The 92,657-nt window shown below is 46.9% G+C and carries 74 protein-coding genes, 5 tRNA genes and 1 riboswitch (1 of these 80 only partly in view); of the genes, 23 read left to right on the top strand and 56 right to left on the bottom strand.

The genetic code is table 11. The annotated features are described in order from the left end of the window. Positions 1-80 precede the first annotated feature (80 nt). From ACN081_RS02860 to ACN081_RS02850, 3 genes are all read right to left on the bottom strand, one after another. Positions 81-1,790 (bottom strand): formate--tetrahydrofolate ligase, encoded by a 1,710-nt coding sequence (locus tag ACN081_RS02860; protein ID WP_419106897.1) that lies wholly within the window; start codon positions 1,788-1,790, stop codon positions 81-83. 102 nt (positions 1,791-1,892) lie between these two features. After that, a complete protein-coding gene (locus tag ACN081_RS02855) occupies positions 1,893-3,638 on the bottom strand; it encodes an ABC transporter ATP-binding protein (protein ID WP_419106896.1) in 1,746 nt (581 codons plus the stop codon). Further along, entirely contained in the window at positions 3,631-5,229 is a 1,599-nt protein-coding gene (locus ACN081_RS02850; protein ID WP_419106895.1) for an ABC transporter transmembrane domain-containing protein, read from the bottom strand. Before ACN081_RS02850 ends, ACN081_RS02855 begins: the two co-directional genes overlap by 8 nt. 233 nt (positions 5,230-5,462) lie before the next feature. Here ACN081_RS02850 and ACN081_RS02845 point away from each other — a divergent pair, with 233 nt between their 5' ends. The 3 genes from ACN081_RS02845 to ACN081_RS02835 all read left to right on the top strand — a co-directional run bounded on the left by ACN081_RS02845 (position 5,463) and on the right by ACN081_RS02835 (position 10,820). After that, positions 5,463-8,069: a DEAD/DEAH box helicase gene (locus ACN081_RS02845; RefSeq protein ID WP_419106894.1), complete on the top strand. Its 2,607-nt coding sequence runs from the start codon at positions 5,463-5,465 to the stop codon at positions 8,067-8,069. A 63-nt stretch (positions 8,070-8,132) separates the two neighbouring features. Continuing rightward, positions 8,133-9,530, top strand: coding sequence for an alpha/beta fold hydrolase (locus ACN081_RS02840; protein WP_419106893.1), 1,398 nt, complete (start codon positions 8,133-8,135; stop codon positions 9,528-9,530). A 72-nt stretch (positions 9,531-9,602) separates the two neighbouring features. Then, on the top strand, positions 9,603-10,820 hold the full coding sequence (locus tag ACN081_RS02835) for a hypothetical protein (RefSeq protein ID WP_419106892.1): 1,218 nt from the start codon (positions 9,603-9,605) through the stop codon (positions 10,818-10,820). A gap of 95 nt (positions 10,821-10,915) precedes the next feature. Here the strand turns inward: ACN081_RS02835 and ACN081_RS02830 are convergent, their stop codons facing one another. The 4 genes from ACN081_RS02830 to coaE form a co-directional block, all read right to left on the bottom strand. After that, complete coding sequence (locus tag ACN081_RS02830; RefSeq protein ID WP_419106891.1) at positions 10,916-12,115, bottom strand: TerC family protein; 1,200 nt, start codon at positions 12,113-12,115, stop codon at positions 10,916-10,918. 171 nt (positions 12,116-12,286) lie between these two features. Further along, the gene (gene uvrB / locus ACN081_RS02825; RefSeq protein WP_419106890.1) at positions 12,287-14,368 is read right to left on the bottom strand and encodes an excinuclease ABC subunit UvrB; all 2,082 of its coding nucleotides are present in this window, start codon (positions 14,366-14,368) and stop codon (positions 12,287-12,289) included. Positions 14,369-14,745: 377 nt separating this feature from the next. Next, positions 14,746-16,455 (bottom strand): BCCT family transporter, encoded by a 1,710-nt coding sequence (locus ACN081_RS02820; protein ID WP_419103499.1) that lies wholly within the window; start codon positions 16,453-16,455, stop codon positions 14,746-14,748. A 263-nt stretch (positions 16,456-16,718) separates the two neighbouring features. Beyond that, a complete protein-coding gene (gene coaE, locus ACN081_RS02815) occupies positions 16,719-17,336 on the bottom strand; it encodes a dephospho-CoA kinase (RefSeq protein WP_419106889.1) in 618 nt (205 codons plus the stop codon). Positions 17,337-17,515: 179 nt separating this feature from the next. On the opposite strand from coaE, the gene ACN081_RS02810 reads away from it, so the two are divergent. After that, a complete protein-coding gene (locus tag ACN081_RS02810; RefSeq protein WP_419101788.1) occupies positions 17,516-18,196 on the top strand; it encodes an IMPACT family protein in 681 nt (226 codons plus the stop codon). A gap of 78 nt (positions 18,197-18,274) precedes the next feature. Here the strand turns inward: ACN081_RS02810 and ACN081_RS02805 are convergent, their stop codons facing one another. The 4 genes from ACN081_RS02805 to polA all read right to left on the bottom strand — a co-directional run bounded on the left by ACN081_RS02805 (position 18,275) and on the right by polA (position 24,468). After that, positions 18,275-19,012, bottom strand: a complete 738-nt coding sequence (locus tag ACN081_RS02805) for an SDR family NAD(P)-dependent oxidoreductase (RefSeq protein WP_419103501.1) — start codon at positions 19,010-19,012, stop codon at positions 18,275-18,277. 214 nt (positions 19,013-19,226) lie between these two features. Beyond that, positions 19,227-20,693, bottom strand: coding sequence for a 30S ribosomal protein S1 (gene rpsA / locus ACN081_RS02800; RefSeq protein ID WP_419101790.1), 1,467 nt, complete (start codon positions 20,691-20,693; stop codon positions 19,227-19,229). A 298-nt stretch (positions 20,694-20,991) separates the two neighbouring features. Beyond that, positions 20,992-21,612, bottom strand: a complete 621-nt coding sequence (locus ACN081_RS02795; RefSeq protein WP_419103502.1) for a GNAT family N-acetyltransferase — start codon at positions 21,610-21,612, stop codon at positions 20,992-20,994. 18 nt (positions 21,613-21,630) lie between these two features. Next, positions 21,631-24,468 (bottom strand): DNA polymerase I, encoded by a 2,838-nt coding sequence (gene polA, locus ACN081_RS02790; RefSeq protein WP_419106888.1) that lies wholly within the window; start codon positions 24,466-24,468, stop codon positions 21,631-21,633. Between the two features lie 94 nt (positions 24,469-24,562). On the opposite strand from polA, the gene ACN081_RS02785 reads away from it, so the two are divergent. Both ACN081_RS02785 and ACN081_RS02780 read left to right on the top strand, forming a co-directional pair. After that, positions 24,563-25,039, top strand: a complete 477-nt coding sequence (locus ACN081_RS02785) for a PaaI family thioesterase (RefSeq protein WP_419101793.1) — start codon at positions 24,563-24,565, stop codon at positions 25,037-25,039. 5 nt (positions 25,040-25,044) lie between these two features. Further along, positions 25,045-25,194 (top strand): hypothetical protein, encoded by a 150-nt coding sequence (locus ACN081_RS02780; RefSeq protein WP_419103505.1) that lies wholly within the window; start codon positions 25,045-25,047, stop codon positions 25,192-25,194. A gap of 81 nt (positions 25,195-25,275) precedes the next feature. Here the strand turns inward: ACN081_RS02780 and ACN081_RS02775 are convergent, their stop codons facing one another. Together ACN081_RS02775 and ACN081_RS02770 are read right to left on the bottom strand one after the other, a co-directional pair. Continuing rightward, complete coding sequence (locus ACN081_RS02775; protein WP_419103506.1) at positions 25,276-25,881, bottom strand: ANTAR domain-containing response regulator; 606 nt, start codon at positions 25,879-25,881, stop codon at positions 25,276-25,278. A gap of 292 nt (positions 25,882-26,173) precedes the next feature. Next, complete coding sequence (locus ACN081_RS02770) at positions 26,174-27,466, bottom strand: DNA cytosine methyltransferase (RefSeq protein WP_419106887.1); 1,293 nt, start codon at positions 27,464-27,466, stop codon at positions 26,174-26,176. Positions 27,467-27,584: 118 nt separating this feature from the next. On the opposite strand from ACN081_RS02770, the gene ACN081_RS02765 reads away from it, so the two are divergent. Further along, the gene (locus tag ACN081_RS02765; protein WP_419106886.1) at positions 27,585-29,069 is read left to right on the top strand and encodes a Sau3AI family type II restriction endonuclease; all 1,485 of its coding nucleotides are present in this window, start codon (positions 27,585-27,587) and stop codon (positions 29,067-29,069) included. A 113-nt stretch (positions 29,070-29,182) separates the two neighbouring features. Next, positions 29,183-29,515 carry a hypothetical protein gene (locus ACN081_RS02760; RefSeq protein ID WP_419106885.1) on the top strand — a complete coding sequence of 111 codons (333 nt, stop codon included), beginning with the start codon at positions 29,183-29,185 and terminating at the stop codon, positions 29,513-29,515. A gap of 177 nt (positions 29,516-29,692) precedes the next feature. Here the strand turns inward: ACN081_RS02760 and ACN081_RS02755 are convergent. Next, positions 29,693-29,772: transfer RNA gene (locus ACN081_RS02755), tRNA-Leu, on the bottom strand. Positions 29,773-29,964: 192 nt separating this feature from the next. Beyond that, positions 29,965-31,440: a pyruvate kinase gene (pyk, locus tag ACN081_RS02750; RefSeq protein WP_419101798.1), complete on the bottom strand. Its 1,476-nt coding sequence runs from the start codon at positions 31,438-31,440 to the stop codon at positions 29,965-29,967. Positions 31,441-31,767: 327 nt separating this feature from the next. Between pyk and ACN081_RS02745 the strand changes: the two genes are divergently transcribed. Both ACN081_RS02745 and ACN081_RS02740 read left to right on the top strand, forming a co-directional pair. Further along, positions 31,768-32,358, top strand: coding sequence for a flavodoxin domain-containing protein (locus tag ACN081_RS02745; protein WP_419103510.1), 591 nt, complete (start codon positions 31,768-31,770; stop codon positions 32,356-32,358). Positions 32,359-32,371: 13 nt separating this feature from the next. Continuing rightward, the gene (locus ACN081_RS02740; protein WP_419106884.1) at positions 32,372-32,950 is read left to right on the top strand and encodes a flavodoxin domain-containing protein; all 579 of its coding nucleotides are present in this window, start codon (positions 32,372-32,374) and stop codon (positions 32,948-32,950) included. Between the two features lie 77 nt (positions 32,951-33,027). Here the strand turns inward: ACN081_RS02740 and ACN081_RS02735 are convergent, their stop codons facing one another. Continuing rightward, positions 33,028-34,488, bottom strand: coding sequence for a glutamate synthase subunit beta (locus ACN081_RS02735; protein WP_419106883.1), 1,461 nt, complete (start codon positions 34,486-34,488; stop codon positions 33,028-33,030). Further along, positions 34,481-39,157, bottom strand: coding sequence for a glutamate synthase large subunit (gltB, locus tag ACN081_RS02730; RefSeq protein ID WP_419106882.1), 4,677 nt, complete (start codon positions 39,155-39,157; stop codon positions 34,481-34,483). Before gltB ends, ACN081_RS02735 begins: the two co-directional genes overlap by 8 nt. A gap of 581 nt (positions 39,158-39,738) precedes the next feature. Between gltB and ACN081_RS02725 the strand changes: the two genes are divergently transcribed. Both ACN081_RS02725 and ACN081_RS02720 read left to right on the top strand, forming a co-directional pair. Further along, a complete protein-coding gene (locus ACN081_RS02725; protein WP_419106881.1) occupies positions 39,739-41,751 on the top strand; it encodes a hypothetical protein in 2,013 nt (670 codons plus the stop codon). Positions 41,752-41,765: 14 nt separating this feature from the next. Next, positions 41,766-42,410 carry an ABC transporter ATP-binding protein gene (locus ACN081_RS02720; protein ID WP_419103090.1) on the top strand — a complete coding sequence of 215 codons (645 nt, stop codon included), beginning with the start codon at positions 41,766-41,768 and terminating at the stop codon, positions 42,408-42,410. 99 nt (positions 42,411-42,509) lie between these two features. Here ACN081_RS02720 and lgt read toward each other — a convergent pair whose 3' ends face one another. The 25 genes from lgt to zapE all read right to left on the bottom strand — a co-directional run bounded on the left by lgt (position 42,510) and on the right by zapE (position 62,916). Then, entirely contained in the window at positions 42,510-43,364 is an 855-nt protein-coding gene (gene lgt / locus ACN081_RS02715) for a prolipoprotein diacylglyceryl transferase (protein WP_419106880.1), read from the bottom strand. After that, positions 43,357-44,214 (bottom strand): tryptophan synthase subunit alpha, encoded by an 858-nt coding sequence (gene trpA, locus ACN081_RS02710; RefSeq protein ID WP_419106879.1) that lies wholly within the window; start codon positions 44,212-44,214, stop codon positions 43,357-43,359. Before trpA ends, lgt begins: the two co-directional genes overlap by 8 nt. After that, a complete protein-coding gene (trpB, locus tag ACN081_RS02705; protein WP_419106878.1) occupies positions 44,214-45,548 on the bottom strand; it encodes a tryptophan synthase subunit beta in 1,335 nt (444 codons plus the stop codon). The genes trpA and trpB overlap by 1 nt, the downstream gene beginning before the upstream one ends. A 46-nt stretch (positions 45,549-45,594) precedes the next feature. Then, positions 45,595-46,425: an indole-3-glycerol phosphate synthase TrpC gene (gene trpC / locus ACN081_RS02700; RefSeq protein ID WP_419106877.1), complete on the bottom strand. Its 831-nt coding sequence runs from the start codon at positions 46,423-46,425 to the stop codon at positions 45,595-45,597. 110 nt (positions 46,426-46,535) lie between these two features. Continuing rightward, entirely contained in the window at positions 46,536-46,787 is a 252-nt protein-coding gene (locus ACN081_RS02695) for an HGxxPAAW family protein (RefSeq protein WP_419103085.1), read from the bottom strand. 124 nt (positions 46,788-46,911) lie between these two features. Beyond that, on the bottom strand, positions 46,912-47,490 hold the full coding sequence (locus tag ACN081_RS02690) for a Trp biosynthesis-associated membrane protein (protein ID WP_419106876.1): 579 nt from the start codon (positions 47,488-47,490) through the stop codon (positions 46,912-46,914). Positions 47,491-47,500: 10 nt separating this feature from the next. Further along, positions 47,501-49,090: an anthranilate synthase component I gene (locus ACN081_RS02685; protein ID WP_419106875.1), complete on the bottom strand. Its 1,590-nt coding sequence runs from the start codon at positions 49,088-49,090 to the stop codon at positions 47,501-47,503. Positions 49,091-49,188: 98 nt separating this feature from the next. Next, on the bottom strand, positions 49,189-49,581 hold the full coding sequence (hisI, locus tag ACN081_RS02680; protein WP_419106874.1) for a phosphoribosyl-AMP cyclohydrolase: 393 nt from the start codon (positions 49,579-49,581) through the stop codon (positions 49,189-49,191). Positions 49,582-49,606: 25 nt separating this feature from the next. Next, positions 49,607-50,368 (bottom strand): imidazole glycerol phosphate synthase subunit HisF, encoded by a 762-nt coding sequence (hisF, locus tag ACN081_RS02675; RefSeq protein ID WP_419106873.1) that lies wholly within the window; start codon positions 50,366-50,368, stop codon positions 49,607-49,609. A 90-nt stretch (positions 50,369-50,458) separates the two neighbouring features. Beyond that, positions 50,459-51,304, bottom strand: coding sequence for an ATP phosphoribosyltransferase (gene hisG, locus ACN081_RS02670; RefSeq protein WP_419103081.1), 846 nt, complete (start codon positions 51,302-51,304; stop codon positions 50,459-50,461). 22 nt (positions 51,305-51,326) lie between these two features. Continuing rightward, positions 51,327-51,590 (bottom strand): phosphoribosyl-ATP diphosphatase, encoded by a 264-nt coding sequence (locus ACN081_RS02665; protein ID WP_419106872.1) that lies wholly within the window; start codon positions 51,588-51,590, stop codon positions 51,327-51,329. A gap of 212 nt (positions 51,591-51,802) precedes the next feature. Further along, positions 51,803-52,504, bottom strand: coding sequence for a nicotinamide riboside transporter PnuC (gene pnuC / locus ACN081_RS02660; RefSeq protein WP_419106871.1), 702 nt, complete (start codon positions 52,502-52,504; stop codon positions 51,803-51,805). Positions 52,505-52,645: 141 nt separating this feature from the next. After that, positions 52,646-52,783, bottom strand: a riboswitch (FMN riboswitch). 96 nt (positions 52,784-52,879) lie between these two features. After that, a complete protein-coding gene (locus ACN081_RS02655) occupies positions 52,880-53,737 on the bottom strand; it encodes a hypothetical protein (protein ID WP_419103078.1) in 858 nt (285 codons plus the stop codon). Positions 53,738-53,929: 192 nt separating this feature from the next. Then, complete coding sequence (gene rpe, locus ACN081_RS02650; RefSeq protein WP_419106870.1) at positions 53,930-54,586, bottom strand: ribulose-phosphate 3-epimerase; 657 nt, start codon at positions 54,584-54,586, stop codon at positions 53,930-53,932. A 55-nt stretch (positions 54,587-54,641) separates the two neighbouring features. Then, on the bottom strand, positions 54,642-55,430 hold the full coding sequence (gene bioD, locus ACN081_RS02645) for a dethiobiotin synthase (RefSeq protein WP_419106869.1): 789 nt from the start codon (positions 55,428-55,430) through the stop codon (positions 54,642-54,644). A gap of 5 nt (positions 55,431-55,435) precedes the next feature. Further along, positions 55,436-56,824 (bottom strand): adenosylmethionine--8-amino-7-oxononanoate transaminase, encoded by a 1,389-nt coding sequence (gene bioA / locus ACN081_RS02640; RefSeq protein WP_419106868.1) that lies wholly within the window; start codon positions 56,822-56,824, stop codon positions 55,436-55,438. Positions 56,825-56,931: 107 nt separating this feature from the next. Beyond that, positions 56,932-58,569 (bottom strand): RsmB/NOP family class I SAM-dependent RNA methyltransferase, encoded by a 1,638-nt coding sequence (locus tag ACN081_RS02635; protein ID WP_419106867.1) that lies wholly within the window; start codon positions 58,567-58,569, stop codon positions 56,932-56,934. Then, positions 58,566-59,492 carry a methionyl-tRNA formyltransferase gene (gene fmt, locus ACN081_RS02630; RefSeq protein ID WP_419106866.1) on the bottom strand — a complete coding sequence of 309 codons (927 nt, stop codon included), beginning with the start codon at positions 59,490-59,492 and terminating at the stop codon, positions 58,566-58,568. The genes ACN081_RS02635 and fmt overlap by 4 nt, the downstream gene beginning before the upstream one ends. Before the next feature lie 9 nt (positions 59,493-59,501). Beyond that, the gene (def, locus tag ACN081_RS02625) at positions 59,502-60,101 is read right to left on the bottom strand and encodes a peptide deformylase (RefSeq protein ID WP_419106865.1); all 600 of its coding nucleotides are present in this window, start codon (positions 60,099-60,101) and stop codon (positions 59,502-59,504) included. A gap of 11 nt (positions 60,102-60,112) precedes the next feature. Further along, positions 60,113-60,991, bottom strand: coding sequence for a cytochrome (locus ACN081_RS02620; protein WP_419103071.1), 879 nt, complete (start codon positions 60,989-60,991; stop codon positions 60,113-60,115). A gap of 192 nt (positions 60,992-61,183) precedes the next feature. Next, positions 61,184-61,259, bottom strand: a tRNA-Gly gene (locus ACN081_RS02615). A 119-nt stretch (positions 61,260-61,378) separates the two neighbouring features. Continuing rightward, positions 61,379-61,450: transfer RNA gene (locus ACN081_RS02610), tRNA-Val, on the bottom strand. Between the two features lie 25 nt (positions 61,451-61,475). After that, positions 61,476-61,546 (bottom strand) — tRNA-Cys (locus ACN081_RS02605). Between the two features lie 47 nt (positions 61,547-61,593). Then, positions 61,594-61,666, bottom strand: a tRNA-Gly gene (locus tag ACN081_RS02600). Positions 61,667-61,875: 209 nt separating this feature from the next. Further along, entirely contained in the window at positions 61,876-62,916 is a 1,041-nt protein-coding gene (gene zapE / locus ACN081_RS02595; protein ID WP_419106864.1) for a cell division protein ZapE, read from the bottom strand. A 205-nt stretch (positions 62,917-63,121) separates the two neighbouring features. Here zapE and ybaK point away from each other — a divergent pair, with 205 nt between their 5' ends. After that, a complete protein-coding gene (ybaK, locus tag ACN081_RS02590; protein ID WP_419103069.1) occupies positions 63,122-63,619 on the top strand; it encodes a Cys-tRNA(Pro) deacylase in 498 nt (165 codons plus the stop codon). An 82-nt stretch (positions 63,620-63,701) separates the two neighbouring features. Here ybaK and ACN081_RS02585 read toward each other — a convergent pair whose 3' ends face one another. Beyond that, positions 63,702-64,988 (bottom strand): alpha/beta hydrolase family protein, encoded by a 1,287-nt coding sequence (locus tag ACN081_RS02585; RefSeq protein ID WP_419103068.1) that lies wholly within the window; start codon positions 64,986-64,988, stop codon positions 63,702-63,704. A gap of 215 nt (positions 64,989-65,203) precedes the next feature. Here ACN081_RS02585 and msrB point away from each other — a divergent pair, with 215 nt between their 5' ends. The 3 genes from msrB (at position 65,204) to ACN081_RS02570 (ending at position 67,413) form a co-directional block, all read left to right on the top strand. Continuing rightward, positions 65,204-65,623, top strand: a complete 420-nt coding sequence (gene msrB, locus ACN081_RS02580) for a peptide-methionine (R)-S-oxide reductase MsrB (RefSeq protein WP_419103067.1) — start codon at positions 65,204-65,206, stop codon at positions 65,621-65,623. Between the two features lie 62 nt (positions 65,624-65,685). After that, positions 65,686-66,951, top strand: a complete 1,266-nt coding sequence (locus ACN081_RS02575; protein WP_419106863.1) for an HRDC domain-containing protein — start codon at positions 65,686-65,688, stop codon at positions 66,949-66,951. 33 nt (positions 66,952-66,984) lie between these two features. Continuing rightward, on the top strand, positions 66,985-67,413 hold the full coding sequence (locus tag ACN081_RS02570) for a Rieske (2Fe-2S) protein (RefSeq protein ID WP_419106862.1): 429 nt from the start codon (positions 66,985-66,987) through the stop codon (positions 67,411-67,413). Positions 67,414-67,714: 301 nt separating this feature from the next. On the opposite strand, the gene dxs is transcribed toward ACN081_RS02570, so the two are convergent. The 5 genes from dxs to ACN081_RS02545 all read right to left on the bottom strand — a co-directional run bounded on the left by dxs (position 67,715) and on the right by ACN081_RS02545 (position 77,548). Continuing rightward, positions 67,715-69,694, bottom strand: a complete 1,980-nt coding sequence (dxs, locus tag ACN081_RS02565; RefSeq protein WP_419103064.1) for a 1-deoxy-D-xylulose-5-phosphate synthase — start codon at positions 69,692-69,694, stop codon at positions 67,715-67,717. A gap of 181 nt (positions 69,695-69,875) precedes the next feature. Then, positions 69,876-70,811 (bottom strand): DNA-methyltransferase, encoded by a 936-nt coding sequence (locus ACN081_RS02560; protein ID WP_419103063.1) that lies wholly within the window; start codon positions 70,809-70,811, stop codon positions 69,876-69,878. Positions 70,812-71,009: 198 nt separating this feature from the next. Beyond that, positions 71,010-73,694 (bottom strand): aconitate hydratase AcnA, encoded by a 2,685-nt coding sequence (gene acnA / locus ACN081_RS02555; RefSeq protein ID WP_419106861.1) that lies wholly within the window; start codon positions 73,692-73,694, stop codon positions 71,010-71,012. A gap of 359 nt (positions 73,695-74,053) precedes the next feature. Beyond that, entirely contained in the window at positions 74,054-75,502 is a 1,449-nt protein-coding gene (locus ACN081_RS02550) for a class I SAM-dependent RNA methyltransferase (RefSeq protein ID WP_419106860.1), read from the bottom strand. A 78-nt stretch (positions 75,503-75,580) separates the two neighbouring features. Next, positions 75,581-77,548: an APC family permease gene (locus ACN081_RS02545; protein WP_419106859.1), complete on the bottom strand. Its 1,968-nt coding sequence runs from the start codon at positions 77,546-77,548 to the stop codon at positions 75,581-75,583. A gap of 151 nt (positions 77,549-77,699) precedes the next feature. On the opposite strand from ACN081_RS02545, the gene ACN081_RS02540 reads away from it, so the two are divergent. Together ACN081_RS02540 and ACN081_RS02535 are read left to right on the top strand one after the other, a co-directional pair. Further along, on the top strand, positions 77,700-78,389 hold the full coding sequence (locus tag ACN081_RS02540; RefSeq protein ID WP_419103059.1) for a potassium channel family protein: 690 nt from the start codon (positions 77,700-77,702) through the stop codon (positions 78,387-78,389). Positions 78,390-78,393: 4 nt separating this feature from the next. Then, positions 78,394-79,047: a potassium channel family protein gene (locus ACN081_RS02535; RefSeq protein WP_419103058.1), complete on the top strand. Its 654-nt coding sequence runs from the start codon at positions 78,394-78,396 to the stop codon at positions 79,045-79,047. An 84-nt stretch (positions 79,048-79,131) separates the two neighbouring features. Here ACN081_RS02535 and ACN081_RS02530 read toward each other — a convergent pair whose 3' ends face one another. Genes ACN081_RS02530 through dut form a run of 4 tightly spaced genes read right to left on the bottom strand, consistent with a single transcriptional unit; the run spans position 79,132 to position 81,687 of the window. Further along, positions 79,132-79,833, bottom strand: coding sequence for a DUF3159 domain-containing protein (locus tag ACN081_RS02530; protein WP_419106858.1), 702 nt, complete (start codon positions 79,831-79,833; stop codon positions 79,132-79,134). Beyond that, on the bottom strand, positions 79,830-80,399 hold the full coding sequence (locus ACN081_RS02525; RefSeq protein WP_419103056.1) for an asparaginase: 570 nt from the start codon (positions 80,397-80,399) through the stop codon (positions 79,830-79,832). Before ACN081_RS02525 ends, ACN081_RS02530 begins: the two co-directional genes overlap by 4 nt. Before the next feature lie 3 nt (positions 80,400-80,402). Continuing rightward, a complete protein-coding gene (locus ACN081_RS02520; RefSeq protein WP_419106857.1) occupies positions 80,403-81,191 on the bottom strand; it encodes a DUF3710 domain-containing protein in 789 nt (262 codons plus the stop codon). Positions 81,192-81,240: 49 nt separating this feature from the next. Further along, positions 81,241-81,687: a dUTP diphosphatase gene (gene dut, locus ACN081_RS02515; RefSeq protein WP_419103054.1), complete on the bottom strand. Its 447-nt coding sequence runs from the start codon at positions 81,685-81,687 to the stop codon at positions 81,241-81,243. A 180-nt stretch (positions 81,688-81,867) separates the two neighbouring features. On the opposite strand from dut, the gene ACN081_RS02510 reads away from it, so the two are divergent. Next, complete coding sequence (locus tag ACN081_RS02510) at positions 81,868-82,353, top strand: DUF3093 domain-containing protein (protein WP_419106856.1); 486 nt, start codon at positions 81,868-81,870, stop codon at positions 82,351-82,353. A gap of 79 nt (positions 82,354-82,432) precedes the next feature. Here the strand turns inward: ACN081_RS02510 and ACN081_RS02505 are convergent, their stop codons facing one another. Beyond that, complete coding sequence (locus tag ACN081_RS02505) at positions 82,433-82,732, bottom strand: DUF4193 domain-containing protein (protein ID WP_419101941.1); 300 nt, start codon at positions 82,730-82,732, stop codon at positions 82,433-82,435. 420 nt (positions 82,733-83,152) lie between these two features. Between ACN081_RS02505 and sepH the strand changes: the two genes are divergently transcribed. The 3 genes from sepH (at position 83,153) to ACN081_RS02490 (ending at position 86,531) form a co-directional block, all read left to right on the top strand. Further along, positions 83,153-84,355, top strand: coding sequence for a septation protein SepH (sepH, locus tag ACN081_RS02500; RefSeq protein ID WP_419106855.1), 1,203 nt, complete (start codon positions 83,153-83,155; stop codon positions 84,353-84,355). Positions 84,356-84,387: 32 nt separating this feature from the next. Next, complete coding sequence (locus ACN081_RS02495) at positions 84,388-85,170, top strand: hypothetical protein (RefSeq protein WP_419103051.1); 783 nt, start codon at positions 84,388-84,390, stop codon at positions 85,168-85,170. Positions 85,171-85,358: 188 nt separating this feature from the next. Next, entirely contained in the window at positions 85,359-86,531 is a 1,173-nt protein-coding gene (locus tag ACN081_RS02490; RefSeq protein ID WP_419106854.1) for a hypothetical protein, read from the top strand. Between the two features lie 48 nt (positions 86,532-86,579). On the opposite strand, the gene ACN081_RS02485 is transcribed toward ACN081_RS02490, so the two are convergent. Further along, on the bottom strand, positions 86,580-87,806 hold the full coding sequence (locus ACN081_RS02485) for an alkaline phosphatase family protein (protein ID WP_419106853.1): 1,227 nt from the start codon (positions 87,804-87,806) through the stop codon (positions 86,580-86,582). 5 nt (positions 87,807-87,811) lie between these two features. After that, positions 87,812-88,390, bottom strand: a complete 579-nt coding sequence (locus ACN081_RS02480) for a DUF5998 family protein (RefSeq protein ID WP_419106852.1) — start codon at positions 88,388-88,390, stop codon at positions 87,812-87,814. A 206-nt stretch (positions 88,391-88,596) separates the two neighbouring features. Here ACN081_RS02480 and ACN081_RS02475 point away from each other — a divergent pair, with 206 nt between their 5' ends. Then, a complete protein-coding gene (locus tag ACN081_RS02475; protein WP_419106851.1) occupies positions 88,597-91,200 on the top strand; it encodes a DNA gyrase/topoisomerase IV subunit A in 2,604 nt (867 codons plus the stop codon). A gap of 85 nt (positions 91,201-91,285) precedes the next feature. Here the strand turns inward: ACN081_RS02475 and cydC are convergent, their stop codons facing one another. Beyond that, a protein-coding gene (gene cydC, locus ACN081_RS02470; RefSeq protein WP_419106850.1) for a thiol reductant ABC exporter subunit CydC crosses the window boundary here: on the bottom strand, positions 91,286-92,657 show its final stretch. It continues 2,291 nt past the right edge of the window; 1,372 of the gene's 3,663 nt are visible here — the last part of the coding sequence; the start codon falls outside the window, past its right edge — the gene reads right to left on this strand; the stop codon is at positions 91,286-91,288.

Below are 92,657 nucleotides of genomic sequence, written 5' to 3'. Positions count from 1 at the left end.
TACTTATAGCGGGTGGTGGAGAACCTTGAATGTTACCCCACCACCAGCTATTTGTCGTGATAGGAGTACAGACTGTTGGTTTAGAACAGTCCAGTAATTTTTCCTTCTGCGTCAAAACCGATGCGCTCAGCTGCTGGAGATTTAGCTAGCCCAGGCATGGTGCGCATGGTGCCACAAATGGCGTAAACGTATCCGGCTCCCGCTGCCAGACGCACTTCGCGTACGGGCATAGTCCAACCTGTAGGTGCGCCTTTGAGTTTGGGGTCAGAAGATATTGAAAGGTGTGTTTTTGCGATAACAACCGGAAGTTTCCCGTAGCCAAGCTCTTCAAAACGACGTAATTGTTTTCGAGCAGATGCACTCAGCTCAATATCGTCTGCGCCGTATACGTTGACAGCAACTTTTTGAATCTTTTCAGCGAGGGAGTCGTCATCATTATAGGTGAAGGTGATTTCATGCGATTCTTCACATGCTTGAACGACTGCTTCTGCAAGTTCTACAGTCCCTCGTCCACCTTCAGCAACGCCACGGTGGATAGCAACACGGGCACCTGATTCTTCAGCGATACGCGCAATCACCTCATGCTCTGAAGGGTAATCACTAGGGAAAGCGTTGATGGCAACGACAGGTTGTACTCCGAAGCTGCGAACGATATCTAAATGTTTTTTGAGGTTTGCTGCGCCAGCTTCTACATCGTGTGGGTTCTCTTCCAGAAGCTCTGGTGGAAGAGGTTTGCCCGGTGTGATGGTGTATCGTCCAGAATGAGATTTGAGTGAACGTACCGTCACAACAAGAACTGCTGCATCAGGTTTAAGACCTGATACACGGCATTTGACGTTGAAGAAGCGTTCTGCTCCCATGTCTGCACCGAAACCAGCTTCTGTAATCACGTAATCCGCGTGTTCAAGCCCAACATAGTCGGCAAGGATTGAGGAGTTTCCTGTGGCGATATTACCAAAGGGGCCTGCGTGAATCAGTGCGGGAGTATGTTCAAGGGTTTGCATGAGGTTGGGGTGTATCGCGTCAGAAAGAATAACAGCGAGCGCGCCGTCTGCTTTGAGGTCTTTGGCGGTAACGGGCTCACCTTCATGAGTGTATCCGATGACGATACGGCCAAGGCGTTCTTGGAGGTCCTGCTGAGATTTTGCGAGAGAAAGAATTACCATGATTTCGCTGGCGGAGGTAATATCGAAGCCGGTTTCTCGAGGGACTCCGTCCATTCTCTCGCCAAGCCCGATTACGACGTTGCGTAAGGAGCGGTCGTTGATGTCGAGAACTCGACGCCATGAGATACTTCGGGAGTCGATGCCTAGCTCATTGCCGTGATGCAGATGGTTATCAATCATGGCTGCGAGCATGTTATGTGCAGCTGTTACCGCATGGAAATCTCCGGTGAGGTGAAGGTTTAGCTTTTCCATGGGGACAATCTGAGAGTATCCGCCACCGGCTGCGCCTCCTTTGATACCGAACGTAGGCCCCATGGAGGGCTGTCGCAGGGTGAGCATTGCGCTCTTACCAATCTGCCCCATTCCTTGAGCTAGTGAGACAGAGGTTGCGGTTTTCCCTTCACCAAGTGGGGTCGGTGTTACGGCAGTAACAACAATATATTTGGAATTGCGGGCTTGTGCGGTGTGCGCATTAGTTGTTTCGTCTAGAAGAACTTTTGCTACGTACTTTCCATAATTTTCGAGGCGGTCTTCGTTGATGCCTGCTTGTTGAGCAATCTCGTTAATTGGTTTGAGAGTTGCTTGCTGTGCGATTTCTAGGTCGCTAGGAAATGGTTGTGCCATGAGGTGTTCCTTCTCTGTTGAGAGTTTTTCTCGTCTCCTATCTTATGTTGAACATGACCTAAAACACTATGGTTCGTGAAGAACTTTTTGGCGCCGTACCGTTCAAGCTTGACGCAAAATATCTTCGGTCTCACCCATGTCGGCGATACTGCCGTTTTCTAAAAGCACTGCTCGTTGGGCAAGGCTCGTAATACGTGCATCGTGGCTAATAATGATAACCGTTCGGTCTTTAAAGATAGCGTTCAGGCTCTGACGTGCTTGTTCTAGCTCTAAGGCAGTTGTTGATTCGTCCAAAATCACAGCATGTGGATTAGCTAAAACGATACGAGCTAAAGCAATATGCTGTATCTGCTGTTCGCTGAGGGTTACCGCGTTGTCGGCGGAGTGCTCTCCCCCAACTCGGGTGTGTAATCCGTCATTGAAGTGGTGAATCCATGAAGCACCAACAGCTTCAAGGGCGTGATACATTTCAGCCTCTGACGCCTGAGTACAGACCATATTAAGGTTTTCTGCAATAGTTCCAAGGAACAGGTGAGCTTCTTGGGTGCAAATTAGTAGTCGGGGGCGACCGTCTGCGGCCGGTGTGGTGGGGTATCGCCCGTCACCTACTCGTTCGCCCAGAACAGCAATCTGCCCGGAAGATGCTGTCAACGACCCAGCGATTAGCCGTGCGAGAGTTGTTTTACCAGAACCAGAACGTCCAATGAGAGCTAAAGACTGTCTTTCAGGAATATCTAGGTCAATATGGTGAATCACATGGTTATCCGGAGTGTAACCATAGCTCATCTGTTCAATATGTACCGTAGCTGTGTGAGGTACTGTTTCAGAGTATTTTTGATGATTCTGTTGGCGACGATGTTGCTGTTGTGAGCATAGGTCAATCACCCCGCAAATACGCCCCATACTTACGGTCATTTCACGCATTCTGGTAATCCAAAAAGTCATGATTTCGACGTTGATTCGTAAAGAGAACATCAAAATTGCGGCGGTAGATACTTCACCCCAAGTAGCCCAACCCTGCTGCACACAATAGTATCCCCACAGCATGGTGAGCAATAGCGGAAGATAGTTGTTGAAGGCGTTTACCGCCCAGAACGTGGCACGCACTTGCACAAGACGGTAGGTGTCGTCATAAAAAGCGTCAATACGCTGGTCAAGTACTGTTTGACGATGTTGGCTCACACCTAAAGAGCGGATAGTTTGTGCACCTCGAACGTTTTCTGTCATGACGGTAGTCAGTTCTGAAGATCGTCCGGCAATGTTCAGCATTCCCTGAGCAATTTTGGGCAGAAAGAACCTCAGACTTATTGCGAGAAAGCATAGCATCGGGATGGTCACCATACCTAACGGCACAGATAACACAAAAATAGAGCCACAAAAAATAAAGATACGAATAATGGTGGCGGTGAGTTCTGGAATACCGCTGGTAATGATATCTCGAATAGCTTCTAAATCGTTGGTGATACGGGATACGAGGTCTCCGCTTCCGGCGTCTTCAATAGTTTGAGCGTCGAGGTTCATCGACGATTCAACCAGTTGAACACCTAAATCTTGGTGAACTCGTGTACCAATAATTTGACTCTGATAGAGCCATTGACGCGTCAACCATGCTGATATCACCACAGAGATAGCGATATATGCCAAAGATTGCCAGGGGTAGGTGCGCAGTTCCTGATTAAGTACGGCATCAACCAGTTTTCCGATATACCAAGGTGTTATGAGAGTAGCTAGCGAGGAAAGAGTAAACAGTATAAAAATCCAGAATACACGTTGAGGTGTCGCAAAAATTGATCGAGCAACAATTTTCCATGTTGTTTGTGCCGGAGCAATGGGAAGAAGTTTAGCCATCGATCATGCTTTCTTGAAGGATTCTACGTTTTTCTGTTTCAACAGTAGTACTGACAATATAAACGCCGTGAAGATGTTCCAGAAGGCCATCTTCACAACATTCTTCTTCTAACCGGTCGAGGATGAAACGCTGGCTCGGCTCGTCCACGGAGTTAATGGGTTCGCAAAGAACCAGATGTGTTTTATTCTGTGCCAAAGCGCGAGCTAACCCTAGTCGCTGACGTTGCCCTCCTGAAAGATTAGTGCCTTCAGAGTTAATCAGACATTGAGCATAATCTCCGGTTCGTTGTGGGTCTAGCCGATGAACAATTTCTTGAGCGTCGCTGAGTTCGAGGAGCTGGCTCATACGTTCTTGAGTCATTTCTTCTGTTTGCCCCAATTGCAGATGTTCTTCTAGCGTTCCTGCAAAAATCATCGGTTGAGAGCGAGAGAGAAGAACGTTATGCGCCCCGTAGCGTTGTTGCAGTTCTTGAGTGAGAACGTCAGCAAGGTGTTCGGCACTGAGCTGATATTTTTTCGGGTTGAGGTAATGCACTCTTCCTGACGATAGGTTACTCTCATAGTTTTGGGTCGCAGACTTATCCCCATTATGGTGAAATGTTTTTTGGGTGCGTTCTTTAAGTTCTTCGATGCGGGAAAGTGAGACGCGAGCTTGACGCCACATGTACAAGAAAAATTCCATTGACCATACAGGTGAAACCATCATCGAGATGATTCCGGTGACGGTCACTAACTGTTCAGCAGGAATAGTGGTTACCCAGTGTGCATCGATGATTTCTCCACGAAGTGCCAGAGCAACAGCCGCCATGGTCGTCATGCCAATCAGGAAGACTCGGCTAAAAGCACTCCAACTTTGCAAACGTTGATAGGAAAGCTGCGAATGGCGGACTTCTACAGCGGTTTGACGGTATCGGCTCATCATTGTTTGCTGTACCCCAAGTCCGACAATAGTTCTTAGCGCACTTGAAATATCAGAAGCGTAGGAGGTGTTCACACCAACTTTTTCACGAGCATAGGCAGCACGCTTTTCAAGAAAACGAGAGATAACGGTAATAGTGACGAGTGTTAGCAGCACACCAGCGCAAGAGACCACCGCGATAAGAGGGTTAATGAGCCACAATTGAACGGCACCTAATACGATGATGCTTAGTCCGCTCATCGCCGTCATAAGAGGCTGATAAAGGTAGGCAACCGTTTTGGTGTCTTTGTTGACGACCGTAATAATATTCCCTGGGTCTGAAGTGTTTTTAAGCTGAGGAATATAGGAGCAAGCGTACCGTTTCCAGTCTCGGTCTAAGGCCGCAATATTTCTAAAGGCCGTGCCCCAACCAATATATTCGTTGGCGATCAAGAGTACGATGAGGATGCTCAAACCGGTGGTGAGTTTCCAAGCCCATGAGCTGTCCCCTTGAGCGTGGGCGCTGATGATATTCCCAATAAAGGCTGGAAGAAAAATTGTTGCTATCCCAGCAAGTGTTTCACTAACGAAAGGTAAATACCAGCGAAATGAGTTGTAGCGAACCCCCGGAGGACGAAGACGAAACGACACCTGCGTCGACGGACGGTTCTGTTGCTGCTCAGAAGATGCCACTAGAGGTTATCAACTTTCTCAAAAAGAAGGACCGATGATTCACGTATATATGAAGTAGAACTATCATAAGGTGCTCTATGCCAAAAGGAGAAAGTTATTGTTCTTTTCCTTTTGTAACATGATGAAGTATTTCCCTCCTACGCGACGGTGAGGAGTCTTATCTTTCTGCTGTTAAGCTCTCGACTATGATCGATATATTTTTTGGTGTTGTTGCGGTATAGACTAGGAAAACCATGAAAAAAATTCTTGAGTATCTCAGCCCTCAGCTAGCACAACATCCAGAAAATTATGCAAGTGCGGATTTTCGTTCAAATCCTCTATCACCTGATGAAATATATGATGCGTTCTGTCAGTGGATTAGTTCCCGCGGTATGGAACTTTACCCCGCGCAAGATGAAGCCATTCTAGAGTTCGCTCAAGGTTCTCATGTTATTTTGGCAACCCCCACAGGCTCCGGCAAATCAACGGTCGCTGTTGCTGCGCATTTCACGGCATTAGCAACAGGGTATCGGTCATATTACACAGCGCCGTTGAAAGCTCTTGTATCTGAAAAGTTCTTTGATCTCATCAATATTTTTGGGGCAGAAAACGTCGGTATGGTTACCGGAGATTCTTCTATTAATGCTGAAGCTCCAATTATCTGTTGTACCGCTGAGATTCTTGCCAATATTGTTTTACGTGAAGGTTCACAAGCACAATTCTCGCAAGTCATTATGGACGAGTTCCATTTTTATTCGGACCCTCAACGAGGCTGGGCTTGGCAAGTTCCGCTACTTGATGCTCCACAAGCTCAGTTCCTTTTGATGAGTGCAACGTTAGGTGATACTACACGTTTTGAAAAAGAACTTAAAGAGCGTACTGGCCGTGATGTTGCGTTAGTAACCAGCAATGAGCGACCAATTCCACTGCATTTTTATTATTCGATGGAGCCTTTGCAAGAGACAGTACAAGAGCTTATTAATACGCATCAAGCTCCCGTATATATTGTGCATTTCTCGCAGATTCAAGCAGCAGAGACAGCTCAGGGGCTACTCAACGTTGCTGTGGCTACTGCCGATGAGAAAAAACGCATTAATGAGCGGCTCCATTCTTTTAGGTTCTCTCCGGGGTTTGGAAAAGTACTTCAACGCTTAGTCAAGAATGGTGTCGGTATCCACCATGCTGGAATGTTGCCGAAATACCGTCGCCTTGTTGAGCAATTAGCGCAAGAAGGTCTTCTCAAAGTCATCTGTGGCACGGACACTCTTGGTGTTGGTATTAACGTCCCTATTCGTACCGTACTTTTGACGGCGCTATCAAAATTTGATGGTAGACGCTCTCGGAAACTTAAATCACGTGAGTTCCACCAGATTGCAGGACGCGCTGGACGCGCCGGTTATGACACGGCTGGAACGGTGGTGGTGCAAGGCCCTGAACACGAGATTGAAAACCGACGGCTTGAAGCTAAAGCAGCGGAGAAGTTTAACGGCGACACTAAACGAATGGCGCAGTCCCTACGCGGTAAAAAGAAAAAAGCACCACAAGGTTTCATTAACTGGTCAGAAAAAACTTTCGATCAGCTTGTTGCTTCTGCACCTGAACCGTTAACAAGTTCCTTCGACATGACCTATTCGATGGTGCTTAACATTCTTCAACGGAATGAGAATCCTTTTATGGTGGCGCGACATTTCCTACGCCATAATCATGAGTCTCCGACCCGACAACGACAGCTCATTAAAAAAGCTCTCGGCATCTATCGAGAACTCCTTGCAGGAGGTATCGTCGAAAAATTGGATGCCCCAGACGAATACGGTAGGACTGTTCGTCTGGTGATGAGCCTTCACGATAATTTTGCGTTGAATCAGCCACTGTCTCCTTTTGCTTTAGCGTCATTATCACTATTAGATCGTTCGTCGACGAGCTATGCCTTAGATGTTCTGTCTATTTTTGAAGCAACGTTAGAAAATCCTCATCAGGTTCTTCATATGCAAGAGAAGAAAGAGAAGTCTGTGGCTCTCGCTCAGATGAAAGCTGACGGCTTGGATTATCAGGAGCGGATGAACGAACTCGATCACATCAGCTATCCAAAACCTTTAGAAGATATTCTTGTACAGGCTTTTGAGACGTACCGTTCTGGTGCGCCGTGGGTGACAGAATACGATATTAGCCCCAAGTCTATTGTTCGTGATATGTATGAGCGGGCCATGGACTTTTCTTCCTATGTTCAGTTCTATTCGCTAGAACGCTCTGAAGGTGTGCTTCTCAGATATCTATCTGATGCGTATAAAGCTTTACGGCAAACAGTGCCCCAAGAAGCTCTCACCGAAGAACTCACAGATATCATCGAATGGCTCGGAGAGCTCATCCGACAAACAGATTCTTCTCTTGTTGATGAGTGGGAACGTTTAGCGTCTTCATCGACAGAAGATTTTGTGCAGCCTCACAACCACGTTATTGATGAGACTCCCCCTCAGCTCACAGATAATCCACGTGCCTTTACTGTGATGGTCCGTAACGCTCTTTTTCGCAGGGTTGAACTTTTTGCTCAAGAGCAAGAACGCACCCTCGGTGAACTTGATGGTGCTCACGGATGGGATGAAGACCGCTGGGCAGAAGCCATGGACGATTATTTTGAAGAATATGAGGATCTTTACACCGATTCTCAAGCTCGTTCTCCCCATTTATTCACGGTTGATAAAAGTGCAGAACGCACAGAGGGAACGTGGACTGTTCGCCAAATTTTCTCTGATCCTGAAGAACATCATGATTTTAGTATGAGTGCTCTTGTAGACTTAGCAGCCTCAAATGAGCTGGGTGAACCCGTAATCCGTATCCTTCACGTAGGTTTTAATCATTCGTGAGGATGACCTCTTCATCACCGTATTTTATGTTTTATCGTTATATTTTTCTAAAGGTTGGTTCTTATGATTCTCTCATTACCATCGTCTTCACATCGGCAGGGAACAACTCATACGGTAGGTTCTTTTCACCTCATCGATCATTGGTTTGAAGTTCCCGCCACTCACGGTCTTGCCTTATCGTTAGGAATGGATGCGGCGTTAGAGCATCCTTTTGCTCAGCAAACTCTGACTATTTTTGCTCGCGAAGTCATTAATATTTCTCCTGAGCTGACAACTTCAGTCGACGAACGTCCTCTGATGGCTTATCTCCAAGGCGGCCCAGGTGGTAAGAGTCCTCGTCCGCTTAGCGATCAAGGGTGGGTGCAGGAGCTTAGCAAAACTCATCGGCTCATCCTTTTAGACCAGCGTGGAACAGGTCTTTCTACTGCGCTCACCGCTCAGACGATTCAGCAAGGACGCTCTATCGAACAGCAAGTTGCTTATTGTGAACTTTTTCGAGCAGATTCTATTGTTGCTGATGCTGAAGTGGTACGTCGTTTTCTCTGCACTGGTCGGAAAGACCAGCGTTGGTCGACGATGGGGCAAAGCTATGGTGGATTCTTGACCCTCAGCTATTTAAGCTTTGCTCCTGAGTCTCTCAAAGATTCTCGTATGACCGCCGGTCTGGCACCGTTGAGAGCTTCCATTGATCAGGTGTATCAGAGCACTTTAGACCGTGTTTATGAACGTAATGAACAGTTTTATCAGTGGTATCCCGAAGATGAAGAGTTAGCTCGTCGTATCGCCTCCTTCGTGGAAGAAAACGAGGTGTATCTGCCTTCTGGAGAGCGTCTGACTGTTCCTCGTTTCCAAATGCTCGGGCAGTATCTTGGTGGTAATAGCCGAGTGCATGGATTACATTATTTACTTGAATCTGCTTTTGCTGAAGGAACAAGCCACCTCTCAGCACAGTTCTTGAGCGAAGCAGAACACGTTCTGAGTTTTAGGTCTAGCCCTTTGTACGCTCTTTTACATGAGTCAATTTATGCTGATGGTCCAGCTCAGGGTGGTTCGCCATCTCCTGCCCCAACAAATTGGTCTGCTGCTCGTATGGCAAAGAAACGTCCAGAATTTAGCCCTGATGCTTCAAGGATTCTTTTTACCGGTGAGCATATTTTCCCGTGGCTTTTTGAACAAGATACCGCGTTGAAGCCGTTAGCAGAGTTGGCTGATGCCTTGGCGCAAAAAGATGATTGGGGCCCGCTATATTCTCATGAACAGTTAGCGTCTAATGAGGTGCCTTTAGCGGCTGCCGCATATACTCCCGATATTTATGTGGATTATGCACATTCTATGAGTACTGCTCAGTGGGTTAAAAATACAAAAGTGTGGACATCACATACGCATCATCACGATGGTTTGGGTACAGACGGTACACTAATTTTGGGACATCTCAAAAATCTTCTCGCAGACATGCGCTAAGAATACCCCCCAGCACGAGATGGCACCCACACTCCAGTAATTCACTCGCTATTTTTCCCTTTTGGAGGGTTTGTGGTCTCTCGCGCTCAATTTCTTGGCGCTTCTGCCGTTGGTGTCCTTGCAACTGCTTTTCATTCGTCGTCTTCGGCGTATGCTCAAGCACCATCACGCTTTTATCGTGCCGATGAACAAGGCATTACCCCTGATTCTTTAGAACCAGTTAACCACCGTATTAATGAGCTCATCGATCAGTTAGCTCAATCTGGTGGAGGTAGTATCCTCTTCCCTCCAGGAAGATACCCCGTAGACTCTTCTGGCATTGTACTCAAACACCAAGTCTCTATTATGGGTGTTGGCGATTCCACACAATTTATGCCAGTTGGTGAATGGGAAGAACTCGCCGGTGTTTTTCGAATTGGCGAAGATACCATCCCCTCTAAAGAACCTGTTTATCGTACAGGCCTTCATCAGTTCAGTATCAAACCAGGAGAAGACTCGTATAAGCATCGTCAAGCTATCCCCAATACGGTCGGGATTCTTTACAACACGTTTAATGGGGATAATCCCCCAGATCCTGATGCTGCTCACCGAATTTCGGGAATTACTCTTTGGGATTTAGATATGGGCATTAAGCTCAAGGGCCCAGACGACCAAGGTTGCACGGTGTCTCAGATACGAGGACGTCGATTTTTGCGAACAGCACTCACCGTTGGTGACACAAACTCACCAACAGCTGCAGATAATATGTTCCATATGCTTGATTTCTCGTCAGCAAACTTGCAGCGTCTTGACGCCGCAGCGATTGAAGTGTACACCTCTAACTGTTCGTTCTCACAGGTTAAAAGTTGGTATTCTAAACGTTCCATGAGCTTTGAAGAATCGGCTAAAGCCGGTGCCGGATACTATATTAAAGGCACTCGAAACTCCTTCAACCAGTGCGATGCCCAAGATAACGGTGGCCATGGCTTCGTTCTTTCATTAGGGAATAATTCGCTGATGAACTGTATCGCTGACTCGAATGGTTATGCAGAGAACATATCAGGTGAAGCGCAAACTTCTGAGGCTCATGGATTCCACGTTGAACGCAATGCAACAGGCACACAACTTATTGGCTGTCAGTCTTTTAACCGTACGAGAAATGACCCTGGACAATCCGTTGGGTTCTGGGCGCACGAGGGAAATACTCAAGTAACCATTATCGGTTCTGCTTTTGCAAACACCACAAGAGCGTCACAAACGGGAGCGCTTGAGACAGCACAAAAAACGTTGATTGACCCAACAACCCGATAAACAATTATCTTTTGCGTTATCTTTCCTCAGAGATAGAGTAAAGGTGTGGGGTGCAACCTATACAGGTTACAACCCACACCTTTAACGATACTGCGTTAGTTTTGAATGTAGTCCTCGTGTTTACCTCGAGCACGATGCACAAGGTCTTGATAATCTTGTTCAGAATCGATGAGTTCATCACGATATTTTTGTTTGATAGCGCGTGATTTCTTAGCATAACGCTCTAGCTCATCTTTAATCTTTGCACGTTCTTTCATAGAAGCATCCTCAGGTAAAGCAAGATAGCTCTCGCTGAGTGCAGTGACCTTATGAATCGTAGCTAAGGCTTTGCCCTTAGGCGAGTACAACGACGCTAAGACCGTTACGATGAGCACCCCAACAATCACTGCCAAAGAAACACCAATAGATACCTCAACTACGTGAACAGGTTCACCGTTATTGATAAAGGGCAAGGTGTTTTCATGTAAGGCGTGCAATACCAATTTCACGCCAATAAACGCAAGAATCAGCGATAGGCCCCACGAGAGGTAAATGAGACGGTCCAGCAAACCATCAATGAGGAAGTATAACTGTCGAAGACCCATCAGAGAAAAAGCTGTTGCAGTAAAGACAATGTATGCCGACTGGGTCAACCCAAAAATCGCGGGAATAGAGTCCAAGGCAAAGAGTAAGTCTGTTCCACCGATAGCGACCATCACCAGCAGCATTGGAGTCATCACTTTTTTACCATTTTCGATAGTAAAAAGCTTATCGCCATCATAATGCTCAGAAGTTTTAAGGTACTTCTTCGCTAAACGGATAACAATATTATTCGCTTCGTCTTCTTCATTCTCAGCAGAAATCTCATCCTTGATGAGGTTACCGGCGGTGTAGATGAGAACGATACCAAAAATGTAGAAGAGCCAGCTCCATGTATTGATGAGCGCTGCACCAGCAAAAATGAAGATTGCGCGCGCCAGCATCGCAAAAATAATGCCAAACAGTAGCACCTTTTGCTGGTCTTCTCTGGGCACTTTAAAGCTCGCCATAATAATCAGGAAGACAAAGAGATTATCAACGCTTAGCGCTTTCTCTGTAATATACCCTGCGTAGTACTCTGCAGCGTAGGTACTACCATCAAATATCAGAATGAAAACACCGAAGAGTAGCGCTACACCAATATAGATAGCCGACCAAATGGCAGCTTCACGAATAGTTGGCTCATGAGCTTTACGCACATGAAAAATAAAATCATAAGCAAGAAGTAAGCCGATGAAAATAAGGGTAATAGACCATTGCAGCCCACTAATATCCACGGGGAGCCTTTCTTGTGGTTGGATACGTTAAATACCACAAGTCTCTCCCGCCTCAGAGGGCACATTTTCCGGAGCGACTTCTTTGGCTCTCGTGCTGACGAAAAATGATTTATGGGATACTCCCTTGCTCTGAGAATACTCTACCGTATTTTAGGCGCTCACTTGTACTCTTTAGGCGTGACCTGCCTGTTGCATCTGACGCAATTCTTTTTTAAGTTCTTGCAGCTCATCACGAATTTGTGCAGCTATCTCAAATTGAAGGTTTTCAGACGCTGTCATCATTTGCTCAGTTAGCTCCTGTATGAGCTGCGTCAGGTCTTCAGCCGGTGCGCTCGCCAAACGATTTTGGCGTATGTTCGGGGTTGTTGCCGTTCGAGGTGTTTTGATGGTGTGCTGGTTCAGGAGTTGTTGGGTGTCCTCTTCTTCACGAGCAAGTTGGTCGGTGATGTCAGCGATTTTCTTACGTAGCGGTTGCGGATCGATACCGTGTTCTTGGTTATAGCGTTGTTGAATTTCACGTCGTCGGTTGGTTTCGTCAATAGCTACTTGCATGGACGGCGTAATTTTGTCGGCGTACATGTGAACTTCTCCACTGACGTTTCGTGCGGCGCGACCAATCGTTTGAATTAGTGACGTTGTTGAACGGAGGAAGCCTTCTTTATCTGCGTCAAGGATGGCGACAAGAGAGACTTCTGGCAAGTCTAACCCTTCACGAAGAAGGTTAATGCCGACCAAAACGTCAAAACTGCCTTGGCGTAGTTGTCGTAACAGGTTAACGCGTTGGAGAGTGTCCACATCGGAGTGAAGGTACTCTACGCGCACCCCGTTTTGGGCGAGGTATTCGCTGAGATCTTCAGCCATTCTCTTAGTGAGTGTGGTAACGAGGATACGCTCGTCACGTTCGACGCGTTCTCGGATATTTTCTAGGAGGTCGTCGATTTGTCCGCGGGTCGGTTTAACAATAATTTTCGGGTCGACAAGTCCTGTTGGGCGAATGATTTGTTCAACATATCCGTCGGCTTGGGATAGTTCGTATTTTCCGGGTGTAGCCGATAGATATACTGTTTGTCCGATTCTTTCAAGGAATTCGTTCCATTTGAGGGGACGGTTATCCATAGCTGACGGTAGCCGGAAACCAAAGTCTACAAGAGTACGTTTTCGGCTCATGTCACCTTCGTACATGGCACCAATTTGTGGGACCGTCACGTGAGATTCGTCGATAATGAGGAGGAAGTCATCGGGAAAATAATCGAGTAGACAATGTGGTGCGGAACCTGCTTCACGTTGGTCAATATGTCGAGAATAATTTTCAATTCCGGTGCAGAAACCCATTTGTTCCATCATTTCGAGGTCATATTGGGTACGCATGCGTAGGCGTTGGGCTTCAAGAAGTTTTTGTTGACTTTCAAGTTCTGCAAGTCTGCTTTGCAGTTCATCTTCGATACTGCGCATAGCAATTTTCATGCGTTCTTCACCTGCCACATAGTGTGAGGCAGGGAAAACGTACATTTCTTCTTCCTCACGGATAATTTCTCCGGTGAGCGGATGCAGAGTGTAGATAGTTTCTATCTCGTCCCCAAAGAATTCAATACGAATTGCGTTCTCTTCGTACATGGGAATAATTTCTACGGTGTCGCCACGAACGCGGAAGGTTCCACGGTGAAAGTCAATGTCGTTGCGGGTGTATTGCATGGCTACAAATTGTCGTAGCAGTTCATCTCGGTCGAGTTCTTCTCCTCGTTTGAGAGTGACCATTTGTTCTATGTATTCTTCGGGTGTTCCGAGTCCGTAAATACACGATACGGTGGAGACAACAACAACATCACGTCGAGTCAGCAAAGAGTTGGTTGCAGAGTGGCGCAGTCGTTCTACTTCTTCATTAATAGATGAATCTTTTTCAATAAAAGTATCTGTTTGAGGCACATACGCTTCTGGCTGGTAGTAGTCGTAGTAAGAGACAAAGTATTCGACAGCGTTATGTGGAAGGAGTTCTCGAAGCTCTTGCGCAAGTTGAGCGGCGAGAGTTTTATTATGCACCATGATGAGCGTTGGGCGCTGCACTGATTCTATGAGCCATGCTGCTGTTGCAGATTTTCCGGTGCCGGTGGCACCCAGTAGCACGATATCTTTTTCTCCGTTGTTGACGCGTTCGGTCAGCTCTGCGATAGCTTTGGGCTGGTCCCCCGCTGGCTGGTATTCAGAGATGACGTTAAAGGGTGCGACAATTCGTTGGATATTTTGCGCTAGGCTCATGGTCGTTAATTTTACTGCACCTCAGTGGCTGGTGGGCATTCAGCACTCATATTATCGTCATATTCGTAGTGGTTCAGCATATGTAATGTTTTTGTAGCTGATGAGTTGTATAAGAAATCTGCACTATCAATGACATATTTAAGATGGAATTGGACTAAAACTATTTCATTGAATCACTTCAGATATGTCAATATCCTCAATAATATACTTAAACAATAAGTTAATTCTTTAATCTCGTAAAACGTTAAATAATGATAACAATAGGGCACATAGTTAATATTTTATATATTAACTATGTGCCCTATTATTGAACGCTCTAATACTTACTGGTTCAATATGTTCAGAACATATTCAAGCTAGATTGTTCTATAACTCAACTATTTTTTCTTTGATGAGCTTTTCGCTGATTCTTGAGAATCTTCAGCTTTTGTCTCTGGAGTAATGACCGGAATCTGACCCGTATTAGGAACAAGAGACTCATATTCTGGTTCTGTTCCTACTTCAAATTCAGGACGCATCACAACATCTTCAATAGAAGAGAAGTCTTCTTGAGCTCGACGATGATATTCCTCAATCGGAAGCACCTGCTTCCACTGACGAGTCCGCATCGGAGGTAACTCCCCTGCGTCCTCACGTAGAGCACGAACAATCATCCAAATCTCTAAATAGCCCAAAACCCATACAGGTAGACCGATCACAATAATGACCTGTTGTAAGAGGTTCAGCCCGTCATCTCCACTCGATACAAGGATAGATGCGCACACAAGACCAATACATAATGCCCAGAACACACCTTGACGTTTCGGGGCGGGATCTTCATGGCCGTTTGAGATAGCGTCCATCACCAAAGCCGCAGAGTCGATAGAGGTGATAAAGAAGATAGTAATCACCAGAAGTGTTAGCGCTGCAATTACGGGGAAGAAGGGGAAATGACCCAAAAATTCGAAGAGCGCAGCGGGGATATTACCTTCATCTACCACTTTCTGAACGAGTGTTCCGTTATGGTTACGTTCGATGTTAAAGGCGTTCATGCCGAAAACACCAATCCAAATCAAGGTGAAGGCACTCGGCGCACCCAAAACACCAATCACAAACTGGCGGATAGTACGACCTTGAGAAATCTTTGCAATAAAGAGTCCAACAAAAGGTGCCCAAGCTACGGTCCATGCCCAATAGAAAACAGTCCAAGAACCAAGCCAACCAGTATCGGCGAAGGTGTCGTTGAAGAACATCATAACGGGAAGCTTCTGAACAAATTGTCCGGCAGATTCAATCGTTCCGGTAATTGCTAGTCGTGTTGCTCCCGTCATGAGAATAAAGAGCAACAAGGCAATAGCCATCATGATGTTAATGTAGGACAAGCGTTTCACACCTTTGTCCATGCCCATCATCACGGAGCAGATACCTGCAGCAGTGATGATGGCAATAATGGCAGCCTGTATCCAACCACCTACCGGAAGACCATACATGATGTTCATACCGGAGTTAATCTGTAAGGCGCCAAGCCCTACGGAAACAGCAATACCAAAGACAGTAGCGATAATCGAGATTGCGTCGATGACTTTTCCGATAGGGCCGTGAATACCTTCGCCGAGCAGTGGTTGGAAGATAGAAGATACGCGCGGAGGAAGTTTACGTTTATACGTAAAATACCCAAAAGCAAGCCCAGGGACAGTCAGAATAACCCACATGAACAAGCCGATGTGGAAGTTCGCTATTGATAGCGCATCAATAGCGGCAGCGTCAGATTGCGGTTCAATCCCAGGGTATGGAGGGTTAGCGTAGTGGCTGATAGGTTCTGCTGCACCCCAGAAGAGAAGTACAGCACCAACACCGGCAGCAAATAGCATGCCGAACCATGCAATACCGGAATATTCTGGTTCTGCATCATCGGGGCCAAGTTTGACACGACCAAAACGACTACACGCAATATAGATGAGGAAGATAAAGAAAAGAGCATTCCCTAAAACATAAAACCAACCAAGATATTTAATAATAAAAGATGCGACAACACCAAATATCTCAGCCATAGGCTTTGGGAAAACAACCATTGCCAGAGTAAAAAGCATAATAAATGCTGCTGACATAAAGAAAATAGGAGGGCTTGTTCTAAGCCCTAGTCTGTTGTGTATTTTGCTCAACACAGCAAAAACCCGGTGGATATGTGCGTACTTTGCGGCGCTCGTTGATTCCACCTCACCGCAAATTCATCCAGAGAGGACAACGTATTTAATAGTACGCATATTTTACAAAGAAATGTTAAATATGACTTTTTATTCCAACTATTTAGAGTCAATAGAAAGTATCTGACTAGGAATTATAACAATTCTATAAAATATAACACTACTGATTATTTTTTGGTGGTAGAAGATGCCAAAAGACTCTCCCAAACCTCCAAAACACGCTGTTTAGTATCATCAATATCACCCGAATTGTCGATAACCCAATGAGCGACCTCTGCCCGTTGAACGTCACTAGCTTGAGCTGACATTCTGCTCAAGGCATCCTCACGAGACATCCCACGATACTTTTTCAGACGCTCAAGGCGTACAGGAAGATCAGCATAAACCACAATGACTTTATCAAAATGATGATATTGCCCAGTCTCTACTAAAAGTGGAATATCCTCAATGACGATAGCCTCATCACCATAAATACGACGAATATTCGCAATTTTCTCTACAGCACGTTCACGAATAGCAGGGTGCATAATACGCTCAAGAGTTTCACGTAACTGCTCATCAGAAAAAATTTTCTGAGCCAAACGCCCACGATTCAACGACCCATCTTCGCACAGAATATCTGAACCAAAAAGACGAACAACCTCGTCAAAAGTCTTCTCTCCCGCCTGCATAAGCTCACGTCCTAAAGCATCAGCGTCAACAATATGAGCGCCATAGGAGGAAAAAATCTGCGCAATAGTAGATTTTCCAGCACCAATTCCACCCGTTAAAGCAATCCTTAACATTTTTTCTCCTCTCAATCAACACACCCATACAGCTACTCTCTCTAACCTATCGTAACGACTATGAGTACGTGATGTTCATGTTCTACCTCATCAGCACACCAAAAACACATCTGAGAACACTACAGCCAAACATTACACAGAAAACGAGTGCTCTCATCGTGTGCAGTAAAATGTTTTAGATGCAGACAACAGACCATACTCGTGCTCACCGATACACTGTTCTAGCAAAACACGCACATGAATACCGTGCTGATCTTGAAATTAAAAGAAGCAATTTCTTGGGTTTCGCTCTTCGCGTTGAAAACGAAACCCAAGCACGAGAGTTCATTACTTCTCTAAGAAAACGCTACCACGATGCACGACACGTCTGCTCAGCGTTTGTGATTGGAGCAGATCGCGATATCCAACGGTCCTCTGATGATGGAGAGCCAGCAGGTACAGCAGGAATACCGATGCTCCAAGCAATACTTGCACGAGACACAGCACAAAAAGCCCCTATCTCAGATATTTGTGTTGTTGTCGTACGATATTTTGGCGGGATTAAACTAGGTGCCGGTGGGCTTACGCGAGCTTATTCTGAAGCTGTCACTCATGTTCTTGACAGCTCAGAATTTCTTCTGCGTCAAAAACTGCTGTGTGCAAAACTTCCTGTTTCACATGCATTCGTCGGACAACGCGATCATGAAATACGACACCTAGGATTTCATATCATTGATACCGAATACGACGCAGAAAAAGCCTACATGAGCGTTGGTGTGACGGCAGAGAAAGTAGAATATCTCAAAGAATGTATTGCCCATATCAGCGCTGGCGAAGAGTCCCTCAGCTGGGACGGCTCAATATGGGTAGACACCCCGTAAAATATGACAGCGTAGAGATAAGGGTGCTCTTTGAGAGCTATCATCAAAGAGCACCCTTATCCGTTATCTCTATATGATTTATCGGGCAGTTAAGCCACCGTCAAGGATAAATTCTGAGCCAGTTGAGTATGAAGAATCATCACTTGCAAGAAAGAGAACAGTCTTAGAAACTTCCTCTGGCTGAGCGATACGCCCCAGAGGAATAGTCTTCTCAAACTCTTTAACCGCAGCCATCGTATCTTCTTGCATAATCATCGGTGTCGCAATAACACCGGGGTGAACGGAGTTCACACGAATACCGTGATGGGCAAGTTCCAACGAAGCAGCTTTAGTCAAACCACGCACAGCAAATTTAGTATCGGTGTATCCGACTGCACCACCCACTAAGCCGTTGATAGAAGAAATATTGATAATGCTTCCGCCACCATTTTTCTTCATCGATGAAGCACCGTACTTTACTCCAAGAAATACGCTGAGCTGATTGATATTAAAAATCTTTGTATACTCATCAACGCTCACATCAAATAGTGACTTCGCCATCGTAATACCGGCGTTATTGACCAGAATATCTAAAGTGCCAAAATGTTTTTCGGTCTCAGCAATGACACGCTCCCAATCGTCTGAAGAAGTAACGTTATGGGACAAGAACAAAGCGTTTTGACCTAATTCCTCCGCTAATTTTTCACCTTCTTCGGCGTTAATATCAGTGATTACTACACGAGCGCCTTCTTCGTGGAATAAACGTGCATGAGCAGCTCCCATTCCTTGAGCAGCTCCAGTAATTAAAGCAACCTTGTTTTCGAGTTTCTTTGCCATCACTTATCATCCTTTGATATGAAAGATTTATTCGCTATGTATATTTAGCTGGCAAGAGGCGACTTATGTCGCCCATCACTAACAAGGTGTACTATACTCCTGAACTCCCAGCTTTTTCAAGAAAAAATAAAAGGTTGTTCTTCCTACCAGTAAGGTAGGAAGAACAACCTTTGATCAAAGACTTATGAGAGGTAAACCCCTCATAAAGACTTAATTAGTTGCCGGTGAGCTTCTTGCGAAGTTCTGCAAGAGCCTCATCAGAAGCAAGAGTACCGGACTCTGACTTGCTATCAGAGGAGTAGGAAGAAGGAGCAGCTTCAACCTCAGCAGCAGGCTCAGCAGGTGCGTTAGCAATAGCTTCTGCGTCAGCTTCAAGAGCCTTTGCAACCTGTACCTTGTGAGCTTCCCAGCGAGCCTGAGCATCAGCATACTGCTGTTCCCAAGCTGCACGCTGAGCTTCAAAGCCTTCAAGCCATTCGTTGGTCTCAGGGTCGAAGCCCTCAGGGTACTTGTAGTTGCCCTCTTCGTCGTACTCAGCTGCCATGCCGTAAAGTGCAGGATCAAACTCAGTACCTTCAGGATCTACGCCCTCGTTAGCCTGCTTGAGGGAGAGGGAGATACGACGGCGGTCAAGATCGATGTCGATAACCTTAACGAAGAGTTCGTCACCAACAGAAACAACCTGCTCAGCCAAATCAACGTGGCGAACAGCAAGTTCGGAGATGTGAACGAGACCTTCGATGCCATCTTCAACACGAACGAATGCACCGAATGGTACAAGTTTGGTGACCTTACCAGGAACAACCTGACCCAAAGCGTGGGTACGAGCAAATGCCTGCCAAGGATCTTCTTGAGTTGCTTTGAGGGAGAGTGAAACACGCTCGCGGTCAAGATCAACTTCGAGAACCTCAACGGTAACCTCGGTGCCAACCTCAACGACCTCGGAAGGATGATCGATGTGCTTCCAAGAAAGCTCAGAAACGTGAACAAGACCGTCTACGCCACCAAGGTCAACGAATGCACCGAAGTTGACGATAGAGGATACAACACCGTTACGAACCTGGCCCTTTTCGAGCTGGTTAAGGAAGGTGGAGCGAACCTCAGACTGAGTCTGCTCAAGCCATGCACGGCGAGAAAGAACAACGTTGTTACGGTTCTTATCAAGTTCAATAATTTTTGCTTCGATTTCCTGACCGATATAAGGTGCAAGGTCACGAACGCGACGCATCTCAACCAAAGATGCAGGGAGGAAGCCACGAAGACCGATGTCGAGGATAAGACCACCCTTGACAACCTCGATAACAGTACCGGTAACGACACCGTCGTTTTCCTTAACCTGCTCGATGTCGCCCCATGCGCGCTCGTACTGTGCACGCTTCTTAGAAAGGATGAGACGGCCTTCTTTGTCTTCCTTAGTTAGGACGAGAGCCTCAACTTCGTCACCAACGGAAACAACTTCGCCGGGATCGACGTCATGCTTGATGGAAAGTTCGCGTGAGGGAATAACGCCTTCGGTCTTGTAACCGATATCGAGAAGAACCTCGTCGCGGTCAACTTTAACAACTTCGCCGGAGACTAGATCGCCATCGTTGAAGTACTTAATGGTCTCATCAACGGCCTTGAGGAAGTCTTCTTCAGTTCCAATGTCGTTGATAGCAACCTGAGGAGTGTTGGTGCTCATATAGTAAAGGGCTCCAATAGGATAGATTTGGTAGGTTGATACAGCCAGGCGCCCACTACGTACAAAACATATCTTCTGAGTATTTGATAAAAATATCTCTCACTCATCGGGTTCCGACGTAGCATTCACCACGAGTGGTTCACTCTGTACCAAGCGTTTATTCGGACAATTATGTGAGCGCATAGTACGCCCACACCGTTGATTCTAGGGGGTTACACCCAAGATGGTCAATCATAGCCACACTATTTCAGGTGTTTATTTCACAACAAATATGGTATGTTACTTCCCCATTGCATTATCAACGGCTAAACATCGACTCCCACGACGACATCGGGGTATCAAAAACTAGCTCATGGTAGACCTCACGACGATACTCTTCAAACCCCCTACGACAATAGTTCTTCAGAGCGTATGGCCCGTCTAAAGTACATGTATGCACCCACACACGTTGCACTTCAGGTATAGCGTGATAAGAGGACATCTTCCATGCAGCAGTAAGAACATACTCCAAAAAGGCTTTACCCAGCCCCCTACCATGCACCCACTGCATCAAACCAAAATAGAGCAGCTCCACATCAGAGCCAAATTCATCATCAGAACGAGGAATAACCTGAGTATCTAACTGCGCATAGCCACAAGGAGTTCCCTCAACATAAAGAACCCATAGTTCACTGCCAACTTCGCTCAGTTCGTCATCCCACTGCTCTCGAGACCAGCTTAAACGCTCGTACCAGTAATAAGGCCCACCAACAACACTATAAAGCCAACGAATAAACTCCGGCTGAGGATGCATCACCCGCTGAGCATACACGCCTTCAGGAAAGCCCGAAAACTCCCCCGGATCTGAAAACATCTGTAAATAAATGACCTCAACATCCCGAGGAGAACGCGAAGGCATCGAATTTGTTATAGAAGTCATGACCAAAGAACGCTTCCCCTAATGTCCAGCCTCTTGCCAAGACGCACCAGAACCAACCTGAACATCAAGAGGTACCAAAAGTTCCACAGCCTTGCTCATCTCTTCACTCAAAATACGGCGAGCTTGTTCAAGCTCACCAGAGGCAACTTCTAAAATCAATTCGTCATGAACCTGCAAAAGCATACGACTCTTAAGATTCTCATCATTAAGACGACGATAAACATTAAGCATCGCAATTTTGACAATGTCCGCAGCAGTACCCTGAATAGGAGCATTCAACGCTGCACGTTCAGCAGCCTCACGACGTTGCTTATTTGAACTGCCCAAGTCGGGAAGAATACGACGGCGTCCAAACATCGTCTCGGTATAACCATCACGGTGAGCCTGCTTAACCGTTGAACGCAAGAAACGCCCCACATTGCCAAAACGTTTAAAATAGTTCACCGTTAACTCGCCAGCCTCATCAACAGGAATACCGAGTTGTTTTGAAAGACCAAAACGAGACAACCCATACGCCAGCCCATAAGACATTGCCTTAACTTTGGCACGCATCTGTGATGTCACCTCTTCAGGAGCCACATCAAATACTTCTGAACCAACAAAGCGATGCAAATCCTCACCACTTTGATAAGCCTCAATTAGCTTCTCGTCCTTAGCTAGATGCACCATAATGCGCATTTCAATCTGCGAATAATCTGCAGTCAGAAGAGTCTCATATGATGTTCCATCAACAGAATGCGGATCAACAATAAAGACCCCACGGATTTTACGTCCTTGCTCAGACCGGATAGGAATGTTCTGAAGGTTTGGTTCCGTAGAAGACAATCGCCCAGTCGCTGTAACATTTTGTTGAAAAGTCGTATGAATCCGACCATCAGCAGCCGTCGCTTTTTCTAGACCTTCAACCGTTTGTTTGAGCTTGGTAAAGTCACGATAGGTCTGCAACGCAGCCAAAAATTGCGCTCCGGCAGTATCAGGATTCACTTTAGTCATCAAATCTGCAATAGACTCAGCATCAGTAGAATACCCCGACTTAAGTTTGCGAGTCTTGGGCAGTCCTAATTCTTCAAAAAGAACTCCTTGAAGCTGTTTAGGAGAGCTCAGATTCACTTCGTGGCCAATCAAACGATACGCTTCGTCAGTTGCCTGACGCACGAAAGAATCATAGTAGTCCTTAAGCTCAGAAATCTTTGCAGAATCAACGGCGATACCAGATTGTTCCATACGAGCTAAAACCTCTGCCATAGGAAGCTCAATATCCTGATAAAGGGTTAGCTGCTCATCATCAACCATCCGATAATGCAAACGGTACGCCAACTCTTGAATATGGCGAGCAACAAGAGCGCAATATTCAAAGGGGACAGAAGGTTCTAACACAAAAAGCTCTGCTTGAGGCTCCTCCGATACTGGCTCCTGAGGAAGAGAAACCCCCAAATATTCTTGGCACAAGGCATCCATCATCGTCGCAAAATCACGTTTACGAGCTGAAGGAATATACCCGCACACATAAGAACTCAGCATCGGGTCTTCAACGACCCCAGCAAGGTCAAAGCCTCGCGCATTCAACGTCTTATAGTGCTGTTTGAGGTCGAAAAGAATTTTAGGTTGAGACTCATCTGCTAACCAACGAGCAAAAACACTCTCTACTTCTGGGCTCATCGCAGTAAAATCAAGCCATACGCTAGAAGCTCCAGCAACTAAAACAGCACCTAAAAGATCACGCTCATGAGCTAGGCCCGTCTGCTGAGCAGACTCAGCGACAACAGGATATAACGTCACAGCACAGCTCAAACGTTCCGGCACAGATTCTGAACGCTCCACCTGAGCAATAACATCAGTCGCCGTGTCCAAGAATTGACGTAAAACTTTATCTCCGTCATCAGAAGAGCACGTCTCAACTGTCGTATCAAAAGACAGTGCAGATACAGTCGTACCCTGCTCCGCTACGGCGGGGAAAACCTCACCCACACGACGGCGAATAGAATTAAACGCTAACTCATCAAAAAAATCGTCAAGACGTTGATGGTCTTCCGGACCATACTCACTCATATCCGATAACTCAAGCGGCAGTTCGAGGTCATCAACCAAACGATTCAAACGACGGTTACGACGCACATCCTCAATATGTTCCCTAAGCGCCTCACCCTTTTTGCCTTTAATCTCATCAGCATGGGCAAAAATACTCTCTAAATCACCGTATTCATTAATCCATTTTGCGGCAAAACCAGGCCCCACACCAGGTACACCTGGCAGGTTATCTGCTTTCTCACCTGTCAACGCGGCAAGATCTGGGTACAAATGAGGAGGTACAAGATATTTCTCTTGCACAGCAGCCGCATCCATAGGACGGATACCTTTCTGCGGCCCCGTCGTCACAGGATAAAGTACCGTGACGTTATCAGAAATCAGCTGAAAAGAATCCCTATCACCAGAGACAATAGATACTTGATATCCGCTCTCACGACCAGTCTTTGTCAACGTTGCAATAATGTCGTCTGCTTCATATTCAGGAACGGTTAGCCAAGGGATATTTAACAAATCAAGAAGACGCTGAATTAGCTCAACCTGCCCAAAAAATTCGGGAGGAGTCTCCGAACGCCCACCCTTATACTCACTATATTCACGTGTTCTAAATGTGCCACCCGATAAATCAAACGCAGCAACAATATGCGATGGTTCTTCACTTTTAATAAGGCTCAACAACGTTGAAAGGAAACCATGAACCGCATTTGTGTGCTGTCCTTGAGCATTAACGAAAACATCAGCTGGAGTCCCATAAAAAGACCGAAAAGCTAAAGAATGACCGTCAATCAGTAGAAGTTTTTGAGTTTTTTTAGCAGATTCTTGTGTAGTCACAAGTTCTATCCTAGACGCTTATTCTTTCTCACACCACGTTCACTCCCCCTATGTTCACTAGCACCTCAGAAAAACAAAGAGCATAATGAAGACTATGAACGAATTACCTCACGACGTACGCGCATCATTGATTGAGCATGGAATACCGGAAGATTCAGTACACCGTTTCGGTCCGCTAGGTTTAGGAGAGCTTATCCCTAAACTTGGTATCCGCTTCCTTGAACTCTCTGCAGAAAAAACTGTTGCAACAATGCCAGTATCAGGAAACACCCAACCAGCAGGACTGCTACACGGTGGTGCATCCGCAGCATTCTTAGAGACTCTTGGATCTTTTGCATCAAATATGGCTGTCGATGAGAAAACCATGGCAGTCGGTACTGAACTGAATATTACTCACCTACGCTCTGCCGTCAGTGGTCTTGTGACAGGAACCTGCACCGCAGTTAAACTTGGTAGAACACAGCTGGTCCACCACATTGATATTACCGATGAGAATGGAAAGCTAATTAGTAGCGGAAGAATGACCAATATGGTTGTTCCTAATATCGTTCATTCTGCTCAGAAGGGATAACACGCATGCGAGAAAAAATTGGGATGGTCTTTCTCATCCTCACTATTCTTGTTGCTGTTACGGCAATGCAACGTGGAAGCTATTGGTGGCTTGGTCTAGCAATCTGTAGTGCTGTCACACTATGGGGTATTGGAACAAAGCCTTCACAAAAATAATCTTTGCTCACAACACATCATGGTGGGGTTAGCACTCCTTTAGGAGTGCTAACCCCACCATGTTTTTATGTCTAGTAAAACCTATGATTTAGACATTTGTTCAACGATAGTCTCAGCAACTTCACGCATAGAGATACGTCGATCCATTGACGTTTTTTGAATCCAGCGGAACGCTTCTGGCTCTGTTACCCCCATCTTTGTCATGAGCAAAGACTTTGCACGGTCTACAGCTTTCCGCGTCTCAAACTGTTCTTTAATATTTTCAACTTCAGCTTGAAGAGCCTTAATCTGTTCATAACGACTCATCGCAACTTCGATAGATGGGATGAGCTCATTTGGGCTAAAGGGTTTAACCACGTATGCCATTGCACCAGCTTCTGTGGCACGGTCTACCAGCTCTTTTTGGCTAAAGGCGGTTAACAATACAACAGGAGCAATCTGTCGTTGTGTAATCTCTTCAGCAGCAGTAATACCATCCATAATGGGCATTTTTACGTCCATGAGGACAACGTCAGGGCGGTATCGCTCAGCGAGTTCAACAGCAGTCTTTCCGTTATCAGCTTCTGCGATGACGTCGTATCCTTGTCCTCGAAGAATCTCAACGATGTCCATACGGATGAGCGCTTCATCTTCTGCGACGATAACGGTATGTGTTGTTTCCTCTGTGGAAGATGTCTTCTCTGACATACAAACTCCTAGCTCTCTGCCGACCCTTTTACTTTATAATTTTGACACGTTGCTTAGCTATCTGTTCAGCACGTGAAGAAAAAAGTCCGTAATATTCACCACTGTAACCTCATCAACCGTAAAACAACCTCAAAACTGACTTCTCAAACGCTCTCATAAAGTATCTAAGGTTCTATCTTCACTTCAGTTGTAAAGGAAAGTTCAGAAAGCTGAACACATCAACACCTAAACAACAGGCACGCCTTAATATATAAAGACAACAATGATTATAGATTTTAGATTCCTCTAAATATTAAGACTTCAGAGGACCACCTTCTTTATTTTCTATTTTTAAAATAAAATTACCAATCTCTTTAACAATCTCAGTAACTAAAGCATTTCCCATAAAGAACATCCTCATTCGGTCACTCACCGGCACAACATCTCCGCCAGCAGTTTTCTTGTAAGCAGTCCAATTATCTGGAAAATCTTGCAAGCGTTCAGCTTCAATCGGTGTCAAAAGACGATAACGATCATTTCTAAAGATGAGATGTGTCGAGCGGTTAAGGCTCCCTTCAGACGTTAACATTGTACGACTTGGCAAATTTTCATAGTCATAAGGAGACATTCCACCTTCTGAAAAAATGTAAGAAAAACCATCTACAGAAGTTCGCTCAATTCGTTTTGGACCTCTTAGGTACTTAAACTTTTCAATCTTCTCGTCATCATCAAGATAATATTTTTCGTCAACTAATGCTTCATCTTGAAGAATGTCACCAAGAGTTAAAGAATTTCCATGATACGCTTGCTCAGTTTCAACGCTATAGCATATCCCATGACGCATAATTCCAGTATTCCATACTTGACCTGTAAAATTATCAGATAACTCAACAATATCATCATTTAACTGATAATAAGACCTACGATTTTTAATGACACTTTTTTTGATTGGGAATTGAGTTGCAAATAAACCTTGGCAGAAGATATAGTCATCATATCTATTTTCTTCAGAGAGAACAGCATCTCCCTCAAAAACACGGTCAATTTTCTGAGCAAATTCGGTATCATTTCTATACACGAAAAAGAACACACGTCTACGTCGCTGACTTCTACCATATTCAGCAGCATTAATAACACGCCACTCAACAGAGTAACCTAGCTTATTAAAAGAAGCTAACATAATAGAAAAATCTCGCCCACGTTGCTTTGAAGGAGATTTTAAGAGTCGGTCTACGTTCTCTAGAATTAAATATTTCGGTTTAATGATTTTGGTGACTCTAATAATTTCCCAAAATAAGACACCTTTTTTACCCTCGATACCCATTTCGTTTTTCTTGGTACGAGCCACAGAATAATCTTGGCATGGAAAACCTCCAACGATTATGTCTGCATCCATTTCAGCAAAATCATTATCTGTAATATCAGAAATACTGATATTGATATTTTTACTGTCAGGGAATTGGTAGTTATACACTTCAAAAGCATCTTGAGACTTGCGAGAAGGCTCCCACTGGTTAGACCATTTTGTTTGAAAAAAGTCTTTATCTGCGTTTTCAAGTCCAACACGGAACCCGCCTACACCTGCAAACAACTCAAGGACTTTCATTTTTCTCCTATAGAAACCGGAATGTATTCATATTATACTATTCCGTTGCAAATTGATCAAGTCTCCAGTGTGCTGCAGTGTTACAATAGAGGCACTCTAACGCTTGTAAGGATTTTTTATGTTATTTGATTATGATGACAGCAATATTGAAAGCATTGTGGACTATTCCAAAAATAATTTACTAGGAAAGCCACTGTCTCAGATTATTGAATCTTATAATTTATCACCGTATAAGACTTATAAAGACTTCCAGGAAAAAAAGATATCAAAAGTTACCAACAAAGAAATCAGCATAAAGTCAAAAGGGCAATACGGTAACTATATTGAAAGATACTTCTATGGGTTACAAACTAATAATAGCTCCTTGCCAGACTTTGATAAAGCTGGACTAGAGCTAAAAGTTACCCCCTTTAAAGTTAATAAAAATAAAACAATAAGCGCGAAAGAACGTCTCGTTTTAACAATTATTAACTACAATAAAGAAAATCTAGATAATTTTTACGATACCCACCTATGGGAAAAGTGTGCAAAAATTTTACTTTTATTTTATGAAAGGACCTTAGAAAATCAAAAAATAGAAGATTACGCTATCAAAAAAGTTTTTCTTTATAAATGGTTCGAAGAAGACATGAAGGTAATTCTTGAAGATTACCGAAAAATCAGTCAAAAAATTAAAGCAGGAAAAGCACACGAATTATCTGAATCGGATGGAAATTATCTATCAACTTGTACTAAAGGTGCGGGAAAAGGGAAAGACCTTAGAACACAACCCTATTCTGATAAGTTAGCTAAGCAAAGAGCTTGGGAACTTAAGTCAAGCTACATGACTTACTTGATTAATCATAAAATTTTCGACGAACCTGACCAAGAGAGCATATTAAACGGTGTCAAGAACAGTGACAAAATATTTACAGAAATTATATCAGAGAAAATTTTAAAGCATAGGGGGCGTTCAGCAGATGAATTATATCAATATTTTAGTGTAAATCCCAAAGCAAAAGGTAAGAACAACACTCTTATACGAAAAATTTTAGGGCTCACTGGAGATGTTGATAAAACAAAAGAATTTCAAAAATCTAATATGAATTTACGAGTAATTCGTATTGACAGCACGGGGCTTCCAAAGGAAGATTCTCCGTTTAAGAATTATTCTTTCCAAGAGTTAGCAGATATAGACAACTGGGAAGAGTCTCACCCGTATCTAGAAATATTTAGTAAGAAATTTCTATTTGTTATTTTCAAGGAAAAAGATAAGAATACTTTTGTTCTAGACGATATTAAGTTCTGGGGGTTTCCCGAACAACTGCTAGAAGAAGTTCAACGGGTTTGGAGACAAACTCAAAATATCATCCGCGAAGGAGTAGAACTCACTGTAAGAGGAAATAAAGTATCAACAAATTTCCCACAGAGTAGAGTAAATAAAGTAATTTTTACAAAAATACATGCGCAGAACACCTACTATGAGATAAGGTCATCAGAGTTTCTCGGCAAGGGGAAGATATCTGATACGGATACCTTGCCCAGCGGATTAAAAATCACAAAGCATTCATTTTGGTTGCCCAAGAGGTTTTTAAAAGATGTATTGGAAGGAAAATGGGACTAAATATAGGAGAAAAGTCCTAAGATATCTGTTACGCACTTAATAAACCAAGTTGATAACATGTTTAGCGCCTAGCTCTTAGATACTTTCAAAGAGTCTGAGGAATGATAACTAGTATGGACCTTTATAAACTCGAAAATGTCGCATACGACTTCAATCAACACGTTAGAAAAAAGCTCCCCAAACATCTAAAATACGACTGCGACACTGGAGGCGGAGGAGACAGCGAAACAGCCCTATGGGTCGCTGAACTAGTACACCAATACGATATCTCCATAGACCCCGAACTATACGTTAACTGGAGAGAACACCAACCTATCGTCTACGGCAGCACATGGGCCGGATACCACTGCGCCGTTGAAGCATTAGAAGCAATCGACGCTCGCCCAGAAGTTCAAGCAGAGTTTAAACGTAGAGGAATCACACCTTCGGTGAAATATCTCTCGTAGATTCAAAAGATATTTCTATTGAGAATCTCATAGAGAGAAAGTGAAGCCTCAAAATTACCCTTTACAGGTTTTCCGAGAATAGAGCGTTCTCCCCCTAACACAAAATAACACCTTACCGGGTGGGGTTAATACCAATAAAAAACCCTCTTCTACAAGAAAGAAGAGGGTTTATCGTTGTGCCCAAGGTGGGACTCGAACCCACACTCCTAAGAACCGCATTTTGAGTGCGGCGCGTCTGCCAATTCCGCCACTTGGGCGCATCTGCGCTAAGAGCACTCCTCTACGATACACCATCACTACGCAAAAGTGAAATCGAAAGAGCCGAAATCATAAAATACTTTATCTAATGCCTCACAGCACAACAGAAAGAAGCCCCATCCTCGCTCATAAACAGAACATAGGACAGGGCTTCTTCTCGTATCAGGATAAAACCTTAGAGAGTGACGATGCTAGGAATCTTCACCCCAAGGGCCAAGTTTCTCTTTCTCTTCAGGAAGAAGAGCACCAGCGTCATCCAAGTCACCAATACGGTGAACTTTCAACATATTGGTTGAGCCGGCAACGCTTGGAGGCGAACCAGCCGCCATAACGATGAGTTGATTAGGTTCAGCAATTTTTTGAGCCAAAAGGTACTGGTCGACCAGACCTGTCATCTCATCAGTGTTTGCAACGCTCGCAGCTTCTACCGCGTCTACACCCCAAAGCATTGCAAGGAATGCGCGAACCTTAGGATCAGGAGTAAATGCAATCACAGGCTTCGACGGGCGCAAACGTGCAAGACGGCGAGCCGTATCACCGGACTGAGTGAACGCGGTAATGTAATCAACATTGAGCTGATCAGCAACGTTCACTGCCGCACGAGTAATCGCACCACCACGAGTCTTAGGAGAAGTGCCTAGTTCAGGCACACGATACAAGCCACGTTCCTCAGTGGATTTGACGATACGAGCCATCGTCTGAATGGTGATAATCGGGTACTCGCCCACAGATGTTTCACCAGAAAGCATGACGGCGTCTGCACCATCAAGGATAGCGTTAGCGCAGTCAGATGCTTCTGCACGAGTTGGAGTGGGGTTATGAATCATTGATTCAAGAACCTGCGTTGCCACGATAACAGGCTTAGCCCAACGGCGAGCAAGTTCAATGGCTCGCTTCTGGACGAGAGGGACCTCTTCAAGAGGATATTCAACGCCTAGGTCACCGCGAGCGACCATGATACCGTCGAACTTATCAACGATGTCTTGAAGATTGTCAACAGCCTGAGGCTTCTCAACCTTCGCAATAACGGGGATGCGGAATCCTTCTTCGTCCATGATTTCGTGAACACGAGCGATGTCGTCGCCAGATCGCACGAAAGAAAGAGCGATAATGTCGACACCAAGTTTCAAAGCGAAGCGAAGGTCGCGTTCATCTTTTTCAGTCAATGCGGGGATAGATACCGCAACACCGGGAAGGTTAATACCTTTATTGTTGGAGATAGGACCACCAACAACAACGCGTGTTGTTACCGTCGTGTCAGTTACTTCAATGGCTTCAAGACGAATTTTTCCGTCATCGATGAGCAGGGTGTCTCCGGGAGCGACGTCTCCAGGGAGTCCTTTGAAGGTGGTACCACAGATGTCTTTGGTACCTTCAACGTCTTCGGTCGTAATTTTGAAAGTATCACCAGGTTCTAGAACTTCAGAACCGTTTTTGAAGGTTTCAAGGCGAATCTTTGGGCCTTGTAGGTCTGCCAAAATGGCAACGTTTTTACCGAGCGCTTTGCTCTGTTTACGAATGTTCTTGTAGGAATTTGTGTGAACATCGTGGTCGCCGTGGCTCATGTTAAGGCGGGCGACGTTCATGCCAGCTTCAATAGCTGCCTTAATTTTCTCCTCAGAGGAGATTGCCGGACCAATAGTACAAACAATTTTTGCGCGTCTCATGTATACAACCTTAGTAAGTTTGGGGGTGCGACAACAAGGGGGATGATAGAACATCTTGCGATAGTGCGTTCAATGAGCCACAAAAAATAACATTCCCACACATTCACAGATATTCTTAGCATCTCTCCGGGTGCATACCTCATTATACGGGCATAAACCTTCTTTTTGTCCCAGAAATGAGAAAAATAACTCATAAAACCAGCCTATTTCCCACAAAAACACACATCTTATTCGTTAAATGTTCCATCGCCGTTCAACTTGTTTTATTCTTGAGATATAAAAGCACCGCAAACCACGCCTTACCGGCATGAAAGAAACGTGAGACTCATGAGCACCCAAAACGTCGTTATCCTCTTCGGCTCAAACTACGGATTTACAGAACGGTACTGCCGCTGGATTGCAGAAGAACTCCAAGCTCTCGACCAGTCCCCCAACATTAGCCTCAGCCCCATTGCAGAAGCCACCGACGAGCTCATCGAATCTGCTGACGTACTCATCGTCGGGGCAAGTTACCTTGGAGGGTTCCTCACCGGTGCTCCAACATTACGCAAACGCCGTGAAGCAATGCTCAAAGTTCCGCACCGTGTCTTCTTCACCGTATGTTTCAACGGTCTAGCCGTATACCCGCGTGAATACCTCGACAAACGCGTCATGAAATCTTATAAAGAAGACGTCGCAGGAAACTGCCCCACCTACCACTTCCGTGGAGGACTAGACCTCTCCCAAATGACGAAAACTCACAAAACTGTTCTAGCAGGAGTTCGCACCGCATATCGTCTCAAGCCTCACGCGAACGAATATGACAAACAGATGATTGAATCTTTCGACAACGGTGGTGGAGACTACACCAACCGTGAAGACATCTTCCCCCTCGTCGAAACAGTCGCAGGGTATCTCTCCCCCAATGTAGAAAGCTAAGGCGCGTATCCTCGTGGGAGCATGTGTTCTCATCTCAGCAGGTAGCCAGTACGGATACACCACAGAATATGCACACTGGATATCCGAAGCGTTAACTAACTATGACAACACTATCAACGTAACGATTTGCGCTACAGAACAGCTCTGCGCAGAAAATATTCAATCAGCAGATATTGTTCTTATCGGAGCTAGCGACTATGGAACATTTTTGACAGGAGCAAAAACAACACAAAAATACGCTGAACTATTGCGACCACTCCCACGCGTGTTTTTTACCGTATCTTTTAACGGGCTTGAAGGTAGTAGCCGCCAAAAGTTAGACAATATGGTGATAAAGAACTATGGCGAAACGTTAACGGAGAACGCTAAAATTTTCCATTTTCGTGGAGGACTAGACCATGCCAAGCTCAGCATGAAACATAAAACGCTCATGATGGGGGTACGTGCAGCAATAGCGGCAAAACCTCAACGCTCTCAGGCTCAAGAACAAATGCTTAAAAGCTTTGAACAGGGAAAAGTAAACTATTCTGACCCAATAGCTGTTAAACCATTAGTCGAGCATGTCCTACAAACGTTAGCTACTCAACAATAACAATATTTGTTCTCCTCTATGTGGTGGGGGTAAGAGATATCTCTTACCCCACCACATAGATTTATTTATACAGTCTCTTAAAGAAGCGTAAACCCGCGATCATGAGGAGACACCGGTTCAGGTAAGAAAGTGGAACCGGTAAGATACCGCTCAACTGCGGCAGCTGTTGCACGCCCCTCAGCGATAGCCCACACCACCAGGGACTGTCCGCGCCCAGCGTCACCACAAGAAAACACGCCAGGAACATTCGTCATATAGTTCTCATCTCGTGCAACATTTGACCGTTTGTCATAGCACGCACCAATTTGTTCTTCTAAAGTTCGAGAATCTTGCCCTGTAAAACCTAACGCCAAAAACACGACATCAGCAGGGATAACATGTTCGGTACCCGGTTCAGGGACACGACGGCCATCAGGTAGGTACTGCGTCTTAGCAACTTTAAGACCTGTCAAAACACCATTCTCACCAACGAACTCCACGGTTGACGCTAAATAGCGAAGCTCTCCACCCTCCTCATGAGAAGAAGACACCTCAAATACTTTTGGAAACATCGGCCATGGTTCACTATCAGAGCGTTCAAGCGGTGGCTGTTCACCAATCGCAAGAGTCGTAATAGATGCTGCTCCTTGGCGTACAGCCGTACCGATACAGTCAGATCCAGTGTCTCCACCGCCCAAAACAATCACGTTCTTACCGGTAACGTTAATGCTCAGTGAAGAGCTCTCCCCTGAGACAAAACGATTCGTGTCCTTGAGATAATCCATTGCCGGATAAATACCAGATAACTCAGCGCCCGGAATATCCAGTAAACGAGGAGCTGTTGCCCCTGTCGCAACAATAACAGCGTCATATCGTCGTCGTAACTCATCCCACGTAATATCAGTACCAATATTAATGCCGGGACGGAAACGAGTGCCTTCTTCTTCCATCACTGCAAGACGACGCTCCACCACAGATTTCTCTAATTTAAAATCAGGGATACCATAGCGCAACAAACCACCAATTTTAGAGTCACGTTCAAAAACAGCAACCGTAAAACCAGCCTGTGTTAATTGTTGAGCAGCCGCTAACCCAGCTGGCCCAGATCCCACCACAGCAACCGTCTTATCTAACATACGTGCAGGAAGAATAGGCTCAATCAGGTTCTCAGCAAACCCAGCTTCACCAATAGAATACTCAGCTTGTTTAATAGTGACCGCCGGCTGATTAATACCTAGCACACAAGAAGACTCACACGGAGCTGGGCACACGCGTCCGGTAAATTCCGGAAAATTGTTTGTTGCGTGCATACGCTCCACCGCTTCACGGGTACGACCACGCCACACCAAATCATTCCACTCAGGAATAAGATTCCCCAAAGGACACCCAGCGTGACAAAACGGCACACCACAATCCATGCAACGCGATGTCTGTTGACGGATAACAGCCTCGTTTGGGCGAACCTGCACCTCACGGTAATCCATAATACGTACAGGCACAGGCCGTTTCGGTCGGTCTTGACGAGTTGTTACTTCTAGAAAACCACGAGGATTAGCCACGGGTTACCTCCAAAATCTTCTTCCACACAGCCATCGAGTTAGGGTCTTCACCTTGAGCTTGAGCGTCCTGACGAACACTCAAAACTGCCGCATAATCACGCGGCACAACCTTCGTGATACGCCCCATAGTGGCTTCTTCATCGGCTAAAAGCTGTTGGCCCAGATATGACCCAGTGTGTTGTACGTGCTCTTCTAAAAGTTGGCGAACCTCTGAACAATCTGTTTCAGATAAAGCGGAAAACGATAGTTCACCCTGCTCACGAGAATCTTTATTCACATTCTTCATGTTGAGATCTAGTACATATGCATAACCGCCACTCATACCAGCACCAAAGTTACGTCCTGTCTCACCCAAAATCAGGGTTCTGCCACCTGTCATATATTCACAACCGTGGTCGCCGATTCCTTCAACAACAGCAGTAGCACCAGAATTACGCACTAAGAAACGTTCACCTACAACACCGCGGATAAACAGTTCACCGCTGGTAGCTCCATAACCGATAACGTTCCCTGCCACAACATTTTCATGAGCGATAAGAGGAGCGTTCTCATCTGGGCGGATAATAATTCGTCCACCAGATAGGCCTTTACCGGCGTAATCGTTGGTGTCACCAACTAGTCGAATAGTCATTCCTTGAGGAATAAACGCACCCAAAGACTGACCAGCATGTCCTTTCAGATGAAGGTCAATCGTATCTGGTTCTAATAAGTCAGTACCAAACGTTTTCGTCACATAATGTCCTAGCATTGTGCCGATAGAACGATCAGTATTCACCACATCACGAGTGATTTGAGTCTTCTGACGGTGCTCAAAAGTGGCAGAAGCCGCACGAATAAAATGGTGATCGATATGAGCATCCAGTTCATGGTCTTGTTCACGGCTATGGCGCACTCCCCGACCCGCGTACTCTTCAAACGTTGAACGCAGAATAGGCGATAAGTCTAAACCGTCAGCTTTCCAATGTTCGATAGCAGCAGAAGTATCCAAAAGTTCTGCACGCCCAATAGCCTCGTCAAGGCTTCTCAACCCCAGCTGCGCTAAATATTCACGAACTTCTTCAGCAATAAATTTAAAGAAGTTCATAACATGCTCAGCTTTACCGGTGTACCGTTCGCGAAGCGTCGGGTTCTGTGTCGCAACCCCCACTGGGCAGGTATCCAAATGGCATTTACGCATCATAATGCAGCCCTCCACCACGAGTGGAGCTGTTGCAAAACCGAACTCTTCTGCACCCAATAGAGCAGCAATCATCACGTCACGACCGGTTTTTAGTTGCCCGTCAGCTTGCACAACCACGCGGTCACGTAAACCGTTAATCATCAAAGTCTGTTGAGCCTCAGCAAGACCTAACTCCCATGGTGCTCCAGCATGTTTCAAGGAGTTCAAAGGAGCAGCACCAGTACCACCATCGTGACCAGAAATAAGCACGACATCGGCTTTAGCTTTCGTTGCACCGGCGGCAACCGTTCCAACACCCACCTCAGACACCAACTTGACATGAATACGAGCCTGCGGGTTGGCACGTTTGAGGTCATAAATCAGCTGTGCCAAATCCTCAATAGAATAAATATCATGATGAGGAGGTGGCGAAATCAAGGTCACCCCAGCTGTCGCGTGACGGGTCTTCGCCACCCACGGGTACACTTTCTGACTCATGAGCTGCCCACCTTCACCAGGTTTAGCGCCTTGAGCCATCTTAATCTGAATATCTTGGGCGTGTGTTAGGTATAAAGACGTCACACCAAAACGACCAGAAGCAACCTGCTTAATAGCTGAACACCGTTGCGGGTCAAGAAGCCGTTCAACATCTTCACCGCCCTCACCAGTATTCGACTTTGCACCCAAAGCATTCATCGCAATAGCCAAAGTCTCATGAGCCTCCTGAGAGATAGACCCATACGACATCGCACCCGTCGAAAAACGCTTCACAATAGAGCTCACCGGCTCTACCTCAGAAATATCAATCGGAGGGCAATCCTGCTTCAAAGACAATAACCCACGTATTGTCATCAGCTCTTTAGACTGATCATTTACACGTTCTGTATAAGACTTGAAAATATCGTAGCGCCCCGTTTTGGTTGCATGCTGCAAACGGAAAACAGTCTCAGGGTTAAACAAGTGGGAGGCACCATCACGACGCCAATCATATTCACCACCAGTTTCTAACGTACGGTGTGGAACAGCTACCCCATCTTGAGGATAGGCACGGTCATGACGGGCTTTCACCTCAGCAGCAATAACATCAAGACCCACACCATCCATCTGCGAATGAGTCCCTGGAAAATACTCGCTCACAAGACGCTCAGACAAACCCAACGCTTCAAAAGTCTGAGCACCACAATACGAAGACACCGTAGAAATACCCATCTTCGACATAATCTTCTGCAGACCTTTACCCAAAGCCTTAATCAAGTTCTTAACAGCTTCGTCCTCAGAAACTGACTCAATCTCACCATCTCGAACCAGCTGTTCCACCGACTCCATGGCAAGATACGGGTTCACCGCTGAAGCACCATAACCAACCAAAGTAGCAATATGATGCACTTCGCGAACATCACCAGCTTCAACCACCAAAGACGCCTTCGTACGAGTTGCAGAACGCAAAAGGTGATGATGAACCGCCGCCGTCAACAACAACGACGGAATAGGCGCCCACTGCGCATTAGAATGACGATCAGAAAGAATAATATGCTCCACACCGCGATTAACAGCGGCAGACACCTTTTCACAAATTTCACTCAGCCGAGCACGTAAAGCGTCTTCTCCCCCAGCAGGGTTATAAAGACCCCGAACTTTCAGGGCAATACCCATACCATCCTCATCAGTGAGGTGAGCAATCTTTTCCAACTCATCATTATTGATAACGGGAAAATCTAAACCAATATGACGAGTATGTACACGCCCATTACGAAGAATATTCCCATTAGGACCCACCGACGTCTTCAAGGACGTAACAAGCTCTTCACGAATAGAGTCAAGAGGAGGATTCGTTACCTGAGCAAAAGACTGCACAAAATAGTCAAAAAGTAATCGTGAACGTGACGAAAGAACCGCAATAGGAGTATCCGTTCCCATCGCGTAAATAGGCTCTGCACCATGTTGTGCCATGGGGGCAAGAATCTTTTTAAGTTCTTCAGTAGTGTATCCAAAAGTCTGTTGGCGCAGAGTCATCGATGAACGAGGGTAACGAATATGTTCACGTTCAGGTAAATCGGCAAGATTGATAATGGACTCTGACGCCCATTTTTTCCATGGGTGACTATTCGCTACGCTCTTTTTAACTTCTTCATCTGAGATGATACGTTGTTGTTCTGTATCGACGAAGAACATCTTTCCTGGGCTAACTCGACCTTTCTGAACGATATTCTTCTCGTCAATATCGATAACGCCTACTTCAGATGCAAGAACAACAAGACCTTCATCAGTCACCCAGTAGCGTGCTGGTCGTAACCCGTTACGGTCAAGGACAGAACCAACCCGTGTACCATCAGTAAAAGCTACTGCTGCTGGGCCGTCCCATGGTTCCATTAACGTTGAATGATATTGGTAGAAGGCTCGGAGGTCTTCGTCCATATCCTCGTGTTTTTCCCATGCCTCAGGAATCATCATCATCATCACTTGTGGCGCGCTACGCCCAGAGAGCAACAGCAGTTCTGCAACCTCGTCAAAAGACTGAGAATCTGAAGCACCCGCCGAACAGATGGGAAATAATTCTTCGGGGTTTCGTCCTAACAATGGTGATTTGAGCTGTGATTGGCGCGCTCGCATCCAGTTACGGTTACCTTTGACGGTATTGATTTCGCCGTTATGTGCGATGGTTCTAAAGGGTTGCGCTAACGGCCATGAGGGAAAGGTGTTCGTTGAGAATCGTGAGTGGACGATAGCAAGTTTTGTCTGAAATCTGGGGTCTGAGAGGTCAGGATAAAAGGGTTCTAGTTGTGCGGTGGTTAGCATTCCTTTGTACACGATGGTTCGTGTAGAGAAGGACGGAAAATATACTCCGAGCTTGTGCTGTGCGCGTTTACGTAGACGAAAAGCTTTTTGGTCTAGTTGTTGTTGTGCGGATGTTGTGTCGAGGTCGATGATAGGGATATGTCCGGTGAAGGGTGCGGCAACGGCGTCGTGTTCTTCGGGTTCTGCTTCGGCGATGAACATCTGTACAAAGTGAGGCATGACGGCGCGTGCTGATTTTCCGACAAGTTCTGGGTTGGTGGGCACGTCTCGCCAGCCGAGGACTTTGAGTCCTTCTGCGTGGGCGATGTCTTCTAGTGATTGTTTGTATTCGCTGATGTTTTCTTCGTCAGCGGGGAGGAACGCTGTTCCAGCTGCGTATTTTCCGGTTTCTGGTAGGCAGAAGTCTAGTACGGCGCGGAAGAATGTGTCGGGCAGTTGTAGGAGGATTCCTGCGCCGTCGCCGGTGCCTTCGTCTGCTCCGACGGCTCCTCGGTGTTCGAGCCGACGCAGTGCTGTGAGTGCGTGGTCAACGATATCGTGGCTGGCTTGACCGTTGATCGTTGCAACCATCGCTAGTCCGCAGGCGTCTTTTTCGTTGTCGGGGTGGTATAGCCCTTGCGCTTGAGGTATTGCGGCAAATGTTTGGAAGGGTGACGGTGGTGTGGTGGAGTTGTGTTTGCTCTGTGTTGGGGTGTGTGATGTTGGGTTTTTCAAAGGCCTTTTCCTCTCCACGGCGGGTCGTTCACATGCGTTAGGGTACGTGTGTGAGCGAGGTTTCGGTGGTGGTACGGCACAAAGTTTGATATATCCGCATCGTGTATGCGCATAGGCTCTAACTCTTGGGTGTGGGATAAGAGTTAAAGGTCTTTGAGCCGCGCCATTGCAGCGATGGGGTATGTTCCGTTTACTGATAGGCAATAGGTGTTATCAGTGGTGGATTTATTGTGGTGCAGTTGATTCCTGTGTGTGGTGGAGTCAATGTTGTTACGTTTTCACGTTCACCGGTAGAAGACGCTAGTTTTTTGGGTGTGTTCTATCTATCTTCTGGTAGTTATTGTGCCTTGTTTTGTTTCAAAAGGGGTAATTCTTCGCGTTAATACACCAGATAGTGAGACGGCTTAGTATCTGATAGTTAAATAGTTGGATGTCTCGGATATTTTTATTTTTAGCGACAAGACGTACACAGTGAAATAAAGGCGTCTCAAAATTGTATGATTTTGTGGAGCTTAATTGTTCTTAGCTTCCTCCGCGGAGCATGTATCACATGAAAAGTTTGTAGCTAAAAGGTTATTGAGATGTTAAACAGCAGGCTTGGTCTGACGCATGGTGTTCTATGGGTTGTTTCATCTCTATGGGCTATAGCTCTGAGCGTCACAACAGTATTCTTTGTGATTGACCAAGACCGTTATGGAATTCCAGAGGGAATATCATCTTCGTTCTCTCTTGTAGAAACACCTCACGACATCACTGAACAGGACTTGATACAACAGCTCACAGAACAAGCTCAGATTGAGCACGTCAATATCTATAAAACTGTTCCATCAGCACAGTTCGATAAGCTATCCACCACCTATTATCTTTTCTCTGGTCAGCCAGATACTGTTATCGGAAATATTGATCAAGAATATTTTCCAAGTTTTAGCAAACTTTATACGCCAAAACTATTACCCGGAGATTCTCTTCAACGAGACCACTTTCTTGGAACGTACTTTGTGCAAGGCGATGTTCGCAGTGCACAGAATATTTTTACTCATCTCCAAAATTTAGGTTCAAACGGTCAAGTTCAACAACTTCAACCAGCTGAATTTTCTTGGGCTTTTTCTCTCATTTTTAGCACTTGGGCTGCTGGTATTGTAGTGCTCTCTTGTACTCTCATCCTCATGATGGTTCAGATGTACAGCCTCCGACTATCAATACAAGCTATTCGACGTACCGTCGGAGAAAACCCACGACGTGTTGTTTTTCAAGAATATCTGGTATTAGGGTTTCCTCTTCTGATTCCAGCTCTCATAAGTTTCTTAGCGTTATCTGGTTATAGCTTCTTTGTTGCTGACGGGTACCGTTTACAAACAATTTTCTGGGTCAGTTTGCAAATTTTGGCGATATTACTCTGTCTATGGGTATGTTCATGTGCCACGGTCTATGTAGCAACCCGACAGTATTCTTTAGGAGCTCTTGCCAAGGGGAAGAAGCCTCTCCGCTTGCTAGCAACTCTATCTCTTTCTCTTGTTATCACAGGTTCGTACTGCACAATAGCTAGCCTCGATGCAACGGTTCATCATTTTTCTACCTATACAAAAGAAGAACGTGCCAATAGTGTTCGAGCACATGGCAAAGACCTCGTTCAACCATTATTTAGTTATCTGACTCTTACACGAGTTGGAGAAGAAAAGATGCAGCAGATACAAAAAATCTATGATGATTTTGAAAAGCAAAACCACGTATTTCTTTCCTCTCCACTGCAATTTGGAGAGCAGGAAGATAACAGCAATTTCCTCTTGGTTAATCTTCCCTATCTTCGATATTTTTCGTCTCTCTCACAGGAGCTGGTCGATACCATTGCCAACGACATTTCTTCGTCAGATAATGTTGTTTTAGTTATTCCACAGGATTTAGAGCATCAATCTGAAAATATTAAACATCAGATTGAAGGTTGGGTATCTTTCCAAGAAGAAACTGCTCGTCATCACCACACCATAAAAGTATTACAGTATTCAATACCAGATACAGGAATACTGCCTCTTTTAGGTAAAGCGCCTACTGACATAACCTATCGGGAAAATCCTGTCCTCGTTGTCAGTCAATTCTCGTCAAAGACAATACCTGTCATAAACCTTGGCACAGCAGACCTTACGTATAGTTATAAGCCGTTCAAAGCAGCTATAGAAAACCATCATTTATCAGATTTTGTTATTGCTTATAGGTCAGTACAAGAAGAAGCTCAGCTCGAACATGCTAATCGTCAGGCAACGTTAGTTATGTCTGTAGCCGGCGCTGTTTTATCATTATTATCTCTCGCCGTAGGAAGCACTCTTCTTGCTATCACTTACTACGCTCGTCATACGACAGCTCTCTTCCTTCATAAAACGACAGGCGCTACATGGTTAGAAAGACACGGAAACTTTTTATATCAGCTCATTTTTGCCTCGACAATACCGATCAGCATGTTTGTTGCCCTCTATGGTAAAAATTCAGGAGTTTCTTTCGCTCTTGGACTAGGCATCTTTTTTGTTGTCTGCACATCCAGCATGTTGATGCTCAGAGCTTTAGAGAAAAATATCACTCAACATGCTTTAGAAATATCGTAAGGGGTATAGAAAATATGGCTATTTTCCCTCTCTTAACAGTTCAAGACCTCTCCTTTTCCTTTCCCGGTCGAACGTTATGGAACGACCTCTCATTTACAGCAAGGTCTCAAGAATATGTTGTCATCACAGGAGAGAGCGGTTCAGGGAAAACTACTCTTTTACAGTGCCTTGGAAGTCTCGAGAAACCCACATCTGGAAGAATCTTCTACAACGACGTTGAGGTATCTGCTCTCAAAGGAAAAGAACAACGAAGCTTTCTTCGCAACCATGTAAGTTTTGTATTCCAAAATTCAGGTTTAGTCCCCTCATGGAACGTCAGAAAAAACCTTGAGTTCGGAGGTTTTAAAGTTGAGGAGCATCAAGAACAGGTCTATCGTGCCTGTGAACGTTTCGGACTCAACACGCAGCTCTTAGATACTCCTGCCTATCAGCTAAGCGGTGGTGAGCAACAACGTATCGGGATTATACGAGCAGCAGTCCGCGAGACTCCTTTAATCCTTCTTGACGAACCAACAGCAGCATTAGACGATTACCACGCGCAATGTGTTCTCGACTTTCTTCAAGAACATTGCCGTAACGGAGGGATTGCTATTGTCGTGACCCACGATTATCGGGTCATTGAACAGACCAATAGCAGAGTACACCTCACCGCATCATAAAACTTCTATACCTTAAAAGACGATGTCTTGCCCACAACATATATTGTGGGCAAGACATCGTCTGCTTTTCTTCCAAAACAATATTACGGAGCTACAAGTTTAGGCCCCTTGAACCGCGTTTATAAGAGCACGCTGACGAGCCCGCATCTTAGCGATAATCAAACCGCATAGACCAAGAACAATCAGCAAACCAGCAGTCCACACATGAACACGAAGACCCAACACATAATGAGGAGTATCAATACGCCAGAATATCTCGATGATGATACGTCCCACACCGTAGTACAACACATAGAGCCAAAAAGTCTGACCTAAAACAAGCACCGACTTACGACCTAAATACAATAAGAGCATGACACCGCAAAGATTCCACAACGATTCGTACAGGAAAGTTGGGTGAAAGAGCGTACCGGCAGGGTATTGGTGCGGAAAATTTGGAGAATGAGAAGAAATTTCTAAGCCCCACGGCAAAGTAGTAGGTTTGCCGAACAGCTCCTGATTGAACCAGTTACCCCAACGTCCGCAGGCCTGAGCTAAAAGAATACCGGGGGCAACAGCGTCAGCAAAGAGCGCAAAAGAAATGCCATAACGGCGGCAAGCAATCCAAGCACCTAAAGAACCTAAAGAAATAGCACCCATAATGCCGATTCCGCCCTCCCATATCTTAAAGACGTTGAGAGGATCAACACCTGCACCAAAATAACTTGCAGGGTCAGTAATGAGCACGTGGTAAGCTCGAGCACCCACAATACCAAAGGGGAAAGACCATAACGCAATATCCCAAATACGTTCAGGATCTTGCCCCCATGACTTCCAACGGTAGGCTGTAAGTTTCAAGCACAAGAAAATACCCACCAAAATGCATAAAGCATAAAAGTGAATGGTTAGACCGCCTACATGAAAGCTGTTAATGGATGGGGACGGAATAGAAGCCTCTAACACCGTATTATTCATCGTTCTTACCTGCTAACTGACGCGTCAAAACTGCGACTCCTTCAACGCCATCAGATTCTAGAGCTTTCACAAGAGCAGTCCCCACAATCACACCATCAGCATATTGCCCGATTTCTTCAACGTGTTCACGGCGAGAAACACCCAAACCAACACAAACTGCTGGAGCGTCCGCTTCACGTAAATGCTGCACCAGTTCAGAAGCAGCATTGTTCACGGACTGGCGCATACCCGTCACACCCATGACCGATACCGCGTATACGAAGCCACTAGAAGCACGAGAAATCATCGCTAAACGCTCGTCAGAAGAAGAAATAGCAGCTAAGAAAATACGATCTAACTGATACTTTTCGGAGGCCTCAAACCATGCGGAGGCTTCGTCAGGGACGAGATCTGGTGTGATGATTCCAGCCCCTCCGGCTGCTGAAAGATCACGAGCGAACTCGTCGACACCATAACTTAACACGGGGTTCCAATAGGTCATTACAACGACAACAGCAGAGGTGGCCTCAGTAATTTCGCGTACGGCACGAAACACATCTTTTAGACGGAATCCGTTCTCTATGGCGTGTGCTGTTGCCTTTTGAATAACGGGGCCGTCCATCACTGGATCAGAATAAGGGACACCTAGTTCAATAATGTCTGCACCGTTACGTCCTAATGCAATAGCAGCCTGAATGGATTCGTCAACGGTGGGGTAGCCTACCGGCAAGTAACCGATGAGGGCAGCACGTCCTTGTTCACGACATTCTTCAAGGCGTCGTTTCAACGCCGACCCAGCTGGAGCCGGCGGAAAAGAATTATGACGTACAGAATACCGAACGCCTTCTGATAGATAATCACGATACGTCATTAGTTGTTCTCGCTCTCTACGCTTTGAGCTTCATGCATAGCTTCTTTATTTCCAGTGACTAAAGATGATGAGGGGATGGCTTTACCTAGGCCGAACCATTCTAGGGCTGTTCCCATGTCTTTATCGCCACGACCTGAAAGACATACCACCATCACTTTGTCGGAAGCAGTTTCAGGGTCGTTGGCAGCCCATTCGCGTGCAACGCGCAAAGCGCCAGCGAGCGCATGGGCAGATTCGATAGCAGGAATGATACCTTCGGTACGGCATAGTAGCTGTAATGCGTCCATGGCTTCGGTGTCGGTAACGGGCTGGTAGCTGACTCTGCCGATGTCGTTGAGGTAGGAGTGTTCGGGGCCGACCCCGGGGTAGTCGAGTCCAGCAGAAATTGAGTGGGATTCGATGATTTGTCCGTCTTCATTTTGCATCAGGTATGTCATCGCGCCGTGAAGCATACCAGGTTTTCCGAGGTTGATGGTTGCTGCGTGACGGTCTGTTTCTATGCCGTCACCGCCTGCTTCAAAGCCATAGATTTTGACATCGGGGTCGTCAAGGAATGCGTGGAACATTCCAATAGCGTTGGAGCCTCCTCCAACGCATGCTGCGATACCGTCGGGAAGTTTTCCGGTGGCTTCGAGGATTTGTTCTCGGGCTTCGGTGCCGATGGCGTCGTGGAAGAAGCGCACCATGGCGGGGAAGGGGTGCGCTCCTGCTGCTGTTCCTAGGAGGTAATGGGTGTTGTCGACGTTTGCTACCCAGTCGCGTAGTGCTTCGTTGATGGCGTCTTTGAGGGTTCGTGAACCGTTTTGAACGGCGATAACTTGTGCCCCAAGAAGTTGCATGCGTGCCACGTTGAGGGATTGACGTTCGGTGTCTTCTTCGCCCATGTAGATGACGCATTCCATGCCGAATAATGCGGCGGCTGTTGCTGTTGCTACGCCGTGTTGTCCGGCTCCTGTTTCTGCGATGAGACGGGTTTTGCCCATGCGTCGTGCAAGGAGTGCTTGGCCAATAACGTTGTTAATCTTGTGTGAGCCGGTGTGGTTGAGGTCTTCTCGTTTGAGGAAGAAACGTACCCCGTTGGCGTGTTCTGAGAAGTGTGGTACTTCGGTCAGTAGTGATGGGCGGTTGGAGTACTCGTGGCTGAGGCGTTGGAATTCTGCCATAAATGCTGGATCATTTTTTGCAGATTCGAAGGTTTCTTCTAGCTCGGTCATTGCCATCATTAGAGATTCGGGCATCCATTGACCACCGTATTGACCGAAGTAAGGGCCGGGGGCATTTTTGAGGGAAGAAGAGTTCCCTTTCAAAAAGTTATCTGCAAGTTGGTTTGTCACCGTTATGCCTCGTTTTCTGTTATAGAGCTGTTGAGTAAGTTGGGTCTTAGGCGTTTTGTTGTTGGAGGTATTGTGTGCGTCCGGTGTGTCCGGCTTGTTTGAATTCTCGGACAGTGTTTTCGGGTTCTCCGGAACGAACGAGTGCTTCTCCGACGAGGACGGCTTGTGCCCCGTGTAGTGCGTAGTCTGTGACGTCTTGAGCTGTGGAGACACCGGATTCTGCGATGATGACAGCGTCTTGAGGAAGTAGTTGGGCTAGTTCTGCAAAGTGTGCGTTGTTAACGTCCAAAGTTTTGAGGTTGCGTACGTTAACACCAATGATGTGGGCTCCTAGTGTTTTGGCGCGCTCAATTTCTTCTGGTGTGTGCGTTTCGATGAGTGCTCTCATCCCTAGTTTATGGGTGAGTTCTAGAAATTCTTTGAGTGTTTGGTCATCCAGTGCTGCGACGATAAGGAGGATGAGGTCAGCGCCGTAGGCTCGTGCTTCCCAAATCTGGTATTCGTCGATGATGAAGTCTTTGCGTAGTATGGGGATGTTGACGTGTTCGCGTACTGTTTTGAGGTCGTTGAGTGTCCCTTTAAAGCGTCGTTGTTCGGTGAGTACGGAGATGACGCTGGCTCCCCCTCGTTCATAGGCTTGTGCGAGGGCGGCGGGGTCGTGTATTTCTCCGAGTTCGCCCTTGGACGGGGAGGCTCTTTTAACTTCTGCGATGACGCTAAAGGTATTGGCGTTCTGAGTTCTTAGGTAGTTGAGTACTTCGAGTGCAGGTTTTTGGTTCTGGGCTTGGCGTTGTATTTCTTCAAGGGGGGTGTTGTTGATGCGTTCGGTGAGGTCTTCACGTACACCTGTAATGATGTTTTCTAGGACTGTTGCCATGCCAGTGTTCCTTCATCAGAAAATAGTTGTTGGTTGCTGATAATAATTCCTATGAAATAAGCGTCCCGCCGAGGGCGAGACGCTTATATAAGAGGTCATATACGGAACTTTTAGTGTCCGGTGTATTTAGTCTTTGCCCCACCTTGGCCGTAGCCTGCAGCTTTAAGAGCCCAACCGACGAATGCGCCGAGGACCATCACGCCAAGGCCGAGCCAGAAGAAGAAGGGACGGCCAAAATCAAAGCCTAGTGCGGAGATGAGTGCACCAAGAATCATCACAGAGAACATGCCCCATGAAGCAACGGTGTTTCCGTGGTTTGGGTATGGAATCTCTGGTGAAAGCACGACCTGCTCTTTAGCCATTGTTTCTCCTTGTATGTGTGTGTTCCTCTAGGTGAAGGAAATAAATCTATTGACGATTCTAGTCGATAGCGTCATGAACAGCTCAGATTTATGCGCTATGTTGCGTGGTTTTACTCGCCGGCTCTTAGCTTCTTGCGGTGGGATCGACCCCTGCGCTGAGAGAATCCCATGTGTCAATGTCGTCTATTTCATCGTCTATACGGTGGGTTGTTCTGTCGTATTTTCTTTTCTTGGGCCAGTGCGTCACCGCTAGGAACATGTATATTCCTAGAATAATGATGAGTATGGCACCACAAAATGATGCCCACGGCCAGAAGGTAATGGTGTAGTCTGCTGAGACTTGTGACAGTCCAGTAGCTTTTCCTACGGGCGTTGTTGAAGCTGAAACGGGGTTTGTTAATACCGATATGACGGATGCGCACATTCCGGCTCCGGTCAGCGATAGTAGTACGGCGACGATACGCGCAATTCGTGTAGAGGCTAAACGAATGACGAGCATGCCTGCTAAAGCTACGAGGGAGAGGGAACTTACGGCGGGGGCTGCCTCTGAACCGGCAACATGCAAGGTGGAGTCAAGGAGTGAGGTGTTAACTCGAACGTCAATCCAGCTAGGTAGTGTTGAGCCAAATGTTATTGCTGCACATAAGAGGGTCAGGAACGTTGTTTTAGGGGCGTTTAGACGAGTGTAGAAAGATGTCGGCATCAGTAATCACTCAGTTTTCTAGCTCTGTTGGGTGCTGTTGAGTGCCAGTGGAGAGTCTTTTGATACCAGCAGCTAACGCTACAGCACGTAAAGGTGCTGCTGCTTTGTGACAGGTTTCTTGTTCTTCAGATGATGGGTCAGAATCTAAGACAAGACCTGCTCCTGCTTGTATATAGGCGTGTGTGCCTTTGAGTAAAGCGGTGCGAATAGCAATGGCCATGTCCATGTTGCCAGCAAAATCAAAATATCCGCACACTCCCCCATACACTCCACGGCTTTGAGGTTCGTATTGGTCAATCAGTTGCATAGCACGTGGTTTAGGTGCACCTGAAAGTGTTCCGGCGGGGAAGGTCGCGCGAAGAACATCATAGGCGTCGTAATCTTCACCTTTTTGTGCAGTGACGGTAGAGGAGATATGCATAATGTGGCTGAAACGTTCAATTTCCATGAACTGCTCTACAGCTACAGAGCCAGGCACCGCGATACGTGATAAGTCGTTGCGGGCTAAATCAACAAGCATGAGGTGTTCTGAGCGTTCTTTATCATCTGCAAGGAGTTCTTCACTGAGTTTGAGGTCTTCTTCGCGGGTAGCACCACGCGGACGTGAACCGGCAATGGGGTGTGTGGACACAACACCGTCTTTGAGAGTTACTAGTGCCTCTGGTGATGAACCAACAATATGGAAAGGTTGCCCTTCGGTGTCTTCAAAGTTGAATAGGTACATGTAAGCAGAGGGGTTAGATTGACGTAACATCCGGTAGACGTCTAGTGGTTCTGCGTGGTTCTCGATGGTGAATCGACGTGAAAGAACGAGTTGGAATACATCACCGTCGATAATGTTTTGGCGGGATTGTTCTACGACGTTGAGGAATTCTTTCTCTGTCATAGAACATTGAGCTTGGGCAAGCACATGTTCAACGTTATTGGTGCCATGTAGTTCAGATACGGTTGAACGTTCTAAAGGTTGTGAAAGTTTATCAAGCATACAGTGGACGCGTTCGACAGCGTCTTCGTAGGCTTGTTCAACGTTATCGTCGGTACCATTGAAGTTAATGGCGTTGGCAATCAGGGTTACGGTACCGTCAGTGTTATCGTGTATTGCCATGTCTGAGACAAGGTTAAGCGCGAATTCCGGTAGTTGGATATCGTCCTGTGGCTGATATGGAAGATTTTCCCAGTGCCGTACAACATCCCACCCAAGATACCCGACCAGTCCGCTGGTGAGTGGGGGAAGATGGTCAAAACGTTCGGTGTGTAATGTTTTGAGAGTTTTTTGGATGGCCTCGACAGGATCGCCGTCAGTGGGTGCACCAACCGGTGTTTCTCCTTGCCAAAAGACTTTTCCTGCAGAGGTGGTTAAAGTTGCGCGAGAGTGTGCACCAATAAATGAGTAGCGTGACCATTGAGCATTTTCTGCTGCTGATTCAAGTAAGAATGTTCCAGCTTGTGCTGTCCCGTCACGTAGCACCAAAGCACGGTAAAGTCCGATAGGAGTCAGCGAATCTGCCAAAATTTTGGTGTAGACGGGGATGACACGACGAGTCTTCGCTAATGTTTGAAATTGTTCAAAGCTGGGGGAAATAATGCCCATATCTTGCATATGCGGTGAAGTCCTCTGCATTGGTATCTAGCTGGAAGATGGTGTATCGCTATTGTAAGTCTTTTGAAGGTCTTAGCAGAACCCTTCAACATAGCTTATTATTGTGCGGCAGGTGTTGGCAGGACGGTTGCAGGAAGTTCTCCCCCTGTTAAAAAACAGGTCCGTTGTCCTGTATGGCAGGCTGCTTCTATCTGGTCAACTTGTAGAAGCAGAGCATCTTTATCGCAGTCTACTGATACTGACTTAACATATTGGTAATGTCCTGAAGTATCGCCTTTACGCCAGTATTCTTGGCGAGAACGAGACCAGAACGTGACCCGTCCTTCGTTCAGTGTCCGTCGTAAAGCTTCTTGGTCCATCCACCCCAACATCAGCACTTCGCCAGTATCGTACTGTTGAATAATTGCGGCAATGAGGCCTTGCTCGTTATAACTTAAGTGAGCGATACGTTCTTCACGTAAAGATTTTTCAGATGAGGATGCGCTATTCATCGTTCGGTTGTCCTATTCTTAGTTTTTAGCGGACGTTATATCCGGCGTCTCGAATAGCATCTTTAACTTCAGCGATGCTCACCTCACCAAAATGGAAGATGGACGCCGCAAGAACCGCGTTTGCCCCAGCTTCAATGGCGGGCGGGAAATGTTCCGGTGCTCCAGCCCCTCCAGAAGCAATCAGTGGAAGCTTTGTGATAGCTCGAACGGCTTGAATCATCGGGAGGTCAAAACCTGTTTTTGTTCCGTCAGCGTCAATAGAGTTCAATAAGATTTCTCCAACACCGCGTTTTTCGGCTTCGGCAATCCACTCTAGCGCATCAATTCCGGTACTTTTTTTACCGCCATGAGTGGTAATTTCGTATCCTGAAGGAGTGTTTTCGGATCGTTTAGCATCCACTGATAAGACAAGCACCTGAGAACCAAAACGTTCTGTGATGTCGTTAATGAGTTGAGGGTTTTTGATAGCTGCAGTGTTGATAGATGCTTTATCTGCACCGGTGCGTAGAAGTTTGTCCACGTCATCGACGCTACGTACTCCCCCACCAACGGTTAAGGGAATAAACACAGTTTCTGCTGTTTTTTGGACGACTTCAAAAGTTGTTTCTCGGTTAGCAGTTGAGGCGGTAACGTCTAAGAACGTGAGCTCGTCAGCACCAGCTTGGTTATATTGAACTCCTAGTTCGACGGGGTCTCCAGCATCGCGTAGCCCCTCAAAGTTAACCCCTTTAACCACTCGTCCTTGATCGACATCAAGGCATGGAATCACTCGGATAGCAACGCCCATAGATTATTTAGTCCTTTACCTTGTTCTGTTACCTACTATGACGTGTTGGTACTTCCCGTCAAAGAAAGCACCTCGATGTTGTAGGGCTCTTTAAAGACGTGCAGCCTGTACCGGAGAGACGAGAATAGCACGCGCACCAATATCGTATAACTGGTCCATAATGTTGTTGGTTTCTTGACGTAACACCATAGAGCGCACAGCAACCCATCCTTCTCTTTCAAGAGGAGAAATTGTCGGTGCTTCTAAACCTGGTGTGAGTGCAGACGCTTGTGGCAGTAAGGCTTCAGGAATGTCGTAGTCAACGAGAGCGTATTGACGTGCGATGAGCACTCCGCGAAGGCGACTAATGAGCCGTTCAAGACCGTGTGTATCTTCAACTTCTTTGCGTCGAATCAGGAGAGCTTCACTGTGCATGAGTGGTTCGCCAAACGGTTCAAGCCCCGCAGCTCTCATAGTGTTTCCTGTTTCAACAACATCGGCGATAGCGTCAGCTACACCTAAACGAATTGAAGATTCGATAGCCCCGTCCAACCGTGTCACACTGGCTTCAACACCTTGTTCTTGTAGATATTGGCGGACGAGTTGGGCGTAGGATGTTGCGATACGTTTGCCGTTAAGCTCTTGAATATTTTGGAATTGGCCTTGTGGCCCAGCAAAACGGAACGTTGATTTTGCAAAGTCAAGGGCAAGACTCTCAACCGCTGGTGCTTGAGAGTCTTGTAGTAGGTCACGTCCAGTAATACCGACGTCAAGGGTCCCTTTACCAACGTACACTGCAATGTCTCTAGGTCGTAGGTAGAAAAATTCGATGTGATGTTCTTGGTCAACGATGACGAGTTCTCTACTGTCACGACGTTGCAGGTAGCCGGCTTCTTTGAGCATACGGCTCGCCGCTTCAGATAAAGATCCTTTGTTGGGTACAGCTACACGTAACATGGAACATCCTTCATGAATGAGTTTAGAGGTATTTATAAATATCTTCGGGTGCGAGGCCTTTAGCAATCATCATCACTTGAAGGTGGTATATCAACTGAGATGCTTCTTCTGCAAATTCTTCATCGCTTTGATATTCGGCAGCCATCCACACTTCGGCAGCTTCTTCAACAATTTTTTTGCCAATACCATGTACGCCACGGTCTAGTTCTTCAACGGTTTTAGAGCCTTCGGGGCGGGTGCGAGCTTTTTCGGTGAGTTCAGCAAAGAGAGATTCAAAGTTTTTCACCTTTTCCACTCTAAGGCAGTTTGTCTCAGAAGATGTGCACCCTCGTCTGCAGAATAGCATGATGACCGTTACTCTTTTATTCACATCAGAAGTAAGTGCTTCCTTAGATTAACATCCCTTCTTTAAGATATGAGGGCGGTAGCTTCACCTTTGCAAGGTGAAGCTACCGCCCTCAAGGACTCCACGAGAGTGTTGCTAGTGAGTCCTTGACTTTATGTGTGAATCCTATCGACGGTTGGGTCGGGGAATTGTGTTTCCAATGCAACCTGAGCTGCTTCACGGTTGCGAGCGCGCCACCAGACGAAGAATCCCACGAGAGTGAACCCACCGTAAAAGACATACATGAGTGCTGTTGCGTAGTATCCGGCAGACCAGAGAAGTGGAACACCGACGATGTCTACGGCTACCCAGATGAGCCAGAATTCAACCCATCCTTTGGCCATGCCGTAGGTGGCAAGGAGGGAGCCTGTGAAAATCCATGCGTCAGACCAGACTGGTTCGTATGAGCCTAGCGCCCTAAAGATAGGGGTAAGGACTGCTGTTCCTGCCAGCATGCCGACGATGAGAAAAATGCGTTCTTTTGCTGTTGCCCATGTAGGAATGACAGCAGAAGAGCCGTTGTCTTTTGAGGTTTTCCACCGGTACCATCCCCAGATAGAGACAATGATAAACATGACTTGTCGTCCGGCTTGTCCTAGCATGTTGATAGTGTTGATGGAGCCGAAGAATGTTCCAAGGAATACGGTAAAGAGGAGGAGATTACCCGCTATTCCAACCGGCCATGCCCAGACTTTACGGCGCATACCGCCCAATGCTGAGGCTAGACCAAAAATGTTACCGAGGACTTCGCGCACCAAAAGCGTTTGATCGCCAATGTGAAGTTGTGCGTCGAAGAGCCACCGCAGAAAATCCATGTTTTTCCCTTTCGCGGAGGCTCCGGGAAGAACAAAGCGGGGTTTATCTCGTGTCGAATACGCCCTTGATGTGATGGGGCGTATTTACATAGAGTTCTTGTAGAGGCACTTTGGATATAGGAGTGTCTCTACGCCGTTTTGCTCGTGCTACCTTCCATCCAGACTGTACTGTCGGTATTGGAATTTCACCAATCAGGCTTATCGCAAAGAGTAATCTTTGAGGTAAGTTAGCGGACTATCACCGCCGGTTCGGATTTTCACCGGGTCCCGGAGCACGATGTTGTTATTGCGCTTTTGATTATTGCACAGTTTCGCTAGGGAAAACACCCACAACTCACACGATGTTAGATATTTGTTATCTGCCGTCATGTTCGTTTATGTATCGTCATTTTGGTGTTGTGCACACCAATCTTCAATGGCGATTTGTACGGCTTGGTAGTTAATGCGGGCCCGTAATGCGTCCTCTCTGAAGCCGTGTTGTTGAAAAACATCAAGTGCTGTTTTTGCGTGAACAACAGCAACATGAGGAGCTCCAGTACTATATTCTGCGATAGCTAGCCCTTCGTAGCAGCTGCCGACTTCCCAGTATGATTGGTGTCGTTCAAAGATTTCGAGGGCTTCCGTGTAGAGCAGCTTTGAGGCGTCATAGTCTCCACTCAGTTTTTCAAGGAAAGCAAGCTGCATCAAAGCGACAGCTTGGGTGTATTCCACCTCTTCACGTGGCACTTGGTAATATAACCCGATTGCTCGATGAAAATGACGTCTCGCTTGGTCAAGTTCTTGACGATGTGCCAGCATGTTAGCCAGAGTATGCGCGTTACGTCCGGCTTCTTCAAAGTATTTGATGTTTTCAAACTCGTCAATGACCTGCTGGTAGCATTGTTCGGCTTGTTCTGTTTGTTCACACCCTAGGTAGATTAGCGCGAGGCTTTGCCGTTGAGAGGCGACTTTTTCTTGACGGCCGAGTGATTCAAAGAGGTTAATAGCTTTTTGCGCGAAGGGAAGAGCAAATTCATACATGTTGTTGTTGCCGTAGGCGGCAGCTAAGGCTGAACAACAGGTTGCTTCACCTTCTTTGTCAGATAGTTGAATGAAGGCGTTCAGGGCATTTTCGAAGCAGAGAGTTGCTCTTGGGTAGTCTTGTATGCGGAAGAATTTTTGTCCGTTATGGTATTTTTCCCAGGCGTAACCTAAAGGGGTATGTGCTGCTCGTCGTGCGCCGCGTTTTCCCATTGGAGAACTCCTGCCTCTGTTGTCATCTCTGAGCTGGTTCCTAGCACCCTTAAGAAATAAGGATACCCATATTTTATGGTTAGGATAACCTATTTTCAAGATATGAGGGATGTCAACGTCCTTTGACACCCCCTCTTACCTCTAAGATGCGCGAGAACAAAAGCCTTACAGCAACATCAGAGCGAACATGAACTATACGATACGAGCACGCTCTCTCAGAGCACTAATAGCCGCAGAGAAATCCTCTGCCCCAAAGACAGAAGAACCCGCAACAAAAGTATCAGCACCAGCTTCTGCTGCGCGCACAATAGTTTCTTCAGTAATGCCACCATCAACCTGTAAACGCAGTTGTGCGCCAGAGCCAGCAATCGCTTCTGCCGCTCGACGAATTTTAGGGAGCGTAACGTCTAAGAATGCTTGCCCACCAAAACCAGGTTCAACCGTCATTATCAGCAACATGTCTAGTTCGCTCAACATATCCAGATACGGTTCAACTGCGGTAGCCGGACGTAACGCCATACCAGCTTGTGCCCCTTCAGCGTGCAAAGAACGAGCCAAACGGATAGGCGCTTGAGCGGCTTCAGCATGAAAGGTAACGGATTCACAACCCATCTGTGCGTATTCTGGCGCCCACCGATCAGCATCTTCAATCATGAGGTGTACATCAAACGGCAGTGGCGACACCTCACGCAAACGCTTCACCACAGCAGGACCCCAGCTAAGGTTCGGAACAAAATGATTATCCATCACATCAACGTGAACAGCGTCTGCTGAACTAATACGCTGTAAGTCACGTTCAAAGTTCGCAAAATCTGCACTCAAAATAGAGGGGTGAATATGACAGTCCATGGTTCTTTCTTCCGTTCCAAAAGCTCTGAGCGTTCTCTGAAAAACACCTTCAACACTACTCTATCCCACACCAGCGAGAAGCATTTTTCCGAAACTCCTGTAGCTCATCGAAGCAATGCACAAACTCGGTGTCCTCTCCCACCACAAAAGATTTTCCAGCACCTTCAGGAATAGCGCCGAGCACGGGGCACCCTAAACGCCCCAAAAAGTCAAGGTTACTTCGATGTATCTCTGTTGGAGATGACGGCATAGCCCCAATCAAAACCCCCGCCACGTTAAGCGAACGAATACGAAGATACTCATAGGTCAAAAGTGTGTGGTTAAGAGTTCCCAGCCCAATACGTGCCACAATCACGGCACAAGAATCATGAACATCTTCAGCTATCAAGGACATTAAATCAGCTTGATGCCCCCACCCTCTCAAATTCACGGCAGTGCCAATATCAACACTTACTCCCCCAGAACCCTCAACAATCACCACATCATAGCTATCTCGCAGTTGATGAATTGTTTTTGCGTACTCATCGAGAGAAGGTAAAGTGCAACCATTTTTTTCTGCTGCCGCCACAGGAGCCATCGCATCAGGTAGACGCACCCCCTCATAGGAATCAGCGCCACTAAGATACGCTGCTAGTTGAGCATCTGCCGGCATATTGGGTTGCACCCCCGTTTGAGCAGGCTTATAGACTGCTACAGTTTTACCGTGAGCAATGAGCGCAGCCGCGCAAGCTGCTGTAGCGATAGTCTTACCAACATCTGTATCAGTACCCACAATATGCACGACAGAACACTCATGCCAAGGTCGGTGTCGTTCATCATTCGCATGTTCTAGTAGTTCAAACATTATTCTTACTCTCCGTGCACCTCTGCAACAGATTCAACGAGGGCACGACCAATATGTTGTATCTCTTCTTCCGTAGCAATATAGGGTGGCATTGTGTAGACCAAGTTCCTAAAAGGACGCACCCAAACGCCACGGCGAAGAGCTGCCTGTGTAAGCTCAAAAATACGAACGTCCTCATAGAGTTCAATAACTCCAATACCTCCAAGAACTCTCACATCACGCACAGACGTTAAAGATTGTGCAGGCTCTAAAGAATCTTTCAAAGCCCGCTCTAAACGGGGTACGCTCTGTTCCCAGCGCGACAGCGGGTACCCGTCAAGAGCGCCGGTTAATAAATCCAAGGAAGTACACGAAGCGGCACTTGCTAACGGGTTGCCCATAAAGGTTGGCCCATGTAAAAGGGCACGATGTTCAGAATCACTAATTGTTGAAGCGACGTTAGTGCTCACGAGCACTGCTGCTTGAGTCAGGTACCCTCCGGTGAGTGCTTTGCCGACGGTCATAACATCGGGAACAATGTCGCTCCATTCGGTAGCGAAAAATTTTCCAGTGCGTCCAAAACCTGTTGCAATCTCATCAAAAATAAGAAGGAGCTCATAACGGTCGGCAAGCTCACGCAAAGTATTCAACGTATGGGGGTGGTAAAAGTGCATGCCACCTGCCCCTTGAACAATAGGTTCAACCACAATAGCTGCTAAAGAATCATGTTCTTTGGCGATGATAGTTTCCGTCGTTTTCTGCCAATGATGCTGAGCTTGTTCGTTGACGGACCATTGTTGCTGCGCGTTATCGTAAGTTGCGCTAGGAGGTCGTGGCGCAAAGAGCTGTTCTGGGATAAACCCTCTGAACTCACTGTGCATACCTCCAATAGGGTCGCATACGCTCATTGCACCAATCGTGTCCCCGTGGTATCCGCCTTCTAGAGCAAGAAAACGGTTTTTGGTGGGGCGTCCTAACGCACGCTGATATTGCACAGCAAGTTTGAGCGCCACTTCTACCGAGACAGACCCAGAATCAGCTAAGAACACGTGGTTGAGTTCCCCTGGCGCAAGACGAACAAGACGTTCTGCAAGATTAATTGCAGGCTCGTGTGTTAGACCGCCAAACATCACATGAGAAAATTTTTCTGTTTGCTCTCTCAACGCTTGATTTAATGCGGGGTGAGAATACCCGTGAACTTGACACCACCATGAGCTCATTGCGTCAAGAACGGTATAGGTAGCCCCGTCTTCGTCTTGTAGTTGCAGTTGAGTACCTTGGGCAGATAACACTCCGTAGAGAGGTTTAGTCTCTAACGGGGCGTAAGGGTGCCAAAGCATTCCACGATCGCGATGAGCCAGAATATTTTTCAGGTTATGGGGATTGTTCTCGGTATCAGAAGTATTATTGAACACTGTTCAATTCTGCCTTGATAGCACACCCAAAACAAGCACGACAACCGAAAAGATACCCAAGATACCACTGAGAGAACCCTGCCAGCTTAAGTCAGAGAAACAAAAATCTATTTCTTCTGAAAGAGAGCAAAGAACATCGCATCTGTTCCATGCACATGAGGCCATAGTTGAGCTGTTGTTGCGTTCATATTTTTCTCATCTACAGCACAACCAACAGCACGTTCACCCGAAAGCAAAGATTGCCCTTGAGCATCTGTTAACGCAACCTCAGCTAAAGCCTGAGCCGAATCAAGAAGCTGCACATCGTGAGTTCGCAAAATATCCTGAACGATATTGCGAGTTTCTGCCATATGAGGAGAACACGTCACATACGCAATCAGCCCACCAGAGCGTGTCTGTTGCACGGCAGCATCAAAAAGCTGTTTCTGCAGGGTCAAAAGTTCCGCTATATCACGGGGACTTTTACGCCAACGAGCTTCAGGGCGACGACGTAAAGCACCAAGCCCTGAACAGGGCACATCAACCATCACACGGTCAAAAAGCATGGTAGAACGTAGCTGTTTCGGCAAACTCGACTGTGCTTTAAGAGTCTGATCAATCGTGCGCCCATCTCCCGTCAGCACTCGATACCGTTGGGGGTCAAGAGGTTTAAGAGATTTTTCAACAAGAGATGCTCGATGTGGTGCTGATTCATTAGCAATCAGGACACCACCACGTTCTTGAACCAAAGCACCCAGCAGAGCCGCTTTACCGCCCGGCCCTGCACAAAGGTCTAGCCATACCTCATCTTTTCCCGATAATGGAGCCTGCGCTAAAGCACGAGCAACAAGCTGAGAACCAACGTCTTGAGCACGCACTGTACCTTGTCGAACACTCTCTAAGCGCCCTAAATCGCCTTGAGAGTAAAGAGCAGAACCCTCAACAAGTTCACCTTTTTGAGCACCTTTTGCTAAGGCTTCGTCTAAAGAACCTAGCTGTGGTAAAGCAACAAGATTCACAATAGGAGCGAGATTATCAGCTTCTAGAAGTTTGGTAATCTCGTGAACGTCACGCCCATGAGCGACTAACGCTTGACGGAAAGCTCGCACAATCCACGTCGGATGCGAATAACTCACCGATAATTGATGCAGTTCGTCCTTTGCTTCTGAGACTAAAAGTTCTTCCCATTGTTCTGGGGTTCTTTCAGAGACTCGACGGAGTACCGCATTAATGAAGTGTGCAGGTCCGCTTCCAATTTCGGCACGGGCTAACGCCACGGTAGAGTTCAACGCCGCATGCGCTGGAACACGCATCGCTAATAGCTGGTGCACGCCCATACGCAAACACGTCAGAATCTGAGCGCCTGTTTTTTCTAAAGGGCGGTCTACACAATGAGTTAAAATTGCGTCATAACGACCCTGATAACGCAACGTTCCGTAGGTGAGCTCTGTGGCAAACCCAGCGTCACGTTGGTCTAGGCGATGTTTACGGATGGCTTGAGGTAGCACAAGGTTGGCGTAAGAATCTGAAAGCGCCACGGAATTAATGACCTCAAATGCTGTTTTTCGTGCGGGGTCTGAGGTGCGACGGCGAGCCCTTGGCGCGCTAGCGGAGAAAGCACGTTCGTGCTGAGCACGTCGGTTACGTTCACGTCCCTGCGCGTTGCGGCGGGTTTGACCGCCCCCGCCACGTTTTAATTCAGTGTTTTCTCCTTGACGGGAAGAACGAGTTGAGTATTTTTTCTGGCGGGGTTTTTCTGCGCTCATGACAGCACTACTTTCTGTTCGTTGAGAGCTTTTCCAAGTCCACGTGCCCAATCGGCAGCGTTCATCATTTTCTTTCCTGCCGGCTGCACTTGAGTCAGTTCTACACAACCATCAGAACAACTAACAACAACTTTTTTAGCAAGGACACGTACCGTCCCGTATTCGCCTGCTGCTTTTTCGAGACTAGGTTGAACCATAGCTATTTTAATACGGTTCTGTTCTAGCATGCACCAAGCTCCCGGCTCAGGGATAACACCTCGACATCGTGCAATAATCTCTGCTGTGGTATCTGACCACGTAATTTTTCCGTCACTCACATCTAATTTTGCTGCGTGAGTGGGCCGCCCATGCTGGGGTTGAGGAGCTATTTTCTGCTCAATTTTTTCAAAGGTCTGAGAGAGTAAGGCTCCACCGCTCAACGCAAGACGATGCAGAATATCTGCTGCGGTGTCATCTCCTTGAACACGGGTAGATTCTTGCATAAACACGGGGCCTGTATCTAAGCCTGCTTCAATCAGGAAAGTACACGAGAAAATTTCATCTTCTCCCGCCATCAAGGCACGTTGAACAGGCGCAGCACCGCGCCACAAAGGAAGATTCGAAAAGTGAAGGTTAACCCACCCATGTTCGAGTGTATCTAATGCAGATTGAGGAAGTATTGTTCCATAAGCTACTACTGCGGCAACCTGAGGTTTAAGTGCTTGCACTTGTTCTTGAACCTCTAGACTCCAACGATTTGCCTTGATAATGGGAAGCCCTAGCTCTTCGGCACGGCGGGCAACAGGTGATGGAGTTAGCACACGTTTACGTCCTTGCGGAGCGTCTTCTCTGGTCAGCACTCCAACGATTTCGTGCGGTGATGTCAAAAGCCCTTCTAAGGCTGTTACCGCAGTCTCTGGTGTTCCAGCGAATAAAACTTTCATACTCATACCTTATTTTTTCAGGAAAGAACTGCCAAAGGTACTACTGCTAGATTGGGTGTTAGTGCCGAATCCGGAGGAAACTCGTGTGGCTCGTTCTCGTTGGGTACGTTCAGTCACGTTGTCAAAGTTAGAACTACGAATTGCACGCATCACGGTTTTACGTTCTTCTCCAACGAGTCGATCGATATAAAGATGTCCGTCGAGGTGGTCTGTTTCGTGTTGCAACATTCTGGCGAACAGTCCTTCGCCTTCTAAGACGATTGGGCGGTTATTGTAATCCACGCCTGTTACACGCGCCCAGTTGGTGCGTGGTGTTGGTGAAGAAAGACCAGGTACGGAGAGGCATCCTTCTGACCCTTCTTGAGGTTCTTCTCCTCGTTCGAGGATGGGGTTGATGATGTGCCCTTCTTGTCCATCGATATTTCCGTAGGTGAAGAGACGTTTGGTGTTGCCAATTTGTGGTGCGGCAAGCCCCACTCCGTTGACTTCGTACATGGTATCTAGCATCGAGTGAATTAAAGTTTTGAGGTCTTTGTCAAAAACTGTTACAGGGTCACAAACGGTACGTAGTACGGGGTCTCCAACGGTGCGGATGCTAAGAATCGGCATGTGTCTTCTTTCTAGCCTAGGTGTGTTATAGGTGTAGTGGTTGGTGTGGCAGGTGGTGGCACAACGGGCATTAGAGCTTCTGCCCCGTTTTCTGCCAGATCGCGAGTGCAGTCCCAGACGCGTTTGAGAGCGCAGAATCTATACCAGTTTTTTTCTAAGATTACCGGATTCGCTTGTTGTGGAACGACTTGTGTTTGCCCCAGGGCAACTCCCATGAGGATAGGTGCTTTTGAGTATTCCCACGGCTTCCAGAGGTTATCTGTTTCATCGCTGATGTATTCTTCAGCTTTGAGTCCTGCTACGAGTTGCATGACGACTTTAGGGTCGAGAGCTTTGACGCGTCCTTTGCGATCGGTTCCTTTAGTTTTGTAGTCGATGATACATACGTGTCCGGCGATTTCAGCGACGAGGTCGAGTGTTCCGGCGTATCCGACGCTATGGTTCCAAATAGTTACTTCAGTTGCTAGTGGGCGGGGGTTGTATATATCCCACCATTCATCGAAACGGTCTGCGTAGGCTTGTTCTCCGTTGCTCACAAGTATTTCACGGCATTCTTCGGCGCGGTGTTCTTTGCCCATTTTTGCTAGTGCAACATTTTCGGCGTAGTTGTGGACGCGGTCTCCGCGGGCGGCGGCTTCGTCTCTATATCTTTCTGAAGCTTGTGCGGCGTCGCGTATGATGGCGAATTTTAGTCCTGAGGATTGTGATACTCGATAGGAACGGCGGTCTTCTAGGGCTGCTTTTGCTGCCATGTATCCGTGCCATCCGCTCAAATCTGTAGCTTGTTGTCCGATGATAGTGGTAATGGAAGGAACTTCGAGAGTTCCGCCTTCAGTTCGTGCATACATTCTGCCGTGGTCGGTGTCAGATGCTAGTTTCGGCGATGTCACGTTATACCTTAGGTGTTCAAGTGATTTGATAGCTCATGGTGCAAGTTGCAAGACTTGAGAGGGGTATTTTCTGTAGGTTCAATTACTCAGATTACCCTGCAAAACTCTACTCTTTTGGAGTTGAAGTGGTCAAATTTTTGATGGTGAATAAAAGATAAGACCTCCAGATGTTTCTGGAGGTCTTATCTGCTTTGGAGCGGTTGACGAGACTTGAACTCGCGACATCCACCTTGGCAAGGTGGTGCTCTACCAACTGAGCTACAACCGCGCAACGAGTAAATACTATACACACAAAAAACGTATTGTGCAAACTGTTTTTTGCAACTTCTGAGTATTTCTTACAGGTAGCACAAAACCCCAGTTCCTTTAAGAACTGGGGTTATTTTGTGCGCGATACTGGGATCGAACCAGTGACCTCTTCCGTGTCAGGGAAACGCGCTACCGCTGCGCTAATCGCGCTTAAACATTATAAATAATGTCTGCGAGGTGAGGACGGGATTTGAACCCGCGTACACGGCTTTGCAGGCCGCTGCCTAACCACTCGACCACCTCACCGAGCCTTGCTAGAAGCTAGGGCGTGTGCTCTTTATAAGCATCATGCGAGCGGTTGACGAGACTTGAACTCGCGACATCCACCTTGGCAAGGTGGTGCTCTACCAACTGAGCTACAACCGCATATCAACACCTCAACAAAACATCTTGCGTTCGGCTTGACAGGTAAATACTTTACACACTTTTTTCGCTCTTGCCAAATCGCCACACAACACGCCACGTTCCCCGTGTTTTCAAGGGAAAACAGGGGTATTTAGAGTTTTTACACCACAAATACCCCCATATTTCATGTCGTGCAATACATCACATTTTGGGTGTATGCGGTAGCGACCTTAACCATTTCCTTCACGAGCCAACGCCGTTAAACGTGACACCGCACGAAAATACTTCTTCTGATATCCACCATTCATCATCTCCTCCGTAAACACCTGGTCAAAAGGAACACCCGAAGAGATAATCGGCAAATCCTTGTCATAAAGACGGTCAGCAAGAACAACGAAACGAAGAGCTACTGACTGTTCCGTAATCGTCTGAACATTCTTCCACACAATACCGCTAAGACCATCTAATAATTGACGATACCGCGAAGGATGAACCACCGATAGATGCTCAATAACCGCAGAAAAATCGTCACAGGCAACTACATCGCTCCCGCTAAAACGTTGCTGAGCACAAGACTCTTCAGCACCCAACACAACAGGCTCAGGCGCCTGAGGTAAACCACGATGACGATAATCCTCACCATCTACCCGTAACACATCAAATTGTTCAGCAAGAACCTGAATCTCCCGCTTAAAATCAGCCGCAGCAAAACGCCCTTGCCCCAAAGCTCCAGGCAAAGTGTTCGATGTTGCCGCCAAACGAACACCAGCATCAGATAGTTCACGCATCAAACGAGACATCAACACCGTATCGCCCGGGTCATCAAGCTCAAATTCGTCAATACACACCAGACGATAAGAACTCAGCGCATCCACTGTAGAACGAAACCCCAAAGCCCCTACTAAGTTCGTATACTCCACAAAAGTGCCAAAAGCCTTTGGGCCTTCAACACTGTGCCACAAAGAGGCTAAAAGGTGGGTCTTACCGACACCAAAACCACCATCAAGATATATGCCAGTTTTCTTCTGTGAAGATGAGGAGGAAGACCCAAAAAGCCGCGAGAAAAATCCTCCGCTCTTTTGAGTAGGTGCTACCGTAGCACAAAAAGCACGCAAGGTCTCTACTGCCTGAGCCTGACTTGGCTGACTGGGGTCTGGGCGGTACGTGTCAAAAGACACCTCACCAAAACGCTCTGAAGGGCGAAATCCTGCAAGTAGTTCTTGTGCCGAAACATTTGGGCGACGTTCTATCAGGTGCGTATATGAAGCCATGGGGTATCTTCCTTGAAAACTTGGCTTGGAAACAGCAACATCGTTGTCATGCTGTTTTAAGTTCTCAACCAGTGTAATTCCTTACCTCATTAAAAACCCAACTATGACCCGCATTACCTCATAGCACTCTTGATAAAGCACTCTCTCATTTCTAGGGTAGATACCAAGTAAGCACCACAACACAGAAAGTCATAGTACGGAAATCATGGCAAAGAAAAAGAAAAACGTAGCAACAGCTACCGCAGCGTTACAAGCACTTAGCCAAGCTGGAATTATTTTTGAGCCACGAGAATATGAACATCGTGAGGGCGAGACCTCGTTCGGTTTAGAAGCTGCTACAGCCTTAGGTCGAAGCGAACAACAAGTTTTTAAAACCCTCATGATTGCCCACGATAACAACTATGCCGTCTGTATCGTACCCGTTGCCGGAAAACTCAATCTTAAAGCGGCAGCAGCAGCTCTCAGCTGGAAAAATGCGACTATGGCAGACCCAAAAATTGCAGAACGTCGTAGCGGATATGTTGTTGGTGGAATCTCCCCTATCGGGCAAAAAATAGCGCATCCCACATTACTCGATAGCAGCGCTGAAGATTTTGCAACAGTACTTGTCTCTGGCGGTAAACGCGGTCTAGACGTTGAGCTAAGCCCACAAGACTTATTAGCTATTACAAACGGCACCTACGCCAAAATTGCTCTCTCCTAATATCCCCGCAATGCAACAAAAAGGTGGGTGTTTGCCCTCCTAACAAACACCCACCTTCGATAACAGCGACGCAGAGGAACAACTATCCGAGACGAATTTTTAGCCAATCAATAACAGTATTCGTCCATTTTTGAGGATCAACATTCCACTCACGTGTATGCGTTGCTCCAAAGAACGGGATAAAGTCCACTAACGGAGATTTCATGGCAATCTCTTGAGAGCTAGATGCTGGAACATATGTGTCATCCAAAGAATGCAAAATCAGAGTTGGGACTCGAATATCACCGGGGCGGCGAGTCCACGACATCTTCGATAGCTCAATTGGGCGTTTAAGTCCGGTAAAGATATTTAGAGCAGGTTTAGAAATCATCGAGACACCTAGCTCTCCGATACGCAATGGCAGACGGTTATATTTTGTTTGGTACTCGATGAGTTGAAGCCAATCAATAGCCGGTCCGTCTAAGACAAGAGCCTTAATTGCACGACGATGACGTGCTCTATCCATAGTCTGCAAACTAATTGCACCACCCATAGACCATCCGAAGAGGACAACGTCTTGAGCACCATGTTCTAGAGCATATTCAATGGCAGTATCAACATCTTGCCATTCAGTAAACCCTAAACCATAGCGGCCGTCGTCTGAAGGCGGAGCGTCACGATCATTACGATATGAGATATGCAAAGAGGTAAGCCCTAGACTTTGAGTTGCCTCAAGCGCGCGTAAAGTCTCTGCACGAGTTACACCCATACCATGAACCATAATAGCCCATGTCGTAGAAGGTTTAGGGGTCGACTCTTGAGGATAATCGCGATAACTTGCTTGAGGGTGAACCAACCAAGCAGGAGCTTCACCTACCGGTAAGTTGAGGGTAATTTCTTCAGCACGATACCCCGCAGTTTCTGGTGTTCGGGCAATAACGCCAGAAAGTCGCCCTCGAACAATTTTTGATAAATCACCAGATTCAACGGAGATGACACGACGAACCACTTTTTCTTCATATGGTTGGTAAGAAAGCACTTCACCAAGATGAGCAAAATGTGTACCACCGTCGAAATAGAGGCCGTATTCACCGGGTGCTCGTGTAGCTGGTGTCGCGTTAAGAGTGATAGTAGTAGGATGTTCGTCTTCTCGTCGTGGTTCTACAGGATAACCAACAGAAAAAACTTTAAGGTTCTCTTCCGGTCTGGTAGGCGGCACCACCACTTGTCGTGCAAAGTAGGTAGACAATGCAGCAGCTGACAACATACCGGTAGCGGTAATAGCAGCACCTGCTAACGCACCCGTTCGTGCTGCTTTGCGCGCAACACCACTGATAAGTAGTAGTGAGCTATCTGATATGGCTAGTTCTTGTTTTTGAGAGTCGGTCATATTTCCTCCGCTCTTAGTTGGTTTCGCTGGTTCAACTAATTACCGTGTTAATCATAAGTGACAAACCCGAACATCAATCCACTTTAGGTTATCTTTCTCACAGTGTTCTATTCTTTTTGTTCGACAAGACCAACATAAGCCACCACATTTGAGCAGGTAGAACGAGTAAAATTCAGGTGACTACCACCGTACAACAACAAATAGACAAGGACATCATGAACACTGAACACCCTGAAGTCGGAAAAATCGTCAAAGACTGGAAAACAGTACTACACCCCGAAGAGTACAGAATATTACGTCAAGGCGGAACAGAACGCCCTTTCAGCGGAGAATATTGGAACCACACAGATGAGGGCATCTATTCGTGCAAAGCATGTAAGACAGAGCTCTTTCGCAGCAATGAAAAGTTTGAGACGCACTGTGGTTGGCCCTCATTTTTCAGCCCTTTAGCAGAAGATCGAATCCGCTACATCAAAGATTATTCTCTCGGAATGGAACGCATTGAAGTACGATGCGCAGCATGCGATTCACACCTTGGACACGTCTTTGAAGGTGAGGGATACAACACTCCAACAGACCAACGATACTGCATTAACTCCCTCTGTTTATCGTTTGCACCCACAACAACAGATTAGAATAGACAATAATCTATAAACGACACCCGCACCTGAGCGAACATACACAAGGTAGTGATTTTTTGTTAGATGAGTTTTGCACACACACCACAGCAAATAGCTGTGCAGAAAGTTCATCCCCCTCATCAACGACACCTACCTTATTAGAAGCCCCAGTAAGCGGCGTTCCTCCTGTAATCACCACACAACTTGCGTTACAACGCGCCATCGAACGACTCGACGCGCTCACAGGACCCGTCGCTATCGATACTGAACGAGCTTCAGGTATTCGATACGGTCAACGTGCATACCTCATACAGCTCAAACGTGCAGGAACAGCACCGGTTCTTATCGACCCCATAGCCCCCATAGATTTAGAACCTCTCTATCAATTCCTTGCACCGCAAGAATGGGTACTTCATGCCGCCACTCAAGACCTCCCTTGCCTTAGAGAACTAGAGCTAATCCCCCAACGTATTTTTGATACTGAACTCGCTTCACGCCTAGCTGGATACCAAAAAGTCGGTTTAGCATCTATGGTTGAACAGCTTTTAGGCTATACCCTCAAAAAAGAGTACTCCTCAGTAGATTGGTCTTCTCGCCCATTACCTAAGGAATGGTTAGTCTACGCCGCCTTAGATGTTGAAATTTTGGTCGATTTACGAGATGCTCTCGAAGAGGTACTCATCTCTCAAGGGAAACTTCAATATGCTCTCGAAGAATTCGACTATATTGTCCGTACTAACCACCCTCAAAAACCACGTGACCCGTGGCGTAAAACGAAGGGTATTCACGAGCTTTCGACCAAAAGCCAACTAACAGTTCTACGTAACCTCTGGCACGAACGAGAGCACCTTGCAAAGTGTAAAGACATCGCACCTAAGCGTCTTCTTCCTGATGCTTCACTAGTTCAGGCAGCGCGACAGATGCCTAGAACCGTCCCCCAATTACTCAAAATTGCAGGATTCCAAACACGAGCGTTAGCACGTGAAGCACCACGCTGGATACGCGCTATCGCTCGAGCACATCAAGAAAAAGACTATGTTCCTTTCACCATTCCCTCGCAAGGTCCACCCCCACTAAAGTCATGGGAATGTCGTCGCCCGCTGTCTTTAGAGCTCATTCAAGAAGCGAAAGCTGCTATTAACCAGCTCTCTGAAGATGTAAATATTCCGCACAATAATATTTTGGCTCCCAATACACTACGTAAAATTTGTTGGGATATGCCGCGTGAGATTTCAGCAGAATCTCTCAAAGACGGACTCATCGCACTTGATGCCCGCCCGTGGCAGGTTCAGCTCACTATGCCAGTCTTACTACCGTTATTTGAAAAGTTTCACACACCATAAAACCCGTTATTCACACTATTTTAGGAAGAAATCATGTCAGGTGTACCCCACAACAAAGGGATGAACCGCCGTACCGTACTCGGCGGTCTGAGCGTCGGCAGTGCAGGTTTAGCATTGAGCGGATGCTCTCAAGAAGATGCACAACCTCAGGTGGCAGAAGGCCCTCAAAAACCAACCGATATGGCTGCAGTATCTGATGTTCCTCTCGGCGGTGCATATAAAGCAACAGCCGAGGGTATAACAGTGATGCTCACCCAACCGAAAGAAGGTGTTTTTAAGGCGTTTAGTTCAGCGTGCACCCACCAAGGTTGCCAGCTGAACGTCCAAACAACCATTATTGCCTGCCCCTGCCATGCGTCACATTTTTCCATTAAAGATGGCTCTGTCACTGGTGGTCCAGCCCCTACACCGCTTCCTGAATATAAGACAGAGGTCAAGGACGGAAGAATCTTCGTCGGTTAATAAATTATTATTACCTCTAGCCAGAGACACTTTCTAATGATATATTCGGTTCTGTGAGTGACGTATTTCATCTCACACCTGTTCTCATTGCCGACAACATATTATTTTCGGAAAGGTCACCCTCATGGAGATTTTCAACCAGATTATTCAGGTAGCTACCCTTATCCTCAAATTCATTGGCGACATCGTCAACATCTTCGGATAATTTCTCGTAGCGTTTAACGTTCTTGGGGTGTTGGGGTACCAAAAAATTTTTTTGGTACCCCAACACCCCAAGAGCTTTTAACACCGTATCTTCATTTTATTTCTTTGCGTGGTTAGGTTTCTCACCCTTAGTTCGAGCATAAGGAACCATCTGCCCAGCAAGCTGAGCTAAAGTATCGGCAGTAATTTTCTCAACGGTTAAACCGACGTCTTCAAAAATTTCTCCACGCGAAGCATGAGCAATAAACTCAACCGGCAAACCTACCTCATTGAGGGCAGTATCCACTCCATGCGAGCGCATCACCTGGCGGATTCTTGCGCCCACACCACCAGCACGAACACCGTCTTCAAGCACTACCACAATGCGGTGTTCCCGAGCCGCTTCTACAACAGAATCAGCAACAGGCATGACCCATCGAGGATCGATTACGGTGCTTGTCACCTGCGCTTGAGCCAATGCTTCAGATACTTCCAAAGCTAATGGAGCTAACGCACCTACTGAAACAATCAGTACGTCGCGTTGTCCAGTTCTCTCATCACGGTCACCGTTACGTGCCAGCACGTCTACACCGTCTTCACAACGTTCGATCGCAGCAATGGGCTCTCCCACATTACCTTTAGGGTAGCGAATCACTGTCGGTGCATTATTAATATTGACAGCTTCACGTAGTTCTTCTCGTAAAGTAAGTTCATCTCGAGGAGCAGCCAAATACAAACCAGGAATAAACTGTAATAATGCTAAATCCCACATGCCGTGATGGCTTGGACCGTCAGGACCGGTAATCCCAGAGCGGTCGAGCACAATGGTTACGCCCGCTTTATGCAAAGCAACGTCCATGAGAAGCTGGTCGAAACCGCGGTTCAGGAATGTCGCATAAAGTGCAATCACCGGGTGTAAACCGCCATAGGCTAGCCCCGCACTCATTGCAACAGCGTGTTGCTCAGCAATACCAACGTCAATTACACGCTCAGGGTGTGCTTGTGCCATCGGTTTGAGTCCGACAGGAATGAGCATCGCTCCCGTAATACCTACGATGTCTTCACGTTCGTCTGCAATATCTTTAATCTCTTGAGCGAAAACGCTGGTCCAAGACTGACCGCCAGAAGAAGATAACGGCATACCAGTGTTCGGGTCAATTTTTCCAACAGCATGGAATTGGTCATCTTCATGGGCACGAGCAGGAGCGTAACCGTGACCTTTTTCGGTAATCGCGTGGACGATGACCGGACCAGCAAAGTTTTTAGCAGATTTGAGTGCTTGTTCAACAGCTTCTTGGTCGTGTCCGTCAATGGGACCAACGTATTTCATGCCGAGGTCTTCAAAGAGTCCGTTAGGAACAACGATGTCTTTTAGTCCGGCTTTCATTCCGTGTAAACCACGGTAGAGCATCTGACCCAGAGGACCTGTAGATTGCAGCCCGCGACGCATTTTATCGAGAGTACGGTCATAGCGGCGATCTAGTCGAACAGAATCTAGATGTTTTTGAAATTCTTGCTGTAGCTCTGCCATATGGTTAGCGAAGCCACCAACAGTAGGCGCGTAAGAACGTCCGTTGTCGTTGACAATGATGACTACACGGCGGTTTTTATCGGCCGCAATATTATTCACGGCTTCCCACGCCATACCACCGGTGAGAGCACCATCGCCAATAAGAGCTACTGTATAGTGTTCTGATTTTCCTTGGAGTGCGTGAGCCCGAGAAATACCGTCTGCCCAGCTCAAAGAAGATGAGGCATGAGAAGACTCAACAATATCGTGAATAGATTCGGAACGGTCGGGGTATCCGGCTAAACCGCCTTTTTGGCGTAAAGTCTGAAAGTCTTGACGTCCTGTAACGAGCTTATGAACATAAGATTGGTGCCCTGTATCAAAAATAATGGAGTCTTCAGGAGAGTTGAAGACCCGATGAATACCGAGGGTTAATTCGACGACACCAAGATTAGGTCCAAGATGTCCACCAGTTTGGGCAACGTGTTTAATTAAGAATTCACGAATTTCTTGAGCCAGTGTATTCATCTGATCCTGTGATAGGCTCCGCAAATCTTCAGGGGAAGAGATATTCTCTAGTAGTCCCATCTTGCTCTCCTTTAAACACCGATAGGTCGTATCTGCACTAGTTCACAGTGCCTTAGACGAGGCCCGAAATAGAAACAATAATTATACAAGGATACCCGTTGTGGTAAGGCTACATCGATTTATGAACACTAAAGCCACCAAATAGTTCGTTATTTGCTTACCATGCTCAAGCACCGTTCTTCTATGCTCGGTCTACTAAGCGAACTGGCCGTTGCCGAAATACCGTAAAACGCACAGGAGCAGGCACAGCCTCTTGCGATGACGGTTCAGCAGGTGGAGAGTTTTCAAAACGTTTCTGCATTACGTCAATTGCTTGTTTATTCTGGTCGATGAGAACAAAACGACGGTTCAGTTCCCATGCGGCGGCACCAGTCGTTCCGCTTCCCCCAAAGAAGTCAAGAACCCAGTCGTGCTCCGCGCTACTGGCTTGAATAATCCGACGTAGAACACCTAAAGGTTTTTGAGTGGGGTAACCGGTTTTTTCTCTCCCTGAGGGAGAAACAATCGTATGCCACCACACGTCAGTAGGTAATTTACCTTTGGCAACTTTTTCGGGAGTGACCAGCCCTGGGGCCATGTAGGGTTCACGGTCAACTTCTTGGTTATTAAAATAATATTTTTTAGGGTCTTTAACGTACACCAAAATATTGTCATGTTTTGTGGGCCAACGTCGTTTAGTCCGAGCACCGTAGTCATAAGCCCAAATAATCTCGTTCAAAAAACATTCTCTGCCAAATAGTCCGTCTAAAAGAACTTTTGCATAGTGAACTTCTCGATAATCAAGGTGCAGGTAAAGAGTTCCCTCCGGTTTAAGTAGACGCCAAGCTTCTTGCAGACGAGGCTCAAGAAAAGACCAAAAGTCTGCAAAAGAGTCATCGTAACTGGCGATATCTCCTTTAATGGTTTGATACCGTTGCCCCTGATACCCCACTCTATTGCCGCCCTCAGAACGCACAGTTTTCAGGCTCTGACGCTTCTGAACTTTTCCAGTATTAAAGGGAGGGTCAATGTAGATGAGCTGAAACGACTCATCTGGCAGATGTTCAATGACTTTAAGGTTATCCCCGTGTATCACCAGATTCGGTGAGTCCGCGCTCCAGATGGGTTGTTTTAGCATAAAAACTATCTTAACAGGTTTTGAGCAGGACGTTTTCTTTCCTCTCAAATGCTCATCTAAAAAAATATATAATTTGGAATAAAAATCGCCAGCTCACGGTTTAGCACCATCTCATACCGAGAGATACAGAAACCATGAGCTGGCGATTTCTCTTATAGAAACGCAACACTCAAGAATGCGATAAAAGAATCAGGTTCTTTAGCTTTCTCTCACAAGGTTACGTAGCACATATTGCAAAATACCACCGTGGCGGTAATAGTCTGCTTCACCGGGGGTATCAATACGCAAAACAGCGTCGAAGACGGTATCGGTACCGTCTTCAGCAGTAGCCGTAACAGTCAGAGTTCGTGGAGTTACTCCGTCATTGAGTGCTTCAACACCAGAAATTGTGAAAGTTTCTGTTCCGTCCAAGCCCAGTGACTCATGTGATTCTCCGTCAGGGAATTGCAACGGAAGAACACCCATACCAATCAAGTTTGAACGGTGAATACGCTCGAAGGATTCAGCAATCACAGCTTTAACTCCTAGAAGAGTTGTACCTTTAGCCGCCCAGTCACGAGAAGAACCGGTACCGTATTCTTTACCGCCTAAGACAACCAATGGAATACCTGCTTGCTGGTAGTTCTGTGCAGCATCATAAACGGTACTTTGCACACCATCACGAGTGAAGTCTCGGGTGAATCCACCTTCAACGCCGTCCAGTAGCTGATTCTTGATACGAATATTAGCGAAGGTTCCTCGAATCATTACCTCATGGTTACCGCGACGAGAACCATAAGAGTTGAAGTCTTTACGTTCTACTCCATTTTTGATGAGGTATTGCCCGGCAGGAGTATCAGCGGCGAAAGAACCAGCAGGAGAAATATGGTCAGTGGTGACGGAGTCCCCCAATTTGAGGAGCACGCGAGCACCAATAATATCTTGAGCCGGTTCGATGTCCATGCTCATACCCTCAAAATATGGGGGTTTGCGCACGTAGGTGGAGTCTTCGTCCCAGTCAAAGGTGTTTCCGGTAGGTGTTTCAAGAGATTGCCAGCGTTCGTCACCGTCAAAGATGGTTCCGTATTCTTTGGTGTACATCTCGGTGTCGACTGCTTCTGCAATGATTTTTTCGACTTCAGCAGGGTGTGGCCAGATGTCTTTGAGGTAGACGGGATTTCCGTCGTGGTCTTGGCCGAGTGGGTCGTTCTCGAAGTCGAATTCCATGCTTCCTGCCAGCGCGTAGGCAATAACCAGCGGCGGTGAAGCGAGGTAATTCATTTTCACATCTGGAGAGATACGGCCTTCAAAGTTTCGGTTGCCGGAGAGTACTGCGGTGACAGAGAGGTCGTTCTCTTGGATGGCTTCGGAGATTTTTGGTTCAAGTGGACCGGAGTTTCCGATACAGGTGGCGCAGCCGTAACCGACAACATAGAAGCCTAGTGCTTCGAGATCCGGTAGTAGTCCAGCTTTTTCGTAGTAGTCGGTCACAACTTTAGAGCCTGGGGCGATAGAGGTTTTGACCCAAGGTTTGGCGGTGAGGCCTTTTGCTGCCGCGTTACGTGCAAGGACACCGGCTGCCATCATCACTGAGGGGTTAGATGTATTAGTGCAAGAGGTGATGGAGGCGATGCAGACGGCACCATTTTTAAGGGTGAAGTGACGCCCGTCAGCCATGGACACTTCAACTTCTTGGTGTTCTTTGCCAGGTTGGGTGTAGTTGTGGATGTCTTTGCTGAATTGTTCGCGTGCGGAAGAGAGTTCGATACGGTCTTGTGGACGTTTGGGGCCGGCAATAGAGGGTACGACCGTAGAAAGATCGAGTTCGAGGTACTCGGAGTATTGAACTTCTTGACGTGGGTCGTGCCAGAGTCCTTGTTCTTTGGTGTAGGCTTCGACTAATGCGATGTGTTCTTCAGTGCGTCCGGTTAGACGTAGGTAGTCTAGTGTTACCTCGTCGATGGGGAACATTGCTGCGGTGGAGCCAAATTCTGGGCTCATGTTTCCGATAGTTGCACGGTTAGCTAGTGGAACTTGGCTGACGCCTTCACCGTAGAATTCTACGAATTTTCCGACGACGCCGTGTTCTCTAAGCATTTGTGTGATGGTGAGTACCACGTCTGTTGCGGTTGCGCCGGAGGGAATGGAGCCGGTGAGTTTGAATCCGACGACGCGTGGAATCAGCATGGATACGGGCTGTCCGAGCATGGCGGCTTCTGCTTCGATACCGCCGACGCCCCATCCGAGCACGCCAAGACCGTTGACCATGGTGGTGTGCGAGTCGGTTCCGACGAGGGTGTCGGGGTATGCGCGTAGGGTGCCGTTGACTTCTCGTGCCATGACGGTACGTGCCAGATATTCAATGTTGACTTGGTGGACGATGCCCATTCCTGGTGGGACAACTTTGAAGTCGTCAAAGGCGCCTTGTCCCCAGCGGAGGAATTTGTAGCGTTCGCTGTTGCGCTGGTATTCGATGTCCATGTTGCGTGTGATAGCTTCGGATGTTCCGAAGTTGTCAATTTGTACGGAGTGGTCGATTACCAGTTCTGCTGGTGCTAGTGGGTTGATTTTGCTGGGGTCGCCGCCGAGGTCTTTAACGGCTTCTCGCATGGTGGCAAGGTCTACGACGCAGGGAACACCGGTGAAGTCTTGCATGATGACTCGTGCAGGAGTGAATTGGATTTCGGTGTTAGGTTCTGCGTTGGGGTTCCATTGGGCGAGAGCTTGGATGTGCTCTGCTGTGATGTTTGCACCGTCTTCGGTGCGTAGGAGGTTTTCGAGTAAAACTTTCAGTGAGTATGGAAGTTTTTCTGCACCTTTGACGGCGTTGAGCCGATAGATTTCGTAGGTTGTTCCTTTGACTTCTAGTGCGCCTTTGGAACTAAAGCTATCCACAGTGCTCATGTGGGACTCCTCTCGACACTGTTATGGAAAGTTTGTGTGGTGTGGTCTCTATGTTCGTTCTCTACCTTCAGATAGTGCGTGTGTGGACGCTACCTGTGGTTTGTGTGCTGGTGTGATGCGATTCTTAGAGACACATTGACACTAACTCTTATCATTGACTAGTGTACCGTGTCACACTCAAAGTTGTTTTTCGCAAAAGAAACGTGACTAAATAGAACGTCTTTTTTCAAAAAATATTTTTCAAGACAAAAAATCGCACCCCTGAAAACTAGCGGTTTTCGAGGGATGCGAAAGCTTCTGATTATTTAATAGAGCGACTTTTAGAATAAAAATATCAAAGAAATACACAAAATGTGATACTATTCACCCTTATGTGTCTTTTCGAAGACTGCAATAGACTCCACATGATGAGTATTCGGATACATGTCAAAGGCACTCAGCTGAACCATCTGCCAACCCAAAGCGCGTAAATACCCTGTATCACGCCCCAAAGAGGCAGGATCACACGCAATATATATAACGCGCGCAGGGGCCAAGATATCAATCTGACGGATGACACCACGACCAGCACCTTCACGAGATGGATCAAGAATAACAACATCAGGAGCCTTAAACTCCCCCGCTTTCACCTGACGTACCGTAGATTCCAAAACCTTCCGAGCGTCACCACGACGCACCTCAATATGAGTTTTAGCAGAACGATCAGTACGAGAAAAACCATCTGGAACAGCAAAATTATATCGAGCGTTCTTATGAGTTATCGCAGACCCCTCAACACTCAAAACAGTTCCCTTAGCACCCACGACATCAGCAGCAAGAGCGGTAAACAAACCAGCGCCAGCATAAATATCGTAAATCGTGCCGCCTTTAAGAGAACTCGGCAAAGCCTCTAACACAGCAGCACCTAAAGTCTGAGCCGCCCAACGATGATTCTGCCAAAAACCGCGAGAAGAAACTTCCCACTTATAAGTACGCCCCGACAGCTCAAACGACTCATGCAAAGTCTCTTGGCCATATAAAATCACAGGTTGCGAAGGCCCCCCAGAACGGTTAACAGCAGAACAAAGAATAGAAGGCTTCACCCCAGAAAGATCTGACCACAACATCTGGCACTGCGCAAGAAGATCATCTTTCACAGAGGCAACAGATACACCATCACGCAAAGTAAAATGAACCGTCCGCTCATCCGTTGAAGACACCGCAACATCAACCCGAGCAACATCAGGAATCTCTAACTCATGAAGACGTAACTGCCCCATGGCAGCATCCTCTAGCGGGCATCCTTGCACCGCTACTACCTCAGCAGAACGATAAGGACTCATCCCAATACGCCCCTGCTCAGTAACCGAATAATGAATACGCGTACGAGTACCGTACTCTCCCCCAGGTAACTCCTGCACAATTAGGCTCTCAAGGACAGGATTTTGAGCGTCCATTGCACCTAAGCGAATCAACTGTTCTCGAACAATCTCACGTTTATATTCTCTCTGTACGGCAGGTAATAAATGCGCATACTCCATACCGCCCACCGGCAATCTGCCCTCTTGGGCAGCAACTAGAGCATCTGCAGGCTCCCACACACCATCACGACGGGCAGGCGCCGGCGACTCAACCGCGATAACATCGGCAAAGAAAAAACGCTCCTTCGGTCCAATACCCGTGATTCGAACCGTTGCTTCCTCACCGACTACACCATGACGAACAAAAATAACCCGCCCATGATGACGCGCCACAAAGAACCCACCGTGAGCAACTCGCTCCGGTCGTACACGAAAAATCGCACCCACATGAAAATCTACTGTGCTCATAGCGTCCTTAGTCTTATGAATAGCCAGCACCAACAACTTTAAAGTATTGTCCCTATAAAAGGTGCCTAGCCTCAAGCATTATTGAATGATTCCTTGTTCTTGACCGACAGACCACGGAACATGAGCGATAACAACACCAGACTCATGACGTAGACGTTGAGCAAGTTTATGCACCGTTCTTCGATGAATAGAACGCTCCCACCACCGAGTAATCACGTACTCCGGTAAATACACCACCACAATATCGCGAGGAGACTGAGCTTTCTTTTGCCGAATGTACTCAATCAACGGAGTGACCCTATCACGATATGGAGAATCTAAAATAGTAAGCGGAACAGGAACACCCAGTGTATCCCATTTCTTCAATAACTCCTTCGTGCTCTGCTCCGCGACGTTAATAGCAACAGCGCTAATCGTCGAAGCGCGAGAAGCACGGGCATACGCCAAAGCACGTGCAGCAGGCTTACGCAAACGAGGAATATACACCACAGCGTGCACTCGTGAAGGAAGTGCACGAGCCTGCTCTAATGACTCTTCATCCTGAGACAACATTAAATCCTTATCTACATAATCATAATGATGACGAATTAACGTCATCATTCCCATCGTCAAAAGAATAAGAATGAGGCTCACCCAAGCGCCCTGAGTCAGTTTCGTCAAAAGCACCACAAGCATCGAAACTGCCGTGACGACCAAACCAAAAGAAGTCACCAACACATCACGAATCAACTTACGCCGCTTAAAACGCTCTAAAGTAATACGCAACTGCTGCCAGCGATGCCTCAAAATAGCGCTCTGAGTCAAACACATGGAAGTAAAAACCCCCACAATATACATCTGAATCAACGCATTAATATCTGCACCAAAAATAAACACCAAAAGCACAGACAACGCACCCAAAACAAGTACCGAATTCGCGTGAAGACGAGCAGAATGAAGCGCTCTCATCTGCACCGGCAGATACTTATTCTCGGCGATAGAAGAAGTCAGCAAAGGAAAACCAGCGAAAGCAGTACATGCGGCAGTCAGCAAAATACCCACCGTTGCACACCCTAAAAGAACAGGTACTAAAGAGCCCGAAAAAATCGTTTCAGCGACCTGATACAACAACGGTTTTTGTCGGAACCCCTCGCCAACGAGACGTCCTTGAACCATTAAATATTTTTCGGGTTCTTGAACAACCACCGCACCAATAGCATGCACAAGGAACATCACCAACAGCAAAAGAGCTGAAGAGACAAACCCTGAAATCATCAAAACAGTAGCAACGTTACGTTTCTGGGGAGCCGCAAAAAACTGCGCAGAACTATTAATCGTTGACACACCAGTCAACGCAACAGCACCGGAGGAAAAGGCACGTGCCAATAACAAAACGAGCCCTAAACCGCTCACAACGCTTTCTAAACCACCACGAGGAATCACATAATAGGTGCTACTTTCTGCCATCGCTAACGTACCGGTGTAATACTGGTAGATGCCTACCACACCGGTAAAAGCAAGAATCCCCAAAAATGCGTAGGTTGGAACCATTGAAGCTTTACTTGTAAAACGAAGCCCTCGAATACACAACCAAGTCACGGCAATAACCAACGACGCTGCAAGATAGTGTTGGTGTGGCACGAGATGAGGAAAAATCGTCAAAAGATAGTGAGTAGCAGCGGATATTGCGACAGCCACAGTCAGCACATAATCCACCATAGAAGACGCGCCGTGTGCCAAAGCAGGAGTCGGCCCTAAACGGTGTAAGACAAGCTCGTATTCACCATGCTCAGAAATCTGGTTAACGTTATAACGGTATGTTCCCACCACAATCAGCAACGTCAAAGCAATACCAATAGCGACAAGAGGTGAAAAAACAAGCCCCGCAGCACCAGTTAAAGAAAGCATAAGAATAATCTCGTCTGGAGCGTAAGCAACCGACGAAACACTATCTGCCCCAAAAAGTGAAAAAGCACGGCGTTTAGGCAACGCAAGAAAACGCACATTTGCTCGGTGCGTTGGTCGTCCCCAAATAGAACGTTTGATGTGTCCCCATACTTTGTTCACAGCCTCTAAGAGTAGCCATTTCAGAGATTAAAAAACAGCTACCCCGCCCAAAAAACACTAAAATCATCCTCAGAGGCTTAGCGTCATCACAAAAACTAGAATAGGCTATAGGTTGCACGCAAATGGCCGAGGGCTTTTAGAGGAGACAAATATGCCGCATTTTGTGATTATGGGAGCAGGTCGAGTCGGTGTCATGCTTGCGCATACCCTCGAAGATTCAGGTCATACTGTTGCCGTTATTGACCAAGACGAACAAGCCTTCCGCCGATTACGTAAAGACTTCTCTGGTAAAAAAATTACTGGAGTAGGTTTCGACAGAGAAACCCTCAAACGTGCTGGCATTGAAGAGGCCTATGCGTTCGCTGCAGTCTCCTCTGGGGATAACTCGAATATTCTTGCGTCCCGAGTCGCTCGAGAAACTTTTCGTGTCTCCCACGTCGTTGCCCGTATTAATGACCCGAACCGTGCAGAGTTCTTCCAACGACTCGGAATCCCTACCGTCGCCGCAGTGCGATGGTCCACAGACCAAGTGCTACGACGTATCCTGCCAGAACAAACCATGACAGGAGATTTCAGAGAAGCCTCAGGCCGACTTATTCTTGCAGAACTACAGCTCCACGAAGAATGGGCAGGACGACCCTTCACCGATATTGAAGCTGCCGCACAGGTTCGCATTGCCTATATCACCCGTTTCGGGGAAGGTATCCTCCCGCGTGCAGACTCTAGCTATCAGCATGGAGATGTCGTCCACGCGATGATGCGCACTGAAGACATCGGTGAAATATCTCGAGTTCTTGCTGCCCCACCGGCAGAATCAACCGACGAAAACGACAGGAGATAACACAATGCACGTTCTCATTATTGGTGCAGGTTCCGTCGGATCTTCCATTGCAAAAGAGCTCACCGCACACGGACACAATGTTCGCATTATTGACAAGAAACCCGAAGTCATTGGGCGCTCCGAATTACGCAATGCACAATGGATTATCGGTGACGCCTGTGAACTTTCTGTCTTTCGTCGAGCCAAACCCGAAACCGCTGACGTTATTGTTGCAGCCACCGGCGACGACAAATCAAACCTTGTTGTATCCCTACTAGCACGTTCAGAATATGGTGTGCCACGCACCATCGCACGAGTCAATAATCCCAAAAATGAATGGCTCTTCGACGAATCATGGGGTGTTGATGTTGCAGTCTCAACTCCACGGCTCATGACAGCGCTAGTTGAAGAAGCAGTAGAAGTCGGTGACGTTGTCCGGTTGCTCCAGCTTCAAGCCGGTGGTGCCATGCTCGTAGAATATACAGTCCCTTCAGACCACCCCATCATTGGGCACACGGTATCTCAGATTCACTGGCCAGAAGATACCACGCTAACCGCCATACTACGTGATGGTGTGCCTCGTCCCCCTAGCCCCGATGAACCCATCGAAGGCGAAGACGAACTATTCTTCATCACTACTGCCGACGGAGAAGAAGATATTAAAGCCCTCTTTAGCTAAAAAGAAAACTCGTGTACAACTGTACGATGTAGATGTACACGAGTTTTTATTCTCTCAAAGACGGTGATGATTACAAGAAGTCACTTATTGCTGAGGCTTAGAAATAATCCAGCTTGCCCATAAGACCACCGCGTATAGTGGTATCCCCATCAGAAGACGGGCAATACCTAAAGCCGTCACATCGCCTATCTGGTACAGAGGAACTTGCACAGCAAGACGCGCAAAAAACATCGCGCAGAGTATTAGAGTTACCCGATTATAAGCTCGTAGACGTTCTGGACGTTGACGCCAATGACCTTGTTCTCCACGAATATAGCTGTAGAAAAGTCCCAGAATAGGCCAACGAACCACCACAGATCCGCCCACAAGAAGACCATACACCAGATTAATGTACAGTCCTGGGGCATAAAACTCTGTGGCATTACCTGAACGATACGATATAACAGCGCAGATGAGAACCCCGATGAAACCAGATAACGATTGAATCAAGGTGCCCCGCTGTCTCAGGCGAAGCAACGCAAAGATACCAGCCGCACCTAAAGAAAAGGCTAAAGCAATAAAAAGTTCTTTGGTGGTGGTAAAAAGAATCAAAAAAGCTACCCCTGGAAGGGTTGCTTCAACTATTCCTCGAACGCCACCCACTGCGTGAAGAATATCTACGTGTCCGTTGTCTTTACGTCGTAGGTGGGTACCGGCTTGCTCTAATGCGGTACTGATACTTACAGGTTTTCCCTGAGTCGTTTCAGTGGTTTGGTCTTGAAAGTCTGAGGGCTGTTCTTGGTTCATGGTGTTTTATGTTTCTCTTCATAGGCAACATGTGATGGAACAATCTCATAGCGTGGGTTATACATCCGATGAGGCGTCACTCGTTGAGAGAGCATCCCACTACAGCGAATATAGGTACCTGCAACAATCCCTGGAACGTTGCGTTGACCGTGCCAGATGAGTTCGAGATAGTCACCTTCAGCAAGGGGCGGAAACTCTGGATATAGTGGGGCAGGTGTTTTGGGGTAGCTGCTCACACGATATTGAGGAATGTTATGTTCTTCATCGCTAAGAGTTTCTTCAGAAGAGTCATCGTCGGCGATTACTTCTTGAGTTTCGTCATCAGAGTCTTCTTCAAGGACCTCAATAATGGGAATACCCGTTAGCTGATGATAGTTAGAGGGGGCGAGTGGCTTAGAACGGCGCACTTCAAGTACTGCAGTGTATCTCGGTGGATCGGTTGGGGCAGATAGCGTTACGTGAACAACGCGTCCACCCACACGTGCACGAAAACGCTCAGGGTAACGTTCTAAGCGTTTTCGTAGAACTTGCTCATGGCTAGTATTCTCTGCCGCAGTAGGCACCATTTTCTACCCTATTTCTGTGATTTCTGGTCCGCGACGAGGCATTTTAAGGGGTTCTTCTTTCCCCTGAGGTGTGGACTGTTGTTGTGCTTGTTGCTGTGCTTCTTGAATAGAGGCAGGAACTGTCATCGGCAATAGTTCGCGAGGAGGACGAGGGTCTTGTCCACGAACAACAACAATTGACCGGAACACTTCTTCCATTTCCGCTACGGCTTCTGGTTTAACTGCAGCATCTCCGGCAAATACACCACGAAGGAACCAGCGAGGCCCATCTACACCGGCGAAGCGAGCTACTCTAAAACCTTTACGTCCGTCTGCTGTTTGCGCAGAAATACGAGAGACGAGCTGCCGCCCTAAAGACCCGTCAAGGATTTGAACGCTTCCGCCCTGTTCACGTACTGAGTGTGCAATTTCTTGACGGATATCGTCCCAGATTCCACGTGATTTAGGTGCAGCAAAAGCTTGTACTTGCAAGCTTCCTTGACCTTTAGTGAGTGTTACCGCTACGAGCTGTTGACTTTTTTGTTCGATGTCTAAACGCATGTTTAGCCCGTTGATCATTTTGATGCGCATTGCACCAAAGTCCATGTAGCCTTCTGTTTCTTGCTGTTCGGAGACGTCCCATGGCCCAGAAGAACGGTCATAGTCATAGGGGGTGTTGAGGTTTTCTTCAGCCGTTTCTTCTACTGGCTCAGTAGCCTCTTCTGTTGTTGGTTGTTCTTCTTGCTCTGTGCCCTGTTCTAGGTTCTGTTGAGCTGAGTCTTCACGTTTTTTCTTTTTTCCAAACCCAAACATGTCTTTTACCTTACGTATACAGCAGTTCTATGATGTTTTCTCAATTATTCTAGCGAACACCTGTTGAACCGAACCCTGCTTCAGCTCGTTCGGAGGAAGGCAATTCATTGACCATCATAAAATGAGCTTTTTCAAAGCGTTGAATCACCATTTGAGCAATTCTGTCGCCACGGTTGATGGTAAAGGCTTCGTGTTGGTCTGTATTGAGTAAGCAGACGATAATTTCTCCACGGTATCCAGAGTCTACGGTTCCGGGTGCGTTGACGATGGTGATGCCGTGTCGTGCTGCAAGACCTGAGCGGGGGTGCACAAGTGCAACATATCCGTCAGGTAGTGCCAAAGACACACCTGTAGGTATCATTTTGCGTTCGCCGGGTGCGAGGACAGCATCAATGGTTGAGCGAAGGTCTGCGCCAGCGTCACCATCGTGTGCGTAGCTTGGAGCAGGAATACCTTCATCGAGCATTTTGAGGGGTATATCGATAGATTCAGTCACAGTAGTTCACTGTACTAGAATTATGCCCATTCGAGTACTTCGTGTGATGTCTTAGTCTTTTCTCTATAGAGTTCTTGAATCTTAGTTCACATCGCCTAGTAGAACTCAGTGTCAGCGGTTGAATATCGCTAAGATAGTTCTACGGCTTATGCTTGTTCGCTATCTTTCAAAGGTTTATGTATGTCTCCTGATTCCACTGATGTTCTTTACTATGAGCGTCTCTCCCCCGGTTTTGGTACTTGGTTAGTAGCTATTGGGGTGGGTTGTGCAAGTTATCTTGTTGCTGCTCCGATTAATATCCCTATCGGTATTGTCGTGGGTATTCTCATGATGCTTCTGGTCGGTGGTGTTCTCTTTGCTTCTTCGCCAACGATTGAGATTACTTCTCGAGTGTTGCGTGTTGGTAGAGCACAGATTGAGAGGGAATATGTGGGCTACGCCGAGTCTTTTTATGGTGATGCGGCGAGAGTCGTTGCGGGGCCTGCATTAGATGGTCGTGCTTTTATGTGTTTTCGTGGTTGGATTGAGCCAAAAGTTCGGATTCATATTGTTGATCCAGCCGATCCAACTCCTTATTGGTTAGCTTCTAGCCGTCATCCTGAACGTATTGTTGAGATTCTCAATGAGGGTAAAGAAGTCCCTGAGGATTCATCGCTTGAAGAATAACTATGTGTGTGCATGTGGGGAGGGGTGAGAAACCATTTTTGGTTTCTCACCCCTCCCCACATGTATTGGCTGGTGTGTCTTAGCCTTCGCAATCGATGCAGTATTGCATTCCGCCGTCTTCGTGAGCGATTTGTGAACGATGACGCACGAGGAAGCAAGAACCGCAGGTGAATTCGTCATCTTGTGCAGGAAGAACAACGACGTTGAGTTCTTCATTAGACAAGTCAGCACCGGGTAGCTCAAAACTTTCAGCTGCTGCGTTTTCGTCTTCGTCAACAGCACCTGATTGCATTTCTGAGCGGTGGTTATTGAGCTCTTCAAATGATTCTTCGTTATTTTCTTCGTCCTGTTTACGAGGTGTGTCGTAGTCTGTAGCCAAAGTGTTTTTCACGCTCCGTGTGTTTAGGCATACCTTCCATCGTACGTTAGGGAAGTTTCTGCAGTCTGTGGGACAGTGTTACCTTACGTGAGTAAAGACGTGATGCTTTAGTTTCCGGTAACGCGTAGCATTTTTCACTAAATATTGGCTGTTGTCTAGTAAGAAACAGCTATTTTTTACTGTGGAAGCTATCTATTTTTTCTATTGATGATTATTTTCTGAGAAGAACCCTTATTTTTCGCGGGTTTCATGGGTACGCCCTTGAGAATATGTGACTTTTTTTACACCTTATGGTGGCCTTTGAGGTGACACCTCCATATTAAAAACGTATTTTTTAGTTTTTTGAGTGGTTGTTTCCTGCGCGTTATGGGCGTCTCGGGGTAATCTTTTCTTGAACTTTATTGCCAACAAGGAGATAACATGCTTGAGCTGCGACTATCTGGTATCCATGATGACGGTGAGCATCTCGTTTTAGAATCTGTGCAAGGGGAACGTTATATTCTTCCTATTGATCAGAATCTACGCACGAGCATCGCTAAAGCTCGTCGTATTCAGCCTCTTCGTGGTCGCCCTGGCAACGGTGTTTTTGGTCCTCGTGATATTCAGGCACGTTTCCGTCAGGGAGCGAGCGTTGAACAAATCGTTGAGGAATCTGGTTGGGAAGCAGAACGTGTGCGCCGCTATGAGTGGCCTATTCTTGCAGAACGTGCTCATATTATTGCTGCAGCACGCGCGGTGCGTATTTCTCCGGCGGTTCTTTCACACGGTCGTTCCGACGCTCCCGCTCTCTCCTTAGATGAGCTCATGGAGCGTGTTGGCGAAAAGTTCAATCTTCCTCTAGAAGACGCTCAGTGGAGCACCTATCAGCAAGAATCTGGGCAGTGGAGCATTAGCGCTGATATTGAGCTCAGTGAACAGGCTCAGCAGCGTATTCCCCAGACCGTCGTTTTCCCTGCACGATGGACGTATAATCCTGCGAATCAGAGTGTCTATGCCTCCAATGAAGCGGCTTATTTTTTGATGGAACGAGCAGATCAAGAAGATGCACCTGTTCCGGGGATGATGTCTCATGCTCATCAACATGAGGAAGATACCCCTGCCTCGGTAGAGGAGCCTGTCCAGACGTCAACGGATTCTGTAGCAGAGCTTTCTGAGATTTCAGCATCAACTCCAAAAGTAGCTCCTCTTTCAGAAAAACCACAGTCTGTTGAAGGTGCTGGAACTCGTGACTTCGCATCTGCAAGTGAACGTAAACTTGCAGAATTATTGGAGCGTGCCCGTAATAGTAGCGCTCAAAAGGTCACTGTAGTAGCAGATTCTGTTGTCTCTTCTACTGATTCAGTGCCTCAGAATGTGCAGGATCAACCACAAGCTAACGATGAGGTAGCTACCACAGAGCAGCAATCTGTTCAGAAAAATATTGAATCACAAGATGTATCAGCGATGAGCTCTGATTCGGCTGATATTGAGCAACAGCAAGATTCTGCAGATGAGGTTTCTGCAGATTCTTCTCGTACAGAAAGTCCAGAAACCCCTGCCAAGGCTGAAAGTTCTTCGTCTCGTTCAAAACGCACTTCTGTGCCAAGCTGGGACGACATTATTTTTGGTAATCAGCGTCGTTAACAGTCGCCAGTTAATATATTAGGTATACCCCTATGAGTCATTCTTATTCCCCTAAGCATCTTTCGGATGTTGAAGAACCCGATCATATCCCTGATTTACCGACAGGTCCTAAAGTTACTGAACTCCCCCACAAGAAACATACAAGAACGATGTTTCTTGGGCTTTTAGGTGTCTCTCTTTTGGGACTATCTGTGGCGGCTTTTACGTTCTTCCCCGTAGCAGACCCACCTATCTCTCCTATCTCAGAAGAAGCAACGCATGCGGTGACGGATTCACCAAGTGTCAGCGCTACTCCTACCCCAAGCTCAACACCGTCCGCAACACCAACCCCTGTATCTTCTTCTAGCCCATCTCTGTCACCGACGCCAACGTTCTCACCGGCACCTGAAGTGCAGGTCCCCCAAGTAACTGAAGAATTTGTTCCGGCTGAGCCTATTGTGCCGGCTGTTCCAGAGACAGTAGAAGAAGTCCCCGAGGTAGAGACTGACCCTGTCATACCTGCTCAGCCTGTTGCTCCAGCGCCGGTTGCTCCAGCTCAACCTGTACAGCCAGCGCCCGCGGCACCCGTGGCGCCTGCTCAACCTGTTGCTCCAGCACAGCCTGTACAGCCAGCGCCTGTAGTGCCTGCTCAGCCCGTTGCTCCAGCGCCGGTTGCTCCAGCACAGCCTGTACAGCCAGCGCCCGCGGCACCCGTGGCGCCTGCTCAACCTGTTGCTCCAGCGCCGGTTGCTCCAGCACAGCCTGTACAACCAGCCCCGCCGACAAACAATGTTGTGCCTGCACCTATTCAAAATCCTGCCCCAGGACAAGGATAGGCATTCCTCTCTTCTCGTTGTTCAGGTTCGCCATTACTCGTGATTGTTCGTAAGAGAACATACGTTCTCAGGACACAAAGACTCCTATTTTCACTCTGTTATCCGTAGAATGTACTATGAGCGGTAAAGTCTTTAGACTTTGTCTCAATCACTAGCACGTAGAGAGAACCACGCAGATAGGTACGTATATGACCCACCCTAAACATCGCGCTGATTCAGCGGCCTCCGATGATTCTGAACATATAGACCACACATCGGAAGATACTGCGCCGTTAGAAGTACACAAACCTGAGCAGAACGAATCTGATGTAGAAAATCATCAGGCTCAAGGTTCAGACGATGTATCAGTTCAAACGGAACCTATCACAACTATCGCCCAGCCAGGCTATATCTATGTCACAGAGGATTCACTCCACGCAGTAGAACAAGGCGCTGAGGACGATTCTCTCTCACACCAACTGCTCAGAAACGGCACAGTTTTTGAGAAAAAAAGCCTTGCCGAGAAAATCAGGGAACGGAACGAGCAACACGCAGAGGAAAAGGCTCGTAAACAAAAAGAAGCAGAATACCGTGCCCGTCAGGCAGCTATTGCGGGGCTTACTGCACAAAAAGCAGCACAACAGCGCGCTCTCACAACAGGATCACTCAATGAGCGTGATGTTCTTACCCACGTAGCAGAATCTACAGTCGAAGCAACTTCCCGTAAAGGTATCGTATTCGGTGCTTTAGGCGTGGGTGCTCTTCTCCTTGCAGGTATCGCCACCGTCTACGCTTTTAACCACAGCTCAGATAACATCACCCCGACCGACGCTCACACCGTCAAAGAAACCGCTACAACAAGTCCTACCGCTACAGAATCACCTCGGGCAACATTCTCTCCTGCTCCAGCTCCCACTCACACTGTCAAAGAGCCTGAAGTTAAATATCTTAATCCGACACCTGCCCCTGTAGCTCCAGGAACTATTGAGTATGTAGATCCACCCGTACCAGAAGTTCCTGTTGAACAAGCACCACCACCTGTTATCGCACCACAACCACCTGTTGTTCAAGAACCTGAACCCACTGTTCAGAGCACAACAGCAGAACCTACCCCCTCTGAAGAACCGGTAGAGAGTAGCCCTGCACCAGAGCCAACGACACAAGAAGCTGATCCCACGCAGGAACCAACAGAATCTACCGTACAAGGACCAACTGTGGCACCGCCAGCCTCGTCCTTGCCGGCTCAGCCTCAGCCAATTCCTTCTGGTCCATCTGTTCCGCCAGCAACACAAGGTGAAACACGCAATACTGCTCCTGCGACTCCAGCAGGCCCTCAAGAAGCACATGACGTGCCAACGACAGCTCCCGTACAAGAAGGCTAACCGTTTCACTAAGGGAGGAGAACACCTGAGGTGTTCTCCTCCCTTAGTTTATGTTGTAGGTAATACGCGTAGCGGAATAGTCGTCTCTGTTTCGGTTAAAGAACCGTGCTGACCAACCATATCGAAAGCTTGCGGTTTAGCTCGACGTTTATCGTAGAGAGCAATAGGCTCACGGCAAGCAATCAAAATATCACCGATACGAGCGCGTGCTTGATCTCGCACTTCAATACCAAAAAGTCCCTGTGCACAAGCTTCTTCGGTGTCGATAATCCATGCTTGCTCTCCCCAGCGTTTAGCCCAATCGTTGAGAGTTTTTTCTCTTGCTTCCTTGGAATTGTCTTTCAGGTATAGCTGAACCATACGTGGTTCACCTGCAGTGAGTCTGACATTTTCAATGAGATGCTCATCGGCAGAGTAGTCGTATCGGTGCTCACGATCAATATTGAGCATCCCATGATCTGCAGATAAGAGTAATAGTGTCTGTGCGGGCACTCTTTCTGCTAATTTTCTGAGAGAAAGATTCAATTCTTCTAGTTGGTGAATCCATTGGGTGGATCCTGTTCCGAAGCGGTGTCCAGCTTGGTCGATTTCTCCCCAATACATATAGACAAGGGATGGTTTCCTTGATGACAGAAGACTCGTTCCAAGAGTGATTCTTCCAGTTGGTGCTTGAGCGTGGAAGAATTCTCCTCCTCGTAAGCCAAATTGGCTTAGCCCTGATTTTTGGTATCGGCTCAAGGATACTGTTGCGACGTTGCAATAGTTTTCATAGCGTTCAAAGACGGTAGGGTAAGGTTGCCATTGATGAGGGTCGATGGATGAATCCCAGCCTGAAAGATGATTGACGACAGCGTCATTTTCAGGGTTGCGCACTTCGTATCCAGCAACACCGTGTATCCCTGGTGGTAAAGCGGTGCCGAAAGAGGTGAGGGATGCTGCCGTGGTCGAAGGTATTGCAGAGTGCAGTGTTCCTAAAGAAATGGAATTTTTAAGGAATGGGGCATAAGAGGCATATTTTTGGAGGAGGTCTTCACCGAGCCCGTCTACCATGACAACGCACACACTACGGAATTTGTCGGGGTTGATTCCAGCTTGTTCTAAACGTTGTGCTAACCCGATGGCGTCATGAACGCCCTCCCCCCATAGAGGGTGAGGGTCAGGTGTGATGGTGCGCTGTTTTACGAGTGTTCCGGCTGATTCGAAAAGATCAGCAATAGTACCACTACCGTATGGTGCGGGTGCTGGCAGGGGTGTTCCGCAATAGTCTGTGAACATTAAGGTTATCTCCCTGCTTCTAGCTGTGCTTTTCTTAAGGCTTGCACAAAGTTGTGTGCTTGTTTCACGGCGTCTGCTCCGTCAGCTGTTGAGCTAATACGTAAAGAGATGTCTTCGCACATCGCTAGGCCAGTATATCCGTGGTTAGCATGGCATTGCGGGTCAGGGCAGTCTGCTGGTTGCAGGTCAAGACGTTGGGAACCTGTCCACGCAATGTTAAGGGACACTTCAGAAGGGAGGGTTCCTCGTTGGTAATCAGAGGAGTCGATATACACGTAGTTCACGGATACGGATTTTAGATGTTCTAAAGAAAAGCTCTCAACGCTGAGGTGTGTTGCAGTTTCATCTGGTTGGTGGTGTTCGTGATCATCGAGGTGTACTACCAGCAAATAGCGTTGCGTGAGCGCTAGTACTGTAATGTGGCGGTGAACGGTACCGTGTTCAAAGTGGGTTTCAAGATGAACGAGGTGGGATTGAGGTTCTTGCCCTATTAACCCATCTATTACCGCGTCTGTTGTCAGTTCTGGGTAAAATCCTAATCTGGTAATGGACTCTTCCAACAATCTAAGACGAGGACTGCTCATATGGGTATCCCTCCAAGGTGTATAAGATATTTATTTATTGTAAACCGTACAGGTTCTAGTTCGTTGGTCATTGTTATGACATTCTTGGCTTTGATATCCTCATGAGCGCATTTGCTGTTGTGTTGGTTCTTTCAAAGGAGAGCATTCTCAGAACCGAACGGTAGAATGTTTAAGACCCTACCCCGTCAGCTATTGAAGAGGTTTATATGGCCCGCCGTGGCACAACTCTGCAGGATGATTATCCTGAAGATATCGTAGAAAATATTGTCGATATTGATGTATCCTCCGAAATGGAAACCAGCTTTTTGGAGTACTCATATTCGGTGATTTATTCCCGAGCTTTACCTGATGCTAGAGACGGTCTCAAACCGGTACAGCGACGCATCTTGTATATGATGCAGCAGATGGGTTTGACCCCTGCTAAAGGTCATGTGAAAAGTGCTCGTGTTGTTGGTGAAGTGATGGGCAAGCTTCACCCTCATGGTGATGGTGCCATCTATGATGCAATGGTGCGTTTAGCGCAGCCTTTTGCTATGAGGATGCCTCTTGTTGATGGTCATGGAAACTTTGGGTCTTTAGATGATGGGCCTGCGGCCTCTCGATATACCGAAGCGCGTATGGCGTCTTCTGCTTTGGCGCTCACCGCAGATTTAGATGAGGATGTTGTCGATTTTGTTCCCAATTATGACAACCAGTTGATGCAGCCTTCTGTTTTGCCGGCCGCTTTCCCTAATCTGTTAGTCAATGGTTCTTCGGGTATTGCGGTAGGTATGGCTACAAATATGCCTCCGCATAATCTTCGTGAAGTTATTGCTGGGGCACGGTATTTGATTGAGAATCCTGACGCTACTCTCGCCCAAATCATGAAGTTTATTCCAGGCCCAGATCTTCCTACCGGCGGAACAATTGTTGGGCTTGACGGCATTAAAGATGCCTACGCTCATGGTCGCGGTATTTTTAAAACTCGTGCTAAAGCTGCCATTGAACAGGTGTCTGCTCGGAAACAAGGCATTGTGATTACCGAGTTGCCGTATATGGTAGGCCCTGAAAAAGTTATTGAGAAAATTAAAGATGGTGTCCAGAAGAAGAAGCTTCTAGGCATATCTGATGTGGCAGACCTGACAGACCGTAAAAATGGTTTGCGTATGGTCATTGAGATTAAAAATGGTTTTAATCCTCAAGCTGTTCTAGCCTCGTTATACAAATACACGCCTTTAGAAGATTCTTTTGGCATTAATAATGTTGCTCTTGTACAAGGACAGCCTCAGACCCTTGGTCTTTTAGATCTTTTGCGTGTCTACGTTAATCATCGTATTGAGGTCGTTCGCAGGCGTACCGTGTTCCGTCTAGAACAGAAGAAAAAACGTCTTCATTTAGTTGAGGGTCTTCTCATCGCGATTATTGATATTGATGAGGTCATTCAGATTATTCGTTCTTCGGATGAGAGCTCTCAGGCTAAAGCCCGCCTCATGACGGTCTTTGATTTAAGTGAGGTTCAGGCACATTATATTTTGGAGGTTCGTCTCCGCCAGCTTACAAAGTATTCACGGCTTGACTTGGAGAAAGAACGTGATGAGCTACTTCATGCTATTGCCGATTTAGAGGATATTTTAGCTCACGAAAAACGGTTACATACGGTTGTTTCTGATGAGTTACAAGAGGTAGCAGATACCTATGGAACAGACCGACGCACCGTTCTTACTTCAAAAGATCGTCTAGCTGATGAACTCGCTCAGGCCAAAAATTCTTCTGACCAGAAAGTTACACGCGGCAGCTTAGCATTAGAAATTGCGAATGACCCGTGTTGGGTTCTTCTGTCTACAACGGGGTGTATTGGCAGAAGTACGCCGTATCCTGATGGTCTTGTAGCACTTGAAGATTCAACAAAACGTCTCAAACATGATGCGTTAGTGTCAGCAGTTGCAACCAGCGCACGTTCTGAGATAGCAGCGGTAACCTCCTTAGGGCGTATGGTTCGGTTAAACGTTATGGACCTTGTCGTCCTTGAGAATTCTCAAGGTACACCAATACTTTCTAGTGGCGTTCCTTTAGACGAGATTGTTTCGTTAGGGCGTTCTGAAAAGATTGTTGGGTTGGCTCCGCTTCATCAGATTATTGCTTTAGGCACCGCTCAAGGTGTTGTTAAACGAGTTAATCCTGATTACCCGCTCAATGCTGATAGCTGGGATATTATCGCCCTTAAACCTAAAGATCAGGTTGTTTCGGTGTCAGTATGTGCGCACGACAGCGACGTTTTAACATTCGTGACAGAGCAGGCAAAGTTATTGTGTTTCACTGCAGATAAGGTACGTCCTCAGGGCAAAGGTGGTAGTGGTATTGCCGGCATTAAACTCGCTGAAAAAGACCGTGTTATTGCTTTTGGTGTTACCCCTGCGCGTAGTGATGCTGTTGTCATGACGATTGCTCACGGTGGCTCCGAAGATAGTGCCAAAGTTACTGAGTTGGAACAATTCCCTCAAAAAGGACGTGCCACCGGTGGCGTTCGTTGTCATCGCTTCTTATCGGGCGAGTCTTCTTTGACGTTAGCGTTTATTGGTCGTGGAGCGTTAAAGGCAGTAAGCCCCGCTGGTGTAGCAAGGGCTGTACCAACAGAGTTTTCTGCTCGTGATGATTCGGGTATCCCCCTCACTCAATCTATTGCTGCGGTGGGTTCCTCATATCAACACACTCAGTGGTTATTGCCAAACACCGGAACAGAGACGAAGGATGACCCTTCTGTCCCAGAGCACAGCTCCCAAAAGGCGTCAGCTAAAGCTGAGTTGCCCCTTGAAGGAACTCTCTTCTCATAGAACATCACGTATTTCTGGCACAAGAATGCCGTGGTTGCTCAGTTTCGTAAGCAACCACGGCATTCTTGTATCTACGAGAGTTTATTTAGGGTGATAACTCAACAATACGGTCGCAGGCTTGAATATCGTCGCGACGGTGTGACACGAGAACCACAGCTGGAGGTATCTGAAGACCAGAATCAGGCCGTGCAACATGTTTCATCGTATCCACATCTATTTTGGTTCCACGAGATACTTCTGCAATCAGGGCACGTGCTGCTGGAGCGTCTAAATGCGCAGTCGGCTCGTCCATAAGAAGTAGTGGAGACTGCGTCAATAGGGTACGAGCAATCGCAATACGCTGGCGTTGACCGCCAGAGACATACGAACCGCCAGCTCCTACAGGAGTGTTTAAACCTTCAGGCAGAGAACGTACGAAGTCTCCTAGCCCGACTCTATCCAGAACAGAGTACATGTCAGCTTCACTAGGCCGGTTTTTCGCAGAAGCTGCCAAGGCAAGGTTATTCGCAATCGAAGATTCGAAAATATACGCAGATTGTGGACACCATGCAGCATAACCACGTAAATCAGCACTTTCGAGTGTCTGCCCGTTAACACTAATTGACCCATTCTCTACAGGTAAGAATCCCAACAATGTTGCCAGAGCAGTAGTTTTACCGGCACCAGAAACACCGGTAATGCCGAGCCATTGCCCAGAACTAATCGAAGCGTTAAGTCCTGTAAAAACAGGTTCTTTCATGCCGGGCCAACGAGTTGCAACATTTTCCATCGTCAAAGTAATGGGTGTTCCTAGACGTTGACGAGTTTGTGCAACATCGGTTGCAGTGTTCTGAACTGAGTTTGTTTCCACGAGAGGGCGCATACGTCGTACAAGTTCAGCAAGTGCAGGCCATCCTCGTACAGCTTCAATATGTCCGGCGGTGCTTTCTCCCATTGCGGTGCACATTAAGAGAATGATTGCGACAAGCGGCCCAGTTAGTTCTCCAGAGCGAACTTGTGCCCATGTGATGACGATAGTTCCTAGAGCCGCGCCCCACCACGTCACGATGGTAAGAGCATGTCCGAAGCCACTAGCCTTTGAACCTGCAAGGATTGACTCAACATTACGTTGGTCTTTTTCTTTGAAGGCTGCAGTCGCAAGGTAGTTGAGTCCGTTGGCTCGAAGGTCAGCGGCAGCGTCAAGGGTTGAGACCCCTAAACGTAATAATTCTGAGGTTGAGAATCGGGCAATAGCGTCAGCGCGATGATCAGTGTATCGAACCAAAGCCGGTATGACGACGGTAGAAATAACCGCTGCACACAGAATAATAGGAGTAGCAATAGGGGCAACGCTTAAAGTAACGACGACCGCCAAAATCATCACCGTCAGGTGAGAACCTACTGGAAGAATCACACGCGGTAAAGCGTCGCGTAGTTCGTCAATATCTCCAACAAGACGGTTAAGAATTCGGTCGCCA

The sequence above is a fragment of the Rothia sp. P13129 genome (genome assembly GCF_048512865.1).
Taxonomy (GTDB): domain Bacteria; phylum Actinomycetota; class Actinomycetes; order Actinomycetales; family Micrococcaceae; genus Rothia.
The sequence above is the reverse complement of the archived record's forward strand: the minus strand, read 5'-3'. Positions and strand labels throughout refer to the sequence as shown.

Excerpts from the sequence above, each read along its gene's own strand:
- ACN081_RS02860 (WP_419106897.1), bottom strand. The coding sequence starts at position 1,790 with ATGGCACAACCATTTCCTAGCGACCTAGAAATCGCACAGCAAGCAACT.
- ACN081_RS02855 (WP_419106896.1), bottom strand. The coding sequence starts at position 3,638 with ATGGCTAAACTTCTTCCCATTGCTCCGGCACAAACAACATGGAAAATT.
- ACN081_RS02845 (WP_419106894.1), top strand. The coding sequence starts at position 5,463 with ATGAAAAAAATTCTTGAGTATCTCAGCCCTCAGCTAGCACAACATCCA.
- ACN081_RS02840 (WP_419106893.1), top strand. The coding sequence starts at position 8,133 with ATGATTCTCTCATTACCATCGTCTTCACATCGGCAGGGAACAACTCAT.
- uvrB (WP_419106890.1), bottom strand. The coding sequence starts at position 14,368 with ATGAGCCTAGCGCAAAATATCCAACGAATTGTCGCACCCTTTAACGTC.
- ACN081_RS02820 (WP_419103499.1), bottom strand. The coding sequence starts at position 16,455 with ATGTCAGCAGCATTTATTATGCTTTTTACTCTGGCAATGGTTGTTTTC.
- coaE (WP_419106889.1), bottom strand. The coding sequence starts at position 17,336 with ATGTTAAGGATTGCTTTAACGGGTGGAATTGGTGCTGGAAAATCTACT.
- ACN081_RS02810 (WP_419101788.1), top strand. The coding sequence starts at position 17,516 with ATGCAGACAACAGACCATACTCGTGCTCACCGATACACTGTTCTAGCA.
- ACN081_RS02805 (WP_419103501.1), bottom strand. The coding sequence starts at position 19,012 with ATGGCAAAGAAACTCGAAAACAAGGTTGCTTTAATTACTGGAGCTGCT.
- rpsA (WP_419101790.1), bottom strand. The coding sequence starts at position 20,693 with ATGAGCACCAACACTCCTCAGGTTGCTATCAACGACATTGGAACTGAA.
- ACN081_RS02795 (WP_419103502.1), bottom strand. The coding sequence starts at position 21,612 with ATGACTTCTATAACAAATTCGATGCCTTCGCGTTCTCCTCGGGATGTT.
- ACN081_RS02785 (WP_419101793.1), top strand. The coding sequence starts at position 24,563 with ATGAACGAATTACCTCACGACGTACGCGCATCATTGATTGAGCATGGA.
- ACN081_RS02780 (WP_419103505.1), top strand. The coding sequence starts at position 25,045 with ATGCGAGAAAAAATTGGGATGGTCTTTCTCATCCTCACTATTCTTGTT.
- ACN081_RS02775 (WP_419103506.1), bottom strand. The coding sequence starts at position 25,881 with ATGTCAGAGAAGACATCTTCCACAGAGGAAACAACACATACCGTTATC.
- ACN081_RS02770 (WP_419106887.1), bottom strand. The coding sequence starts at position 27,466 with ATGAAAGTCCTTGAGTTGTTTGCAGGTGTAGGCGGGTTCCGTGTTGGA.
- ACN081_RS02765 (WP_419106886.1), top strand. The coding sequence starts at position 27,585 with ATGTTATTTGATTATGATGACAGCAATATTGAAAGCATTGTGGACTAT.
- ACN081_RS02760 (WP_419106885.1), top strand. The coding sequence starts at position 29,183 with ATGGACCTTTATAAACTCGAAAATGTCGCATACGACTTCAATCAACAC.
- pyk (WP_419101798.1), bottom strand. The coding sequence starts at position 31,440 with ATGAGACGCGCAAAAATTGTTTGTACTATTGGTCCGGCAATCTCCTCT.
- ACN081_RS02745 (WP_419103510.1), top strand. The coding sequence starts at position 31,768 with ATGAGCACCCAAAACGTCGTTATCCTCTTCGGCTCAAACTACGGATTT.
- ACN081_RS02725 (WP_419106881.1), top strand. The coding sequence starts at position 39,739 with ATGTTAAACAGCAGGCTTGGTCTGACGCATGGTGTTCTATGGGTTGTT.
- ACN081_RS02720 (WP_419103090.1), top strand. The coding sequence starts at position 41,766 with ATGGCTATTTTCCCTCTCTTAACAGTTCAAGACCTCTCCTTTTCCTTT.
- lgt (WP_419106880.1), bottom strand. The coding sequence starts at position 43,364 with ATGAATAATACGGTGTTAGAGGCTTCTATTCCGTCCCCATCCATTAAC.
- trpA (WP_419106879.1), bottom strand. The coding sequence starts at position 44,214 with ATGACGTATCGTGATTATCTATCAGAAGGCGTTCGGTATTCTGTACGT.
- trpC (WP_419106877.1), bottom strand. The coding sequence starts at position 46,425 with ATGGCAACAGTCCTAGAAAACATCATTACAGGTGTACGTGAAGACCTC.
- ACN081_RS02695 (WP_419103085.1), bottom strand. The coding sequence starts at position 46,787 with ATGGCTAAAGAGCAGGTCGTGCTTTCACCAGAGATTCCATACCCAAAC.
- ACN081_RS02690 (WP_419106876.1), bottom strand. The coding sequence starts at position 47,490 with ATGCCGACATCTTTCTACACTCGTCTAAACGCCCCTAAAACAACGTTC.
- ACN081_RS02685 (WP_419106875.1), bottom strand. The coding sequence starts at position 49,090 with ATGCAAGATATGGGCATTATTTCCCCCAGCTTTGAACAATTTCAAACA.
- hisI (WP_419106874.1), bottom strand. The coding sequence starts at position 49,581 with ATGAATAGCGCATCCTCATCTGAAAAATCTTTACGTGAAGAACGTATC.
- hisF (WP_419106873.1), bottom strand. The coding sequence starts at position 50,368 with ATGGGCGTTGCTATCCGAGTGATTCCATGCCTTGATGTCGATCAAGGA.
- hisG (WP_419103081.1), bottom strand. The coding sequence starts at position 51,304 with ATGTTACGTGTAGCTGTACCCAACAAAGGATCTTTATCTGAAGCGGCG.
- pnuC (WP_419106871.1), bottom strand. The coding sequence starts at position 52,504 with ATGGATTTTCTGCGGTGGCTCTTCGACGCACAACTTCACATTGGCGAT.
- ACN081_RS02655 (WP_419103078.1), bottom strand. The coding sequence starts at position 53,737 with ATGGGAAAACGCGGCGCACGACGAGCAGCACATACCCCTTTAGGTTAC.
- rpe (WP_419106870.1), bottom strand. The coding sequence starts at position 54,586 with ATGGACTGTCATATTCACCCCTCTATTTTGAGTGCAGATTTTGCGAAC.
- bioD (WP_419106869.1), bottom strand. The coding sequence starts at position 55,430 with ATGTTTGAACTACTAGAACATGCGAATGATGAACGACACCGACCTTGG.
- ACN081_RS02635 (WP_419106867.1), bottom strand. The coding sequence starts at position 58,569 with ATGAGCGCAGAAAAACCCCGCCAGAAAAAATACTCAACTCGTTCTTCC.
- fmt (WP_419106866.1), bottom strand. The coding sequence starts at position 59,492 with ATGAAAGTTTTATTCGCTGGAACACCAGAGACTGCGGTAACAGCCTTA.
- def (WP_419106865.1), bottom strand. The coding sequence starts at position 60,101 with ATGCCGATTCTTAGCATCCGCACCGTTGGAGACCCCGTACTACGTACC.
- zapE (WP_419106864.1), bottom strand. The coding sequence starts at position 62,916 with ATGGCTTCATATACGCACCTGATAGAACGTCGCCCAAATGTTTCGGCA.
- ybaK (WP_419103069.1), top strand. The coding sequence starts at position 63,122 with ATGGCAAAGAAAAAGAAAAACGTAGCAACAGCTACCGCAGCGTTACAA.
- ACN081_RS02585 (WP_419103068.1), bottom strand. The coding sequence starts at position 64,988 with ATGACCGACTCTCAAAAACAAGAACTAGCCATATCAGATAGCTCACTA.
- msrB (WP_419103067.1), top strand. The coding sequence starts at position 65,204 with ATGAACACTGAACACCCTGAAGTCGGAAAAATCGTCAAAGACTGGAAA.
- ACN081_RS02570 (WP_419106862.1), top strand. The coding sequence starts at position 66,985 with ATGTCAGGTGTACCCCACAACAAAGGGATGAACCGCCGTACCGTACTC.
- dxs (WP_419103064.1), bottom strand. The coding sequence starts at position 69,694 with ATGGGACTACTAGAGAATATCTCTTCCCCTGAAGATTTGCGGAGCCTA.
- ACN081_RS02560 (WP_419103063.1), bottom strand. The coding sequence starts at position 70,811 with ATGCTAAAACAACCCATCTGGAGCGCGGACTCACCGAATCTGGTGATA.
- acnA (WP_419106861.1), bottom strand. The coding sequence starts at position 73,694 with ATGAGCACTGTGGATAGCTTTAGTTCCAAAGGCGCACTAGAAGTCAAA.
- ACN081_RS02550 (WP_419106860.1), bottom strand. The coding sequence starts at position 75,502 with ATGAGCACAGTAGATTTTCATGTGGGTGCGATTTTTCGTGTACGACCG.
- ACN081_RS02540 (WP_419103059.1), top strand. The coding sequence starts at position 77,700 with ATGCCGCATTTTGTGATTATGGGAGCAGGTCGAGTCGGTGTCATGCTT.
- ACN081_RS02535 (WP_419103058.1), top strand. The coding sequence starts at position 78,394 with ATGCACGTTCTCATTATTGGTGCAGGTTCCGTCGGATCTTCCATTGCA.
- ACN081_RS02530 (WP_419106858.1), bottom strand. The coding sequence starts at position 79,833 with ATGAACCAAGAACAGCCCTCAGACTTTCAAGACCAAACCACTGAAACG.
- ACN081_RS02525 (WP_419103056.1), bottom strand. The coding sequence starts at position 80,399 with ATGGTGCCTACTGCGGCAGAGAATACTAGCCATGAGCAAGTTCTACGA.
- ACN081_RS02520 (WP_419106857.1), bottom strand. The coding sequence starts at position 81,191 with ATGTTTGGGTTTGGAAAAAAGAAAAAACGTGAAGACTCAGCTCAACAG.
- ACN081_RS02510 (WP_419106856.1), top strand. The coding sequence starts at position 81,868 with ATGTCTCCTGATTCCACTGATGTTCTTTACTATGAGCGTCTCTCCCCC.
- sepH (WP_419106855.1), top strand. The coding sequence starts at position 83,153 with ATGCTTGAGCTGCGACTATCTGGTATCCATGATGACGGTGAGCATCTC.
- ACN081_RS02495 (WP_419103051.1), top strand. The coding sequence starts at position 84,388 with ATGAGTCATTCTTATTCCCCTAAGCATCTTTCGGATGTTGAAGAACCC.
- ACN081_RS02490 (WP_419106854.1), top strand. The coding sequence starts at position 85,359 with ATGACCCACCCTAAACATCGCGCTGATTCAGCGGCCTCCGATGATTCT.
- ACN081_RS02485 (WP_419106853.1), bottom strand. The coding sequence starts at position 87,806 with ATGTTCACAGACTATTGCGGAACACCCCTGCCAGCACCCGCACCATAC.
- ACN081_RS02480 (WP_419106852.1), bottom strand. The coding sequence starts at position 88,390 with ATGAGCAGTCCTCGTCTTAGATTGTTGGAAGAGTCCATTACCAGATTA.
- ACN081_RS02475 (WP_419106851.1), top strand. The coding sequence starts at position 88,597 with ATGGCCCGCCGTGGCACAACTCTGCAGGATGATTATCCTGAAGATATC.